The organism is Candidatus Dependentiae bacterium, from assembly GCA_020431705.1.
In the GTDB taxonomy this organism is placed as follows: domain Bacteria; phylum Babelota; class Babeliae; order Babelales; family Vermiphilaceae; genus JAGQHQ01.
In genome coordinates, this window is record JAGQHQ010000002.1 from 1 (window position 1) to 115,343 (window position 115,343).

Genomic DNA, 115,343 nt, shown 5'->3' on the forward strand with positions numbered 1-115,343 from the left:
CGAAATTTTTGTATAAAAATTTTGAAAAAATACCAAAGAAAAAATTGTGAAATGATGAAGTGGATAGCAATTGATGGATCAGTTTCCAAAGCACCGCTGGGAGGAGAAAAAGTTGGTCCAAGTCCAGTTGATCGAAGAAAGATAGGAACAAAAAAGCATATTTGTGTTGATCAAAATGGAGTTATTCTTGGAATTGCAATTTCTGGAGCAAATAGACATGACAATATTTTTGCAAGAAAAGTAATTAAAAATATACCAATTTTACTTCCACACAAGCTAACTGTTTGCGCAGCAGATACAGCTTATGATGCAAACAACACAAGAACATTTTTGAAAAAAAATGGCTTTATTCCGCTTATTTCTCAAAATAAAAGAAAATCGAAACTAAAGCCAGAAAAAACAATCTCTCGACATCGATGGATTATTGAAAGAACATTTGGACATCTGAATAGCTGGCGAGGTATTTTTATTCGATGGAATAAGAAAGTTGAAAACTATATAGCAGCAATCCAAATTGCCGCTATATTCTATACTTTGAGGCATTTATGAATTTTGGGATAGATTCTAAACCTAAGCTTATAGCTCCCGATGAAAGTAAGCCTAATGATAATTTAGGGTGTTCCTTTATCCAATTGATTGCAGATCCAGCTTTAGAAAAAAGATAATTATAAGTTGTATTTAACCAAGAATCAGAGCCAACTGCTAGCGTATTAAAAAAGATAAGAGTTACAAATAATATAGCACTATGTTTATTTTTCATTGGGTTATCTAAATTTAAATATTTTTTATGGTTGTGTTCGTTTTTATTGTATCAATTGAGTACGTATCAATTGAGCTAAAAAGATATGACTTTTTTTTGTTGATTGGTATAGGACGTGGATTTCGATAATGTTTGCATTTAAAACACATATTACGATCTGCTAAAATACGATAATTATTGCTTGATGTAAATATTCCACATGGGCAGTTGCATTGAACGCTGTGATAATCTTTTAGATCACCTCGTTTTTGCATATGCCAACTATTATCTAAGCAATCGGGTGCTGCAATTATGAAAGGTGATACTATACTTACGCATATAAATAATAAATATTTTAGTTTCATTATTGTTTCCTCTGCTTATTTCCATTAATAATCATAATCGGTGTTCATATTGTAGTTATAATGATGTTCATCGTCTTCGTTATTATCTTCGTATTCATTGTCGTCATTTTTATTGCTTTCATCTGTGTCTGAATTTTCATTTTCTTCGTTAATTGTCTGTGCGCGATAGAAGTCGTCACTAAAAAATACCGGTGTCTTATGATTAACATCACCAATACAGGTAGGGCAGGCAGTAAGATTTTGTAGTGTACAAAATAACCACGCAAAAATAAGAAATGATAAAATAATCATTTTTTTCTTCATATATATCCTTTTTTGGTATTCTAATTCAAAAAGATAATACCACACTTGTGTGTCAAATGGCAATAATTTAAAAAAATAAAAATATATTTAACAAGTGTGTTTATGTATCAATTTATAAAGTATTGTTACGTATGATGGCTAATATTTTTTTCTTTGTTGTATAAGAAAGAATCAAGAGTATCAAAGTCAGAAAGAAATTCCTTGATTTGTGGGCCATACTCTGGGTGTTGAGCTGCAAGGCTTATAGTTGCTTTAATCCAGCCAATAGGAGTGCCGATGTCATATCGGGTACCTTGTACTTTATATGCAAATACCTTTTCATTATTTTTCATCATTTGACTGATACCATCAGTTAATTGTAGTTCATCAGTTGCATAATCAGAAATTTCATTAAGTGCATGAAAGATCTTGTGAGAAAGAATATAGCGTCCAATAATAGCTAAATTTGAGGGTGCATCTTTCGTGCTTGGTTTTTCTATTAGGTCAGAAACTTGAAATAAATTAGGAGTAATTTGTTTTTTAATAGCTATAACGCCATACGAGCTGACAACGTGTGGTGGCACTTCTTGTACAGCAATAACACTTGCTTTTTCTTGGCGCGCAATGCGTATAAGCTGCGAAAGTGCAGGTTGTTTGCCAATAATAATATCATCCGGTAAGCAAATACCAATATATTCTTTGCCGATTGTATGCCGAGCTGTCCAAATTGCATGGCCAAGCCCGAATGCTTCAGATTGTCTGATGTACGTAAAATGTGCGGCTCGAAGAATTTTTTCTATACTAGCAATACAATCAAGTTTGTTTTTTTCTTCCAAAAAATACTCAAGTTCTGGTGATGCATCTAGGTAATTAACAAGGGCTTGCTTATTACGTGAGGTTACTATTAAAAAATGTTCTATTCCTGATGCAATGCCTTCTTCTACAATATAGTGAATGGCTGGTTGACTAAGAAGTGGAATCATTTCTTTGGGAACAGATTTTGTTAATGGTAGAAAACGTGTACCAAAGCCGGCAGCGGGAATAATGAGTTTTGTTATATCCATTACTAATCTCTCGATTGCAACATGTATAAAAGGCTAAAACTGTGTAAGAAAATTGAGTGAATTACTATGAAACAATCGTATATCGTTTATTCTATAAAGAATCATAGCCAAACGCTCAAGTCCCATACCAAAAGCAAATCCTGAATAGATAGATGAATCAATTCCACAGGAGTCTAGAACATTTGGGTGTACAAGTCCAGCGCCAAGTAGCTCAATCCATGTAGTATGTTTGCATACAGAACATCCATTAGAACAAAATGGACAAGAACAATCAATTTCGACTCCTGGTTCGACAAATGGAAAATATCCAGGGCGAACGCGAATGTTTAAGTCATTTTTTCCAAATATGTTTTGCAAAAATGCTTGTGCGGTACCAAGTAAATGTGCCATAGAAACGTTTTTATCAACGAATAAACCTTCGACTTGCATAAACATAAAATTGTGTGAAGCATCGGTTGCCTCGTTACGATATGCTCGACCAGGTGCAAAAAGTGCAAGCGGCAATTCTTGTTGCTCCATTGCATGGATTTGTATAGTGGAAGTATGCGTGCGCATAAGCATGCCAGGAATAGTGAGCCAAAATGTATCATGCATATCTCGTGCCGGATGGTTTTCTGGAATATTTAGTGCGCTAAAATTATAGTAATCAGTTTCAATTTCTGTGCCATCAGCACGTTTGTATCCCATGCTGATAAAAATGTCTTCTAATTTCTGAGTAAGGTGTGTATAAATGTGCAGGCTACCATATTGCTGGTTTGGTTTGTATGCTGTTACATCAAAGTGAAGTTTTTTCTTTTGTTGGCTGCTGCCTGTTGCTTGTTTTAGCGATACTTGTTTTTTTGTGTAAAGTGATTGGCAAAATTGTTTGAGTTCTTGGAGTAGGGGCCCCCATTCTCGTTTTTGTTCTACGGGTAACATTTTGAAGCTGGCTATCAAAGAAGTTATTTTTCCCTTGCGTCCAAGAAAAGCGATTCTGATATTTTCAAGGTGCTTTTCTTCAGTGGCATAATTGATTTGCTCTTCAAATTCTTTTTTTATATTCGTTATTTTTTGTTTTAAATCGTCCATGATGATAAGAACAATCCTTATTATTCGTACGCTTGTACTTGTACGCATCGTAACTTTATTGTATATATACGTATTTGAGAGTATAACAGACAAACAATTTTTTGAATAATTTTTGGTATACGCGATGTATTTTTGCTGCTATAATTAGGTTTATCGTTGACAATCGTTGACAAAAAAGGTTGAGTTGATACTATACACGTTGTTTTTTATATATTTTTCTTATTTCTAATGCCGGGGTAGCTCAGTGGTAGAGCGTGAGCCTGAAGAGCTCAGCGTCGTTGGTTCGATTCCGACCCCCGGCACCATCTTTGAGGTATTTTGTAGTTTTTATCTAAAGCTTATTATAAAATTAAAATTCTGATTAACAGTGGCACTATTTTTAGGTAACAATTTGACTGTCTTTAAACCAACTGTTTTATATTAATCTTTTCTGTTCTGTTTAAGATATTACACAAAATTTCCTATTTGCAAACTTTTTTAATGTTGCGCTATTTAAATTACAAACAGGCGCGTATCTTGAGGTTATTTCCATAAGCAACAGGTGGGCAAGTTCAATATGTGTTTTCAGTGTTTTTTTTATTGACACTTATTTCTACCTGTGCAATGATTATCTATCATTATTTGAGTAGTGTTTAGTCAAGAGTGTAGTAATCAGATAAGGAAGTATTTATTTAACGAACAATATCAAGGAATATTATATGATGAATTATCATAATAAATTAGCTTTACTATCTCTATCTTTATTCAGCGCACTCTCTTATGCAATGGAAGAAAAGTCTTTGAAGACGTTAGACCATAAATTTTATGATAACATAACCGGCATTACGCTTCGTTGTACATTTCACATGCTTAAAAATGGAAATTTTCCAGTAAAAGAGGATGAAAATCTGAGTAGAACTATGGATGTAATAGAACCTAATAAGCCATTACAATCGGTAGATGATGCGGAACGCTTTGTTGTAAAACGAATAAACAATTATTATTTAAGAAAAAGTACAGATGATAAGAAACTTGCAAAAGCCCTTAAAAACAGTTCCGTAATTGTCTATAATGTTATGCCTCGAGATAATAGGAATGAATATCGCGTACAACAAAATTACTTTACCAGTTATCTATGTAGTAGCATGCTAGATTTGTCGGAAAAATGGTCAAGCAATGATATTATAAAAGTAGGTGACAGGCTTATTACAGGTGTACAGCTTGCAGTTGGGGCGCAAATAGCTCTATATTCTAACAAAAAAATAGATATCCTATCGGATTATATTGTTGCTATGAAAGAAAAAAACGAATTGTTGAATAACGAAATAAGCAGACAACGTATTCTTATTTCCAATCTACACGCTAGCAATTGCAGTAAAGATAAAGAAATAAAAGAGAAATCGGACTGTGTTGCTTCTATGAAAAAAGAAAACAAATTGTTAAAGAAGAAGAACAACGAGTACGGTATTTTGATTTCCAATCTAAAGACTATCAATCATTGTAAAGATAAAGAAATAAAAGAGAAAGATGAAGAAATACAAAATTGTTATAAGATTATATCTTTTAAAGGATTTATTTAGATTGATTACTAAAAATATAACTCAGTAAATTTTGTGATATATCCAAAAAATTAAAATTTTTAAATAATGCTTTAGAAAAACTACGTTACTACTAAAAATACTATAGTATAAGTAACAATAAGGTGTTGAGAACTATATAGCGGCAATATTAATTGCCGCTATATTTTATATATTGAGATACCGTATGAATTTGTAAAATAGACTTTTCTCGTTTTTTATTATAATCTCTAATTACACTCAATGTGTAATGTTTTTTATAAAAAGAAAGGCGTTTTGATGCAAAATTTCAAAAAAATGCAACTTTTTGTGATAGGAAGTTTCTTTATCGTTCTGTGTTGTGAAGCAAAATATATTTTATTGGAGAGCTTACCTTATAAAACAGATAAACAGAAGGTATCATCGTTGCCAGGTTTAGTTAGCGCTGTAGCTGCAGGGTATGGGTATTATCATTTTTTGACAATGCAAGTAGGAGCAACACAAGAAGGTAATACAGTTCCTTTAATGAGAAAAATAGATGAAAAAGTAAGGGGAACTATTGTAGGAATTTTATCCAGAAAAATACTGAAACATAGTACTTTTGATCAACAACGAAATAGTCTTGTGTGTCAATCAACTGAGGGTATTCTAATTGGTGGTATATGGCTGGCAGCTACTTATGGATTCTATCGTATTGTTTCAGGAGTATCAAGAATAACGCATACACTTGCAAATCGTGATAAATGGGCTATGCATCTGGCATATACACTGCAAGAGCAAGTTAAAGTTTTGGCAGCCCTTAATTCGATACGTTCAGAGTTTACGGAATTGGTAGGCGCTTTTGAAGATCAAAATATCTCAGCAATTATAACAGCTTCTAATGTTATACGAAAATTAGATCTACAGATAGAAGAGCACTCAGCAACTCTTGCTGCCATATTGGGTCAGGTTGCAGAATTAACTAATCATTACGCACATGTTTCTCATTGTCGTTTATTTGATCGTGACATTCAGGCAGTGATACATGCAGTCGATCATGATGTATACGCTCTTACTCAGGGGGATAATTTGGACAGAGCTGGAGTCATTGCCTGTGTGAATGATAATTATGATTTGCTCAAGGCTATTACAGCACTATATGAATCTCATGATTTAATGTATGAAGGTAGCTATACTTCGTTGTGGAAGGGTGCACGTAAAATTAATGATGCTATGCGTGATATTGTAAAATATTCATCACGAGTACTACGTCGTAATGATAGCCAACTTAATGATGCACTTAATTCATGCGAGCGCATGTTATGGCTTAAATCAAAGTTGCTGTTATTACCGATACTGAATAAAATGGTTCGTGAGTAAAAATGTATTTTTTATGGTTGTTTTTATTGTAATTATTCAGTTGAAAATTTTAACCTCATTACTGAAACAAAGACCAAGAAGGGTTATTTTAAAAGGATGAGTACATGAATTTTCTAAAATATATGTTTTTAGTCGGAGCATTTGCTTTCTGTTCAGTTATCGTTTGTATGAAAAAGAGAAGTGGTTCGCCGATGGCGGATCTAAGAAAAAGTGGACAAAATGATGAAATGATTGAGACTCGGTATCCTTCTCTGATTATTGTTTCAAAATATGCTGAGGTGAGTAATAATAGGGCTGCCGGGACAAGAACAATAAAAAGAAGTCCTTTATCATCTACAAGAAAAAAAACTATTATAAAAAAAAGCTATTCACGTAGCTCAGGGGCAGAAAAGTCATTTGTAGATGCGATTTCTGGTAATGTTACTACCGAAAGTCACTAAATAGATACAAAGAGTATAGCCATTGATTGATTTTCTCATTCGAATGTGATGGTATTAAATAATAAATAAGTAACATAGCTAAAAAAAGCGTATCATCTCTTTTATGTACTTATAGTATTTTAAAAAAAAGGACAAAAATATGAGGCAACAAATACCATTAGATAAATATTCCGTTGCTTGGTTTAAGCTGGCCGAATGTGTTGCTCGTGGAGAAAAAGAACGTGCAATGGGCGTATATCGATTACTTTCATACTCAATTGAAGATCAGGCATTTGCATCTCAATTGGCAGGAGATCTTTTATGGGCTTTTGATGATGAGCAAGCAGCAGCAGAATATCATCATGCAGCGCAATTATATCAGAAAGAAAATAGATTACTTGAAGCAGTAGCTGTCTATGAACATTTAATAACACTGATTCCAAAAAAAGAATTATATCTCAAAAATGCTGCAGATCTATATCTTCAACTCGATCGTAAGCAACAAGCTATTAGTTGTTTAAACAATCTTTTTGAGTTGTTGCTAGAAAAAAATAATTATCGCAAAGCTCATGATATCACAAAACGACTTGATATGCTTCTTGATGATGCGCAGGCAGCAAACATGCATAAAAAAATGTTGTTTTTTTTTATTTTAGATGAAGATGCACCACAGGAAAAAGTAGTACATCATCTATATAAAGCGGTTGATTGTTTTCTTGCAAGTAATAACGATAAAAAGTTACAAATGTTTTTATTAAAATTAAAAACACATGATGAATGGTGCTATAAAAAGGCTCAAGCATATTTGAAAAAATAATATTATAACTTGATTTGTGCAGAAATATTGTGCTTTGCTAGTGTATAGAGCGTGTTATCATCGAGTGCAATTTTTTTATTGGTTATTAAACACAAGTTTTTGCCATTTTCACAAAACAAAATTTCTAGTGGAATGCTACCATCGACTAATGTTTCTTCGAGGTTTTTTAGTAATGTTGTATCAAAAGTATTAGGTAGTGTTAGAGATGCTTTAAAGATCTGTTTCCATTCTTTTAAAATAAGTTCAATTGGCATAAATTCATTTGCTTTAATTTTACATTTCTGTGTTGTGGTTAAGTCGACAAATCCTTTTGCTACAAATACGTGATACTCGCTTGTTAGCCATTGTTCAACAGACTGGAATATTTTGGGAAACAAAATGATTTCAGCAACACCAGACATATCTTCAAGTTGGACAAAGGCCATGCGGTCACCTTTTTTAGTTATTATCTCCTTTTTGCTTTTGAGCAATCCGCAAGTAAGTGCTAACGGTTCTTGTTGTTGGTTGTACGTTTGTGTATGTGTAAGAATGTCTGTGATGGCTGTTGGAGCAAACCAATTTATTTGTGTGCGATATGTCTCAAGTGGATGAGAGCTTAAATAGAACCCAACAACATCTTGCTCTTTTTCTAACTTTTCTTTGTCTGTCCATTCAGCAAGTGGTTGATAGGTATATAAATCTGGTTCATCTTTTTTTTCACCATTATTGATAAATAAACCCATTTGTCCAGTGAGCTCTGCTTTCTTTTTTTCTAATGCAAGCTCGATAATACGAGAAAGCTCCTTATGCTGTTGTGCTCGATTACCTGGCAAATGATCAAACGCACCAGCATAGATCAAATGTTCAATCACACGCTTATTTGAGGTTCGTAAATCAATTTGAGTACAGAAATCAAGCAAATCAATAAAGAGTTTTTTCTTCCGTGTTGCAATGATATTGTCAAGTGAAGCGTGCCCAACACTCTTAATACCCTGTAATCCAAAAATTATTTTGCCATCAACAACCGTGAAATCAACTTCTGAGCGGTTAATATTGGGTGGAATAATCTCTAATCCCATATCTTTTGCTTCTTGTAAATAAAAAGACATTTTATCTGCACTGGTTGCCTCAAGTGATATCAAGCATGCCATAAACTCAGCAGGATAATTTGCTTTTAAATATGCTGTTTGATATGCGATTAATCCATATGCTGCCGAGTGTGATTTGTTGAAACCGTATCCTGCAAAGTAGGCCATCAAGTCAAAAAGCTCACCAGCTTTTTGTTTATCAAAGCCATTTTTTTGTGCACCATCTAAAAAGAGTGCTCGTTGCTCTTTCATCACCTCAACTTTTTTCTTGCCCATTGCACGGCGTAAGATATCGGATTGTCCAAGTGAATATCCCGCAATAGTTGAAGCAATTTTCATAACTTGTTCTTGATAAACAATAACACCATAAGTTGGTTTTAAGATAGGCTCGAGTTCTTTAAATAGATAGGTAATTTTTTGTCGTCCATGTTTACGCTCAATAAAATCATCTACCATTCCAGAGCCAAGTGGGCCAGGGCGATACAATGCATTTACAGCAATAATATCTTCAAATGTTTCTGGTTGCAGTTTGCGTAACACTTCTTTTAAACCTTCAGATTCTAGTTGGAATACACCAGATGTTTTACCCGCACAAATAAGCTCAAATGTTTTTCTGTCATCAAGGTGTAGCATATCAATATTAATATCAACACTGTGGTTTTTTTTGATTAACGTAACGGCGCGATCGACAAGTGTTAAGTTTTTGAGTCCCAAAAAATCAATCTTCAGAAAACCAAGACTCTCAAGTTCTGTCATCGCATATTGTGTGACTAATTCAGCTGTTTTTGGTGGTACATATACCGGTAGTACTTCATCAACTGGCTCAGGTGAGATCACAATACCGGCAGCGTGTTTTGATGCATGGCGTGTTAACCCTTCAAGGCGAAATGCGAGATCAAATAATTTTTGAGCTTTTGGATTATTGTCGATTAATTCTTGCAATCGTGGCTCTTGCTCAAGTGCTTGTTTGAGGGTAATTTTAAGTTGATCAGGAATCAAAGAGGTGATAGCATTAGAATCTTCAAAAGAAAAACCAAGTGCACGTGCTACATCCTTAATTACACCTTTTGCCATCATTGTACCAAAAGTAATAATTTGGCAAACTTTATCATGTCCGTATTTATCGCGAACGTAACCAATAACAACATCCCGTCCTTCAATACAGAAATCGATATCAATATCAGGCATTGTCACACGCTCAGGATTCAAAAATCTTTCAAAAAGTAAATTATATTTAAGTGGGTCGATGTTGGTTATTTCTAAACACCAGGCAACAAGTGAACCAGCAGCAGATCCACGTCCTGGGCCAACGGGAATTTTTTTTGCACGTGCCCATTGAATAAAATCACTTACTACTAAAAAGTAGCCGACAAAACCCATATCGATAATTAGATTCATTTCTTCATAAAGGCGTGCTTGATAAACATTTTTCTGAACATTATCAATACGTTTTTTATCAATTAATTTCTGTAAACCACGTTGGCATAAAAACTTAAAATGTTCTTCAGGACTTTTTTGATCAGGAATATCAAACTTGGGGAAAAATAATTTGCCTGTTTCAAAGTCAAAATTACACATATCAGCAATCTCACCAGCTTGCCAAATGGCTTCTTCGTGTCCTTTGAATTCTTCAAGCATCTGCTGTGTAGTACGCATATAGACTCGGCAATCGCCAAAACTATAGCGGTTTGGATCGGTTATTTTGCCGTGTGTTTGAATAGAAAGCATTACTTCGTGTGCTTCGTGATCCGCAAGGGTGGGAAAATGGCAATCTCCAGTAGCAACAGTTTTAACACCGCGTATTTTGCTGATATCAAACAGTTGTTGATTTAATACTTTTTGTTCATCTTGATCTTCTGGTTGTACTTCAAGGTAAAAACGCTCTTCACCAAAATATTTTAAAAACCAATCAATTTGTGTGTTTGCTTCTTTAGTTTTACTATGTTTTAATAATTGTGGAATATGACCACCCAGGCACGCAGATGTTGCGATCAGACCTTCTGAGTATTCTTGTAGAGTATTGTAATCAATACGTGGCTTGAAATAAAAACCTTTTTGATATGCAAAAGAAATTAATTTGCATAAATTTTTATACCCAATTTCATTTTGAACTAGCAAAATCAAATGATAATACTTTTTATCAATTTGTTTTATTGCTACATCTTCGGTTAAGTATGCTTCCATACCTAAAATTGGCTTGATATTAGCTTTTTTACATTTTTGAAAAAATTTAACGGCACCGAAAATATTGCCGTGATCAGTGATGGCAAGTGATCTCCATTGTTGTTCTTTGCCAAAGGATATCAGTCGATCAAGGCTGATAGCACCGTCTAAAAGCGAAAAATCTGTATGTAAATGTAAATGGGTAAAATGTTTTTCCATACTCACGTTTGCATAATTAATTTTCTATTTTTGAAAGTGTATAGCAAAGGGAGAAAAATGTTGAGAGAAAAATGTTTTTTGATTAATTAGATGGTGAAATTGTGTTATACATAACTCAATTTTAATGGTATCATTATCTGTGATAAAAACCACTAAATATTGAAAATAGAAACTATTTGCGTTGGGCCCTAGAATGAAAAAAATTATATTAGTTATTGTAGGTGTGTTATCTGCTTTGCTATTGCAGGGCCGTGTTGTTGCCATGGAGGATAAGGGTGATTTATTTTCCAATAGAATTTTAAGCGAAAATTGCTACTCTAATAGGGTGTATATAGAGGTGAGTGATGTAAACAGTTATAAGATTCAAAGACAAAGAAAAAAAGTCTGTGGGGTGTCTTATAAAGAAATTTTAAGTCGTCCTTATCAACAAAATAAAGTAGCCACCACATCTGATAAAGATAAGATATATCACACAAATAGTGCTTTATGTGATGGCCCCAACAAAAACAATTTAACTCTTTTTTGTGTAGTAACGCGATTTTTTAATAAAAAAGACGACACAGAGATTTGTAACGACAAATATCACCCAAAAACTCAATTTATTGTATACAACAAAACAACTAAAGAGCAAGGAAAAAAAGTTAAAAAGCAAGAATATCCTTCCTATATTTTTGGGAAAGTCCATATTAGTGCAATTGCAATTCATCCCAAAGAAAAACTATTTTACTATGCTGGGGAATATGGTTTTGAAAAATCTGATGGTTATCGCTACTTTTTCGGTTTTTCAAGTATGGATGCGGAAAAGTCGTTAAGAATGAAAACCAATTTTAAAATAAAAAAAGTTTCTGTTCTACCTGAGTTGCATAAATTATGTTTACTTTGCGCTGATGGTACAATTAATATGGTTCAATTAGCAGAAGATGATACATTAGGTGTTATACATTATAATGATAAAGTAGAAGATAATGATAAAGTAGAAGCTCTCGAAAAATTTTCAAATATATGTGATATTGCTGTTAATCCTACTACTATTGCCGGCCTTATTAAGGTCAATAAAGGTCAAAAAAATAGCCAAATTAAGTTGTATGACATTCTGCATAAAAATTATCGTATAATACAACTTAATTGTAACGTGGATAAGATATGGTTATCAGACAAGGGCCTTTATTTTGAAAACAATAATAAGGAATTTGAATCAGAGAAAAAAGAAAAAGTTGAAAGAAAATCACAGCAAAAGATCGGGAACAAAAGAAAAAACAGAAGGTTTTTATTTACAGCTTTTGGAGGAGTTGCTTTGCTTGGCACATGTGCAATTTGTTATAAAATGCTACAAAATAATATGAAAACAAATGTAGCTGTAGAGATGTCTGCTTCTTGTGCTGCGCAAATAGTTAATAACCAAACATGGTGGCAAAAAGCGGGCTGCCTGGTAAGTTCTCTCTTTTCAAAAATTAGATGGTGGTAATTATACTATACAATGTTTTGTGTTTGCTCACGTGCTTTTTCTAATTCAACTTTTATATCAATTGCGCGAGTGCTAATACCAGCATCAGAGCACTTAGCTGTAATAGTATTAATTTCACGTGAAAGTTCTTGAAGAGTAAAGTCTAGTCGCTTGCCCTTTTCTATTTTTTTATCTTCAATTAGTTTTTGAAGATTCTCTATATGGCTTTTGAATCGAGTAATTTCTTCGTGTATATCAATTTTATCAAGTACCACGTATACAGCACTTCTGCCAATTTCCATAAGCTTATTTTTGTCAGCTTCAAGTGTTTGTAATTCTGTATCAACAAATTTTTTCTTTTTTTCCATCAATGCGATGGCTTCTTTTTCTACTGCAATCATTTCTTTGTTTATGACTGTAATACGTTCTTGCAAATCATTTGCAAGCATGGCACCTTCTTTTTTTTGTTCTTTAATTAAAAGGGCGATAATGCTATCAAGTGTTTGTAAAATATGGTTCACAGATTCTTTACTAATTTGTTGTTCTTGTACGGTAAAAATATTTGGAAGTTGAATGATATGTTTTATCTCAATATCGCCAGAAACATTAGATTTTTTTTGTATTTGTTGGATAGCATTGACATAACTAGTGACAGTATTGATTGCTGGAGCGACAGCGCCTTTAAAAATACCTAAGTCGGCAACATGAATTGTGCATTGTACATACCCACGAAACAATTTTTTCTTTAGTTTTTTAATTATTTCCGTTTCCAGATTACTCAATGGGTGTGGTAAACGACAACTTACCTCAAAAAAACGAGAGTTAAGAGATTTTATGCTAATGGTTGCTCCTACAGAAGCGCCATCATCAAGGATAAGTGTAACTGATTGTGTTGCAAAACCGGTCATGCTACGAATCATAGGATCCTTTTTATGCTAAGTTTGTATATACATTTTGAACGTCATCATTTTCCTCTAGTAGGTTCAAAAAATCATATGCTTCATGAGCTTGGTCTTCTGGTAAATCAACGTTATTTTGAGCAATGCGTTCAATGTCAGCGCTTTCAATTGTAACAGTTTCTTCTTCAATACTTTTTTTTATTTTATCTATTTCTTTTGGATTGCATATCACAGTAAACATATCATCATCATCATATTGCAGGTCGCTTATGTCAAAATCAAGTAAAAGTTCCAGTAACTCATCTTCAGTTCTATCGGTTTTTAAGCGGATAACCCCTTTGGGTTCAAACATCCAGCTGACAGATCCAGTTTCTGCTAGATTACCACCATGTTTGGAAAATATATGGCGTAATGCTGCAACAGTCCTATTTTTATTATCTGTTAGAGATTCTATAATTACGGCTATGCCATATGGGCCGTAACCTTCGTACGTATGTTCTTCGTAACTTACACCAGGAAGTTCACCTGTACCTTTTTTAACTGCACGGATTGCATTTTCTTGTGGCATATTAATGGCCTTCGCTTGTTCTAATAATGTGCGCAAACGAGCATTTCCAGAAGGATCGCCACCACCAGCACGAGCAACTACTGTAATTTCTTTGATAAGTTTAGTAAACGCCTTTCCTCGTTTACTATCTTCTTTTGCTTTTTTATGTTTTATTTTTGACCATTTATTGTGCCCTGCCATCGGGAAATCTCCTGCTCATTTTCAAAAAATATTGCTTTGTCGTCAGTTTACCTGCTTATACTGACAATGTCGATTGGCTTGCATAAGGGTCAGGGGGGCCATATAACATGTTCCGACTAAATCATTTGGGATATGCTTATATACAGTTTCTAAAACATATCTGTTTCGATTAGTCTAATATAAGTGAATTTTGTCCTAATAGCTTTTTTCTTAGAAGTGGTAATTTTTTATGGGGAATCTGACGCCCTCGGGGTGTTTTTTCCAAATATCCTTTTCTGAGTAAAAAAGGTTCATAAACAACTTCTATAGTGTCTTTGTCTTCTCCGATTAATGAAGCAAGGGTCTCCAAACCAACTGGTCCGCCATTAAAATTTTCTATAATTTTTTTGAGTATTTTGTTATCCACATTTGTTAACCCCTCTCTATCGATTCCTAAAAAAGAAAGTGCTTTTTGTACTAGTTTTTCATCTGCATTGTTATTGTTGTGTACTTGTGCAAAATCGCGTACTCGGCGTAATATTTTTTTTGCAATTCGTGGTGTTCCACGTGCACAGGTACCAATTTGTAGCGCGGAATTTTTATCAATGTTCAACCCTAAAAAGTTAGCGCTTTGTAACACAATTTCTGCAAGTTCTTGGTCCGTATAAAAATCAAGACGCTCAATAATACCAAAACGGCTATGCAATGGTGCAGATATGCTGCCACTTTTTGTTGTTGCACCAATTAGTGTAAATGGATTGACAGGCAGATTGATTGATTTTGCACCAGCTCCTTGTCCAATAATTACGTCAACGCGAAAATGTTCCATTGCGCTATATAGTACTTCTTCAACTGCTGTTGGCATACGATGAATTTCATCAATAAATAAAATGTCACGTGGTCCAAGGCTAGAAATAATGGCGACCAAATCTCCAGTGCGCTCCATCATAGGGCCGCTGCAAATTTTTATATTAACGCCCATAACCTCTGCCATAATGTGTGATAATGTTGTTTTACCTAGTCCGGGTGGGCCAAATAATAACAAATGATCGAGAGATTCTCCGCGCATTTTAGCAGCCTGTGTATACACATATAATTTTTTTTTAAGTTCTTTTTGACCAATATATTCATCAAATGTATGTGGATTAAAGTCTGTTGCTTGTTCTTCGGGTGTTTCTTGCAATGTGAGTATACTAATGTTTTTTAATTCTTCCATGCTTATTACTTTAGCTTATTAATTTTTAATACTACTAAATACTATTATTTGATACACTGCAAGAGTAGTGTAGCATAACGAGAGGCGGGTTATGAAAAAAATTTTTTTTGGGGTGTTTGTTTGCATTCTTTAATTTTAATTGTGGATATAAAATCTTCTCATAGCAATACCACTTAACCAACCAAGCCCAGCATACGTAACCCATAAATTGCTCAAGCCATAACTAATGAGTGGCAGCGGGATACCAACAATTGGTAGCAGACCAGTAACCATACATAAATTAATAAGTGCTGAGAGCATAATTGGAATAATAATGCCAAGTGCCACAAGCTGTACAAAGTGGTCTTTAATATGAGCGATCATTATCAGTAGGCGAAAGAATAAAAACATATATAAACATAGAACAAAAAGAGCACCAATAAAGCCGCTTTCTTCTGCAATTACGGAGAAAATAAAATCAGTTCTGCTTTCAGGCAAAAAGCGTAACTTGTTTTGTGTACCTTTAAGAAACCCTTTGCCAAATAATCCGCCAGAACCAATAGCGATTTTTGACTGCTCAAGGTGGTATCGTTCTTTATTTTCATCGCCGTAGCCAACAAAAACAAGTATACGTCTTTTTTGGTAAGGTTTTAAAAAATGCCAAGAAATAGGGGCGGTAAGTAAAACAAGAATAAAACTGTAGGTAAAAAATTTTTTGTTGATTCCAGCACACCACAGAGTAATTAATCCACAAAAAAGAAGGACGAGTGCAGTGCCCAAATCTGGTTGCTTTACAATTAAAAGGAAGCTAAAACCAAGTATGAGTAAGATAGGAATAAAAGTGTTAAACGAAAACTGTGCAGTGTTATCTTTACGTTCATAAAGATAGTAAGTAACAAAGGCGGGGAAAAAGAGCTTGGCTAGTTCTGAAGGCTGTAGTCTAAAAAATGCTAAATCAACCCAACGCTGAGCACCCATACCCATTTTTCCTTTAACGATAGTGAAAATAAGCAGGCTGATAACACCAAGATAAATATAATATCCCCATTTCATAAGACGGCGATAATCAAGAATGCTAAATAAAAAATAAATAACAAATCCAGAAGCAACACCGAATATTTGTTTTTTGAAAAATATAGAGTATGGTTGATCAGCTTTATATGTAGCGCTGAAAATAAAAAGTAGACCGATGGCAGAAAGGCTAAAGGTGAGTAAAAACGTAATCCAGTCAAAATGTTTTAGGTAGCGGTGTTGTTTAACTATCATGTGTGTAGTGTTACAAAAAGTTGTTGTAGTCACAAGAAAAAATCAGTCCAACTTACATACAGCTTTTATTTCTGCAATTAGTTGTTTAATTTTTTTTTCAGAAAAACCAAACTGTTTAAACATATTTTTATGTTGTGCTGCATCACGGCACAGAACAAAGCCTGCGTTTAAAAATTCTTGTTTTTGTTTTTTTGTAAGTGACGTAAGCGCAGTGATTGGGTGAAGCCCGAGTTGATCTATCATTGCGGGTAAATTTCCTGTTGACGGGTATGTCCAACTAATTAATCGTAAACCGACACACTCTCCATATTTTTCTGCAACACTTGTGAATTTGGTATTAGTTATTACCCAGCCTTGATGATAGTCGTGATTTATGGTACTGTCCCTTTTTTCACTTTCTTTCCATGCATTGTGTATATCATCAAATCGTGCTTTATTGTAGAGTGTAACTTTAACATCGGACTTCATATTCTGTCGGTTATGAAATTTACATTCAATTAAATAATGTTTGTTTTCTTTGCGTGCAATAATATCTATTTCGTACCAAATACATTTACCGTTAACTTGTTTGTTAATCTCCGTTGTGTAGCCTTGTGATTTGAGCAATTGTGCAATAAATTGTTCAAAAGGAAATCCAGCAGGCCCAAACTGTATTAATGCTTGTTTTAAATTATATCGTGCAGCAATCGGGCGAGCTTCTTTGTGTAGCATTTTGGTAACAAATTCATGTACTTGTTGTGTGGTTTCCGGGCGTATTTTTTTTATTTCTTTAATAATGTAATTAATCAAATGTGGTTTAGCGCCGGCCCGATGCAACGAGCGTTTAAACTTTTTCAAACTAAACCGTTCTTTTTTTCCCGATGACTTAGTGATATAAAATGGCATGATCGTTATTTTTACATGATAGTTTTTTGTATATAAATAGCATCAACATAACAAAACCATAGGTATATAAAGTAGCTTGCACAACGCCACTAAAAACGTTTTCACCTGTTACTTGTATGTATGGCATAAATGGTTCAAGTGAACGCATATGTAGTAAACTCGCAGTTAGTTTATATGTATACTCGGGTAAAAAAACAATGATTGCAGCGTAAATAATATACACAATACCCGTAGCAATCGATGCAGAAAGCGTGATTTGGTGAGCAAAAAAGTTTTTTGTTTTTTTCATACGGACTCCTTTTTTGGCAGTTTACACTATTACTAGTGCTCTAACATATTGACCGAGTTGTATGCAATACGTAATACTTAACTATTATTAAATGATATTATTTTTGCTGTGAGGGATAAATCAAATGAATCAACTGAATATTATTAGACGAGTTGCACTTGGATTGGGCATTATGGTTGTACTACCATTTGCATTTCATTGGGGATTCAAGGTTATATATCCGTTGCCGAACCAGCCATCAGACTATCATCAAAAACCAAAAGATAAAGAAAGATATAAGTGGCAAGAGCGCAAGAACGCGTGGGAACAAAAAGTTGACGATCGTGAAAAAACATATTTTTATTCAGCGCTTGCAGCAGGTATGTTAATGATTCTTTTAGGAGCATTTGGTCCCCCGGCGCTTATCGGTGAGGGTTTTATTTTAGGTGGCGTTTTTATATTAACAATGGGCTATCTAATATATTGGCATAAGATAAGTGATTTGTTTATTTTTATATCTTTGCTTGCAGCACTTGCGCTTATGGTAGCAGTAGGGTATGTGCTTTTTGGAAAAAAATCATAATACGGGTAATATTTTTTCTCGTTTATTTTCTGGAATTAACCCATGTTCATCAAAAATAATTCCAAAATGGTGATTTTCTAGATTATGTTGTTTCATGACGTTATATAACACTCTGTAATGTGCCAAATAAAATGTTGCGCGTGCATGTTCTATTGTATTCCATGTGTAGTTACCGATTTCTTGTGTTGATTTAAACAGCTCCCATATTTCTCTGCTTGCAGTTGTATTTAAATCATCTGCTTGAATAAATGATTCTTGTGCGAGTTTACCAAGATATGAAGTGACAAAGTCTAAAATTCCACGTGATGATAGCTTGTCTGATCGGGTCATTTGCTGGAATATATTGCCCAGGTGATATTGAATATCAGTTAATGCGCTGGTGATAATGCTGCGTGCATTATGCCGTAAGTTCTCAATAGCAAGTGTTGCAATTGTATCGGAAAGCAATTCACCATGTATAACATGGTTAACGGCATGGTTATATGAACGAGCTGACTCTCTATGTTCGATATATTGTTGCCAAAAATGATAGCTGTAATGTTTTTCTTCTTTTGTATACGGTTCATTGTGTAACTTTGTTGATGGATCACGGCGTGTGCGTAGTATATTTAACCATCCTTTCCACAGACCTTCTAATGCTTTAAGTGCAATTGGCTGTATATCAAGCGTTGCTTGCGAGCGCTTGTATGAAAAATAGAGTAAGTTGAGTATTAATTGCAAATGTGCAGAAGAAACTTTGAGCTGATCATTTTGATTTATAATGTATGATGATACCCACATGTCTGCGTCATCGTCATATGTTGTTGCAGCGAGGGCTGAGCAAAGGAGTAGGCCGATTAAAAAATACTTTTTCATACAATTTCCTTATGGCAACAAGTTATAGATTGTCAACAAGATATCGCAATGAAAAGTTCATTGTGAAGACAATAGAGAAATTACTTATAAAGATGATGATAGTTAGTTAAAACGTGCAAAGTAGGAAGAAGAGCCAAATAAACAAAAACTGGTCGGGGTGGCCAGACTCGAACTGACAACCCCTCGCTCCCAAAGCGAGTGCGCTACCAATTGCGCCACACCCCGAACTTAATTTTATGCAAAAAAGGTACCTTTTTTTAGGTAGTCTGGCAAGTTTTTTTTAAACTAATTCCATAACTAGATTGCCAAAAACGGCTTTAGCATTAACTTCTAATAAGGGATGCGAGCCATTACCGGTAAAAATATAGCGCTTTTTACCCCAGTTAAGGACTGATTCATCTGGCAATTGTAGTCCGCCCAAGAAAGATTCTGCATGAATTTTGGTGGGTGTTTGCGCAGAAAGTTTTACTACACATAAGCCAAACAATACGTTAATATCAACTTGAGTATATTTTTTTATTGGTACTATAGACAAGTCAATAACACCATTGCCAAATAATACATTATACGATCGATATGGTTGATGAATACGTACTGTTTCCTGTTTAAACATGATATAACGAGTTTGCTTACTTGAATATGAGCCAATACCAGTAATCAGTGTGATGCCGGCGTACATAAATAATGCACCAATTGCAACACGAACCACTGGTATAGTAATACCAAAAATTGTTTTTATTATGAGCAATAAACCTAAAATAATTAGGCTTATTCCCCACATCATACTATTAATCATAATACTTTTTAAATTTGTTATGATGCCAGCCAAATATCATTTTTAAACCGAAATATAGGAAGATACCGCCAATGGCAATATCAACTGGAAATGACGTTCCCAAGAGCGTGCGAGAAATAATTGATGCGCCAATAAAAAAGAGCATTATTCCCCAGAAAAAACGTGGACGGTTATTATTGTACTGTTTATAAAAATAGTACCGGTTTTTTTCGTAAAAATTCATAATTTTTGACGAGCTATTTTAGTGGGGTGAATGGTGGGGATCGAACCCACGACCACCAGAACCACAACCTGGTGCTCTACCAACTGAGCTACATTCACCATACATTTTTTGTTAGCCTTACAACGCAATAGACTCTTTTGAGTCTCTCAGTATACGATCTCTGCTAAAAAATGCAAAGTAAAAATTGAGCATTATTTCATACTCAAGTGGAAAAATATAGGGTTTCAGTATAGAAATATTTTACCCAAATAGTATTCAGTGGTAAGTTATATGCTATAAAAAATACCGTTTTTTACTTTGGTATAAAGCTTTTTTATGTTATGCTAATCAAAACAAAAACCATATTATTTTAGTGTATCATGACCAAAAAAAGAAATAATGCACGTAATGATCGCATGGGTCGCCAAAGGGGCGATAGAATTACAGTTGTTGGTGCGCGTGAGCATAATCTCAAAAACATCGATGTCAGCATTCCAAAAAATACATTAACGGTGATAACTGGTCCCTCAGGATCAGGTAAAAGTTCTTTGGCACTCGATATTTTGTATGCTGAGGGCAAAAGAAGGTATATGGAATCATTATCTTCATATGCACGTCAATTTTTGGGTATTGCTAAAAAGCCGGATGTGGATCGTATTGATGGCTTATGTCCGTCCATTGCGATTGAACAAAAAACGGTTGGTTCAAATCCACGTTCTACTGTTGGTACAATTACAGAGATATATGATTATCTTCGTGTTCTTTTTGCACGAATTGGTAAAATTCATTGTCCAGAATGCCATGCACCAATTGCGGTACAATCTTCAGAAAAAATTACACAATTACTGTGTAAAGAATTTGAAAATCAAACCGTTATGATTACTGCTCCAATTGTACAAGAACGTAAAGGCGAGTTTGTAAATGAGTTAATTAAATTATTTCATACCGGTTATTACCGTTTTGTGGTTGATGGCCAGCGGTACAAATTTAAATCTGAAGATGAAATCAAACAGCTAAAACTGAAAAAGACATTTAAACATACGATTGATGTATTAATTGATGCAGTAATGGTTGCATCTGGCGAGCGAGCACGAGTAAATGAAGCAGTTGAAACTGCTTTCAAATTGGCTGGTAACACATGCAAAGTAATCGCTGATTATAGTGAGCAATTGTTTTCTTCAGATAAAATGTGTTTAAAATGTGCACGTTCAATTCCTGAACTTGAACCACGTCATTTTTCATTTAACTCTCCAATTGGTGCATGTACAGAGTGTAGCGGCCTTGGTATCATTCATGAGTGGCCATGGGGTCAGGGTGATGAACAATCGTGGAAAGAAAAATATCCAGATTTTTTTGGTGATAAATATGCAATAAAAAAAACGTGTTTTATGTGTTATGGTACACGGTTGAATGATGTTGCACGAGCAGTTACCATTGGTGACAAAAATATTTGTGAGTTAGCAGCACTCTCAATAAAAGATTTATATTCTTTTTTTTTTCAGCTGTATCTGAGTGATGTTGAACAAGAAATTGTGAATACATTGCTTATAGAAACAAAAGGACGAATACAGTTTCTTATTGATGTTGGATTGTCTTATTTGTCGTTAAATCGCTCAGCTTGTACACTTTCTGGCGGTGAAGGGCAACGCATAAGACTTGCAACGCAAATTGGGTCAGCGCTGAGTGGTGTATTATATATTTTGGATGAGCCAAGTATTGGGTTGCACCAGCGTGATAATGATAAATTAATTGCAACATTAAAAGCATTGCGAGATCAAGGTAATACGGTTGTTGTGGTTGAGCATGATACTGATACTATAGAACAATCAGATTATGTAATTGATATGGGGCCTGCTTCTGGTATTCATGGTGGGCAAGTAACTGCTGTTGGTTCGCCACAAGCGTTATTTAAAAATAAACATTCGTTGACGGGTGCATATTTGAGTGGCAGGCGCGCGATTGGTGTTCCTGAAGTTGTAAGAAAACCAAAAAATTTTATGACCTTGCACCATGCAAATAAGCATAATTTACAGGATTTAACGGTAGCATTTCCACTTGGTGTATTGTGCGGAATTTCTGGTGTGTCTGGTTCAGGAAAAAGTACACTTATTATGGGTGAATTAGTACCAGCTATTGAGAGAGAATTTTTAAGTAAAAAAAGAATGAATACAGTCAGTGAATATACTGATGTACAGGGTGCAGATTTATTGCGGCACTTAGTAGTGATTGATCAAGCGCCAATTGGTAGAACAACGCGTTCAAATCCTGCAACCTATTTGGGGGTCTTTGATTACATCAGGAAGTTATTTGCTTCATTGCCAGAAAGTAATGCTCGTGGCTATAAAGTGGGGAGATTCAGTTTTAATATTGCTGATGGTAGATGTTTTGATTGTAATGGCGATGGTGTCATCAAGGTTAATATGCAATTTTTGCCAGAAGTTATGATGACTTGCAAAGCGTGTAATGGCTTACGGTATAATACAGAGACGTTGCAGATTACATATAAAAATAAAAATATTGCTCACATTCTTGAAATGACAGCACAAGAAGCCGTAATTTTTTTTGAAGCACACACAACAATTGTAAAGCGATTAAAATTATTGTGTGATGTTGGATTAGGGTATTTAAAATTAGGGCAATCATCAACAACATTATCTGGTGGGGAAGCACAGAGAATCAAGTTAGTGGATGAGTTGGCAAAGCGCGGTTCGCATACTTTATATATTTTAGATGAGCCAACTACTGGTTTACATAATGTTGATATTGAAAAATTATTGTTAGTTTTAAACAAACTTGTTGATAAAGGTAATTCAATGATTATTATTGAACATAATCTTGATGTGCTTAAAGTGGTTGATTATCTTATCGACCTTGGCCCTGAGGGGGGCGATGGTGGCGGTACTATTGTTGCCAAAGGTACACCGCGGCACGTTTCTAAAAATGGAAGTAGTCATACGGGGCGTTATTTGAAAAAAATGTTTAATAAATAATGAATAATATAAGAATGCTTGGTTTTTATTTAGCTATCAATTTTTATTATTGTGTAATGCGCGGAGGATTACAAATATGCAATTAGTGGACTTTTTTAAAACATTAGTGATGTTTTGTTTCACATGTGTTTCATTCATTACGAATGCAGGTTATTTTTCTCAGGTACGTGATTTTGTCAAAGAACATCCAAAAGCGACGATTGCTGTTGGTGCTGGGGTTGCAGCAGTAGCACTATGGTATACAAAAATTTATTATTCAAAAACTGAAGAAGAAAGGAGGCAGTGGAAAGATAATAAATTGTATTGTGGCTATCGTCAATTAAGTGACGTAAAGAAAAATAAGTACATCAATAATCTAGATCAGTTTAAATTAGTGATGGGCATAAGCGAAAATGATTTTGTGAATCTAAATGAAGAGGATAAGAAAAAGTTTATTGATAAGGATCAGAAAGTGTTTATACCGCATGTTTGGGTTACAAAGCCTTTGTGGCGGACATTATATTTTTCTCGGAAAAAAGTATTATCCCCTTGTAATAGTAATAAAAAATATCCATACGGTGACTTTAGGGTTGATGCATTTGGCAAACATTATCAAAGAGAATATTCTTGCGGTGTTTGTGGCGGTTTAACATTTAATATTATTGAAAAAGGAAATAAAAATAACACAAGTAGTGTTGACATAATTTCGCTCATTTCAAAACCTAAGTATAATGGTGCATTTGTTCAAGTTGCTTCCCGATTTAATTGCTTGGAGGGCAAGGGTCGTGGTGTGAGTCATTATACTGATAGTCGTCAAGGGTTTGCGCAGGGAGAGTCAGTTGCAACAGCAACGTTACCGGCTTCTATTTATCGCTATTATTTTTTGTCTAGTAAAAAAATTAATGATTCTGGAATAAACTTACTTCAATCTGTAATAGACAAGAAAGATATGAAGTATGGATTGCCAACTACAGACTGTTATACATCTATTGCTAATTATGATTGGGGCAAGCAGAGTGATAATGAGGAAGATAAAGAGTGGTGGCGAAGTATTAGGATAGGTTTGCATACTGAAGTTACTCCTATTTTAACAGATATTTCTCCTAAAGGACCAGCAAATGTTGAAGCCAGAATCACTAATAATCATGGGCAACAAGTAACACTTGTGCTTACCTCAGCGCTTAATCTATCCAATTCTAGAATAGGGCATATAGCAAATTTAAACAAAGCTAAAGGGAAAAAGAAGGAGAAGATAAACACAAAGGAAAACCTTGAGACCTTTGCCAAAGGATGTTTGATGGCTTCATATCATTATACGTTATCTGCAGCTAGTCAACGAGTAAAGGAGACTTCTTCTCGTCAAAAAGTACTTTTAACGATGATGGGCGGCGGTGTTTTTGAGAATAAAACACAATGGATTGTTGATGCAATACAAAAAAGTCTTGAAGCACATAGAAACAATTCAATTGATGTAATCCTCATATTGTATACTACGCCGGAGCAAGATATAATGAATCAATTGTATGGCTTACAAGATCAATACAAAAATATATATTAAATGCGGTGGAATAAACTTATTTATTGTTATGTAATTCGCATGGAGATCGCACATATGCAATCCATAGATTTTTTTAACAAGTTAGTGATGTTTTGTCTTATTTGTGTTTCGTGTACTACGAATACTGGGTATCTTTCTCAGTTACGTGATTTTGTAAAAGAATATCCCAGAGAGACGATTTTTGTTAGTGTTGGTATTGTAGGAGTAACATGGTATGCAAACTATTATGCAAAAAAAGTCAAAAAAGCAGCACAGATAAGAGAGAATGAGAGGTATGAGAAGCTTCGGGGATCAGAGTATGATGATAAAGATAAAAAGACTAAAAATCTAGATCAGTTTAAATTAGTTATGGGTATCAATGAGAGCAATTTTGCTAATCTAAGCGACGATGATAGGAAAAGGTTTATTGATGCGAATAATAAAACATTTAAACCACATGTTTGGGAATATAAAAGCAATAGAGTAAAGTCGCGATGGTGGGAGTTTTGGAAAAAGGAATCTATTATTGAGCAAAACATACTTGTTCCTTGTTATAGCAAAGCAACATATCCATATGGTACTTTTGCAGTTTTTAATTTATTAGAGACAAATAAAAAAGATGCTGATTTTGAAGAAGACTCTGATACCGAAGAAGATGTTGAAAATAATAGCAAAAATGGTTTAATTTTTAATATTGTTACAAGAACAAGGGATGAAGATGGTAATAAGTACGAAGATCTTGTTAATATAACTTCGCTACTTTCACAATCTGAGTATAATGGTGCATTTGTTCAAGTTGCTTCCCGATTCAATTGTTTGGAGGGAATGGGTCGTGGTGTGAGTCATTATACTAATAGTTCTGAAGGGTTTGTTCAGGGAGAGTCGGTTGCAACAGCAACGTTACCAGCTTCTATTTATCGTTATCATTTTTGTGATGAAGTTAACTTACTTAGTGATATTAAGATTAATTCACAAGAGATACCAATGTATTATGGATTGCCAACTTACGACGGTTATACATCCATTGCTAATTGTGATTGGAGCAAGCAGAGTAATGATGAGAAAGGTGGAGAGTGGTGGCGAAATATTATGGTGGGTTTGCATACTGAAGTTACTCCTATTTTAACAGATATTTCTCCTAGAGGACCAGCAAATGTTGAAGCCAGAATCACTAATAATCATGGGCAACAAGTAACACTTGTGCTTACCTCAGCGCTTAATCTATCCGATTTGAGAATAGGGCATATAGTAAATTCAAATAAAGCTGAAGAGGAAGAAAAGAAAATAAACAAAAAGGAAAACCTTGAGACCTTTGCCAAAGGATGTTTGATGGCTTCATATCATTATACGTTATCTGCAGCTAGTCAACGAGTAAAGGATACTTCTTCTCGTCAAAAAGTACTTTTAACGATGATGGGCGGCGGTGTTTTTGAGAATAAAACACAATGGATTGTTGATGCAATACAAAAAAGTCTTGAAGCACATAAAAACAGTCCAATTGATGTAACCCTTATATTATACTTTGAACCTCGTCATAATCCAAATTATCTTACTCGTTTAAAATCTTTTGTATCTGCTTATAATGGCTCATATAGTGTTAATGGAGAGGTAGTTTGTATATCGTCGGAGAAAAAAGATGATAGTCGTGTGGCATACAAAGATAATTAGACTGCAATGTTTCACATTGTAATTTTTGGCTCGCGAAACATTTTCAAATAGAATTCAAAATTTGAGTTTTATTTTATATTTTACTATATTTAAGAGTAAATGGGGTCTAAGTCTAGAAAACAATAAATGGAGAATGTGTGCCATGAATAAAAATTTTATTTTTACTTTAGTAATTTTTTTGTTGTTACCTTTTAGTGGTATTGCATCAGATTCTGTAATAGTAGGTGATGTAGTATCAACAGTTTCGGCTCAGCCAGTTGTGGTAGAAAAAAATATTGATGATACTGTACCAAAGGCCGAGGGGATTTTGGGTGAAATAGTACCTATTGAGCGCATAACGCAAGAGCGAATTGATATAAATAGAAAAAAAATCGATAGACTGTTATTTAGAAATAAGTGTTGGCGATATGGTTTGCGCGGTGCAACAGTGACTACTATTGGAGGTGCAATAACCTATCTTATATGGCGGTGTTATAGCGTTCAACATATTGATGTTACTGATACGCAAAAACTATCAGAGCTTTTTCAGCAATATGTACCAGAAAGCACGCAAGATGTTTTTGACAATAAACAAATTACACAAGTACTTTTTAAGTTAAAAGATATTTCTATTGCAATGAGTAAAAAAATTACTCAGTTAAAGGTGCAGATAGCAACTTTAAATGTTTGTTTATCAAAATTGACACCCACATCTGGTCTATTGGATTGGACAAAATATATTGGCGGAAAAATACGTGATGGTTTAGTTGCATCAGTTGGTTTAATTGGTATTAGCCGAGCTAATGATTATATACAAAAAATATTTGCTAATCGCGACTTAAAATGGTTTATCGAAGCAAAAACGACGCTTGAAGAGACATTACAAGAGTTGCAACATGCAGCTCAACAATTACATACAGGAGATATTTCTGAGTATCAACGTGAATTTTATATGGCAATGTTGCCACGCTCATGTAACAGATTGGTTGATCAGCTTGAGGATATTATTGCTTTTATGGAGTATGGTAACTATCAGCTTCCAAAAGAGGTGGTAACTGCTCATGGTTTGAGTATGATGTCGTGCTACTTGTTTAGTTGTGTTAACGATCGTTGCCATGAAATAGAAGCACTATTGAAGCATATGCAAGAAAATTCCACTGATACTGATGCTCCGCAAAAAATTGAGCTATCTATAGCACAACTGAAAACAGAAATTATCAATACTATTGAGCGTTATAAAGCTGCGTTTATAATTGTTACAAAAGAGAATAAAGGGTGAATGCTAGTGCAACAAATAGCTTAATATTTTTTATCAATATTTTTTTCTTCGTTATTGAGCGATATTTTCTTTTTTGTTTTTTTTAAAATTTACCATATTGTTCTGTTTAAAAATCTTATCTTTTTACTTGTTTGTAAGTATACTACAAGCATATTTAACCAGAATTGGTAATAAGTATTTATATGAATATAAAAATGAAATTAACTCCTCTAATGCAACAATATTATGATATTAAGAAAGAGTATTCGGATACATTGTTGCTTTTTCAAGTTGGTGATTTTTACGAACTTTTTTTTGAAGACGCACAAAAAGCAGCCGTTTATTTGGGTATCGCTTTGACAAAGCGCGGCAAAATAAATGGAGAACCAATTCCGTTATGCGGTGTACCGGTGCATGCAAAAGATCATTATATGAACAAGTTAGTTCGCGGTGGCTTTAAGGTTGCTATCTGTGATCAGTTAGAGACACCAAAACCGGGTAGTGTGGTTAAGCGAGGGGTAACTCAAGTATTAACGCCAGGAACATTAACGGATGAAAAATTATTAGATGCAAAATCTGCCTCCTATTTATTTTCTTTTTTTTCAATAAACAATCAATGGGGGTTACTTTTTGGCGAGTTGTTAACGGCACAATTATTTGCAACTACTATACCGATTAATGCAGAAAAAATGCTCGAATCAGAGTTGATTCGTTTTTTTCCAGATGAAATTTTATTGCCCGTTGGTGATGTTGCAAAACAGTTCAATTCATTTTTTAGAAAGCAGGGATATTTTACTACATTAGTTGATATTGATGCTGTATCTGGTATGGATGAATGGATAGCGGAGCAATTTTCTGTAAAAATTCAGCAATATGTTGTGCAGCATAGAGCTTTGTTACATGCGTTGAAAACGTTTTATGCTTATTTGCGCAAAAATCAAGAAGCAGCGCTTGCTCAGTTTAAGAACATCCAGTGCTATCAAGCGGATGATTTTTTAATTCTTGATAGTGCTACGCAGCGTAATTTAGAGCTGATTAAAAATAATCAAGACAGTAGCAGGAAAAATACGTTATTTGAAGTGCTTGATGGGGCAATAACACCCATGGGTTCACGCATGATTAAAAAATGGCTACTTCGGCCATTAGTAAAAAAAACAGCAATTGAACAACGGCAGCAGGTTTTAGAATTGTTTATTGCGCAACTATCACTGGTGCAACAGTTAGAAAATTTTTTAGTGACTATCGGTGATATTGAACGTGTGATTGGGCGCATCGCATTGTGCCGTGCAACGGTGTATGATTATACGTGTTTGCGGCGGGTGTTGGAAATTGTACCAAATTTAAAAATTTTTCTGCAAAATTTTCTACAGCTTCCATTAATCAATGTTGTATATATACATATAGCGGATTTTTCTGTGTTAACACAGCTGCTTGTAGCAGCGTTACATGATGAGCCGAGTAACACTTTGATTATAAAAACTGGTTTTGATCACAATCTGGATAGACTGCGTGATCTGATCGAAAATGGTAACAAAAAAATTATAGAACTTGAGCTGCGTGAGCAACAAAAAACTGGGATTACGTCATTAAAAGTTCGATACAACAAAGTTCATGGCTATTACATTGAGGTAACTAAATCAAATATACATGCAGTGTCAGAAGAGTATGTACAACAACAAACGTTAGTGGGACGTACTCGTTTTACCACACCTGAATTACAATTATTACAGCACGAATTGTTTAGTGCACGTAACGAAATTGAGGAAGCGGAAAGGGAAGTTTTTGAAAAAATAAAACAAGAGGTTGCTGGTTATATTACTCCATTGAGAAAACTTGCACATGCAGTTGCTCATTTAGATGCGTTGCTAGGTTTGGCTTGTGTTGCATATAACAATGGGTATACAAAACCAATGTTTTCTGATTCTCGCGAAATTATTATTAAAAACGGCAGGCATCCAGTGGTAGAAGGTTCACAAGAAGTAGCTTTTATTCCAAATGATACACAGTTAACTAATCAGGAATCGACATGGATTATTACTGGTCCTAATATGGGCGGCAAGTCGACGTATCTGCGGCAAGTAGCTCATATAACCATTATGGCACATATTGGTTCATTTGTGCCGGCAAAACGGGCAGATATTGCATTGTTAGATCGCATATTTACCCGTATAGGATCAAGCGATAACGTAGCAGAGGGTAAAAGTACTTTTTTAGTAGAAATGGAAGAAACAGCTTCAATTTGTTTGTATGCAACTAAAAATAGCCTCGTTATTCTAGACGAAGTGGGCCGTGGCACCAGCACGTTTGATGGATTAGCTATCGCTCAAGCGGTAGTGGAGTATATTCATTCTACGATCCAGGCACGCTGCTTATTTGCTACTCATTATCACGAATTAACCAACTTACAAAAGCGATTTTCTGGTATTGCTAGTTATTATGCAGCAAGTAAGAAAACAGAACGAGGAATTGTTTTTTTATACAAAATTATACGTGGTATTGCTGATGGTTCATTCGGAATTGAAGTTGCTAAGTTAGCCAGTTTACCGCAAGAAGTTATACATCGGTCCGAAACTATTTTGAAAGAACTTATGCTGCATAACAATACATCAGGCTTGCTAGCTAGTAGTATTTGTGACCATCAAAAAAACGATGTAGCTGGTTCAAGTATGCAAACAGAGCGTATGTATGAGCCAGCTTCAGTTATGGAAAAAGAACGTGTTGACGAAAACAAAAAGCTCAAAGAGCAGTTAAAAAAATTGGGCGAAATAGATTATGAGAATCTCTCGCCCAAAAAAGCATTTGATTTATTGTGGAGTTTGAAAGAAAATTAACTGTTATTTCTTTACTTGTGTAAATAATATTGTAAACAATTTACCTATCAAAGTTAATACAGTCAGTGCCACAATTACTGAATAGTTTACCCTTATTTTTATGTGGTAAATTATTTTGCCTCAATACGTTATGGCAATGATCTTCAGTGAGATTTTTTACCCAGTTATAACTTATCCATAATGCTATTGTTGGTACGCAATATGGCATAACCTTTGGATATAAAAATGCAATAAATGGATTAATAATCATTTTTGGTACGCGTTTTAAAAAATGAAATGTACGCCAATAGTGTAAACCAGTGCTAATTTTTTTACGAAAGAGAAATGCAATACCGCCGTGGACAAGTACAGATACAATACCTGGACGTTGGTATACTGTTTGAACAAGGCTAGAGCTATAAAAAGGTCTTTTATCTCGATATCCATCGGTTTGATCTGTTTGATTTGCTTGAATTAAACTAAATGTTAAGAACATACTTAAAAAAGTTGTTGTTAATACACGTAACATAATATATAATCTCCATTTATTATTTTTCTGCTGAGTTATTACATAGATCTTTACAACCATAGGTAAGTCCAAATCGCACGGTACATTTGTTGTGGGGGATACCTTTACCAAGTAGTTCAACGTGACATGCATTTTTTCCCACTGTTGTTATGCCTGTATGAGTTGCAATTAAACATGCAATAAGTGAGCCTCCAGGAATCAAAAATCCAATAACGTTTTTATATACAAAGTTAATGCTCGATTTTGCTATTTTTGATCTGCTAAATAGATTAAGAAATCTTTCTGGTGTTTGTACGAGCGTGTGCTTGGACCACCATTTGAATGTGTGAATAATTCGTTTACGCACAATAAATCCGGTTAGAGCCAACCCTACATACATTGGGATTGTAAATATTTGAGGATAGTCGTATCCCCACTGAGCAAGTAAATGTTTTTTTGGTTGTTGTTGCCATTGTAGTTGTTGAATCTTTTTTTTCCAGCTATTTTTTTGAGCATGAGCGAAGCTAAATAACAAACATATAATGAGAAACGCTGCAGTTAATTTACGTAACATAATAATCTACCACCTATTTAACATAATTTATATACCATATATGTATTATTATTGCAGATTGAAATTATTTGTCAAAGGGGTGAGGAATGGAAGTGTTTATTTAGAACATGAGGGTAGATTAAATACTGTTTTTTGCTATACTAAAAAACTAAGAACTACATTTTATCGATAGGATGAGACACAATGGAACATGTAGAAAAATTCGATAAATACGCCATATTTCAAACTGGTGGCAAGCAATATCAAGCCATAGAGGGTAAAACAATTGCTATCGAAAAAATAGAAGGCGAAGCCGGTACCCCTTTAGAGTTTAAAGAGGTTCTTTTTAAAAAGTCTGGCAATGAACAGTTTGAAATCGGTCAACCATATCTCGCAACACCGATCAAAGCGTCTATTATCAAACAGATGAAAGACAAGAAAAAGATTGCGTTCCGCTTTAAACGTCGTCAAAAAGTGCGTGTCAAACAAGGGCACAGACAGCCGTTGACGGTTATTAGAATTGAATCAATATAAAAATTTTGATTTAGTAAGTAAAAGAACCCAGTATAAAAAACTAGGTTCTTTTTGTTTATTCTAATAGTTTGATTTATAGCTTAGTGATCTTTTCCATGTGCTTATTTTCACCGGCTACAATAATTTTGTCATTTTCAGCAATAACATATTGCGGATCGGTAGAAACAATATTTTCATCAACCTGAACACCTATACATTTTACCTGGTATTTTTGATATAAGTGAAGTTCTTCAAGTGTTTTACCTATCATTGATTCGGGTGCTGTAATCTGACTGATAGAGTAATTCTTTGTTAATCGTACTAGTTCAGTATACGGTGTACTTAAATTATCCGCCAAGCGAATACCAATTTCTTTTTCTGGAAGAATGACTTCATCAGCACCAACCAACTGTACAATTTCTTTATGGATTTCGTTAATAGCGCGAGTGATAACGGTATGTGTTTTAAGTCTTTTTTTCAAAAGTGCGGTAATCAAAATTGATTGAGCAAAATTTTCTCCCATTGCTACTATAACGGTGTCCATTTCATCCACACCTACTGATCGCAGTGATGCTTCATCGGTAACTCGCATGCATACAGCCTGAGTGACTCTATCGCGAATTGATGCAACAATGCCTTCATTGCTGTCAATGGCCATTACTTCCATACCATTTTCTGCCAATCCAGCTGCTACTTGATAACCAAAACGCCCTAGACCAATGACACAAAACTTCATATAAGTATTCCTACTGTTACAGTGTACCTAACCCTAACATTACGGTGCATTCTTTATGTTTATTATACTAAATAAGAAAGTACTATACCAAGAAAAAAGCGCTAAAAAAAGGTTTTTATAAGAAAACATTACCAATAAAACCAACAGATAAGGAATAATATGATAGCGCTAAGAATTGCGATAACCACCCAATGTAAGTATCGATCAATAGTTTTTTTCATATGATGTCCCCATTTTTTCATTATAATAGCAATTAAAAAGAATCGAGTACCTCTTGCAATGGCTGAGCACAACACAAAGGGAATAAAAGAAAGCTTGCAAAATCCGGCTGTTAATGTTGCGGCTTTATAGGGTATAGGGGTAAAGCCAGCAACTAATATAGCCCAATATTCATATTTTTTATATTGTGAACACAAAAAAACAAATGAATCGGCGCTTATCATTTTGTTAACAAGCCAATTATGAATTATTTGGTAACCTAATTGATACCACAAGAAAAAACCAATCATATAACTAGTAATACCACCAAAAACAGAACCTATTGTTGCAATGGTAGCAAACCATAATGAATACTCTCTTTTTTCTATACAATAAAAAATAAGCATAGGGTCGGTTGGCAGGAAGCAAATTGCTTCTAAGTAAAAAAGTATACCAAGTGCAAGCGAAGCATATTTTGAGTTTACTTTAGAACACATCCATGTGTACGTACGCTGAAACATTACCGCCTTTTTGTTTTCACTTCAAATAATTTTTAATCTGATCAATGGCGATGCGATCTTGTTTAGTTGTATCACGATCTCGAATTGTAACCTTGCGATCATTCTCGCTGTCAAAATCGTATGTAAGGCAATATGGTGTACCAATTTCGTCTTGTCGGCGATAACGCTTACCAATAGAGCCTGAGACATCAAATTGCACGCGATATCCAGCTTCCTTCAAGCGGTGAAAAATTTCTTCAGTTTGTATACTTTGTTTTTTGGTTAGTGGCAACAATGCTACTTGTATGGGTGCTAGCTGTGGTGCTAAACGAAGTACTGTGCGAGTTTCACCCTCAATAGTATCTTCATCATACGCATCAAATAACACTGTTAAGAATAAACGATCAACGCCAACAGAGCACTCAACAACGTGTGGAGTATATGTTTGCTGGGTTGCATCATCAAATACGCCTAATTCTTTACCAGAATATTGAGAATGTTGCTTTAGGTCAAAATTACCACGATGTGCAATTCCCTCAAGTTCTTTAAAACCAAATGGAAATTCGTATTCAATATCAGTACATTGTGTTGAGTAGTGGGCAAGCTCGTCTTTTTCGTGTTTACGCAGACGAATTTTTTTATCATTGAGACCAATTGTTTTATAAAAATCAAAACGTGTTTGTTGCCACTGTTCAAAATAGGTTCCGGCATGTTCTGGTTTACAAAACCACTCAATTTCCATTTGTTCAAATTCACGCATACGGAATAAAAATTGCTTAGGTGTAATTTCATTTCTAAAAGCTTTACCAATTTGCGCGATGCCAAACGGAATTTTTACTCGTGTTGTTGAAAGAATGTTTTTGAAGTTTACAAAAATTGATTGTGCAGTTTCTGGACGAAGATATGCAATAGATGTTGTATCTGCAGCAGCACCTACTTGCGTTTTGAACATCATGTTAAATTGGCGCGTATCAGTCCATTTCTTTTGCCCGCAATGTGGACAGGGTTTTTCCAAATGTATTTCATCTGCCCGGTAACGATGTTTGCAGTTAAGGCAATCAACCATTGGGTCGTGGAAATGCTGAACGTGTCCTGATGCTTCCCATACGGCTGGTGCACCGAGTAAAGAACCCTCTAAATACACAATATCAAAATTAGTTTTATCAAGTGATTTTTTCCATGCATTGCGAATATTTTCTTTTAACAAGCTTCCCAGAGGGCCAAAATCGTATACACCGTTTAGGCCGCCATATATTTCTGCTGATTGGTAAACAAACCCTTTTCTCTTACATAATGCAGTGAGTTTTTCTAGCGTTACTGACATTGTTGTTTTCCTTATGGCCCGCTGCTGTGCAGGTTTAGAAAAAGTACGAATACGTATTTAAATTATATATTATACTCATTCATATAGTGGCAGTCTATTGAGAGATGTCAGACAAGTTGCAGGTACGCGTGAACCGTTTTGATTTTTATTGTCAAAAGGCACTATTTGTCTGCGGCTGGTCTTTGTATCAAAATTGAGCTAGACTGAACCAAAATATGACGAAATGTGACAAAAAAATGAAAGTTGCATGTCGATGTTGTTTCAAATAGAAAAACCCAAGGAGAACTTCTGTGGAACAAGTTAAATCAATTTTGTGTGCGGCATTAGGTTTTTTATGCCTAACCGTTGTTGGTGGCATAGGATTTATATGGAAGATGTATCATAATCAGCAAGAGCTCTACAGTATGATGAATGGTCTTGTTGGTGAGCGTGGACAGGTAGCTAGTAGTATCGATGTGAATCAACCGATAATACAAAGAGTGGTGTCACAATCACAAGTGTGGCGGCCTGTTCAAAAAAAAGTTAAAGATACAGTTGTACAAATTTTTGCTCAAACGGCTGAATTTAATATGTTAGAACCGTATAAGGCGCCGACACAGAAGACATCGCGTGGAAGTGGTTTTTTTATTCGGTATGAAGGTAATGTTTGTCTGATCACCAATGCGCATGTTATTAATCAAGCAAAAGCCATATGGTTCCAAGTACCATCGATGGGAAAACAGTTTTTGGATGCAGAAATTAAAGGAATAAGCCCCGACCACGATCTTGCACTTTTGCAATTAACTAACGAAAGTTCATCGCGTATTGAAAAAGAGCTTGGAAAAATTCCTGCACTTGAATTAGGTGATTCAGATTTAGTTAGACGGTCTGATGAAGTTATGGCTCTTGGATATCCACTTGGCCAACAATCACTCAAAAGTACAACGGGGGTGATCAGTGGCAGAGAGCAACATATGATTCAAATGAGTGCAGCAATTAATCCGGGAAGCTCTGGTGGACCGTTACTTAATTCTAATGGTGATGTTATTGGAGTAAACTTCGCTGGTGTTGTTGGTGCGCAAAATGTTGGGTATATTATTCCTATTAACGATTTAAAAATAATTTTGCCCGATTTATACGAGATTCCGTTATTGCGCAAACCGTTTCTGGGTGTTCTTTATAATAATGCAACAGAAAGTTTGACTGAGTTTTTGGGAAACCCAAAACCAGGCGGCTGCTATGTTATCGAGGTAGTAAAAGGAAGTACTTTGTATAAAGCTGGCGTGCAACGTGGTGATATGATTTACGCAATTAATGGGCATAAGTTGGACATGTATGGCGAGATGAACGTGCCGTGGTCAGAAGATAAAGTATCTATTGTTGACTATGTTTCTCGCCTGTCTGTTGGGCAAGATGTTCATTTGGTTGTTTATCGTAATGGACATCGTAAGACAATGAACGTTAAATTTAGCCAAACTGAATTACCCCCTATACGTACTGTATACCCAGGATTTGAAGATATTGATTATGAAGTTGTTGCAGGTATGGTTATTATGCCGCTTACTATAAATCATATACAAATTTTGGCACAAGGTGCGTCTGGCCTGGCAAAATATGCAGAAATAAAAAATCAAACAGAACCGCAATTGGTGGTAACGCATATTTTTAGTACATCAGAGTTATATAAATCGCGTACGCTATCTCTTGGTGCAACTATCAATGAAGTTAATGGGGTAAAAGTTCGTACACTTGAAGATTTGCGTGGTGCATTTAAAAGTGGTGTTGGTAATAAATTTTTAACAATAAAGGCTTCAGATCATATTATGCGTTCATCAGAAAATGTATTTGTTGCATTACCGTTTGAAAAAGTTCTTGCTCAAGAAGAGCAAATGGCAAAAGATTATCATTATCCGCTTTCTGATACAGTTAAACAATTGTTAAAATCGACTAAAACTGTATAGCTTATAAAAAAATGAAGATTAGACTTGACCAACTATTACAGCAACGATATCCGAGGTATAGCCGCCAGCAATTACAAAGCTGGATTATGCAAGGAAAAGTAACTCTTGATGGTAAAGTTTTGGATAAGCCAGGTACACAGGTTGTGCCAGATGCGGTGTTGGTTTGTGATTTTCATGAACCAAAATATGTTAGCCGTGCCGGGTTTAAATTAGAAAGAGCACTTGAGTACTTTAACATAGATGTTGCTGGATTAGTTATTCTTGATGCTGGTATTTCTACTGGTGGTTTTACTGACTGCTTATTACAAAAGGATGCGCAAAAAGTATATGGTATTGACGTTGGCTATGGTCAGGTGAGCGAGAAGATTCGTAAAGATGATCGTATTGTATTAATGGAACGCACTAACTTGCGTCACTTGGAGGCGGTTGGTGAATTAGTTGATCTGGTAACACTTGATCTTTCTTTTATATCAATAATCAAAGTAATGCATGCTGTGTGTGCAGTATTAAAAGAAGATGGTGAATTAGTAACGCTGATTAAACCTCAATTTGAAGCAAAAAAAGAACAGGTTGGACGTGGTGGTATTATTAAAGATTCAAAGATTCATAAAGAAGTTATCAAACGTGTCACTGATGCGGTTAAAGAATATGGGTTTGAGTTAGTGGGCGTGATTGATTCACCAATTGAGGGTACAACAGGTAACAAAGAATTTTTGGCATATTTTAAAAGAGTATGATGACCCTCTGCATTGTTAACTAATCAAAACCTCAAGTACATGTCGATTTTGCTCCAATGCAAGCTCAAGTGAATTTGCTGGAGTAAATGTTGGCTTTTCTGTCATTGCATAATGGTGAATAAGTGTGCCAACATTGTTGGTTAGTTTTAGTAATTGGTTGGCGAGCTTTTTCTCTTTTAGTACAATTGCTGCAGTGCCAAATGGTCCTAATATTGCGGTTGCAGGAGAATTTTTTCGGTATTTTTTTTCGATGTCCTTGAGTTCTTTTTCAAGTACACTAAATTTTTTGATTCGTATTGGATCTCCTGAGTCATGTGCTATTGCTAATGCAACGTGTAGTTGTTCGCTAAGTGTTTCAATATTGGCTAAAAATTTTTTGTCCAACTCGTGTACTGTGAATTTTTCTTGAGTGCTATTGGAAGCTCCTGATGCATTTGTGGACGGACTATCGTTTAATACAGCATAATGAAGCCCCAGATATGCAATTGCGATAAAAAAAACATATTTTAGCAAAGTTTTATGCTTCATAATCAAACCTTATTTAATGTTTTTGATATTCTTATCAGAATAGCGAGTATGTTATTTTTGGTCAATGATAGGTGAAAAAATTGGCCAAAAACTGTTTTTTTTGGTACATATATGGAGGTGAAATTACGTATATGCGCCTGTAGCTCAATTGGATAGAGCGCCGGACTTCGAATCCGTAGGTTGCAGGTTCGAGTCCTGCCAGGCGCACCAGCCTACGCGTAAAGTGGTTGGTAATGCCACATTTTGATTGACTATGCCGTTCTTACTTCAAATTTTTACTTTGTGGCGCCCGTAGCTCAGTAGGATAGAGCGACAGATTCCTAATCTGTAGGCCATAGGTTCGAATCCTATCGGGCGCACCAATACATACCCTTCAAATCCATATGCTTAGCGGGCTTTATACGATGAATAGTCTATTGTATAGGGTAAAATCGTGCTTTTGTCTAAAGTTCCTTCTAGATCGATTACAAAACAACCTATGAAACTATTTAATTATTATATAAATATTTATTTGACAATATGAAATATTAATACTATTCTAATAGGGAAGTTAAATGGTGGTTTGATCATTATCTTACCGAGCATTGTGTGGAGTATGAGTGGTCAAATAAGATTTTTTATAAAAACGGAGGTTATTCTAATGAATACATTCTTAAAAGCTAAAGTATTAGCTTTATTATTTACGTTTGGTGTTGCGTCACCGGCATTGGTTTTTGCCAATGGTACATGCGCTGTAGATGTGATTACAAAAGAGGTTTTGTTACAAGCTTTGGAAGCGGGTCAGACGCTTAAAGATATTGTAAGTAAATATGGTATGGAGGCCGTAAGTTCTCTTTTGCAAGATTCCGATGTTAAGCAGGTAATTACCAGAATTATGCTTGAAGGTAGTCGTGTACCTTTTAAAGCTGTCCCTTACGAAGAGATAGGTATTGCATGCTCAAACTTTGTTGCTTCAGCATGGAATGTTGGTTGCGATATACTTGCAGATATAGCAAAAAGTAAAGTTGCAACAATAGTTATTGGTTCTGTAGTGGTCTACAAGACTCTTAAGTTTACTGGCATCTGGAACTGGGCAAAAAAAAGGTTAGCTTAAGTTAATATATAAATAGGCTCTTTGTACCCTCACGTAAAAGAGCCTATTTTCCATGATAGTGAAAGTAAAATAAAATAGAGGTTATGTGTATATGAAAACGCAAAAGTATATAAAAAATTTATTATTTGTACTGCTCATTAGTGCTTTTGTGATACCACAAACAAGAGCAATGGCTCAAGAAAAAGAAACATTTGGTCAAAGAGCTTTCAAAAAAGTTCTAGTTTTTGGTATTCCTGCCGCTATTGGTGGCATCATTGCTTATAACTATTTTCCAAAATCTGTCTATAGTTTCTTAAATCCAAAACATTTGTATAATTGCAGAGTGCAAACAATTCCAACTTTTGTAGGTTCTTGTACTGCTAATAACAGTGAATTACCAAGAATAGTGAACATTGTAGCTCCGTTGAATTATTTGCGTTCTGGGTTATTTAGTGGTATTTTTCATGCAGATAATGTTAGGGGTGCGACAACAGGATTAGTTGCTGGTATTACTGGTTGTATGGCGTTACGATTTGAACGAGCTGGTATATTTGGTTATGGCGGATCCGATAGAAAAAAAATTGCTTCAGCTGTTAGAAAAGCATGTGATAATAAAAATTACAGAGAAGCACTCGATGATCTTGAAACGCTTACTGGGTGTTCTGCTGATTATATAGAGCAATCTATTTTAGGTGTTACGGATAGTCAAAATGTATCTTCAGTTACTAAAAATCAATTAGGAGTTGGTGTGACAACTGTCGGTGCAAATGAAACGCTTAATCAAAGAATATATGAATATATAGATACTCAAAGTCAAAATAACAGCTGGAAGCGACGTGTGCCTGGTCTCCTAGCTAAGACACTTATACCTAGTTTCTTTTTGAGCAAACCTCGATCACGTGACAAAATAATTAACATAATACTTTGTGGAAATAATTATGGTATGTTGAATGGCTGTTGTAGTTGGTTGCCAAAGTACATGTCATATTTGGGAACTTCTAGTATAGGATTAGCTGCTTCTGTTGTACTTCAGAAAAAGCTTTGCCAAAGTTATTCAATAAAGTATTGTGGCTATGGACTTGGAATTGGTGCCTTAGGATACTTTATAACTCGAAATGTATTGTTGTATCCAACAAGAAAAGAAGCTGCAGAAGCAACATGTGAAGTATTAAGAAAAAAATATTCATAAAAAATAATTTGTATACTTCACCATTTCTTCTTTCACGTAAAAATGGGTATCCTTAACAGGATGCCCATTTTTTTTACTACTTACACACAAAGGTGAAGTAATGATTGAGTTTTTTAAAGAAAATTTATTGTGGACAGAAGGTATTTATATTTTTGCAGTACTTGTGTTGCTTGGTGGTATGGGGTTCCTATTTTTTAGACCGTTTCTATACATTTCGCTTGGGTTAATCGTGTTTAGTCTTTATTTTTTTCGCAATCCAGAGCGAATATGTTTGCAGGCGCTTAAAGATAAAACGATAGTAATTTGCCCAGCTGATGGAAAAATAGTTGATATACAATATGACAAAAGCGGTGCGTTTGAGGGATATGTGCAAAAAGTCTCTATTTTTCTCTCACCGCTTGATGTACACGTTAATTGGGTGCCTATTGATGGTATTATTCAAAAAGTAAACTATAAACCAGGAACATTTACGATGGCATTTTTGCCGAAAAGTTCTGAATTGAATGAGCGAAATGATTTACTGATTATGCACAAAAATAGTAAAATGGTGCTAGTACGTCAAATTGCTGGTATGGTTGCGCGTCGTATTTGTTGCTGGGTTGAAAGTGGCCAATCAGTTGGTGCTGGTGATAAATATGGTATGATCAGATTTGGATCACGTGTTGATGTATTATTGCCAGATGATGTGGTACTCTCAGTTGGTTTAGGGCAACGAGTGTATGGTGGAAAAACTGTTTTGGGGAGATGGACATGTCCAACATAGGTTTACGGTTAAAAGCAATACGTGAATCTGGTAGGCGTAAGCTGTTTTTGATTCCATATTTTTTTACGTTTGCAAATGTGTTATTTGGCTTTCTTTCAGGTATTAGTTCACTTGAAGATCATTATGTTATTGCTTCGTATTGTATTATAATTGCGGCATTTATGGATTTTATCGATGGCAAATTAGCTCGTGCATTTAAAACTACCAGTTATTTGGGAATGGAGCTGGATTCGCTTGGTGATGCAATCTCTTTTTGCTTTGCACCAACAATTTTGTTATATAGCTGGTATTTTAATGAATTTGGGCTGTTAGGGATTTTGGTGCTTGTATTGTACTTATGTGCTGGTCTTTTTCGGCTCGCTCGCTTTAATGTTGCTGAAGGCGGAAATTATTCTTACTTCACCGGATTACCTACAACTGTATCTGCATGCATTCTTGCATCGCTTGTTATATGTTCACATTGGTTTATTTTGATGCCATTGCGCATGGTATTGCAGCCGTTAGGTATTATTTTATTTGTTTCTGTTATATCATTACTTATGGTATCTCGTATTCCCTTTCCTTCTTTTAAGAATCAATAAATATATTTATTTCCGTAGTAAACAATTTTTTCTTTTTCTGAATAATGTTTATCTTGGATAATGTTTTATATTGTGCAATATGTATACAAAAGGAGTTACTATGTTTTTTCACTTTTTTTTTGTCTACTTATTTTTGTTGATTACATCGCTTCATGCTATGGAGAAAAAAGGTATAATAAAAAAAGCAAGTAATCCAATACCTATTCCTGGTGCTGTTATCATTGATGAGCAAAAAGATATGGATTTGGGTTATGGGTGTTGCTCAGGGGAAGAACGTTTTTCGTATCTTTATGAAAGAGATTTTCAGACACAAGAGTCTTTTGCTTGTATATCTACTGGAAATCTTTTTCCCTTGGAAGGTGAATTATATACTATTGAAGAACAAAATGAAGCGGTTATTAAGGCTATTAATGATAATATTAACTTTGGAAAATACAGCGAACCATACGAACTAAAGCAATGTATTCAAAAAAATTTTGATGCAAATGTCACTGTTGCAAATAAATCTAAAATAACGCTTTTACACCTTGTTGCTCGCCAAAAAATAGAATTTCGAAAAAATGAAAAACAAGAAGAGCAAATACGTATTTTACTTGAGGTTATAGGAATATTGAAATTGCGAGGGGCGAATTTTACAGCTAAAGATGACAACGGAAGAACGCCTTATATGCTTGCAAAAGTGTTGAAAAAGCCACAAGAAGTACTTGATGCATTGATAGGGTGATTTTTCTACTTCCATGTGCTTGCCATCTTAAAAATGTTAATCCGAGGTAGCACTTCGACTATTCTGCCGTTTTTATCTATTCTTGAAACCTTTTTTTTGTTAAAAACAGCATCGGCAAGTTTTTTGTACGTAGTAATTTGTTTAAATTGTTTGTGTAACGGAATTTCGTGTACAATACCATAGCCATGGCTATAATGGCGCGCCTCAACAAGAAGATTTTTTTTAATATTACTGATTACCATCGCGTGCCGATCAATCCAGATAATATCTCCTTCTTCAAAGGGTTGGTCTTTTTTGATTTGTTGCAAATGTTGTGTTATTGTTGTGCTATTTTTTAAGAAATAGGGAATACCAGCTATTTGTGCAGCAAGTGCGATCAGGCCAGTGCAGTCGAGCCCTGTCTTTGGTGATTCTGTACAATCTGTTTTGGTAAAAAAGGAGTATGCAGGTTTATCGTTTTGTATATGTATTGTTTCCGAAAAACCTCGATCATTGCTTGTGCCGATAAAACTACAGCCTCCCCACACATAGGGAATTACGCCATTATTAAGATGTGTCCAACTGCGTAAAAGTTTTACAAAAAGCTGTGTTCGTTGTTTATGTGTGGTAAGTTTTGATTGGACTAAACACACTTTTTTGGGAAGTAGAAGCGTTTTGAATGCCATTGTTTTTTTATCAAATGCATACACGTGGTGATAATTTGTTTTGTTCTTTTTTGTGTTGACTTGTACAAACCGTGTTCCAGCAGAAAAATGGTATTCTATTTTTTTATCGTAATGTGGCCGTAGTAAAACGATTGTGTTGCGCATGGCATATTCGATGTTATTTTTTTTGAAATCGAATGGCTGTGGAATTTTGTCTATATTTAGTCCTTTTTCGTGCAAGGTGTCTAATAATATAATATTGTCTGCGTGTGTCCAGTAGGTTGTATAAGGTTGCGTGTTTGTTTTTGTTGTAAAAAAAAGGTGTGGAATAGTTATTTTTACTTGATTATTTTTTTGCTCTAAAACTTCAACTATTACATTAAATAATAGTTGATTCATTCGTATGCATGCTTCAAAAGGATTTATTTTTCCGCCACATAGTGGCAATCTTTTATATGTTTTTATATTTGATACGGGTGCACCAATCAAATCTGCTACTGGTACAATAATAATAGCTTTTTGTATTGCTTGCATAAGAAAAACACTGTTTATGCTAATACAAAATAAATATAGTAAGCTTTTTTTCATATTTACTCCCCCTTTGTACTTATTTCTAAGTATGAAAAAAAAGATTTTTTTTTAAAAGAGATTATGTAATAAAACAGTTGGTAGATATCAAATTTATGAAAACCATTGAAAAAAAATTGCCGCAGAATTATCATATTAGTAAATAAAAAAAGGAAACGATCTTTTAAATAGGGAGAGTTATTATGCTTGGAAGTTACTATTGGTATTTTATTGGAATATTCTTAACCTTTTTTGCATTACGCATGTGTGCACAGGATCAGCCATGGACGTGGTTACATCAAAAAAATTTTGGCGTATATGAGCAGGCGCGTAATTCTGGCAGAAAAGAATTAATTTTTCGCAAAGCTAATATTAAACCCTTTTCCCAACTTGTGTTTTCATGGAATGCGTTTAGGCCAAAGCGTGGACATTTTTCATTTTTTGTACAATCACATAATCAGAGAACGAAAACGTGGGGGCCATGGCATAAAATGGTTGATTGGGGTTTGGCAATACAGCGTTCTTATTCAAGTGGGGCATCGGGCAAGCAACAATATCTGTATGTACGCTTGGAGACTGGAGATCAACTGAGTGATGCGTTTTGTATAAAAATTGTATCAAATGGTGGAGCAGATTTATCTTTAGTTAAAGGGCTATCTGTTAACGTTGCGGATTTTTCAAAATTTAAACCTGAATTGCTAACAAATCATACAATGCTTTTACCATCTATATATATACGTGGCGTGCCACGTGTTTCTCAATTTTTAGTTAGACATCCAAATAATGATGCGTTGTGTTCGCCAACTGCGTGTAGCATGGTTACGTATTTTGTACGCAATGAGCCAGTTGATGTTGCACAGTTTGCTCACAATGTTTTTGATCAAGGTCTGCAGCAGTATGGTAGTTGGCCATTTAATACAGCGCATGCATTTGAAGCGTGTGCTGGTGCGTGTCGTTTTGTAACGGCACGGATTCATTCGTTTAAAGGATTACATGAGCAGTTATGTAAAGGGATGCCAGTAGTTGTAAGTGTACGAGGAAAACTTTCTGGGGCACCAAAAGTATATGATAACGGTCATTTACTAGTAGTAGTTGGGTGGGACAAAAATAATAAACAAATTATTACGCATGATCCTGCTGCGCGTTCAACACAAGCAGTTCTAAAAAAATATCCGATTAAAAGTTTTTTGGCTGCATGGGAACGTTCTCGAAGGCTTGCGTATATTGCGCAGCCGGTTAATTTGTTTTGACCATCTGATATATCTCGATGTACTTGGTAATCATGGCTAATGGTTGTGAAGTAATAATAAAGATAGAATAACTAGAATTTGGTTTTAATATGAGGGGGAAAAAATATGAAGCAAATATTACTCTTTTTTATAAGTATGTTATTTGTAGGTACTTGCTTAGCAGACAATACGTTATATAAGGTATTTCATCATCGTGCCACTAGTACACAAGAATCAATTAAACAAATAATGCATATGGAGCTTGGGTCTGTTGTTCTCTATTTTGATCAAAAGCCAATCATAAATGCTTTGCCAGAAAGAGCCGATGCAAAAAGGGAGAATGATTTGATGCAACTAATTTTTTTCTTGCCAAAAACAAATATTAATGGCTCGAGTTGTGAAAAAATGATTGAAAATCTACATAATGCTAAAACTCATGGTTATAGAGTACAACTGGCGCAAGTTTCTACACCGATACCAGGTATTAAAGTAATTATTACATATAACAGCGCGCAAGTGAGTTTTTCATATGACCAATTCGAATCGATTGGTTTACAAAAAGGGTTGATATTCCGTTTTTATAACAGAAAGTTGTTACATAAATTGAATAAAAAAGGAGCTTTACTGTTGCGCACGGTACAACTAAAAAAAAAAGACCGGTCGTTGTCCTCGATCTTGGACACGGTGGGTATGACTGTGGTGCGCGAGGCCATTTTGGTTTAACAGAAAAACAGATGACTAGCTTGGTTGGGCAGACTGTCGTACATCTTTTTGCAAAAAAAAATATCGATGTTGTATTAACACGAAAAAAAGACATATATCTCTCGTTAGATGAGCGGACGCATATTGCAAACACATGTAACAAAGCTGATCTATTTATTTCTATTCATGCCAATGGCAGTCAGAAACAAGATGCTTGTGGTATTGAAACATTCTTTTTGGATCATCAACTGCTAAAAAAAGCGCTTATTGTTTCTCAAGCATTGCATAAAAGCGATCGTTTGAAGGGAATTAATACCTTACTTGATGTATCACAAGATCGAGCGAGCGATTCGAGTATATTTAAAAAAGTACTGAAAGAGAGATCAGATCAAAGTAAAATGCTGGCACATCTATTGCAGGAAAATATGCTTGCTCAGGTACGAAAAAAAAATAAATCGGTTGTTGATAGAAAGGTGAAAAGTGCTGTTACACAAGTACTATTAGGAGTAACTATACCGGCGGCGCTTATTGAGGTTGGCTTTTTAACAAATAAGTACGAAGCAGCATTACTTAATACGGAAGAATATCGGTTTTTATTGGCAGATGGAATTGTATCAGCTGTTTGTTCGTACTTAAAAAGTATTAAAAGCTTTTGAAAAAAAAATTCTTCTGATACAGTATGATACCATGGTGGAAAATATCTGGGACCAATTTTTAACTATTATTCGTCAAGAAGCGGGCAGTAGGGTTGTTGAAACCTGGTTTAAGGCGGTAAGCTTAACTCAGTGGGATGTCCTGACTTCAACTGTTTATTTACAAGCGCCTAATAGATTTGTGCGTGATTGGATTAAGCAGAATTATACGGATTTAGTACGATTGCATCTCGGTCGGCTTTTGAATGTTGAAAAAATAACACTTATTTTTATTGAGCCGGGCGGTGTTAGTAAGGTAGATAATGAACCTAGGCAGCGTTCAGATGAAACAATGGTTGTACCGGCAAGAAAGGTGCTTGTCAAATCGTCGTTGATAAAAAATCATGGCCATATTAATCGTTCCTATTCATTTGAAAGTTTTGTGGTTGGTCCAAATAATTCACTTGCCTATGCCGCAGCACAAGCGGTAACCCAAAAGCCAGGGGCAATATACAATCCACTTTTTTTGTATGGTGGTTCAGGTCTTGGAAAAACACATTTACTGCATGCTATTGGTAATAATATTAAAGCACAACACAAAAAAATAAGTGTACTTTATCAAACGGCAGATCGCTTTGTGAATGAGTTTATTAATGCAATTCGTTTTGATGAATTGCGTAAATTCCAGTTAAAATACAAGTCAGTTGATGTGTTGCTTGTTGATGACATACAATTTATTTCTAACAAAGAACAAACACAAGAAGCATTTTTTCATATTTTTAATGCGTTGCACGACGCGCATAAGCAAATTGTATTCTCTAGTGATACTTTTCCGCAAAATTTAGCTGGTATTGCTGATCGGCTCAAGTCTCGTATGGCGTGGGGTTTGGTAGCAGATGTTTGTGCGCCAACGATAGAAACGAAAATAGCGATATTGCAACGAAAAGCTGATATGAGCAATGAATCTTTGAGTGATGAGGTTGCATATTTTATTGCTAATAGTTTTGATTCAAATATTCGTGAATTGGAGGGGGCACTTATTCGTGTTATTGCATTTGCTTCACTTACACAGCAGCCAGTAACTCTTGAATTGGCGAAAAAAGTTCTTATTCGTTCGCATGAAACATCGCAAAAGCCTGTTTCATTGCAGACAGTTATTAAGTGTGTTGGTAAACATTATCCGTATACATTAGCACAATTACGATCAAAGAGTAGAAATAAGCAGTTGTCATTTGCGCGGCAGGTTGCTATGTTTCTTCTGAAAGAAACAACTGATACGTCATTGCGTGACATTGGTGTTTATTTGGGTGGCAGAGATCATTCAACAGTTGTTCATGCAGTAAATAAAGTAGAAAAACGTGCACGATTACATGATGAGTTTCAGGTACAGCTTAAGCAAATGGAGCGAGAAATTTTACGTTCAACAGTGCAGTAGAATATGAGGCGCTAGAAGCAACTGAAGCAAGAAGTAAAAAAAGGAGATTATATGAAGAGGTTGTTATTGTTTGTATGTATTCTTGTCCCAGTTTCTTTTAATGCGTTGCATGCAATGACCAAAAAAAATTTTAATTTTTTGGCGGGAACAACGCGAGACTTTATTGTACAAGTGACGCGTGATATACATGAACAGCGAGCATTTATACATTTTTACAAGACAATAAATAGTAAATTACGCCAGGCTGGCGACAAAAAGCGCAAGCAAGGCTGGTATCATTTTAATGCTATTGCAATGGAGCGCATGCCGATAGATCATCCGGAATGGTATGTACAAATTAAACCATTTATTACTAATATTAATGCAATTTTAGACCCAGCTTATGATGATGTTAGAAAGGCAATTCGTTTTTTTATGACCCGATATGGCGCATATCAAGAATTTATCCGCAGAACCAAGCAACAACAAGCAGAAGAGACAGTCGTGGTACAAAATGATCAAGGACAAACGGGATGCTTATGGAATGCCATTTCATCGTCTATAGCGTATCTAAATGATTCGCTTAGAAGTAGTTGGCGGTATATGTGCTCTAAAATAAGCGCGTAATATTCACAGTAATTGCATTTCGTTTGGTACTGTTTGGGCAGCACGGCGTTCTTTTTTTGTTCTGAAGAATGTTTCTTTTCCACACTTGCTACTTAACTGTAGATACCATGATGTATAATTTTTACATTTTGGAGGTCGTTTGCGAAAGCCAACAACAGTAGGAAAATGTTCGGTATCAACAATTACTAATTTTTTGGTTCCTTTTTCAATCATAAAATTATTAATATGGGCGTCAACGAGTATATCCAAATAGTTGTATAGCTCAAGGGCAATTTTCCGTTCTTTTGGGTTGAATACAGAAAAAATACGTTCAGGTTTAATGGCATCTGCAATGATACAATATGTGCCGGGAAAGCGAATTTTTTGTTTTTCTTTACCGCCAATATTATAACCTGCGAGTTCAATCCACTTGCTTTTTGGTGGAACCCAGAACCATTTTCTTGGTGTGTCGACAAACTTAGACCATTTCTTACTACTTCTTATTTTTTTGTTGATAAGTTCAAGATTTTTGATACGTGTAAAACCTGTCAAATGTCTGTTGACACCGCCACTCATAAAAAAAATAAAGCGTGGTTCCCAGCCTTTATCAAATGGCTTTACAAAGCTTGAAGGTGTTTCTATAAAAAGTTTTACAACAAACGGATATTTTTTAAATTTGACGATGAGCAAACCTGAAGCAAGGTGACGGTTAAAATTCTTTTCTTGCAAGACTGTAAAATGAGTAAATTCGCGCTTGCCACCATGAACTTCTTTTATCAATTGTTGGATTTCTTTTTCTAATAAATCACTGGTTACACATTTGTCTATGTGGTGTCGATAGAGAATCTGGGTTTTTGGTAGTTGATGAAAAAACAGAAATCTTTTATCGAATAATTTAAACAATGCATACTCTTCCAAATGAGAATCTTGAAAGCTAAATTTTTCTTTGTTTCCTACCCAGCGAGTGGTAATTCTTGGTATTAATGGATCGATTGGTCTATGTATGCTGCGTGACTTGAGAGAATATCCTGTACATAATAAAAAACACAAAAAAGGCCTGAGTAAGTAGTTTTTTCCTGATATATATTTCTTCATGTTATGTGTGATGCGTATCTTTTATTTTGATTATTGATTATGTTGGTTTATATATATGTCTAATTACTACATTCTATGTTGTAATACAAAAAAACTCTATAATGATAATTCTACATATGTCAATTATTTCTCATAGAATATAAAAGGCTCTGTATTGATTTCATAAAAACCTTTTTGTTACAGTAATAGCGATGGCTCGTGAATGCATTATTTATAAAAAGGTCCAGTTGCAGTTGGTGTTCTACTGGAGTATGCTGCTAAGTAAATAAGAGTAGTAGTGTGTTGTAATGTTTTTAATTATTAGTGACCGAAAAAGGGGAGCGGATAATGAAGAAGGAGCGAGTGCTGGAGCGACAATATCGTATGTTGAGCCATCTGAGTCACTTACCTAGGCGTATATTGTCATTAGCGGGTACGGACAATATAACAGAATTTGTGCTTTATGATTTGTGTGGCAAAGATTGCTTTAATTTAAAGAAAGCAGCTTACTTTATAGACAATCCAGACTTTAATTGTCTCAAAGGTATCGCAGGTTTTTCTCATCAAGAGGCAGATGCATGTTCTAACAAATGGCAGGAACCAGATACCTTTACTTGTTACATGCGAGAGTGTCCTTTTAATAAACAAGTACGAGAAGTACAACGCTGCAGTGTAAAAGGGGCAAAAGAATCTGATGAACAAATTGCTTCAGATATTGCCCGCAGTCTTGGATTCTCAAAGCACAAATTTTGCTCATGGAACATGAAGCATGACAATCATGGTTTTTTTATTTATGAGCCTGCTGACGAAGATGATAGTGTGTCTGATGAATATTTATTGAATGGGCTGTGCATGTTGAGTTTTTGTCCAGTATTTTAAATTAATTGGTCTAATCCTGGCAATTTTTCACTTGCAAGATATGTGAGTGTTGCGCTACCACCAGTTGAACAAAAAGTAATTGCATGGTCTAGCCCAAGCAGTTGTGCTGCGGCAACGGAATCACCGCCCCCGATAATACTTAATCCTTGAGATGCGCCCATTGCACTAAATATTTTTTGTACGCCAATGAGGGTATCTTTTTTTTGTATGGTGCCCATTAAACCTGTGTAAAAAATTGTTTCTGCTTTTTTTATAATACGTTCCCATTCGTGTGCTGTTGTTGGCCCTATTGAGACACCAATACCATTTTTGGGGAAATTATCAGCCGATATTGTTGAGAGTAGGCCGGTGAATGTTTTGGTTGCTACTATATAATCTTTGGGCATAAGTATCCGGATATTTTTTTCTGCGGCTGTAGTTAAAATATTAAGGCATACTTGCCTCATTGATTGGTCGACCAAGGATTTACCAGTTTGTTCGCCTTGTGCATGTAGAAATGAAAATACTGCAGCTGGGCAGAGCATGATAGTGCTTATTAGATCTAAAAGATTTATTATTGTTGGAATCTTATCATTAATTTTGTCACCACCAATAATCAAAATAAATGGTTTTTTTGGTTTACCAAGCAGTTTATTGAGTGTTGTGATCTCTTTTTCTACTAATAAACCAATTGTTTTTTTTTCTGGCTCAAAATAGGTTGGTAAAACGACAATAGAGGTATCATTTCTATGTAATGTAGCAAATGCATCGTTGACGTAAAAATCAGCTAATTGTGCAAGCTGCTTGGCAAAATAATTACTTTTGTTTTTTTCACCAGGAAAGAATCTCAAATTCTCCAACAAAATAATTGTGCTACTGTCTTTTAAACTTTTTGTGTGTGCACTACCAAGATCCACAACATGTTCAATATCATATCCTTGTTTTTTAAACCATGGTACCAACAGTTTAGTAGAAAGCCCTTCAGATGGGTTTTTAGGGCGCCCTAAATGAGTAGCAAGGATAATTTTGCTGCCTTTTTCTAAAAGCATACTGATGGTTGGTTCAATTGCTTGTAGTCTATGATCGTGCACAATGGACGTGCTACTCAACGGTACGTTCAAATCGGCACGAAGAAAAACCCTTTTACGTTTTATGTTCCATGTTGCAAGAGCTGAAGTTATGGTATACATAATTACTACGCCTCGAATCGTAATACATTTGCTATGTTAATGTTTTTATTTTTTTGTGTGGCAAGCCATGACGCACATAAACTAATGAGCATAACTACGACAAAAGATGCAAAAAAAATTGACCATTCTAGGTGTGCGGGTAAATGTGAAACATAGTATGTATCCGGTAGCGTAATAAATGGATAGTGTTGTAAAATGTAGCCAGCTCCATAGGCGAGCAACAATCCGCATGAACTAGCAAAAAATGCGATGCTTACTCCGATTAAGATAAATATTTTTTGAATATCCTGACGTCTCATGCCCATTGAGCACAAAATGGCAATATTACTTTTTTTATAGGTAATATACATAAAGAGCAATGCAATTATATTCATACTTGCAACAAGTGTAATGAGTGCCAAAATAAAAAACATAGCATATTTTTCTAGCACCAATGCAGAAACAAGTGCAGGATACAATGTTTTCCATGAATATACATCAAGACCTAATCGTATACTAAGCTTTTTAATAAGGGTAGCCTCATCAATATTTTTTTTTGGAAGTAGTGTAATTTGGGTTACACCAGTATCTGGAAATAATTTCTCTAGAAAAGCTAGAGAGCATATTGCAAGTCTGTTATCAACTTCTTCAATACCTACTTTTACAAAACCACAGACTCGTGCGGTGTGCTTTGTGAGTGTTATTTTACGTGATTGTGTCTGCGTATTTTTGGTAAACAAAAGAGCCACTTCATTATATGGTTGTACTCCAAGTTGTTGTGCAAGCTTGTAGCCAATAATAATATTATTGTCTGTGAGCAATGATTGTAAATGTGTTTGCGTTGTTTTAAGGCTACTTGAGGCGGATACAATATTTTTGGATAACGTGTTCATGTTTTGCTCATATGAAGGAGAAATGCCCTTGAGCACAATTACATTTGTAATATCATTTGAGTTTGGGTGTTGGATAATAATTTGTTTTTCACTCGTAGGGGCGCATGCTTGGACTGACTGAAATTCATTTTGTATAACGTTGGCAATGGCACTAAAATTAAGCTTATTGCCATCAATATCTTCGATAATAATTGGTGCGTGTATACCACGAATTTTATCATACGTTGCCTTTTCAAATCCGTTCATCACAATGGTAACTAAAGTAAGAGAAAAACTGCCAACCAGGATTCCGATAAAGCAGATAAAAATCATGTGGGATATTGATTTTTCTTTTTGTGTATCAAATAGGTAACGCCAAGCTAAAAGTAATGTCAGATTCATCTTATTCCTTGTAAAGTGGGGTAGTTTTTTTTAGGCTACGGTATATTTCTGAGTCTAAAAAAAAGAGGCACATTTATGAAGCATAAACTTGCGATATGTATCATTGCACTAGGATTACTTGGATTTTTTGCCGGTTGCGGGCGTATTGTAAACTGGGGAAAAAGTAATTTTTATCAGGGAAAAAAAGTAAAGAAATATGAAAGCATACCAAAAACCTTTGTTCGATCGGTAACTGTGTATGATCAATTAGATACACAGGCCATGTTTGATGTATTATTGCTTTCAAATGAGGTGCGTACTTCATACGCTGATGCATATGCGCTTAAGCGAGGTAAAACACTACAGCAAAAACAGTTATTTTTACGTAGACAGTTAGAAGAAAATAATCATTTTATCTCATTTTATATATTAGCCCCACATAAAATTTTACTGTCGCAAACTGACACACCGTGGCAGATATTACTCGAAATTGATGGAGAAATGTATCATCCAATAGAGATAAAAGAAGTCGATTTGCCTTATGAATACCAATCGTTCTTTGGTAAAAAATTTAATAGATTTAAAACAGTATATTTGGTAAAGTTCGACGCCAAAGATATTGATGATGAAAAAATAATTGATAAACAAACGCAGTTGGTAGAGTTGCATTTTAGATCAATTGATAAACACGTAACACTTGCATGGGAGTTTGTATGAACATTGCTATCGGCGCCGATCACCGAGGATATGCATACAAAGAATTTATAAAGAAACATATCAAGGTGAAGGGACAAGGTATTAATTGGATTGATGTTGGTACACATAATACTGAACGAGCAGATTATCCACTCTTTGCACAGGCGGTTGTTGATAAAGTAAAATCCAGTCAGGCTGATTTGGGACTTTTGTTGTGTGGCAGCGGTATTGGTATGGCAATTACTGCAAATCGTACACCGGGAATTTATGCAAGCTTAGCGTGGAATAAGGAGGTGGCAAGAATGAGTAAGGAGCATACAAATGTAAATGTTTTAGTGCTCCCTGCAGATTTTGTAGGTAAAGAAGAGTTGCAAGAAATTATTTCAACGTGGCTTGGTGCAGCATTTCAGCAAGGCCGTTACCAAGAACGTCTTACTATGATTGATCGCTTTTAATCGATTTCATTTTTTGCTATACCGTTATACGATAGTCTGGGTTATTTTGTACGCATTTTTTAGATGCTTCAAGCTCTTTTATTGTCTGTATTTATTTACTTTCTCTGCATGGTAATCTTTATTTTGTAAATAGCCATTAAACTGAACGATTCTGTATTTATGTGCGAAATACAATTCTTTTGATAGGTTTTCCTTCTATAGCAATATTCTCGTTAATCCACAGTAATAATACACCATACAATTCATAATAGGGCGTGCTGTTTATTTGCTTTTTTCTGCATAACAAAAAAATGATCCCGAAGTTGCCACCAAAAAAAGAGCACACATGAGTGTGCTCTAAATAAATTTGATTTGGTTTTATACGGTAGTAGTAAGGGCTTCAGAGTTTGCTATTACATCAGCTTTTTTTGCTGCATTAAACTGTGCAATGAGCGCATTAAGTTCATCACCAGTCAAGCTACGTTTTTCTTGTAATGTAGTTGAAACAAGCTCGAGCAATGCCTTGTTGCTTTGGAACAATGCAATAACTTCTTTTTCCCATAGTTTAACCAATTCATATGCTTTATTACGCATTTCATTTTGCTGTGTTTTTGATAACTCACGGATATCAACACCGCCTAGTATAATGCTAAGCGCAAGTTGATAAGCTTCGTTTTTATCATCAACATCACCGTCATAGCCAATATGATAGTTATGTGTAGCATCAAGCAATACACGCTCTGCTGCGTACCCAGACATTAATACTTGGCCTTTTTTGTTGAGCTCAGTTGCATTCATAAGATCAAGTGAATCGTATGGGCAATACGTAAAGGTTTGACCATACAGAACCTGGCGCTGTTTTTCATGCTCAGGTTTTTTATCGTACACTTCCCAACGACCTTCATCTTTCATTTTTTGTTGAATTGGACGTGTTGTTACTTTTGCAATCATATGATTTGTTTCAAGTAATATGTGTGCCATGGTGTGACCTGTTTGGTGTACAGCAATTAAACGCTGATCTTGCGGTGATAGTACTTTATCATCAAACATAATAATATTACGTACATTTTCATCGTGAGAATGCTCAAGTTCTTCCATACTAAATGGCACACCAGTAATCTGTGTTTTGCGGATTACTCCTTTGATGATCTGTCTGATATCTTCATATGTGCATCCAGCGGTTTTTTGTGCAAGTAGTTTAGTGTCAAATGTGTTTGGATCAAGTGCTAATTTGATCAAAAGTTTTTCAATAAACTCTTTACGATGCTTTAAACTTGGCAAGTTAAAACTTAATTGTACTCCAAATCGACCAGAACGTTTAAGTGCGAAGTCTAAAAATTGTGCTTTATTTGTTGCACCAATAAATACTATCTGACGTTTAGGATCAAGATCGAGTACACCGTTCATGAGTTGAAGAAATTCGCTTAAACGCTTGTTGTCTCCAGACCATCTTTGTAATTTAAGGAAATCAATTTCATCGATAAAGACGATACATGGGGCGTTGGCATACGCTTGAACCATTAGATCGAGCACACTATTTTCTGTAATCCATGTGACTGGCACTGGTAAAAATTTAACTTCATTTTCATTTCTACCAAGTGCTCGTAAACGACGCTTTATTTCACCAAAAATTGCTTTTGAAAATTCAGTTTTACCAGTTCCTGGTTCACCAATAAACAAGTAACCGCGTTCTGGTGGGGTTTGTGTTCTATCAAAGCGCTCTGGATGTAAAATGTATTCAAGAACATCATTCATTTTTGATTTAACATGATCTAAACCAATAATATCGTCAAAACCAACATCAGAAATAATATTGTTGATAGTATCAGCACGTTTATTATATTCACCACTTTTCAGGCGATTGCGCCATGTGCTTGCTTTTTTGCTAATCCAATTACTAGCACGTATATAGTCAGATTTCCAGATATAACCAATAGTACCAAGTGCAGCAATACTTGGAATTGCTGCCCAATTTTGAACCGATCGAACAATAAAATCTTGTAATGTACCGATTAAACCCATCGGCTCTTCGTTTATCATGGCGCCTTGTCCATATAAAGGAGCCGGGCTAAATTTGCGTAAAAGATTTATTTTCCATAATTTATTAATCAACCAGGATGGAGATTCTTGGTCTAAATGAGGGTATTTAGCAAGAAATTTTTCGTAGAGATGAGGTTGATACTTCCACTGCTCGTATAATCTTTGTCTCAAATGTTGTTCGTTTTCTAAAAATAGCCAAAAGTGATAAAAGCCAACAAAGGCGGTAAAACCAATTTTCAGGAATCGCTGTGGAACTTCATATTTAAGTGAAGGCTCAATGATATAGTCATCAAGTTTACGAAATATTTTGTTTGCCCAGCTCAACCCAGCGGTTTCAGACTTTTTTATAAGTTCAGCGAGTTGTATTTTTGTAGTTATAATTTCTTTTTGAATAATTTCAAAGGGATTTTCTGTGAGTGCGGGTATTGGGTGATTAGTTATGTATGCTTCAAGATCAAATGCTTCAATATCTTTAAATCCACCTTTAAGTGATTGAGAAAGGTGATCAATGACTCCTTGTGTAAATTTGGTAAGCAGCAACAATTGTAGTGGGTCAATTTGTGTATAAGAAGCTGTTTTTAGATCGCTAATTGTTTTACCTAATGAAATAAGTGTGTCTGTCATTTTCTTTTTGTCGCGAGGGCGAATTGTATTAACGCTTACTTCTCGTGCCAATTGCATTACTGTTTGATGGAGCTCGCCTAACATTTTCAAAATTGGATCAAGAAGTCCTTCGCAAATATTTACCACCGTACGCATTGCCTCATCAATTTCTTCTTGCGACATGCTTGCAATAGCCTGTTGCATTTGTTTGATTTGTTCAGGTGAAATATTTGACTGTGGCGAAAGGGCCTTGTCCATTGTGTGTATGTGGGGTATAATAGTGATCGAAATTAATGAGAGAAGAAATAGGCTTCGTGTGCAATCTGCAATGTTCATAACAATAGTCACTCCTGTACATATAAGGTTATAATTTTTTTTCTGTATTATATAGATAATATATACGTTTTTTAGGCCCTTGTCGAACTTATGCTTGTATATTTCAAAAAATAACATTTGGCATAAATACAAATAGCGTTTTTTGGAGAGTTAAAATAGGAGAGATTTAAAAGTGAAAAGAGGAATATTCTTTGAGAAACTTTTTGTTATTTTTTTATTGCCATTATTTTTTCTTGCTCATTGCATAGGATTTAAGCAGGTAGAGCATGCTTCCGCAATAATTACGCAAGAGACGTTGCGTGATGTAATTAATATTGTGCCTATACTTATACTAGGTTCAGGTCCTGCTGGTTTGAGTGCTGCTGTGTATGCAGCACGTTCTAACAAATATACGGTAGTCTTGCATGGAAATAAGCCGGGAGGCTTGCTAACTGAAACAACTTGGGTAGAAAATTGGCCGGGGTCCGAGCGAATTTTGGGCGCAGATATTATTAAACAATTACAAAAACAAGCCAAAAGGTTTGGTGCACATTTTGTTCATGATACCGTTGAGTCTGTTGATCTATCTCAATGGCCATTTGTCATTAAAACAGAGGAAGGGTTCACGTTGAATGCTCTTACTCTTATTATTGCTACTGGTGCAACACCGCGCTATCTGGGTATTCTCGGAGAGGATGAGTATTGGGGCATGGGCGTTACAACATGTGCGGTATGTGATGCACCATTCTATAAAGACAAAAGTGTTGTTGTTATTGGAGGGGGTGATTCAGCTGTAGAAGAAGCTATACAGTTAGCTTCTTACGCGAAAAAAGTGACTATTTTAGTTCGTAAAGATCGTATGCGGGCAGCTGCAAGCATGCAAAAATTGCTTAAAGGGTTTGATAATATTATTGTTGAACATAATAAAGTGGTTGAAGAGATTAATGGTGATGGTGATAAAGTTACCACAATTGTTGTATATGATACTGCGCAAGGTACTCGGGAAAAGCGTCAAGTCGACGGTGTTTTTTTGGCAATTGGTCATGAGCCGAACAGTATCCTTTTTAAGGATGCACTTGAAACAGACGCTCGTGGCTATGTAGCTGTTAAAGGGCGTGGCCAGGAAACAAGTATTTCAGGAGTATTTGCTGCAGGTGATGTTGAGGATCATACATATCGCCAAGCGGGAGTAGCTGCTGGTAGTGGTATAAAAGCGGCGCTTCAGGCAGATAGATTTTTGAATGATCGTGGATTTACAGATTATCTAGTTAGTCGCTTAGAAGGTCAATTTTTTGATGTTTTTGCTAAAAGAGAAGGTGAAGGATCACTTTTAGTAAGGAATAGGAAAGAGCTAGAAGAGATTTTAAAAGAGACTTCTGTGCCTGTGATTGTTGATTTTTATGCGGATTATTGTCCTTCATGTGTGCAGATGTTACCCTTGTTCGAATCTGTGGCACATGAATATACTGATCGTGCAGTTTTTTTAAGGGTTGATGCGCAGAAGGCCATAGATATTTTAAAACATTATGATGTTCTCAAGGTACCCACTCTCATTATATTTAAGGGAAATCAGCTCCTAGAGCGGTATAGTTTTGTAATGGATCGATCAGAATTAAGGGCGGTTGTAGAATCGGTTCTGCAATAAGTGGCTGAAATTGATCATGTATAACCTCAAAAGTTATTGCAATTTGAAATAATTTATTGCTATTCTTTGATTGAGAGATAGGATCAAATATACAATAAGGATAGACAATGAAGCGGGGGGCGGTACTTATTATAATAGCAATTGCTTGTATGCATATATTATGTAGCGATATGCAGGCTCAATCGCGTATATCTCGTACCTATGGCGTGGTGACAGGGTCACTTGATAATCATGTTAAAGGTGCAGTTCTAGAAAAAGTTCTTTTATACCCAAAAAAAAATCAATATTCATCTGATACGATCGAGAGAAATGCGCTTTTGTTACGGTATAAGAATGCAATTGGGACTATACTAGTTTGTCATGGCTTTATGTGTGATAAATTTGATGTTGGATTTTTACGAGATCTGTTTCCGCGCGGTGAATATAACGTTATGACATTTGATTTTAGAGCTCATGGCCAAAAACGGCATGGTCAGTATTGTACGTTTGGAAAAAATGAGGCATACGATGTTATTGCAGCGTCACAGTTTATTAAAAATCATTCGGAACTTAAAGATAAGCCTCTTGTTGTATATGGTTTTTCTATGGGTGCGGTTGCTGCAATTGAAGCACAAGCAAAAGCAACAGAGCGTGCTGATGGAACGGATGGTTCACTTTTTGCTGGTATGATTTTAGATTGTCCATTTGATTCAGCAGAAAATGTTATTAAGCAAGCTCTTGATAACACAAAGTTTTCTTTATTTGGGTATGAATTTAATATTCCGGGGCGTGGCCTATTACAAAAATATGCATTTCATCCTTATATTCAAACACTGGTTAAAGCAGCTCTCAAAGCAGTTGCGAATTTAGACACAAAAGATATTAGTGTGAGTATGAGGCCAGTACATACGGCGCAATCAGCAAAAAAGATTAATATTCCATGTTTTTTTATTCATTGTAAAAATGATAAAAAAGTTCCAGTCGCAGCAGTAAAAAACGTCTTTAATAGTACAACAGGATATAAAAAGCTATGGATTACTAATGGTCGCTACCATTTTGACTCATTTTTTTATAACCCGGAACGATATACAAAAAAAGTAAGAAGTTTCTTGGCCTATATTATGAATAAACGTGCTAAGCAGAAACAAAATAAGATTGTACAGGATGATCAAGATCCTTTGAGTTTAGGGACATAAATTGAAGAAGGGGAGTATAATGAAGCGATTAATAATAGGTGGGTTAGTGTTATGTACTATGTTTAGCATAAGCGCACGGTATCGCAGTGTTACTTCAGAACGTGCTTTGGATAAGTATATTTCTCGAAATAAATTTGTTGTGGCATTATTTTATTCACTGAATCGCGAACAACGAAAAGATCGTGAGTTACGAAATAGAATAGAGCACATGAAGCGAATGCTTAAATCAACAAGTAATCGTAGTTTATATCGAAGTGCAGATGCGTATTTTACTAGTGGTAATATTGCCAAAGGTGATCTTGGCAACACAGTCGTGGGGCTAAAAATTAATCAACTTCCGGCATTTGTTCTTTATCATGATGGTGTTGTACTCACTAAGCAGGGTGTGCCGGCAATATTAGCTGGTTTTATTTCTCAAGATCAGTTGATGACGTTTATTGATAATCACTTAGAAAAGGAAATGCGCAAATACGCTAAATGGCGCGCAAAAGAAATTCGACGTCGAGCATGGGAGAGTTCTTTTTATGGTCCAGACTTGTATAGTTATCCATATAATTGGGGTTATCCATATGGTGGTATTGGCTTTGGTTGGGGATGGGGTTATCCATACTATAGTCGATGGGGGGGGCGTTATTGGTGGTAACAAAACGTTAGTTTCTAAGAGGAAGGCTGCCTGTTGGTAGCCTTTCTTTTTTTATATTCTTTGCATTTTTTGTGAGGGTTTCGGATCTGTAGTTTTATGTTACACTAGGTAGCATTGAATATTTTATTAAAAAACAGCATAAAAAGAGGTGTTTTTATGATGCCCATTACTTTAAGCTTTAAAAAATTAACAGATAATAATGCGTCATGTTATGCGCTTATTATTGAACAAGGAAGTCTAGAACAAACACTTAAAAAGCATTTTAAAGCCGGTGATAGAGCACTTGTTAAAGCGCTGGCAGAAGAGAGAGATTTTGTTGGAAATAATGGGCAATTACTTTTGGTACCGGTTATGCATAATGGCAAACCAATAACCATTTTATTGTCTGGTATTGGGAAAAAAGAGGGTAAAGAGGCACTTAATTTTGAACGGTATCGCCGTGTGCTAGGCACGATAGTGCGCGTTGCAGAAAAAAATAAAATAGGTACTGTTGCTATTCAACTGCCTGTGGCAAAATTATTTGATATGACGGACGAGGATGTTACGCAACAAACGGCAACGATTGTTGAAATGGCGGGTTATCATTTTGATGAATTTTTCACAGACGATGACAGAAAAATAATGACCCCAAAAGAAGTTATTTTGGTCAGTGATGCGCGTAATCAAAAAGAAATTCGTACAGCGTTAGATATAGGCAAGGTTATTGCGGAATCAGTTAATAAAGCGCGCTACTGGATTGATTTGCCACCAGCAAAACTTACTCCTGTTGATTTGGCTAAACATGCCCAAAAAATTGCAAAAGAAACGGGATTGAAAATAACGGTATTTGATGAGAGGGAGGTTACACAGATGGGAATGGGCGGCCTGGCTGGTGTTTCAAAAGGCTCTGAGCGTGATTGTCAGTTGGTTATTTTGGAATATAAAACAACCAAAAAAAATGCAAAAACTATTGGTTTTGTTGGTAAGGGTATTACGTTTGATTCCGGTGGATTGAGTTTGAAACCGCCGGCATACATGGAAACAATGAAGGAAGATATGTCTGGTGCAGCAGCAGTAATTAGTACTATGCAGGCAATCGCAATTTTAAAACCAGATGTAAATGTTGTTGGTATTACGCCACTTTCGGAAAACTTACCGAGCGGATCTGCGACCAAGCCCGGTGATATTCTCAAATTTTATAATGGCAAAACTGCAGAGGTTAAAAATACTGATGCAGAGGGGCGTTTAGTTCTTGCTGATGCGCTTTCATATGCGGTTAAACATTGCAATCTTGATGCGATGATTGATATTGCAACATTAACTGGTGCTTGTGCGTATGCGCTCGGGCCATTTTTTACTGGTCTTATGAGTCAGCACGAAGATTTGATTGACAAAATTTGTGATTCTGCTGAACGTACGGGCGATCGTGTATGGGAATTGCCATTGCATGATGATTATAAACCGGCGATAAAATCACAGGTTGCAGATATTTCTAATGTTGGGAGTAAGCAGTATATGGCAGGTGCTATCACAGCAGGGCTTTTTTTGCAAAATTTTGTAGGTGACATGCCATGGGCACATTTAGATATTGCGGGAACTGCATTTAATGTTCCCGATATTTCTTACTACCGCCCAGAGGGTGCGACAGGAGTCTCAGTTCGTTTGCTCATTGATTTGGCAATGCACTGGAAATAAATTCGCATAAGTGTTGATTATGTAAAAACAAAAAAATACGTTGTAGAATAAGAAATGAAAAAGCCGACATTTGTCGGCTTTTCTTCATAAGTCCAGTATTTGCTTTAATGTTGGAATTTCTTTATTTAAATTTAAATCGGGTCGATGCACTTCTTGCCATGCCGTAAGTGCAACAGGAAAGTGTGGAAATGCCATGTGCAACATTGCTTTTGCATACTGTTGAATTTCCCATTGCGCACCTTCATGCCAGCGGAGCTTTATAAAATGCATGAGTGAGTGTAAGTTACACGTAAAAATAAATTGTGTATATAAACTAACGGGTAAGACGCCTCGTGCAAGTTCTCTGCACACACCAGTATCTAGTAGCTCGTGGTAGGTTTTGAGTGCAAGTTCCAGAGATGCCAAATATTTTTTTTTTAATGTTTTATTTTCAAACGATTTGGCAGAAGCTTGTTTATTTGTTTTATCTTGTGTACGCCATTTGACTGGTACATAAAACTCTTCTTTGGCTTTTGCATATCGATAACTAATTTCGTTATATGAATTCATACGATGTCGCATCCACTGTCTACCAACAAAAATGGGACATTTTACACGAAACGAAAGTTGATTGTGTTCAAATGGACTGGTATGTGCGTGTTTAATCAAAAATTTAATAAGATGTATATCACGCTCAGTTACTTCAGTTACAACTTTACCATATGATACGCGTGCTGCATTAACAATGTCAACATCAGAGCCAGATATACGAATAAGCTCAAGCGAACTGATACCATCTTTAAGCGGATCAACTTTTTGTCTTGGTGTTATAGCTATTTGGTTTGTATTTATTGCAGATTTATAAGAGTTTTGTGTATTCACTTTTCGGTTTGTCATAGTGCTCCTTGCTATAAAAATATGCGGTCATTTTTTTGTATTGTACAGATAGCAGAAATTTTATGTACAAAAAGCATTGCGAGTCAAATAGCCTTGAAGTAAGCACATGGTATCCCATTGATTATTTTACTAGTTTGTTGATATTTATTTGTATCAATGTCTTTTTTAAATTTGATTGACCATTTATTATTTTTTTCTTCTACAAGAGTTCCATGATATGGGGTAATGCAAGAGTCTGGTGATAGGCGAATTCCAAATTTTTTATCAATATATTTACTAAAATGTAGTGTTAGGCGTATATGATTACCGTATATGCTATTGTGAGAAAATATTTCATCCAAAAATTTCCTCATTCTACTTTGTCTGGCCATGAGCTTAACAGCAATATCTTTAACAGATTTTTTTTGTATTATTTTTTTACCCTCTTGATAATCAAATTCTAGTAAAATTCTTTGTTTTAGTGTTTCAGGTAGATTGTATTCAATGCTTGTTATAAAATCATCATTGTTTGGAGGATAACTATCAACGATGTTACGCATTGTCTTCTGGGCATTTTTAAGATCAACATTATAGAGGATCATATGTGACATATCCTGAGTTGTAATTAACGTAATGTATGCTAAATCTTGAGAAAGCTTTTTGAGTGTTGCTTCGTAGGTGCTAATTTCGTCATCAGTAACGTCAAAGAATTCACCAAAAAAAGTACCATCGCAAAAAATGGTTATATGTGCGCCTGGCTCATATATTCGAGAAATATCTTGGAAAATTGTATTGAGATATTCAAGTGATTTACGCTCTGCCATATCTGCACTTGTACTAATTACTTTTTTTTCAATGTTCTTTGATTTAAATGGGAATCCGACAACCAAAAATGCTAGTGGTGTTTTATGCGAGACAAAGGTGTTTATTTGTTGTATAAAAGCCTCTACGCCCTGGGCATGCTCTGGTTTCTGCTGTATGCCTTGACTAATGCTGCACTGATCTATATCAAATGTAATACGATGTTGCTCTAATATGGAGTAAATATGTTTAGCTACCATATAGCTATTATTTTTTTTGTATAAAAATAATAATATCACACTTGTCATTAGGGAAAATGTTAGCGCGATAATGAAAATGGTAGAGTGTTTTTTTGATACCATAGCTGTTTATCTTTCTTTCTATGTAAATATCTTTTTCTACATATGTAATATAGCGGTAGTGTGTTATTTTGATTGTGTAGCATCAACGTAATTTAACAAAAATCCACCGTACTTGTATTGTTTTACTGGGAATTTTTTGACTAGATATCTATCGGTCAGTGTTACACTTTCCTTGTTAACGACAGGTGTCTTGTGCCATGGTGTACCACGTACATTAAGTGTGGCCTGTAATCCAAGTTTTTCTTTGCTTCCATGAATAGAAGCGCGAATGTATTCTGTCTTGTAATTGGGTATTTCTTTTTCCATAAATTTTCGTACCCGTTGGGAGCCGTCACTAATATCTTGTGCTAATTGTTGAGCGAGTTCTTTTGTGCGATTTTTGACTCCTAACTGAGATAAAATATATGTATTAAAAAATCTGTATGCTAGATTGTTATGTTGTATTTCTTTATATGTTTTACCTTTAATTAAAGTATTATACTTTTGCTGTGTTGCAGTTTCCTTGTTTTGGAAGAATCGTTCTATACATTCTTTTTTTTCTTCTAAAAGTTGTGCAATGATATTATTTTTTATTCGTTCTTGCTTAATTTCTCCGTCTATAAAGGTTATATAATCACGAATATGTGGCAATGGTTGTACTGGAATACCCTGATATTCTTTAGTATAAAGTTCTTGAGGATTATCCATATGAAAAATAGATACATGATCAAATAAAGCGATAAGTTGCCTCATTTTCTCTTGATATTTTTCAACAGATCCTACTTTAAATAATGGTTTGCCTGTCAGCTTTTTGCATGTTTCATCCATATCGCTCAAGAAAAAATCATAAGGAAATGTGACAACATGTGCTCCTGGTTTATATACTTTATTGATCTGCTCACCAATATTATTGAGTGTTTTTAGTGCTATGAATTCACCAAAATCTGGTTCTATACCCAAAATTTTACGTTCAATATTAGATGATCGAGATGCAAAGCTTGGCACAATAAGGGTTATTAGTTTTTTTTGTTTGATACGAGATTGCAATAGTAAAACGAGTTGTTCTTTTTGCATTGTATCGCCACTTCCGCTGTGTTGTATGAGAAAGTCAGCTATTTTTTCAGCAATACTACCTTGTGTATCATGGTTAATGGTTGGAAGTATTTTTATATAGTGTTGCGCTCCTGAAGGTAACGTTTTTGTTTCTTTCATTGCATAAAACGGTATCTCAACAAGTAGTGCTATTATTAACAGCAGTTTTTTTATATTCATTTTTTAGCCCATATTGCAAATATCACTGATAGGTATTTTTCAATTATAAAAAACGTTAAAATATACAATCAATAAAATCATTCTTTTTGGGGTTTTGATAAAAAGATATGTATTGACTATAGTTATTGTATTAAAGATAGAGACAAGGAATATTAATATGAAAAGGAATAAATAGGGCTAAGCCCAACGATAATAGGACATGTGCGTAAAAGCTATTATCTTCAAAATAAAAGGGATATGAATGTTTTTATTAGCATGTATTGTCTTATGCCAATCGCGTTGCATAATCATTCTCCGTTTATTTGTTAATAATAATTTTTCAAACAATACTATTTCGAATAGTTACATCAATTGTTACCTTTGTCAAGCCCACTTTGGTTTAAAGATATATATTTTAATATGATGAGTACATGTTGTAATATGCCATATTGATAATCAAACCAATCATGAAAATGATGCATACAAGAGAAGTGTTACCATAGCTTACAAAAGGTAAACCAATTCCTTTGGTGGGGGCCAACCCAGTAGTAACTGCAAGGTTAATAATTGTTTGTAGCGAAATTAAAATAATAAAACCAAGAGTGGCGAATATACAAAATGAATCTTTCATCTGCCAGGCAAGCTTCATACCAAAATAAGTGAAAAGCATATATAAACTTATCAATAGTAACGAGCCAATAAATCCAGTTTCTTCTGCGATAATAGAGAAAATAAAGTCTGTGTGTTGCATGGGTAGATAAAAAAATTTTTGTTTTGAGTTGGAAATACCAATTCCACAAAAACTACCAGAACCAATTGCAATAAGTGATTGTATAATTTGAAATCCTGCGCCTTGTGGATCATTCCAGGGATTCAAAAAAGTTAAAATACGTTTTATGCGATAGGGTTTTATCAAAATAAGCGTAATGACAAGGGGAATGCATGTAGCAAATAGTGCAGATAAATAGGCTGCGTGAAATTGCCCGATAAAAAGAAGTGTGATAGCGGTTGTTGCCAATGTAATAGTCAAGCCAAAATCTGGTTGCTGTAATAAAATAATGCTAGTAATACCGATAATTACTAAAAAGGGTAAATAAGTTCGTGCAAAAGAAATAGTACGACGTTCTCGTTTGCTTAAAAAATAGGCGATATATAAAACAAATGCAATTTTTAATAATTCACTTGGTTGAAAGCTAAATCCAGCAATATTTAACCACCTACTTGAACCGTGAATACGATAAGAGATTATAGGTATTAGCGTAAGTGCAGTAAGAGAGAGTGTGCCAATAAATAAGAGTGGGCTTAATTTTTTTATTAAATTCAATGGGGTAAAACGTGCAATAATAAAACCAACAATACCGAGTGATAAGCCGAATAATTGTTTTTTTATAAAATAATGAGAAAAACCAAATGTTTCTAGTGCATAAACTGAACTTGCTGAGTAAATAAAAAGACACCCAATTAAAATAAGGATTACAGTAATACCAATAAAAATACGTAAATCAATTTTTGTTTGTGCATGTTTAACAATCATATAACTTTATTTATGCATTTTTCTGTATATATAGTTTTTTTTGTGTAGCTAATCGTACGAAGAACTATTCTGCCTTGTCAATAAAATTATCTGTATATCACAGTTAATATTTTTATTCTGCTTTAACAAATTGCATTAATTTTATTTACTATTACTTCTAAATTTTTAAAGCGTTCAATTGGTGTAGGAAAATAGCCTAAGTCAATGTAGGGGCACATGGTGGTAAGTGTAGAGTAAGCATCAAAAAGAGGAAGATATTTATGGACCATATTTTTGACGTCTTTAATCCTATAATGAGCGAATTGTGAAATTAAAAAATAAGTAAAAATAGAGTAGGCTAGCTTCGTTTTTTGGAAAAAAAAAGGAACTAGCCAATGCTAAAAAGCATAGAAGAAGTTTACTACATAATTGACGAAATTGTACAGAACGGAATTACACAAAAATCAAAACAAGGACGCAAAAGTAAGATGACAGTAAGCGAAGTGATTACAGTTCTAATCGAAGGTCACAAAAGAAATTTCTTTACAGAGAAACAACTTTATAGGTTGATTCGAGCAGAGCTTTCAGGATGTTTTAAAAATATTCCAAGCTATCCACAATTTACTCGGTCAATTAGAAAAGCTTTGCCATATATAGATCTTGTTTTAGCTGTTTTTACAAAAATTAACGCAAAAAAGTATCAAGAGTTTTGCATTATTGACTCAAGCTCACTGCCCGTATCTGGGTATAACAGAAAAAACGTTAAGTGGGCTTTAAATTCTGCTGGCATAGGCAAAAATATGCATGGATATTATCAGGGTTTTAAACTTCATATAATAATTAATCAAAATCGAGAGATCGTTTCTGTTGCGACTACCCCGGCTAATGTACATGATGTAAAAATGCTAAACGATGATCAATTTATAGCACATATAAAAGGTCTTTTGATAGGCGATAAGGGTTACATTGCGCAAGTAAAGACTGCTGTTTTAGCCTACATGTTTAGGACTTTTGAATCGGATGTATCGATTTTTTAATTTCACAATTCGCTCCCTATAATATAGGGATATTTTAATTATGAATAATAAGCAATCTTATTTTAAAGTATTTATGAATTTTGGGATAGGTTCTAAAATTAAGAATAACAATAATGAAGATATTACAGAATAGATATAAGACAGTTATTTTTATTGTAGTTTTCACTTTTACATCAGGTTTTTTGCATGCAATGGAAGAGAAAAAACAAGTTGTATGGAATCATAATAATGATGATGCTGAATTTCAATCTCGTATTTTTTGGTATCAAAAAGACTATTTACGAAAGATTTTTGAACCTATTTGTACACGTTTATGCACTTGTGAAAAACAAGTGGATCTTAAGCACTATATTATACCTGCTGTTATAGGAGGATCTTTCTTAGTCGGCGGTATTTATAGTTTATATAAAGGAAATTTTAAGACAGCCGTAGCCTGTGCTGGTGGTAGTATGGCATCATGCTTGTTTTTTCCTGCTGGTACATTTGCTCAGAGAGAATTTGATACTAGTAATCAATATAAAAAGATTAAGAAACATCTTTTAAAAAAGATTAAAGAAGAACCAATATATCCATTGTATCCTGGGTGTGATAAGTTTACCACTGATGCAATTCGAGACCTGTATCAGGCGCCGCAAAAATTTAATAATGAATATAAAACATCAGATATGGTAGCTTCGTGGATATGCACGACTAAGACAAAAAGAAATAAATTATTTAATGATATAAATAATAAGCGCGCCCAAATGCCATTAATACACTTTTTTTTAAGTTTTTTATTTCCGAAGAAAAGAGAAAATTACGATGCTATATATAACGGTGGGTTACACAATATCATGTATATGTATAATGGCGAGTTATGCGATACTATATATAAAGGTATTATTATCGATTTACGAGAGTATACAATGCATTTGTTTGATGTATTAGGAAAAAAAGAAATCGATAAAATACTTACTCAACAAAAAAAAGATAATGGGAACTGTAGGCAAAAACTAAGCGCACAAGCATTTTCTTTTTTTATAAAAAATATTAATGAAAAACAACTAAATCGTTATCTTAATAGATTTTTGTCGTTTCAAAGTGTGAATACAACATCAAACACAAAAAAAGAAAAAAAATGTGTGAACTCTACTCATGCTGCTGTTACAATACAAGATCTAGATAATTTTTCTATTAAGGTACACAATCTTCAAATAGGCTTTAAATATAATGCTTTGTATGTTTTATATGCTGCGTTACAAGAAGGTGTTTTTGCAAAAAGTGATCACGCTGTTTTTACAAAAAAAATTCTTGGAACAACGCTATCTGCTACAAGGCCAATACAGATGTGTTTTTGTAGTCATGCAGAGATACTTTTTGGTAAACGAGGGAGTGGTGTGAATGAGAAAGTTGATTCTGTAAAATTTCAAAGTACTTTGTGTAAAAATGATAAATTTCATCGTTTTTATAATATAATGAATCCTCGTAATATTGATAAATTACCCTTTGATTTGGCTAATTTTAGTATCTATGAAAATGTGGTAGATCTGCTATTTCAAAAAGTTAGTAATACAGATTTTTGTACATTTCCTATGTCTATCAATGATTTTAATATATTGCGAAAGATGAATGTTGTAGCATTGGAATGTTATCTACAAAATATATTAAAGAAAGATTAGTATACTAATGTAATGACTAACTATCATAAGAGAGCAGAGTTGCTTCCAACATGGAAGTTATTTGTGATGTGGAACCTTTGTATTGGGAAAGGTATTTTGGAAGAAAAAAACATGGAAAAAGAAGTGTTGTATAAAAACGGAGATGGAGGTGTGCGAGTTTTTGTTTATTTACCTGATGAAATAATAGGAAGGATACGGTGGCATTTATTGGCGAGCTTAGGTATATTTTTAGAGAATATGTTTTATAGGATCTAATATTTTTTTACTCCACGCGTTAAAATGCTTGAAAATACTATTCAAATTGCCGTATCTTTCATATTTTTTTTCAATACTATCATATAAAAAATCTCTACTGTTTTAAAAAGTCAATAAAGCCTAAGTACAATACTTATCGATCTCACCAATATTTACAATAATTACCTCCTTGGCAATACTATAAAAATACTTGTGCCTAAAAGTCTCATATGTATTGACTTTAAGTGTTTTTCTATTATGCAATAATTATTGCATAATGCAGAAAAATTGTTATAATAGTTTTAATCATATTTTTGACAATTCAGTTGTGGTTTTTTACTTCAAAGAACTTTTAGTGGTAAAAAATGCTATTTTTTCGGGGTATGCTATGAATAAAAAAAGTATAATATCGGGTTTTTTTTTAGTTTTTATTTTTGTAACAGGCTTTTTGCATGCGATGGAAGAAAAAGACTCAGTTGACTGTGATAAGAATGTGGTACTTCAAGCTCAGAAAAAACATTTACAAAAAGTTATTAAGAATGCTACTTCCGCACATTCCGATATTGATATTGGTCTTAATCGATATGTCGTACCTGCTGTTATAGCAGGGTCTTTCTTAGTTGGCAGTATTTATAGTGCATATAAAGGAAATTTTAAGATAGCTGGCGCCTGTGCTGGTGGTAGTATGGCATCATGCTTGTTTTTTCCTGCAGGTACATTTGCTCAGAGAGAATTTGATGCTCGTGTCTGTGAAAAAGTAGAGAATGCCGTTTTAAATGAACTTATACAAAAACCAGTATATCTATTATATCCTGGTTGTAATAAGTTCACCGTTAATGATATTAAAGCTTTGTATCAGCAGCCAAAAGAATTTAATAACGCATATGTAGCACCTATCGCTATAAAAAATAGTATTAGATCGTATATGCAAGTAAGCGCACAGGATAAAGCATTGATTCATGAGCGAGCACAGAAACCGTTGATAGGTTTTCTTTTGAGCTCTTTGTTCTCGAAAGAAAAATTAATAAGCGGGGAGATGATCAATGATGTTTGTATAGCATTGTTTAAGGCTGATCTAAGGCAATTTACAAGTCATTTGTTGGATACATGGGGGAAAAAAGAAATTGATACAATATTGGCCAAAGGCTCATCTTGCAATGCGAATGATTCGCAAAAACTTAGCGCACAAGCATTTTCTTTTTTTGCAAAGAATATTAATAAAAGTGCACTTAAATGTTTTTTGTCATTTCAAGATGTAAATACAATATCAAATACGAAAAAAGAAGAGATAGGTAGAAAAAGTATAGATATTTTTTCTGAAAATCTAAAAAAAATGCATTTTGCCATTTCAAGGTGTAGATACAATATCAAATACGAAAAAAAAGAGATAGGTAGAGAAGATCTATATAATTTTTCTAAAAAGGTAGAAAATATTCGACTCGGTTCTAAATATAACGCTTTGTATATTCTACACACTGCGTTTCAAGATGGTATTTTGGCAAGAAGGAATTTTTTTGAAGGAGTAACGTTATTTGCTACTGATTTGATATGTCAGTGTTTATGTGATCATGCAATGGTACTTTTTGGTAAACAAGAGGATGCGAACAAGGAAAATTGTTGTTTAAAATTGAAAACTACTATATGTAAAGATGGGCAGTGTGCAGCTTTGATAAAAAAAGCACAACGTAGATCTGATATAATATCTTATGATTTGGCTAGTTTTTATTATGATAAAAATAATGTAAATTATGATAAAGTGTTTTGTGATACATGCAAAGATAAATACATTTTTTCTATGTCTAGCAAGAATTTTAAAACGTTACAACAGATGAATGTTGTTACTTTTAAACATTATTGGGAAGGTGTTTTTGACAGAGATTGGTATTCTGGTGTAGTTCATGATTATAAAACGAGAATCAAGTTACTTTCAATTCGGTGTGAACTTATAAAAGCGAATCTTCTTGCTACCAGAAGAAATAGGCCATATAAAGACGGAGATGGTAAGGGATTTCCTGTTTATTTACCTAGAGAAATAATAGAAAAGATATTAAAGTATTGTTCTATTGACATATCCAAATAGGCTTCCAGCAAGTTATTTTAATTAATTTAAGGTATAAAACTGTATATTTAAGCTTTTTTGGCATTGCTACCGGAAAGCATCAAAATTAACTTTTTAAAATAGTTGCCACGTTCTTCGTAATTTTTAAATAAGTCAAAGCTAGATCCGCTTGGCGATAGTACGATTTGCACACCTGGATGTGCTTTTTGTAGCGATGCTTGAAATGCATCATCAAGATTGGAATAGTGTTGTGCGGGAATGTTATTTTGTGTGCACATTTTTTTCAACTCTTTTGCTTCTTTACCAAAACAATAGATAAAGCATACTTTATTTTTTAGTTGCGTAATTAAATCTGTACGGTCGATACCTTTACTGAGACCACCTAAAAATAAATGAATCGGCTTGCCTTGTAACTGATTAACAGCCGCAAGAGTAGAGGAGGGGGTTGTTGCTTTTGAGTCGTTGTAAAAAGTTATGCCATCAATAGTCGTAACCTTTTCAAGGCGATGCTTTGGTAATGTAAATTGCGATTGTATATTTTCGGATTTAACTTTTTTACCAAGCAAATAGAGTATGGCTGTAATAATGAGCCAATTCTGTGTAAATGTTATATTTGGAAAAAAAGATAGGTATATAATGCTTTCTTCTATATTGTTTTTTGAGCCATAATGTCGCATAATTACAAGATTGTTTAATGTAAAAAAATAAGAACATCGATCTAAAAACTGTTTTGGTTTTTGATCTGAAAAAAAAGAAATATTTGATTTATTATTTTTGGGCAGTATCTCATGAATACTAAGTGGCAAGAGAGCCTTTTGATGCATGTTCTGATACTTTATAATATTTAATTTTGTTGTACAATACTGTTCTACAGTTTTATGCCGATCTAAATGGTTTGGATATAAATTTGTTATGATTGCAAAGTCAGGCGCAAATTGCTTGCAGTACTCAAGTTGAAAGCTAGAAACTTCTAAAATAATGTAATCGGCATTGTTTTGTTTCGACAATAAGCTTAATGTGGAAATACCAATATTGCCACCAACTAATACGGTATGACCATATTTTTTTAATATTTCTTCCAATAGCGTTACAATGGTTGTTTTTCCTACAGAACCGGTAATAGCAATAAGTGGTTTTGTGCAAAATTCTTGAAAAAGGTCGAGCTCAGCTAAAAATTTATGTTGATATTTTTTATATGGAGTAAGATCAATGCCTGGACTTACAACGATAAAATCATTTTCTTGGAAAAAGTAGTTGATATTTTTTTGATGGCAGAAAAAAGCGTTATACTTTTGGAGAAAATTTTTTTCTGAAGCCGTTAGATTTTTATCATTACATACGGTAATATAAATATTTTGCGTATGTAAGAATGAAACTGCGGCTTTGCCAACAACTCCCAAGCCCCAAACACCAATCTTTTTGTTTGTGCGATTAAAAAGCGCCTTATTTTTTGATTTCATGGGGCAAGTGTACGATTTTTTATAGAAAAACACCATAAAAAAAGGTACAATACGAAAATCTATGGCGTTTAATATTAAAAGGATTTAAATCATGGCAGAACAAGTTGATAAAGCAAAAAAAGTAAGCTTCAAAGAAACATTAAATCTGCCTAAAACAGAATTTCCATTGCGAGCGAATGCTGTAGTGAATGATCCAATTATGATTAAACGATGGGAAAAAGAAAATGTATTCAAAAAATCTTTCGAGTATAATGCAGGCAAAGAAAAATATATTTTACATGATGGCCCCCCATATGCAAATGGACATATTCATTTGGGAACTGCGTACAATAAAATCCTAAAAGATATTATTGCAAAATCACAACGCATGATGGGTAAGCATGTACCAGTAACACCTGGCTGGGATTGTCATGGTTTACCGATCGAACTTAAAGTTACGAAGGATACACCGGGTCTTGAACCAAAAGAATTAAAAGAAAGGTGTCGTGCGTATGCACAGCATTGGGTTAATGTACAGCGCCACGAGTTTAAGGAGCTTGGTGTACTTATGGATTGGGACGATCCTTACTTAACTATGGCACCAGAATATGAAGCATCAATTATTCGCGCATTTGGCGAATTTGTTGATCAAGGATACATTGAACGTAAAAATAAGACGGTACCTTGGTGTTCATCATGTAAAACGGTATTGGCTACAGCTGAAATTGAATATTATGATCGTAAAGACCCTTCAATTTATGTTCTTTTTGCACTAGAACAGCAAGCTATTGATATAGTATTGCCAACATTAAAAGGCAAGGTAGTTTATGCGCTTATTTGGACAACAACACCATGGACATTACCACTTAATCGTGCGGTGTTACTTAAGCCAAAATCAACCTATGCGATACTTAAAATTAATGATAGATATATAGCTGTTGGCAAAGAACTTGTAGCAAAAATTGTACATATGCTCAAAATAGAAAATAAGGTTATAGCTGAATTTATTTCAGATGATCTTGTTATGCAACAAGCTCAAGCGTACCATCCGTTTGTTGATGAATTAACTGTACCGCTGATTCTTGACCATGGTGTTGCGCTTGATGAAGGTACTGCTTTTGTGCATTGTGCGCCTGGTTGTGGCCCGCAGGATTATGATATTGGTGTGCAACACAAATTGGAAATTTTTTCTCCGGTTGGTCCGAGTGGGTACTACCAAGAAGGTATTTTTCCGGCTGAACTTGAAGGTATGTCTATTGTTGATGCAGCGGGGTGGGTGATTACAAAGCTCAAAGAAAAAAATGCATTATTGCACAAATCAAGCATTGTACACTCGTATCCGCATTGCTGGCGTTGTAGAAATGGTTTAATTTTCCGTGCAACAAAGCAATGGTTCTGTGATTTATCGAAAAACAATTTGAAAGAAAATGCTCTTAAAGCGATTAATGGTATTACCATGTTGCCAAAAAAATCGAAAAATCGTTTACTTGCAACAGTAGAAGGTCGGTTAGAATGGTGCTTATCTCGTCAACGCGTATGGGGAATACCTATTACTGCGGTGTTATGTATGCAATGTGATTATACTTATATAAATAAAGAGCTTATTAAAAAGGTTGCGCAAGAGATAGCAAAAAAAGGCATAGAATATTGGGACATTGTTGATGTTAAGCAATTGTTGCCTAAAAACTTTACATGTCCAGATTGTCAAAGTGCGGAATTTAAAAAAGAGGTAGATATTCTTGATGTGTGGTTTGACTCTGGTGTAAGCCATTATGCAGTTCTTGCAAAAAAAACCAGTCTAGGATTTCCAGCAACAATATACCAAGAAGGGAAAGATCAACATCGCGGATGGTTTCAAAGCTCATTATTTACCTCGATGGTACTACATGGTAAGGCGCCAATGGAGATTATTTTGACCCACGGTTATACCGTAGATAAAGATGGCCGTAAAATGTCTAAATCACTTGGCAATGTGGTAGCACCGCAAGATATGATTAAAAAAATGGGTACTGACGGGTTACGCTTGTGGGCAGCAAGTGTCGATTATGGTGGGGATCTACTTGTTTCTGATGTTGTTGTTGATAATGTAATTCAAGTTGGTAGAAAGATTAGAAATACCTGTAGATTTTTACTATCAAATTTATATGATTTTAATATTAAAAAAGATGCTTTACCACTAGATCAACTTCTGCCTATCGATCAATATGCATTGCAACAACTGTTTGAGGTACAACAATCGATACGTGCTTTCTATGAAGAATATAATTTGAGTGCTGTGTTTCATGAACTTGCAGATTATTGTACGGTTAGTTTGAGTTCTTTTTACTTGGATATTGTTAAAGATAGGCTGTATGTTGAAAAATCAGATGGTGAGCTTAGAAGATCAACGCAAACAGCGTGCTGGTATATTTTAGATACGCTTACACGGTTAATGGCACCGGTTATGTCATTCACTGCAGAGAGTGTTTCTGATCATTATCAGCAAGATAAATGGGATTCTATTCACTTGCAGGATTTTGCAGTGCTAGAAAATATCTGGCAACTACTAGCTCAGAAAATAGATGCATTAGCAATTCGCTGGGATTTATTAAAAAGCATTCGATCAGCAGTCTTAAAAAGCATCGAGGTATTACGTGAGAAAGGTATTATAAAACATTCGCTTGAAGCGCGGGTAACATTGTACTTTGATACAAAAAAGGAAATGCTCGGGATATTACCTGCATTTTTTGGAGATTTAAAAACGGCAGGGCAAACAGCTGAGAGCTTTTTCAAAGAGTTCTTCATAATTTCTCAATGTACGATACAGCAAAGTGATGATGACTTACAAAAATCAGAACTTGAAGGTGTGTTTGTTTCTGTGCAAAAAGCACAGGGAAATAAATGTCTGCGTTGTTGGCATTGGAATGTTATGGAATATGAAGATGAATTGTGTAACAGATGTCAAGGTGTTTTGAGTTGATTTTTTGGTTGAGTATATATTGGTTGAGTATATAGGCGAGTAAGTTGATTTATAGATACTAAAGGAGCCACTCTTGTAAGTGGCTCCTTTGCTTTTGGTGTTCTCGATTTAATATGGTAATGTTATTTCTTTTTAACTTGTTCGAGTTCTTCAATTATTTCAACAAATTTTTCTAATTCTCGTTGTAATTCGTAAATAGAAGATGGTGCCGTAATAGTCTGTTTGATGGTATCTGTTGCTTGGCTAGCCCCTCTACCACCCATATATGCATATTGCTTATCAGCGCTTACTTTCTTTTCTATGTTGTTCCAGTCATTTTTTATTGTTTTAATATTACTGCCAAGAGTCTCAAGAGTCTCTATCTTTTTGCGAATCTTTGCTTTCTTGAATGAGTCTCGATAATGTTTTTTTTGTGTTTCATTTTCTAATCGATCAATGCGCCTGGTAAGAGCTTTGAGTTTATCTGTTGCTTTTCGTACAGCTTTGATACCTTGTGGTAGACTAAGCATTGCAACATCAACTTTCACTTCTTTATCATCAACTAAGTGCTTTTGAATATTCTTAAGTGTCGCATCATATTCCTCAATAACATCGATAGATTTCTCTACGTTGTTGATAATTTCATCAAGGTAACCTTCTGCAACAGCGTCCTTTTCTATTGTTACAGATTTAATCGGTGGTTTTTTTGTTGCAGGTTGTTTGCCAGTTTTCTTTGCTTCTAGTTTGCTTGGTGTTGATTTTGTATCAGTTTGCGACCTAGCAAGGGTTGGTTTTCGACGTGTACTTGGTTCAGACGGTATGTAGGTTGGACTTGTAGGGGGGTATGATCTTGCCGGAGGAGAGTATGATGGTTCTTGACTATATCCTTCTGCGTAATAAGGAGTTCTACTACTGCCAACTGCTGGAGAAGGCGTAAGTGAATAGCGTTTGCCAAGTGTACCTTGTTGTGTTTTTTGTTCTTCTGATTTCCGTTGAGCTGCAACTGAAGAAAATCCAGCAAAAAGTGCGTCTAGCTCTTGAAGGATTTGTGTGGTAAACAATACTTCACCAATAGTGCTGCTTACTTGTTGAATAGCAGCACGTGCAGATTTTGTGAGTTTAGTTTGACCGAATTCAGGCGCTTGTACTTGCGAAACATGTTGTTTTGTTGCTGTTGCCAAGTGTTCTAAATTATGTACTAGCGACTTATTAGTAACAAGCATGATGATGTAATTATATTGCTTTGTTTCAGGATCACGATCTTTTACTTTATACAGTTTTTGTACAAGTTCTTCTATTTGAGTTTTAAATTGAGACCATGTTTTCCCGGGTTGCCAAGAGCGGATTTTTTCTTGTCGGGCCCATTTTTCTACTTTACTTTCTATACCTGGAATAATTTGAGTCTTACGTAAGAATGTTTCTATTTGATCTATAGCTGTTTCAATAGATTCAATTGCTTTTTTTATTTCTGGTAGCTCAACAGATTCAACTATTTTTGGTTTTGGCTTAGGTGCTTCTGATGGAGTAGGCATTGGAGTTGATAGTGGCGTTGTTGTTGGTTCAGGTTTTGGTTGTTCTTTTACTGGTAGTTCTGTTATTTCTCCGCTAAAAACACCTTGAATGAAATTATCAAGTTCATCGGGCTTCATGTTATTCATTGTTTCTGTTAATTCTTCAACATCTTTCCAAAACTGTTGTTGTTGCTCTGGTGGAAGATTATCAACGAATGAATTAATTTCTTTATCAAGCTCTGCAAGCATTTTTTGATCTTCTGGTGTTAAAGCCAAAGGAGGTTGTTGTGTATAAGTAAAGCTGTATAGTAATATGCAAAAAAGATAAACGAATACACGAGTAATTGATTTTATAGTCATGAGTAGAATCCTTTCTGTTCACAGTGTTTAGTAGAGTATAGTATAGTCGGATGTCGAGAGTATACAAGTGGGTACTATTGAAAGAAGAATGGTAACAAGCGGTTTTTTCCTTGTTGAGGTTTTAATTGCCCTAGTTGTTTTTGGCAGTATAGCAAGTACTATAGCATATTACCAATGGCATATATCATGTTGGCAACGAGAAATAAAATTATACAATAAAGCTATTAATAAAGCACGTTTTATAGTTGATGTATTAATTAATAATCATGAAAATGTCGCTTATGACACAGAACATAATTTGTTTACCATTACACATGATGAAAAAAATATACATATTAAAGAAATGCCCTTGAGTAAACAGTACAATCTTATTATTGTAACAGTTTTTTGGAAAACGCCTACAAATCAATCGCGTTCGTATCAACTTATTTCTGGTACAAGCTAAAAAGAAAGGGAGTAATGAGTAAGTATGGACTTAGTGGGTATTCTCTTATTTCTTTTTTAATGTATTTAATGTCATTTAGTGTTTTGAGCCTTATTGTATTTGAGTATGGCATTCATATGAATAAAAATGGGTTTTTTCAGCAACATACTGTAAACAGTATTATTTCGTTGTCTATTGCATGTGATGTATTAATGCGAGATATTTGTCAGGCTCCAGCACAATTGGTGATGTGGAAAGAGTGCAGTCAAAATATGTTGATCTGGAGATTTTCAAATAAGGATATTGGATGGTATCTCGATAATACTATGTTGGTGAGAGTAGAAGGGGTATATAATAAAAATCAAGGCTCATGGAGCAGTAAAAGAAAAAGCGTTGTTGCGACACATATAAAAAGCATCACCTTTATACCGCGCCATACTGAGGATAAGAAAAAAATTAGGGCAGTCGATATTGTTTTGATAAGTGATAAAGGACAACAGAGGTGTAGAAAGCAAACAATAAATTTAATAAATAGGGTGCTTGCATGAAAAAAATAGATCAAGAGGGATCTGCCATCTTATTTGTCATTTTATTCATGACAATATTACTTTTGCTTTTTCGAGTAAACTGGCGGAGTACAAAATATTTTTTTGACCTCGTTTTGCAACGAGGTGCATGTGAGAAAAGAAATAAACTAACACAAGCACTTCTTAATTATGGTATTGCATATAGCAGACAGCAGTTCGATGTTATCATGTCAAGCACACAAGGTATAAAACCTCAAATTGTTACAATTGAACGGTGGCCAACGACGCCCTCATTATATGGAGCAAGGTTATCTTTGGAAAAAGTAGAAAAAAGAGGTATAAAAATTTATGCAGAATTATTGCAAAAGGATGAAAAAGTTGAAAGTATGATTTGCATTGTACAAAAAGAGGGCGGCACATTTATGATTAGCGAATTCTGCTATGCGTGATAAATGTATTGCTTTACTTTTGTCCACAATACTTTTAAACAGTGCATTTTTTTGGCCACTATACTTTTTTTGGTGTATATTTTTTTTCCTTATTCCGATTTTTTGGTATACGAGGAAATATAACAAGCTATTTTCTTTTAAGGATGGCTTTATTTGGGGGGTATTTTTTTTTACGGTTCATTGTAGTTCCTTTTTGCAGATTTTAATCAACAAGGGATGTGGCCAAGGCCGAGTTTTAGCATATGTTCTTTTGGTGATATATATGAGCTTACATAGCGGCATTTGGTTTTTTTTTGCTAATCAACTAACCAAAAAGGTGAGTGTAAGTTTGGCATGGCTTGCTGCAACGGTAGGCTATTTTTTTTTTATGGATCATTATATTCTTTGGATCTTTGGTGTTGCCTATGGTTATCCATTTGGTAATCCGTTAATACTTCTATCAGTGTATCCATCGCTTCTTTTTTTACTTACAACGCTTACTCGATATGGATTACTTTCCTGCATCATTTTGTTTTCTTGGTATATGTCTGCTCAGACAAGAGGGCAGAAATATGTATCTTTTTTATGTATGATTCCATTTTTTACGGGTTTTATTATAGGAATAGAAGATGTTGTTGTGCCAAAATATGTGCAAAGAATTGTGATTATAACGCCATCGAAAGTACAAAGGCATCCCCTGGATATAGCACAAGAGATTGCGCATAAAATAACATTAGTTTCCCAAAGGTATAAAAGAAGTAATAGTATTATTATTATGCCTGAATCGAGTTACCCATTTCCATTAAATCAACAGCTAGATATAGTTGAATTATGGCAAACAAACAGCTTGATAGACAAGCAAACTGTAATAATCGGATCTCACAAAATAAAAAATAAAAAACTATTTAATTCAGCTTATTTAATTTCAAAGTGTCGCATAATGCAAACTTATGACAAAATAAAACCAACTCCAATTACTGAATGCATCAACTTTCCACTTAACAAAATTAATTTTTTAAAAAAACTTCTATTACACGATAGGGAACCATTTAACGTTGGATCATCATTTAAAAAATTTCACATTCAACCAAACATAACTTTTTGCCCGTATATCTGTTCTGATTTATTTTTTAGCCCTAAAATGTATACAAAAAAAACACCATTATTTTTAATCAACGACAGCTGGTTTCAACTAAATTATATACCCCGTCTAATGCTATATCACGCTATATTCAAAACAATAGAATGGCAAACAAGCAGTATTTACGTTGGACATTCAAACGGCATATTTATTGATAAAACAGGTTCTCAAATACCACTTTTTAAAATATAATAACAACATTACTTTAAAATCATAAAAACCCTAGAAAGGCCAAACAATGAAAGTCTTTTTACTCAAAGATATTCCAAGCGTTGGAATGGCTGGAGAAATTGTAAAAGTAAAACCAGGCTATGCAACCAATTTTTTGCTTCCTCGCAAATTAGGTGTAGAAATAACCAAGAAAAATGAGTCTATTTTTGCTGAGCGCCAAAAAGTCATTGAACATCGTAGTGAAGTTATTGCAACAGAAACATCAATGCTCGCAGAAAAAATTAAAGCGCTCACCCTTATTTTAAGAGAAAAAGTACATGGTGACGGTGACAATGAGGGTAAACAAAAATTGTACGGTGCCATCAGTGCATCAGAAATTGTTGATGCACTTGCTACAAAGGGAATCCGAATCTCAAAAAGCCAGGTTGAATTTAGCAAATCAATTAAGACAACTGGAACATTCGAAGTCACTATCAAGTTGTCTTCACGTTTGAAACCAAAAGTAACCATCAAGGTGATGTCAGAGTAAGTATACACAAAAATAACTAACATCATTATTGTTATACAAGAAAGTTTTGGTTTTATATGCGCAATGGCAATAGACATTCGTCACAAGCTCATTTAGTTAGACCTGAAAAAATATTGGGACGCTCTTTGCCATCACATTCGGAAGCAGAACGGGCAATTCTTGGTGCGATTCTATTGAATGACGAATACGTTGCTCTTGTCAGTGAATTACTCAAAGCAAGTGATTTTTATCACATACCGCATCAAATTATTTATCAGGCAATTCTTGATGTGTCAGCCCAACTTAAGCGGATTGATCTCATTACACTACAAGATGAATTAACAAAGAAAAATAAACTCGAAGATATTGGCGGTATTGTGTACCTCATGTCACTTCAAGAAGATATTCCAGCTATTGGATTACTCGAACAGCATGCAAAAATTGTCAAGGAAAAGTCAGTATTAAGATCGCTCATTAATTCTGCTGCTGATATTATTACCAATTGCTACAATCAAAATGAAACTGATATTGATCGCGTATTGGACGAAGCAGAAAAAACTATTTTTCAAATATCAGAAAAAAGATCAAACCAAAATTTTATACAACTTAATATTTGGTTAAAAAAAACATTTCAACATCTATCTAACATTAAAAGCCATAGCAAGGGAATAACTGGTGTTCCGTCTGGTTATAAGCAACTTGACTTGATGTCTTCAGGATTTCAAGGTGGAGATTTAGTTATTTTAGCCGCACGTCCTTCAATGGGAAAAACAGCACTTTCTTTGAGTATTGCAAATAATGCAGCCTTTAGTGGTGCTACTGTTGGTTTTTTCTCTTTGGAAATGTCAGCTGAACAACTAACCCTACGAATGCTTTCAGCAGAATCAGGTATTTCGCATCATAATATTCGCAATGCAACCATTACATCAGATGAGTGGGTTGAATTGACAAATGTCGCAGCAAAGCTTGCAAATATGAAATTATTTATTGATGATACCGCAATGCTTTCTGTGATGGAATTACGTGCAAAAGCGCGAAAGCTAAAGATTGAGCATAATTTACAGTTCCTAATAATTGATTATTTACAGTTATTACATAGCAAAAAAAGACATGAAAATAGACATCAAGAAGTTTCAGAAATCTCTCGTTCTTTAAAAGGACTTGCAAAAGAGTTAAATATTCCTATATTAGCGTTATCTCAACTTTCTCGAGCTGTTGATAGCAGAATGGACAAACGCCCCATGCTTTCTGATCTAAGAGAGTCTGGCGCAATTGAGCAAGATGCTGATCTCATTATTTTTTTATATCGAGATGTTGTGTATAATCAAGATACAGAAAACCCAGAGCTTTCCGAACTTATTGTTGGCAAGCAGCGTAATGGGCCGACAGGAACCGTCTATCTCAATTTTATTCGCGAACTTACCAAATTTGAAGATTTTCAAGATATGTAGAAAGTGATATACTCACGCCTATGAACAGTAAAGTAAAGAAAAGTCTTATTGTAATAATACTACTCGCCGGATTTTTGTATCACGGTGCACATTGGTTTTGGGGAAAAAATTTTCTTCATTTTTTTAGTGGTTTAGTGCAAAATCCATTCCAAGTTGGTGCTTTTACACCATGCTCACGTTTTGTAGCGAAAGAAATTACTAAACAAGTAAAAAGGGCTTCCGATACTGGTCATTTGAAAGTTCTGGAAGTTGGTGCTGGGTCTGGTATATTTACTCAAAAACTTGAAAAAATTTTAGGACGTCGTAGCGCTCCTTATACATTAGATGTTGTCGAGATTGAAAAAAAATACTGCAATCTCTTACATAAACGTTTTGATAAAAATAATAATATAGCTATTCATTGTACAGACATTCTTAGCTGGAGGCCAGCCTATAAATATGATTATATTATTTCTGCTTTGCCATTTACTTTGTTATCATTCAACTTTGTTCGAACAGTATTTTCTTTGTATAAAAACCTATTGCAACCTAATGGGATGCTATCTTATTATGAACACATGTGGCTTCCAGGGCTTAAACAACATTTTTTAACAGGAAAAGAGGGAGAGGACTACAAAGCAAAACGAACTTATCTACAAAAATTTATAAAAAAATATTCTTTCAAAAGTGTCGATATCTGGGCAAATGTAACCCCAGTACGAGTATATCACGGAACATTTAAGCCAGAAGAATCTCAACATCTTTAACCAACAGAGAAAATAAGGAAATTCTGTGAAAAAATTTTTTCATATTATAAATGTACTTGTTTTTTTTACCGCTGCAATAAACGTAAATACTTCTCAACTATATGCTAAAACAAAAAATAAATGGTTAGAAATTCAACAAAAAGGACATAATGCTGTTGTGCAAATTTTTTGTCACAATGTTATTACTGATCTTATTATTCCATTCCGCATGCCCGAAGAAAAGAGTTCTTGTTCAAGTGGCTTTTTTATTAAACAAAATAATAATTTTTTTATAGTAACAAACGCTCATGCTGTTGGTACACAAAAAGAAGTGTATTTTTGCCTTCCTGCAGCAGGAAATAGACCATTTAAAGCTTATGTTTTAAGCATTGCGCCAGAACGAGACCTTGCATTGCTTAAGCCAATCAAAAAGTTCAATCACTATATGCAAGAATATTTTGGATCAATTCATTACCTAGAGCTTGCAGATTCTGATATGGTAGCAATAACTGACGAAGTTTTAGCATTAGGTTATCCACTTGGCCAACAAGGTATAAAGGGGACAAAAGGTGTTGTTAGCGGTTGGCACCAGGGACTGATTCAAACAGATGCACCAATAAATCCAGGAAATTCTGGTTGTCCATTGTTAAGCCGAGATGGAAAGGTCATTGGTATAACATGTAGTGGTATACCACAAGCGCAGAATGTTGGCTACTTTATTCCCGTCAATGAACTTAAGCTTATTTTACCAGCGCTGCACGAACATGCCTTAGTAAAAAAACCATTTTTAGGAATTTTATCAATTAACGCAACAGATGCTATGACTGATTTTTTAGGTAATCCACGGCCGGGTGGTTGCTACGTTGTCGAGGTAATCAAAGATTCTCCTCTGTATAAAGCGGGTGTACAAAGTGGCGATATGATTTATGAAATTGATGGTCATAAACTTGATATTTATGGTGATATGCAAGTTGATTGGTTTTTTGATAAAGTTTCACTTATTGATTATGTTGCGCGTTTGGCAATAGGGCAAACAGTCAATCTTGTTTTATACCGCAACGGAGAACGTAAAGAATTAGAAGTTGATTTTGATTATTCTCAAGATTTACCAATTCGTCATATTTATCCAGGATATGATAAAATTGATTATCGTGTTTTCGGTGGCATGGTTATTATGCCTCTTTCGCTCAATCATGTAGCAATTTTTGAAAAACATGCACCTGGTTTACAACGCTATTGCAAGCTGAAAAACCAAGTTGAGCCACGTTTAATTATTACGCATATTTTTTCAAATACTGCGTTGCATCTATCTCGTACTATTGCACCGGGTGTTGTTATAAATAAAATCAATGATAAGCAAGTAAAAACGCTAGAAGACTTTGATCAGGCATTATCAGATAGTATTACAAGCGGCTACCTTACCTTAAATGTTGTCGATACTATCACTAAAGCATCGGATAGCATACCGGTAGTTTTATTGTTTGAAGAATTACTAAAAGAAGAAATAACATTGTTGCAAACATATCATTATCCATTACTTGAAAGCACAAAACAATTGTTTGAAAAAGCAGGTTATGCGGATGCATTAAACCATTAGCAAAAAATAAGCACAACAGGAGAAGGGTAATGGTAGTGTTGGGCATTGATCCAGGTTTGCGCTTTAGCGGTTACAGTGTTATTAAAGAAGATAAAGGAACTACTTTTTTAATTGATTGCGGTTATTTGGCGTTACCTCAAAAAAAATCTATTGCGCATCGCCTACGACTATTCCATGACTTTTTTGATCAAAAAATACAGAAAAAAAATATTACCGATATAACCATAGAAATACCATTTTTGGGAAAAAATGCACAAAATTTCTTAAAGCTTGGTTATCTACGTGGAATTGTTTATCTATTATCAGACTTACATGAAATCAATTTGCATGAGTATTCGCCACGTGAAGTAAAACAAGCAGTAACTGGCTTCGGCGGCGCAAGTAAAGAACAGGTTGCGCGCATTCTGTTACAACTTTTTCCCGGTTTACAAAAACCAAAACGAGAAGACGTAACTGATGCGCTTGCAGTAGGTCTGTGTGGTTTATGGCGAAAAAAGAATATCCAAATTAATAACACAACCTATAAAGACTATAAAATAACCTAAAACCATTGCATTTCTGTTCTCATTTTTTGTATACAACTGATATAAGGGGCAACATAATAAGGTGTAGTTAACAATTAAGGGGGATTAATACGATGCAGTCAGGTGAAAAGCACAAGCAAAATAATCTATTTGTATATGAAAGATATGTAGATTTAACAAAAGTACATCACATAGGAACATCTCTTCAGGAAGAAGATATTATAAAAATACAGCACATATTTATGTCTTGCGGTGTTCACCATGTAAAAATAAAAAATATAACAGCAGGGCGCGAAATTATCGCTAAATTTTTAAACGCTCTTAACTGTTATTGTGAAGTAGGATGTCTAACTATGGAAAAAGATCAACTTTTCGATAACGTATGGGATATGTATTATCATCTGATTGGCGGTGGTTATATACAGTGTAATCAACTTGTAAAACGTGAGCAATTTTTTGTAGATGAATTTTATGCAGATTTTTTATGGGTCGAAGCAACTGACAAACTCATGTTACAATCATGGTTTGTAATGATACAGAAAGCACTAGTTGACCTGCATATTGACCAATATGTACCCATCATTTTTTTGTCATACGAAGATCAATAATTACGTAAAATGATTTACTTGCAATACCAAAATTTTGATATAGTATTGAGTGTAAGTGGCTTCTTATCTTTGAATAAAACTTCTCACACATTTCATGAAATTCTTATGTGGTAGCAAAGAATGATTTATTTCTGATAATGTATATTATGTAAAAAAATAGATACCCTCGAAAAGCTTTTACTAATCGATGGTATCGTTGATTTTAGCTATAATAAATGCCAGCCCTTATCGACAAGCCCCATGTGTCGAGTGCTTTGTTTCCATTGCCAAATTCGATGTCAAATCCGGCACCTAAAAACGCTGAATAATCTTCTCGTTTCCACATATGTTGTCCGTAAGCAAACAACGTATGTGAAATTGCGCGCGGTGCTCGACTGCGATCAAAATCAAGTTTGCTAAAAATATTGTGCTGATTCAAAAGATTACTATTAGAATCTGCATCAACATTCATTCCTGATGTCATTATTATCGTTGACGTTGGATCAACTAAACCAATACTAGATCCCCCAGCACCTGACAAGCCCTTAATGCCATAATCTTTTTCATCCAAATCAGAGCCGCAGATGCATAGCCTAATTTTATCGCAGTCAAATCTTTCGCGTGCACGCGCCCAAAGATTATAACCTAGATCAAAACTCCACGCTTTATAGTCGATGCGTGCTGCAGCAAGAAGCTCCATCTGCCAATCAAAATGAGAGCGGACAACAACAGAAAACACGTCTGCAAAATTAACAAGATTATTATTATAGTCTCCGTCAACATTAAACTCCTTAAGCAACAAATATCGACTTGCACAACCGTTGTCCTTTAAATCAAAACAGCGGCATACGTGGCGGGCAAAAAGATGTGTGGCATATATATCAAAAGTACCATTGACGCTGATATCTTTATCTTCCAATTTCCAAAAAAGTGCTTGCCCATGAAATCCACCACCAACCTGCCATCTCCCATTACCAATACGTGGTTCAAAAATATGCGCCCCTTCAGGCTCACCGCCAGCTGGCGCTATGGTTCGGAAATACCAAGCAACATGCCAGTCTTCTTTTGAAACAAAATTCCACCCCAAATTCATAGTAACATCGGCAACACCCCATTTTGATTCTTCGCAACAAACAATTTTGCAACGCTCAAGCCCTTTTTTCTTGTCGCCAAAGGTAGATTTACCTGCAAATGCATCCAAAGCGCTTGTTGCTCCAACTGCAACTGGATCATTGGTGTTCCTAACAAAGTTAGCCGCAAAAGTAGCATCACCTTTTTCTAGAATCTCTTCACAGCAATCAAGTTTCCACTGCGTCCATGTTATTGGCAAACGAATATCAAACCATGCACCAGAAAGATGATAGTCTAAATCAACATAAAATGACGGCTCAATAACAAAGTTTTGAATTTTAGGGTTTAACATTATTCTACTTTTAAATGTATTGGACAAACCCAAATCAACGTTACGAATATTAGTGTCAGTACCCCCAGCAGTGGTATCTGGGCCTACAATAAAAGAGTTACATCCTTTGTTAAAAGAAAAATAAGAACCCAGAGTATCCCTATTTCTGTTTCGGTAATACTCAAGAGCCATACTAAACAACCAGGCAAAAGAATCCTCGTTCGATTCAAATTCATGAATAAAACGATTTGATCCGACATAAGATCGAGCAAGTGATATACCTTGAGATCGTGGAATAAATGGCGCCTTACAAAACTCATCCTCACAAGAATCAGAATCTGTTGTCGCCGTAACGCAACATGAATCAGCATAAAGCATGCCCGCACATACCATTACCATACATAAAGCTAAAAAATATATACGCTTAATCATTATTACTTCTCCTTTTTTTATTTTCTTATCTCATAAGACTTATATTAACGCCCTCTTTCAATCTCTCCATGCTTGCAAGAGCGCAATAACTTCCATAGATTAATGGTATTACTTTACCTGGATCGGTATAAGAAACAGCAAAGTTAGTGTGATTTCCGTGTGCGATGTTACGTATAATAAATGATCCATCGGCTTCAGTTATTGCCATACCATAGCCAAATCCAAATGAACCATCAGATCTATTATTTGCAAATCCATTGTTTGTGATTGTCATATATTGGGCATTTTTAGCGTACATACCATATCCTTTGCCTGCGCCACCGTTATTTGAATTCGCTTGGCAATCAGTAATAATGGTATATGTATCATTGCTGCTATCAGATTTATCGATAGAAAAACCTGCAGCAATTGATTGTGATTCTGCTGTTGCGTCTGTTTCTCCAGAACAATACATATTTATTGCCTGACACTCTCTACATTCCGTTCCTTCTGTGCCCAATAGCTGGAATCCAATAGCGCGCTTTTCGCTTGTTAAAGTCAAACTGGAGGTTGCTTTATTATCAAAAGCGGTACAGCTATTGAATAGATTCGCTCGAGATCCTTCAATAGAAAACCCATAGCAATAACGAGGTGATTCAAGTAGTTGAGCTTGGCAATTGGTAAACTCGTTTGAATTCGCAGTATTATCAACAATAAAACCATAGACATGAGATGAAGGATTTACCACAGAAGAAGGATTATCTAAAAAGGCAACATGATCATTTGATAAGCAGTTAATAAAATCATTTACTGATGATTCATTTATAACTGAAACGCCATTAACATTTCCATTGGTAGAGGAACACTCAAAAACAGATGTATCAACAACAGAACAGTTATGACATGCAGTCAATGAGACACCATACACATCATTTCCTGTATAGCGTATTTGATCAAAGTCATAATTTTCACCAGCAGGAATATCTGAAAGTAAGTGCCCTTTATCACCAATATTTTCCAACCCAAAAACACGACAATTCTTAATATATACACCATGGCCACAGTCAACGCGTATACCAAAAACCCCTTTATCTGTATGACCAGCAAAATCACCAACAAACCCAGGCTTTACCTGGCTTAAAAAGGTGGTTTCATCTGGAGAATCAGAAAGAATATTATTAGCAAATCCTTCGGGTAGTAGCTCAGGATGATTTTCATTGACCGCATATGTTTGCGCTTTTAATAATGCATTAGGAGCAAATGTACCATCAGGATAGGCATCAGCCCAACGCATAACGCCAAAGCGCTCACCCTTGAGAGTGATGCCATTGTTATCTTGTATATGAATTGTTTCAATAACTTTTGATTTCATATTACATACAGTTACATCCTCAATGATAACACAGTTGGTTGTCGCATCGGTACAATGAAGTGGTAGTGGACCAACATCTACGGTACGATTTAAAAACAAGCCATACGCATTGCCATCATGGGTAGCGCTTGGATGATCAGAGCCATTTTGGGCAGGATCATTTGCCATAATTTCTAAAGCGGTAATATACGGTTGGGCATTGACATCTCCACCATCTTTCAATTTGTTTAGCTCAACTAAAGCCATGTTGATAACAGCCAACAACCCAGTAAATGGCACTTCATGTTCGATACCAGAGATATCCAGGTGTCTCATTTCTCCACTCTTTAAACCATTCAAACTAACACCAGCCACCTCGAAATCTCTTATAATTAAGTTATCTATTCTCACATTCACATTTCCGTTACCGTGAATACCATGATGTGGTGAACGGCCCAAGGTCCCATTGGTAATCAAAACATTTTTTGCTGTTTTTATCTCAGTTTCTCCTGGATATGCAAATAAAAAATGTGGAAATGGCGAATTATTTAACTCAATCATTGAAAAAACTTTAAAGGAATGAGTATCTATGAAATCTTGGCTTGTTTCTAATGTTTTTGTATTCAAATCAAAAACGACATTATCACACTCAATTGACAACGCGGTAAACCAGCCAACGTCTGGCTTATCAGTTCTTGATGCTTCAGAAGCTGGAATGGGAGCAAAGATGATATCTTCTGTAAGATAGTAGTATCCGGACTCTTGAATACGATATGAGCCACTATCAAAGTCCGATTGACTCAATGCAATGGCATTATTAGTAACAAGCAACCCAGTTGGCTGCAGCTGCGGCCCACGATGCTTACCAAAACTATTAAACACATAAAGCAACAAGAATACAAAAAAACTTTTCCTCACAATATCATTATAGCGCACCATACCGTCTCCTTTTTTTAAAAACATGTGCTTCTTATAACTAACTATATTGATGAAAAAACTGCAATATAATTGCTTATTTTTTCTGCCATAAAATATGGTATCATGTAAGCAACATAAAAAATGCCATACCAGCCATTAATAGGTCCTCAAAAAGGGTAACGTACGTCATTGGAATTTTAAAAACAACACCTAGGCATGCACATATAATCTGCTTACCTTTTCGCAATTCATTAAAAACGCCAGCAGCACTAACAAGCATAAGAATAAGCGCAAAGCTATTAATAATAATTGGCTGCCATCCCGTAAGATAAGCAAACCCTAGGCCAACCTCTAAAAATGGATATATGTAGCCGTATTGAGGCATATGCGCAGCAATAAGATCATACTCCGCATATGCTTTTGCAAATCCGGCAATATTTATTACCTTAAATCCACCAAAGACTAAAAAAAATGCTGCCATAAAAATTCGCATGGCATTCGTAACGTCCCAGCCATAATACAATTGATGTATTACTGTTATGCCAATTATGACGGTAAAAATAAATATCAGTGGCATAAAATCAGTTAATGTATAACCTTCTTGATTGCTTTTTTGATTGTTATGATTCATTAGCGCTCCTTTTTATAGTGATATACTATCCAATAATTTCTGATCTATCTCACCTTCGATTGCTATCCCGTAGAACAACCTCCCTTTATGCATTAATGGCGCAAAACAAGTACTATCTGGACAACCAATCCACTTAATTTGTCCTGTAGATAGATTATACTGATACAATGTCATGTCACAATTAGATGAGCTACTTGCATAATATAATAAATTATCAAAATAACGTGGCAATAGCGGTAGTAACGATTCATGCAAACGATCGGGGCCAGAAATTAATCCTGTGGGAACTGAGAAACTAAATAATTTGTTGCTTCGCCATAATTTTCCATTTTTATAGATACCATGATATGAGAGCTCAACCATATTTGTGCGTTGATCTATTGGTACTTTAAAACGAGCAAAAAAACCTTTTGCGCTACTAACCATTGATAAAAATGCAACAACTTGAGTTCCAGTACTTAAAATAACATATTCTTTTTTTTGATCTTGAATGTCTTCAAATACTGAATCAGTCAATATATCCTCTTGGATCAGATCAACATCACCAATTGTACCAAACAAATCAGTTGCTGCATCGGTCTTTCTTTTTTTTGTACTTTTATAAGCAACTTTAATAATTTGATATCGATAACCAGTATTTAAATAGACCCGCTTGACTACAAAAAGCTGATTACCAACTTTTTGTGGATACAAATAATCGGCATCATAGGCTGAAAGTATGTGGGCAATATCACCGTCCATATCTGTTTGTAATATTGCATAATGCCCATGCTGTTTCGCGCTAAAATAACAATGATTATTATCAGCCCATTCAACAAAAGTAACATCATGAAGCGGCTCAGTAAATTCAAGTGAGCGTGCTGAGCGTTTTAAAAATGAATAAACACGAACCCTACCATTATCAATAAAGCTAAACCGAGTGCCATCAGAGCAAAATTGAACATTTGCTGGGTTATATACAGACCACAGCGCTTTCTCTATCTGTTGGGTGCGTATGTTGTATAGCCAAAGCTCAAGATTATGAAGTGATTTTTGGTAGATGCAACAAATCTGTTTTTCTCCAAAAGCATCACACACTGCTACGGGATATAAATAAGAAATAGCGCAAAGCTCTAAGGAAGCACAACTTAAAGCAATAAAAAATAAAAAGGCAAACTGGTTATTTATCATAGCACTCACCGTTTTAGTGTAAGCGTACTTAAAATAATGAAAGGAGAAAAGGAAATAGCATGAATAACACAAAAAATAACCATCGCATTGACCGAAATCAATGCGATGGAAAAAAGGAGAGTAGTAATGAAGCCTAGATTAATCACGTACACCTTTTCACGGTATACACGAGTTGTGCTTTGATACAACACACACAATATATGTTATATATAGTATCGAAAAAATTTTATATGTCAAACTTTTAGATAATTTTTTTAAGCTTTGATTCATCCGAATTACCTCAAAGTTCACTAATAATCTAACTAATTTTTTTATGGCTGTCAACAGTAAAAAATAAAAAAAATAGTATAGATCCGGACTCTCAATTCAATGTGTCAATATTAGTCTCTGCGCGCCTAAATCAAGCAATTGATCCTTGAAAAAACTCTCTTGAACTGGACTTGTAAAAACTAATTGCGAACGTAAACTTTGCAATGCAGACAACAAGGATATTGTACGATTTTCATCAAAATCTGTCATAAAGTCATCAAGCAAGATAATAGCCGATCCTTTTACTTTTCTGAGCTGCTCTACTTGCGCAATCTTGAGCAACACGATAATAAGCTTTTGTTGTCCACGAGAAGCAAATAACTTCGACTGCTTACGCTGAAATTGTATTGCAAAGTCATCCAAGTGAGCTCCAAAAAGTGAGCGCCCGGAACGGGTTTCGGCGGTAAACAGTTCCTCTTGAAATGCTTTGCACTCATACGTAAAATGAATTGAAAGCTCTGGATCAACATAGCGATGTAGTAAAAAATTAACATCCTTTTCCAGCTGAGTAAGCGCCTCTTTACGCAATGCAGCAATTATGTCACTACAGCTACTCAATTGTTGCGTCCATACATCATATGATGTCCGGTTAATACCGCCACGTTTAAAACCATTTTTGAGTAGGCTATTACGATTATCTACAATATTTTTTAGTTTTTTTAGCAACCCAAGGTACTCGGCACCTTGCAGAACAAGAAGCTGATCCAGAAAACGTCTTCTACCCTCAGGCGCACCTTTTATAAGTGAAAGATCATCTTCAGTAAGCGTAACAACACGGTAATGATCAAGCACTTGCTTATAACTCGCAACTGGTTTTTGGTTCAATTTTACTAATCGTTTTTTATCCGCAAAACCAATTTGTAGTTCATGTCGCTCTTGCGCGTAGGCAAATCCAACTTTAATAAAAAATGCTTCTTGTTCAAATCGAACAAGTTGCGCTGGATAATACGTTCTAAACGAGCGAACATAACATGCATAATGTATCGCTTCTAGCAAGGATGTTTTGCCAGAGCCATTGGGCCCCTCAACAAGCACCAATGGCTCTGTAAAATCAAATGCTTTTCGCTCAAAACAGCGAAAGTTCTTTATATGAAGGTGTGTTAACTCCACATCCTTATACCCCCATTATTCTTATTGATTAGTTGGAGAAACAGGCATCACTAAATATAAAACATGATGCTCATTAACATCTGACTCAAAAATAATTGGCTTTGCAGAATTTTTCAAATGGAATCGAAGAGTGCTATCTGAAAACGCCTGTAATCCATTTAAGACATAAGGTGCATAAAATCTAATTGCCAGTTTATCGCTATTAAATTTATCGAGCGGCAATTCTTCATGCAGTTTTCCCACCTCAGTATTATGCATGGATACTTGCAATACATTCGGAGTAAAATCAAAATTTGTTGCAATAAATTGACCAGATAGTAAACAAGCAGAACGACGTAACGTTTTAACCAGTTGTGCACGGTCAACTGTTGCTGGAGTAAATCCCTTTTTGTCCAAAATTGCAGAATATTCAGGGAATTCATTTACCAACAACTTAGTAAAAAAGTTAAACGATTCGCCAGAAACAACCAATTGATTTGAACACATACCAAAAAAGACTGCCGAATCTTTTTCTGATTTTCTATCATCAGATTCTAAAATTTTTTTTACTTCAAAAACGGCCCTGCGTGGTAACAGCCATTTTTGAGATTCGTTCAGTGTATACTTTGGTGTACGAACTTGTGCAAGGCAATGACCATCAGTTGTTGTCATGGTCAAGCCAGTATCATCAATTTCCAATAACAAACCGTTCAGCGCTGGGTTTGCATTATTTTGTGGAATTAAAAAAGCAACTTTACCCAACATATCAAGCAAAAATGGTGATTCCAATTGCATCAAGTTTTCTATGCGCTCGGGAAATGGTGGAAACTCCTGCGCATCTTTTACATTAAGTGCAACATCAACAGTACCAGCTTTAATTTCCAATTGCTGACCATTAAAACTAAAAGTAATATCACCTTCCAGTTCTTTTACAAGATCAAAAATACGTTTTCCCGAAACTAAAAATGATTGCGGTGAATCTATTTGCACTTCAGAAATAGCGCAACTTGATTGTAGGCTGATTTCTAAATCAGTACTTTTGAGTACAACTTCTTTATGTCCAACTTTAAACATAATATAACTTGTAATATCAAGCGCTGTACGTTTACCACAAATGGGTTGCATAGATGACAAAATTGCCAAAAGCGGCTTCTGTTCTATAATAAATCTATTTTCCATAAAAAATCCTTTTTCACAAATGTGATGCAAATGTGCAACGATCAGTATATCTATATTATGTATAACAGCAAAGATATCAAGCAAATCCCTTACTCTTTAAATACATTTTTTAAGAACGTGGATGCTTTTTGTCATACACTTGCCTTAAGTAACTTGTTTCCAAATGTGTATAGATTTGTACTGTTGAAAGATTTTCATGTCCCAATAGCAATTGAAGCGAGCGCAAATTTGCCCCATGCTTAAGCATGTGTGTTGCAAATGAATGGCGAAGTTTATGTGGCGAAATAGTGCGCTTAATGCCAGTACGCGCCCATATTTTTTTTAAAATTATCCAAAATGCTTGGCGAGTGATTGGCTTTACTTTTCCAGCATAATACGTGGGAAATAAGTAATTTGTTTTTTTCTTTTTTTGTGTAAAATCCTTATGTATAGACTCCAAATATAGCCTAAGAAGTTTTATCATTGGTTGTGGAAGCGGAACCATTCGCCCCCTTCCGCCTTTACCACTCACAGATATAAAGCCTGTATCAAAACGAACTTCACCAATAGTGACACTAACTAATTCACTAATGCGCATGCCAGTAACATATAATAAATACAGCATTACTTTATTACGAATACCATTATGAGTTATGTCCCTGTCAGCAACATGCAATAATTTTTCCACTTCATTTTCTGGTAAATAATTAGGAAGTTGTTTTTCTAGCTTTGGAAAGGTAACGCTTTCAGCAATATCTTTATAATTAGCATGCTCAGATAAATATTTAAAAAATGATTTTAACGATGATATTTTACGAGACATACTCCTTGCACTCATTTTTTGTGCTTTTAAATGATGCAAATATTTTTTTATATTATCTTGATGAGCTTTTTTGAGGGTAATATTCTGCTTTTTTAGAAATTTCATAAACTGCCCAATGTCAGTCTTATACGCAGCAAACGTATTATGAGAAACACATTTTTCAGTTAATAGATACGCTTCAAATTTAGCAACCAATGCTTCACTCATAATATCACTTTTAGTACAAAATATGTTAATATGCTTTTGCTACCAATACATCACCTTTGTTTGGCTCAGAGCAATTAAAACATTCATCAAAAAAAGACTCTTTTTCTATCAAACAACGAGTAAATGCTTTATATTTCTTTAGCTGTTGCTCACAAGTGTCTTTACCGCACCACCCAGTTTGATAAATACCATTTTCTTTTTCTAGTGTTGGTCCAAATTCGATAAGCTTAGCTCCTTTCTGCCACATACTTTTCAAACGCTTGTGCGCATTTTCAAACATGCTTTTTTGAATTACCTCTAGTAAGACTTGTATTTCTTGCACTACGCTTTCAAGTGGCAACACCTTCTTGTCACCGTTAAAGCGAATTGCTACTATTGCTTGCTTTTTTTCCAGATCACGTGAACCAAGCTCAATGCGAATCGGTACACCTTTAAGTTCCCATTCATAAAACTTAGCACCGGGTGTTTTGTATTCGCGATCATCAACATGACAACGCACTTTTTCGCCAAGCTCTGTTTTTATTTTTTGTGCAGCATCAAGAATTACTTTGTTATCAGTATTTTTTTTCATAATTGGTATAATCACCACTTGTTTTGGTGCAATTTTTGGTGGTAACACTAAACCATTCTGGTCACCATGTGTCATCACTACTGCACCAATTAAACGCGTTGTGGTACCCCAGCTGGTCAACCAGGGATGTATTTGCTCCTTATTTTGATCTTGAAACGTAATGTTAAATGATTGTGCAAACGTTTGAGAAAGCAAATGAGAAGTCCCCATTTGCAGTGCTTTACCATCCTGCATCACAGCTTCAAAAGTCATAGTAATATCAGCACCAGGAAATTTTTCGCTATCTGTTTTTCTACCAGCAATCACTGGAATTGCTAAATAATCTTGTGCAAGGCTAACATACTCACCAAGCATCTGCATAACCTCTTTATACGCTTCATCACGTGTTGCATGTGCAGTATGCCCTTCTTGCCAAAAAAATTCTGTAGTACGCAAAAACGGACGTGGCCGTAGTTCCCAACGAACAACATTAGCCCACTGATTAATTTTTAGTGGTAAATCACGCCATGAGTTGATCCATTTAGAAAACATATAATGAATAATAGTCTCGGATGTTGGACGTACTACCAACGGTTCTTCTAATTTTTTGCCGCCAGCATAAGTAACAACTGCCAATTCTGGTGCAAAACCCTCAACATGTTCAGCCTCTTTTTTCAAAAAAGATTCTGGAATTAAAAGAGGAAAAAGCATATTTTCATGCCCAGTTTCTTTAATACGTGTATCCAAACGGCTCTTTATACGTTCCCAAATGGCATAGCCATAGGGACGAACAATCATTGTTCCTCGAACAGGGGATTGATCAGCCAATTGAGCCTTATAAATAACATCTATGTACCATTCTGGAAACTTTTTTTTAATATCAGGTAACTGGTCACTCATAACATACTTTCACAGCTAAAATAAAGATTATAACATCCGGATTATAGCAAATCAGTATGTAAAAGTCATGCTGCATTAGAATATTTCACATAGAAAAAACCGATGCCCGAAAATTCCCAATTGAATTAAGCGCTTGATTTTGTTTTACATTATGATACATTTAATTACATGTGATGATTGCACTATAATATAACAACCTTGCTTAATAAGGTAACATTAAAATGACCAGAAAAAATTATTTACTAACATTTGTATCTTTATTTGTTGGTTTTTCGTTATACTCAATGCAAGAAAACTCTTTTGAAAAGTATAAAACAATATACAATGAGGCACTAAAATCATTAGGGAAAGATCCCTCAAAATGTTCTCTTCTTTTTGTAAATGATGCTAGTGGCCCAGAAGCATACAGCACGCATAATACAACTTGTCTAGATAAAGATAGATTCGAAAAATCAACACACGAGAAAAAAAATAAAACACTTATTCATGAAGCATGGCATGTTGGAAATAATGACTATCTAAAGCGAGTCTGCTTTTTCAGCTCTAACTTACTAACAGGTATCACCACTTCTTTACGCCTCTTTACGCATCGTGAAATTTTCGGCAAAAAGCCGGGACTTCCAACAGTTTTAATGCTATTTAGCTCAGTGATGGGCCTTTTTTGGGGTGAAAAATATCTTATTTTACACCAAGAAAACCGTGCAAAACAATATACTAAAAAGAAAATAAATCAAATGTATAAAAGTAGTATGTAGCAAGTTATACAAAAAGAAACGCATTTTAAATAGAGATTTCATCTAGGTTAGGGGGTTTTTTGTGAAACAGTATATATGCAATGTTATACTTGCATGTACGCTTATTTTTAGCGTGATAGATATTTATTCTAGCGTAGAAAAAAAAGAAAATTGCCTTAGTTCACCCTATTTTGTATTAAAACTAGAAAAATTAACAAAAAATGATACTGTAAAGATAAAGCGATTAATAGAGCATAAAAATAAAATGAGAATACTACATAGCTTTAAATGCACGGTGCGCCAAAATTCATTTGGAAATTATTTGAAGTACTCTTGGAGTAGAGGATTTGCTTTTATGGAACTTATGGCTAAGCAAATATGGTATATTTCTCGACTAATATCTACACCAATTGATATTTTGGCAAGTATATCGGTTTTCATACAAAAATGGGAGTATGGCTCTAAATTACTTAATGGAACAAAAGAAGAAAAAAAGATTAAGAATACATTAAGAAAAAGCCTAATCGGTAACAGGGTTGAACAGCTTGATGTGTATGAAATGTATGAAAACAAATATGATCTATTTAAGGTATCTATAGATAATCATGCTTTATGGGTTAATATCCATCAATATGGACAGTTGAATTCTCAACAAAAAGAACGTGCAATAACGTCAATGGGTAACTACATGCGATATTATGGGCCAGCTGGTGAAATTATAGCTCCTTGGATAGCAGGAAGCTTTAGTTTTTGGTATGCAAATAAATTATTAAAAAAACATTATAGTACTGGCGTCGTTGGTATGATACGAAAAAGTAGAAATGCGCAAAAAATTGCTGCTCTCGTTGGGGGTGGAGTTATTGCTTTTAAAATTTTAAAAAGAGCGGTACAAAAATCGATTGAGATAGGGCTTGCAAAGGGTCCGTTTAATTTTTTATTTAATAATACAGTAAAAGTGTGTCTTTGCACCGATAATGATAATAGCAAAAAGACACTAAAAAAGGAAAAACTGCTAAAAAATAAATAACAGTCAGCTGTTTGAAACAAAAACGAAATATTTTAATATAGTAATTTTAGGGGGAATTTCTCATGAAACAACATATATATAGTTTAGTATTTGCCTATGCACTTATTTTTAATGCAATAGATATTTTTAGCATGAAAAAAAAAGAAAATGATACCTATGCACATTTTTCTGCATTCAATTCACTATCTTTAGAAAAAAATGACATCTTGAATAGAAATGTGAAGCAAATAATAAAATATGAAAATACAATGAACACATTAAACAAGTTAGGATATCAAACCAACCAACGTACATTCAACGATTACATTAAATATTCTTTGAATAGACAGCATCCTTTTATGAGGTTTGGTGTAATGGCAATATGGTATGTTGGTAAAAACTTTTATATGCCGGTAGATCTTGCATCAAGAGCATCCGTCACCATACAATCATTAGAGAATGGTTCTAAATTACTAGATTATGAGTGTGCAGACAAAATTAGAAATACATTAAGTGAAGAAAAGTCATTAGGAAATAAAGCTAAAAATATTGATCTTTATGCTATGTCTAATGATGATGATGATCTATTTAGAGCAACAATTTTTAATAATGCCCTTTGGGTTAATATCCATAAATATAGACAATTAAATCCACAACAACAAAAAGAAAAAGTAATGTCAATGGGCAAATATATGAAATATTATGGGCCAGCTGGTGAAATTATTGCTCCTGGGTTAGCCGGAAGTTTCAGTTTTTGGTATGCAGACAAACTCTTAAAAAAGCATTACGGTACTGGCATCGTTGGTATGATACGAACAAACAAAAATGCACAAAAAGTTGCTGCTATCTTTGGAGGTGGAGCGATTGCTTGGAAACTCCTCAAAAAACCAATGGAAAAAATGTGCGAAACAGGACTTAACAAAAGTCTATTTGATTCATTGTTTAATACCACAATGGCAAAAGTATGCACTTATACTGATGATGATAAAAATAACGAGATAATAGAAGAGAAAAAAAAAATAGATACTACCAATACAAATGTTACGAAAGAAATGTCTAAAAGATAAATAATGGTCTATTCCAGAACTAAAATCTTGGAAAGGTCCTTACAAAAAAGATAGTGGTACGAAGTAACAATATATATTAATTGTAATTCTATTTAAAATTTAGAGGATTTTTGCATGAAACAATATGTATGCAATGCTGTTGCTTGCTTGTACCTTGAGTCTAAACACAATGAATACTTTTTGCATGGAGAAAAAGGAAAATAAAACATTTTCTAGACCTGATATAGAGCTAGGAAGAAAATTATATAATGCAAGTAAATTGAATGAGCAAGAAAAACAATTACAGTTAAAACATTATTCAGTTAACCAAGTTTCATTAAATAATTACTTTAAAGATACTTGGAACAGACAAGCACCTTTCATAAAATTTGGATATTCGATGGTGTGGGAAGGTTTAAAGCTAATATCTGTGCCTTTCGAGCTAGCAGTAAACACTCTCGTGCCTATACAAAGATTGGAATTTGGCTCTAAGCTTCTTAGCAAAACAGATACAGAAGAAATTAAAAATGCATTAGGCAACAGTTCATTTAGCTATAGAATTAAAAGTCTTAATTTATACGATATGTCTAAATATAATGTGTCTAAAAATAAAGATAATTTGTTTAAGGCATCACTGAATAATCGAGCTTTATGGGTTGATATCTATAAATATAAACAATTGAATTTACAACAAAGAAAACAGGCGGTAACATCAATGGGTAACTATATGAGATATTATGGGCCAACTGGTGAAATAGTAATTCCTGGAGCAACAGGAAGCTTCTGCTGTTGGTACGCAAGTAAACTCACAAAAAAATATTTCGGTACTAGTATCGTTGGTATGATACAGAAAAATAAAAATACACAAAAAATGATTGGTATTATTGGTGGGGGGGCTATAGCATTTAAGGTTTTAAAAAAATCAACAAATAAAATACATGAAAATAATACCGATGTTTTGATTCATACTGCCGGAAAAGGAGGCGGAGCGATAACTCTTAATGCTTTACAAAAACCAATACATAAAACATTAAAAAAAACACTTGAAAAAGGTCCGTTTGATTCCTTGTTTGAGCACACAGTACCTGCGTGTACTTACACTGATGATGAAGACCAAGCACTATCAGAAGAAAAGAAAAATACCGATAAAAAGTAGGTAATATTAACAATAATAGTATAATATACACATATAATTGGCAGATAGGCATTTGAAATATCTGCCAATTATAACTCTACCAAAAATTATTACAATAATAGTATGCTGGTTATACAAAGTATTTTAAGTTATATAATGAGGAAGTATAATGCTATTTATTCATACTAGAATAATATTTATTATTATTGTAATAACATTTTTTTTCTATGCTGCATACAATCACGCAGCCAAAAATCACAGCAACAGCATTTTTATATATTCTCATGGTATTGCCGATACCCATAAACAAGCTTATAGATATGCTCGATATTATCCAAAAAATGATAAAGAAAAAGAAATTTTTGTAGACTATAATAATCCAAATTCACTGTATGAATACGCAGCTAATAAACATTATCTTATTACTGCACCGTTTGTAACATTTGATTATCCAGATGCAACGTATAAATTTCGCAAGTCTAGCCTTGCACAAGCAGTTGATATCAATCGATTAGCGTATGTCTTTAAAAAAACACTCCAAAAATACAACAAGGATATTATTTTATTTGGAGTATCTCGTGGTGCTTCGACAATTATCAATTTTATGGGACAAAAAAAACCTGGCGACGTACAAGCACTTATTCTTGAGTCACCCTTTGATACTATGGAAAATGTTGTTGCTCATAAAGTTAGACAAGCTCGTCTTCATAAAGTGCCTGGTATCAAGCAGTTGAGTCATGCAATTATAAGTGGCATTTTTTTAAAATATCATATGAATGGTATACGGCCAATTGATCTTGTATCACATACTCCAAAGCAAACACCTATACTTTTTATATGCTCTGAGCAAGACACGCTCATTCCAATATCAAGTACAATAAACTTGTATCAAACATTAAAAGAAAAGGGCTATCCATACGTACATGTTCTAATTGTACCAACAGGAAAACATGCACATATCATTAATGGGTCCAGTGCTGATATATATCAAAATGTAGTTCATGCCTTCTTAAAACACTATCACTTACCTCATGACGCAAAGCGAGCTTTGGCTGGAAAAAAACACTTCCAGAAAACACGACCAAGTAAAAGAATGGTTATGCGTTTTCTAAATACATAGCATTCATCCACTTTACAAAGGCAATAGATCAACTTATCCTGCAAACTGCAAAGTATAAAAATAGAGCTAGTAACGTGGAGTAAAATGGAAGAAATTTCTTGTATTTTTTGTGGTATATATAGCAATAACATAGTTATTTCTGAAAATGGATATGCTGGTAAAAAGTGTCGCATATGCGGTTTAATATATGTTTCCCCCCGACCTAGCAAAACAGAAATAGCCAATATTTACGGCCACGATAATGCACAACTGAGCGCACAACTTCATATAGAACAAAAACATGCCAAGAATTTACAAGCGCACCATCACTTGGCACTACTCAAACAATACTGTAAAAAAGGCAATTTGTTAGAAATTGGTGCTGGCGCTGGCTACTTTTTAGCTGAAGCAAAAAAATATGGTTTTGAGCCATTTGGTATAGAACTTAATCCCACACAAGCATACTTTATAACAAATAATCTTGGTATACCCTGTCAAATGGAACCCATTTCCCCCAACAGCTTTGCAAATATGAAGTTTGATATTATTTACCATTGTGATGTTGCAAGCCATTTCTATGATCCTATTGATGCGTTTACAACAATGTATAACAAACTCAAATCAGGCGGCATACTCTTTTTTGAAACGGGCAATATAGGTGATGTTGATAAGAGGTATTATCGCCTATTTGAGCATTTTCAATACCCCGATCATCTTTTCTTTTTTGGTCAAAAATCACTATACAATCTCATGGTTCAAGCTGGTTTTGAAATAATTGCATATTACCGATACTGTATTATACCACAGCTATTATTTAACAAAGTATTGCGCTTAATAAGAAAACCAACATCACAGAAAAAAACAAATCACCAAAAAACTTATATCACAAACAAAAAATCTTTTTTCAAAAACTATATAAAACAAATATATAACTACACACAACACACACTTCGATATAAAATTGGACGTTATTTTTGCAAAAAAAACAGCCCAGAAACAATTATTATTGTTGCTCGTAAAAAAGGATAAAAAAACCTTTGCAATCAGTTGAATCAGAAAATATTTTTTACTGAGATTATATAACAAATAGTAGTGTGAGCTCATTTTTATGTGTCATAACTATTGATTTTTTAGTTGTAATTTGTATACCATAAAATCATGGATAAAAAGTATGACATAAAATATTTAATTGAAAAGAAGTACTAGTTAGTTGTTAACTGTTACAAAAAAGGAGAAAGAAATGGCAGTGAAACGTAAGAAATCAACCCGTAAAAAGGCTACAGCTAAGAAAAGGCCTGTAAAACGCAAAGCCGCAGCTAAAAAGAAGTCCGTAAAGCGTAAAACAACCAAAAGAAAAACTGCAAAAGGTAAAACAGCTAAGAAAAAACCTGTAAAACGCAAAGCCGCTAAAAGAAAAACAGCAACAAAGGGCAAAACAGCTAAAAAGAAGCCTACAAAACGTAAAACAGCAAAGAAAAAAACTACAAAAGTCAAGCTCGCTAAAAAAAGGGCTTCTGAGCAAAACATTGCAGACAAAAAGCCTAAAAAACTCCGTATGAAAAAACGTCGCGTAAGACACAAAAAGGTGTAGATAACACGCATATTATTTATTTAGCCTTTAAAAAAGCTCCCTCGCTCAGAGAGAGCTTTTTTACTTTCAACCCAAAAAAATCTTTAGCGTATTATGCGTTCTCACTTGAGTTTAAGTGAATATCATCATCTAAAATTTTGATGCGCTCTATAGCAGTTGCGCTGCCAGTTTTAGTATCAACATCTACTATAACACCCGTCATAATCATAGGATTAGAAGTTTCTACTTCGAACTTAACTGGCATTTGAGTAATTAAATGTCGAATAATAGGGTCTTTTTTCATACCAAGCATGGAGTTTTGTGATCCTACCATACCAAGATCAGTAACAAATGCAGTACCACCAGGTAAAATACGTTCATCAGCCGTTGGTACATGTGTATGTGTGCCAACAACTGCGCTAACCCTGCCGTCCAAATAAAAGCCAAGACCGATTTTTTCAGAACTTGCTTCAGCATGAAAATCGACAATAATTATTTTTGTTTTATGGTGTAGATAAGTCAAAATTGTATCAACAGTTCTGAAGGGGCAACTCAAGTTTTCACGCATAAAAATGCGTCCCTGTACGTTTATTACTCCCACAAGAACATCTTTGCATAAAATAGTTGTTACTCCAACACCGGGTGTATCATTTGGAAAATTCGCAGGCTTCAATAAATCACTATTTTGTTGCAAATATGAATATATTTCACGATCTTGCCATATATGGTTGCCAGAAGTAATAACATTCGCACCATTATGTTTAAAAAACTTAACGATACGAGAAGAAATACCACGACCACGTTCACTACTATTCTCTCCATTAACCACGACAAAATCAATAGCATACTCCTTTTTGATATAGCCTATGTGCTTTTGAAACATAGCACGTCCAGTCGCACCAACCACATCACCCACACATAAAATTCTTAACTTTTCCACACCAATTCCTTATCGAGCATATTCGATTGAGCGTTTTTCTCGTATAACATTTACTTTTATCTGTCCGGGAAAATTCATTTCATCTTCAATTCTACGAGCAACATCACGAGCCATCATAGCAGATTTTTCATCTGTCATAACGTCTTCTTCTACGATAATACGCACCTCACGTCCGGCCTGTAATGCATATGCTTTTTTTACACCCTCAAAGGATAGTGCAATTTCTTCAAGTTTTTCAAGACGCTTGATATACGCAGTTAATGTTTCTCTTCGCGCTCCAGGACGTGAAGCTGATATAGTATCAGCAATAACAACGATAACAGCATACAAGGATTTGAAAGGCTTTTCTTCATGATGCGCTTCAATGGCATTAACAATCACAGAATCTTCTCCACAACGCCGTGCAATATCAGCACCTATTTGCGCATGAGGACCTTCCACTTCAGCAGTAACCGCTTTGCCAATATCATGTAAAAGCCCCGCTCGCAAGGCAATTTGTCCATCAAGACCTAGTTCTTGCGCAATCATGCGAGAAAAAGCACCGACTTCTTTGGCGTGCTGCAATACGTTCTGAGAAAAACTTGTTCTAAAATGCAATTTACCTAGTAGAGTAACTATTTCTGGATGAATACCTTGAAGGTTAAACTCCAAAATCACTTCTTTACCATATTCTTGGATAATATCCTCAAGCTCTTTTTCGCATTGAGTGACGGTTTCTTCAATTCGCGTTGGATTAATACGTCCATCAGTGATTAAACGATTTAAAACACGACGTGCAACTTCTCTTCTAATGGGATTAAATCCAGATATAGTAATAACTTCAGGAGTATCACCAATTACAAACTCCATACCGGTAGCCATTTCAAGGGCCTTAATGTTGCGCCCCTCTTTACCAATAATACGTCCTTTCATTTCATCACTTGGCAAGTGTACAATACTTGATGAATGAGAAATAACTTGATCAGCGACATATCGTTGCATTGCAGTAACCACAATATTATTTGATCGTTCTTTTGCTGTTTGTCGAGTTTCATCCTCAATTTTTTGAATCCATTTTTGACTTGTTAGCCGAACCTCTGCTTCCAATGTATCTAACAAAGCTTGTTTTGCTTCATCTCTACTCATATTGGCAACCCGCTCAAGCTTAGTAAGTAATTCATCGTATACATTTTTAAGCTTAGTTTCATTAGCACGCAAGACATCCTCTTTACGTGAAAGACCACGCTCTTTTTGTTGCATTTCTCTTCTGAGGCAATCTATTTCCTGCTCTTTTTTATCCAGCGCATCATACTTACTATTCAATTTTGATTGCAAACGATCAAGCTCAACACGTTCACGTTTGATTTCTAGCTCAAACTCGCTACGTCTTTTGTATATTTCATCTTTAAGTTTTAAAAATGATTCACGACGTTCTTGCTCGATTTCTTTTTTTGTGTTCTTCCACTTTGTTCGAGATTCTTTTGCTGCCCTGTAGGCTGTTTCAATATTTTTTTTAGCAAAATATATCAAAGCAACACTAATAACAATGCCAACACCACCTATAATGTTAAGCAATATTCCTATATCAATCATGTTTATTCCTATTAATCTAATGTGCTATTCATCAAAATAGTGTACAACACCATTTTTTTCCCAAAAAAACTCTGCCGCTTTGCAAGCGAAAATATTGAGCTTAAGTGTAAAAAAACCCACGTACACCAATACATTGGAGCAATGGGTTGTTTCTTTTTATGATTTGATATGAACAAATTGCATAACGAAAAAAAATGCACAAAAACTAAGCGTTTCTATGACACCGAAAGTAGTTCTTGATCTATCCAAGCTACAAGATTTTGTTCTACTTGTTTTCGCTGTTCTTTCCGCCCTTTTTCCTTTAATAAAATAATCGCTACTCGCAAGGCTGCCAGTACAGCACACTTTTTTGCTTGTGCTGTATGAGTTTGAGGAGACAATTTGCCTGCAACTTCCTTCATGTACGAGTCAATAAGCTGTGCTGCCTGAGTAACATAATCATCGGACTCATCACTCAACAACGAATACGTTTCACCAAAAATAGAAACTTTATAGCTTTTCTTTTCACTCATTATTTTATATTCACTATCGATTTTCAGCTGTAACTAATGAGTCAATACTTTTAATCAAATCGTCAACAACCAATTTCGTTAATGTTTTTTCCTGACTGAGCTCATTAATGCGCTGTGTACCATTGTCCACTGAGCACTCCAATGTTGTAAGCTTTGCATTCAGTTGCGCATTTTCTTCCGCTAGCCGGACATTTTCTGTTTTAAGTTCTCTAATCAAATCCACCAAAGAAACAATTTTTTCTTCCAGCACCTTCAAAACTTCCACGATGCTTCCCCTCCTCCTACGATATTTATAAGGTACGCAAGGATATCTAATCTGAACTCAGTTTAGTAAGATCAAATTGTCATTGTCAAGAAGAACTATTTTTTGGCAATTTCAACAAGCTGAACAAAGGCTTTTGGCTCATAAATAGCAATCTGGCTCAACATTTTACGATTAAGAGTAACATCAGCTTTTTTTAATCCTGAAATAAGGAGATTGTATGAAATACCATTTTGCTTTGCTGCCGCACTTATTCTAGTAATAAAAAGTGCACGCATATCGCGTTTTTTGAGCTTGCGGCCCTTAAACGCGTATGCCATAGCACGAAGTAAAGTTTCTTTTGCTCTTTTAAATATGTTTTTACGTTGTCCCCAGAAACCTTTTGCCTTTTTTAGTAGTCGTTTGTGTCTTTTTTTAACAACGACACCTCTTTTTACTCTTGTCATTATTAATCCCTAACTAGTATGGAAGTAATTTCAATATACGGACTATATCGGCTTTACAAACATAGGTCCCTTTACGCAGTTCTCTTTTTTTCTTAGCTGTCTTTTTTGTTAACAAGTGTCTGCAATATGCTTGAGACCTTTTTACGAGTCGCTTTCCCATTTTCTTAAATCGCTTTTTAGCTGCAGACCGTGTTTTCACCTTTGACATAACATCTTTCATGATTAAATAAATTATGAATATTATTTTATATAATAAACACGAGACCAAAACGGACCCATTTTAGCATCCTTTTCTCTAACTAAATTGTCAGAAAATCCACTATCGGCCAAGGTTTGATCAATTTTTTCAAAAAATTCTTTTCCACGCTCTTCTTTTGTTGCACGCTCTCGCCCTCGGAAAAACAATGTTACCTTTACCCGCTTTCCGTCGCTTAAGAATTGCATTGCACGCTTCATTTTTGTTTGATAATCATGCTCGCCAATTTTTGGGCTCATTTTTATTTCTTTTACCTGAATCACTTTTTGATGCTTTTTAGCTTCAGCATGCTTCTTTTTCTTTTCATAAAGAGCCTTTCCGTGGTCAATTATTTTAACCACAGGAACACCTTCTTTACCACACTCGGCAATCATAACTAAATCAAGCTGTGCATCACGAGCTTGCTGCAATGCTTCGTGTCGGGAAACAACTCCAATATTATCGCCAGTATGTGTAATAAGTTGTACCCTAGGCGCCCGAATACGTTCGTTAATCAAAGCTACTGGCTCTTTTGAATCTCGATCTCTATGTTCTTTCAATGGTATAGCTACTCCGTATAAAGATTGCGTCAACTTACTATTTTATGCGTGTTTTGTCGCTCTGCCAACTCTTCAATTTTTGCTTTTACAAGCCCACTTATTTTTTCATAAAATGCTGCATCTTCTTTAAAAAACTTCAGTGCAAGTTCTCTACCCTGCGCAAAATTTACACCATCAAACGCTAACCATGCGCCAGATTTTTTTATTATATCATAATGAAGCGCAGCATCCAGTAAATCAAGCTCTGGGCTAATGCCTCTATTAAACAGGAGGTCAAGCTCTACTCGTTTGAATGGTGGAGCAACCTTATTTTTAACTACTTTTACCGCAATTCTATTACCAAACTGCACGTCATTTTTCTTCAAACTTGCAATTCTACGAACATCCAAGCGAATTGAAGAGTAAAACTTTAATGCATTACCACCGGTGGTCGTTTCTTTTTTTGCATATGGCATAGAATTTATATTTTGACGCGTCTGATTAATAAAGATCAAAATTGTTTTTGATTTGTGCACTATGGGCGTTAATTTCCTTAATGCCTGAGACATAAGGCGTGCCTGAAGACCAACATGTACGTCACCCATATCACCCTCAAGCTCCGCTTTTGGAACTAAAGCAGCAACTGAATCTACAACAATAATATCAACAGCGCCAGAACGAATAAGCATCTCAGCAATATCTAGCGCCTGTTCACCGTAATCAGGCTGGGAAATAATAAGATCATCTACCTTAATACCAATATTAGCAGCATGAATGGGATCAAGAGCATGTTCGGCATCAATAAACGCACAAATACCACCCTTTTTTTGTGCTTGAGCAATAGCATGAAGTGCAAGTGTCGTTTTTCCTGATGCCTCAGGTCCATAAATTTCAACAATACGGCCAACCGGTAAACCACCTACTCCAATTGCTTGATCAATCAAGATTGATCCAGTAGAAACGGAATCAATCTTCGTATGGCCAGCCTGTCCCAAAAGCATAACTGCACCATTACCGTATTGCCGATCTATCTGAGAAAAAGTAACTTCTAGTGCTTTCCTTTTCGGATCCTCTGTAGCACCCTCTTTGAAAGAAGAAAATTTTGCTTTAGGCTTGACACTTTTGATTGCCATATTGTAATTCTTTACTGCTGATTATAATTATAAGATTCATTTGTTTTTATTGTAGCATTTCTATACAAAGAAGCAACAAATGCTTGCTGAGATATTTGATAGGCGTCTTTTAATTGCATGCGCCGCAACTGCGTTTTTTGTGCATTAAACAATTGTTCATCAAAAGCCTGAATATCATCAAGACGACCTAAATGCCCTTCCTTTCCGGTAGTAAATTCAACAACGGCACCTATCTTTTCTAACTGTAGCAATTGCGTGGTTGGAACTCCTTCTGCAGTAAGTTTTTGTAGAGTTTCTTGATCTTTTGTATTTATCCAATCTGTTGTTCTAACTTTTGCATCTAAATCCTTAGCAATTTCTTGAAAGCTTTTACCTTGAGATTCCTGCTTGAGCTGAGCAAATTGCTCTTGCATTGCCGTGAGAGCTCGTTCTTGGTACAAATCCTCAGTAACACGTTCTTGTAATAAAGCAAGAGAAGGTAAATGTCTTTTATCAATGTAACTCAACTTGACCACAAAGCCTTTACCCTCTGAAAAGTAAAATGAGTACCCATCTTTGTGTAGTCTGAAGAGTACTTGAGCCAATGGAGAATTATCATTAACTATGGATTCAATATTCTTACTAGCACCTCCTTTTTCATCAACAAATTTCTGCCATACAGTAACATCTTGCAATGCTCGTTTTTTTAGTTGTTGTACATCTTCTTCAAATGCATGCTGAAACGATTGTGCCAATAAGCTATCTCGAATGCTATTACTAACGGATGAAAAAGACTTATATGTTTGAGGTTCTCTAGAAATTCTCTGTATGATCTCAAAACCTTTACTTGTTTTAATCACAGGAGAAAAATCACCATCATTTTTCAATAAAAATGCTGCCTTTTCAAAGTCTCGTTCATGGGTATTTTTTGAAAAAGTTGCTATCGACTCAGCATCATTTGCAAATGATGCCGGATCAGCAATAAATTTTTGGCGTGCATTTGTTGCTTCCTGTTTATTGTTAAATACAATACGACGCACGGTTACTTTAGTTGGACTTTCAACAAAATAGCGGGCTTTATTGTCATTATAATATTTTTCTATTTGCTCGTTAGAAACAGTAATACCATACATTCGTGGTGTAATCTCCCATACAATACCAGCGCGTCTTTCTGGCACCCAGTAGCGTTTTTCTTTTGAATTTTTTGCATCAAAAAATGTTTTTAACTCCTGTTGGGAAACTTCTTGCTCTTTTACCTTTTTCAAAAAAGTGCTCATTGGTATAGTAAGTAGTGTAAATTTTTTACCTGAATTTTCCCTAATAAACCTATTTTTTACCTCAGATTCAAGAGTATAACTAGCATGTTGTACAAATACTAGGGTCATAGATCGTTCAAGAGCATGTTCTATACGATCTTCAAAGTCCGCGGTAGTGAGCCCTATTTTCTGCAAATGATTGCGCAATCGATTCATCTCAATTCCTTGCGGCCCAATTATATAGCGTGGTACAAGGCTGGGCGTTTCTTGTTGTAAAAATGGCAAATTATGCAATTGTTGAGAAATATACTCTCGATCAACGGCAATAAAAAGCTTTTGAGTTGCCTGATCGAGTAATGTATCACGAACTATTTTATCAAATGCAAGTACTTCAGGATTAAGAACAAGACCCATAAGTTGAGCAAATAGTTCTGCATTTTCTCCGTAATATGTTCTGAATATTTCAACCAACTCTTGCTGCCCCATGATTGCCCGAACAAGATCGTTACGATCAACCTTCGTACCATTAATATCAATTACCCACTCTGTTTTGCTCATTGCCATTTTAATAATCCCAGGTAGCGAAAATGCACCTGCAAGCGCAAGAGCTATGACAAGAAGTAATCCCTTATAAACTCTGCTTTTCATTCCTCGGCGTATAACCGTAATCATGGAGTATACCTTTTAGTTATGAGTATCTTATCACATTAGGCTGCTACAATACGTACATCGTGTAGTCGCTCACTTTTTTTAACTCGACTTACAAGTGTTTCAAGCTGTTGCCTGTTATTGTATGTATCAGTTACTACCTGATACCAAGCAATATTTTTTCCCTGAGATGTTTTACTTTTACGCGTTTTTAACTTAACTGGTACATTTTGTTTAGACATGCGATCAATAAACTGGTTTGCCGCTTTTTTTGTACCGAAGCCAATCAACTGAGCACAATATTTTTTACTTTCAGCTACTTTACCTATACGTTCAAGATCAATATTACTTTTATCTGATATAACTTCTCTTTCTCCCGCCTTAAAAGTCAGAGAATGCCTTGTATTACTATTATTTAATGCATCTTGTAAAAGCTCTTTCTGCTCACAGGAGTTCACCACATCTATCTGTTCTTCAGGCACACAAACTTTTGCTTGTGATGTTTCTTGCTTGTCATACAAAGCACATACAGAACAATACATCTGATCAGCAAGTGATTCTTGTAGAGTAACACGTGAAAATTCTTGAGCACCCTCACTTTTACCCATAAAATAACCTGAAATAAAAACAAAAAAACTAATCACCATAATACTTGCAACAAGCCAACTTGTGTGACGTGCGCTTAGGGATAATAATGTGTGCTTTTTTTCACAAGTACACACCTTGTTACCTATTTTTTGTTCTTTAAAATAGCTCATAATACCCACCTCGTTACCAAATTAACCAATTGATTAATATATAAATCAGGCCCAGATAAAGTCAAGTCGGCTTGCAGTGTAAAAATCTTTTTTTTCAGCTGATTAGTGGAACTTAGTTCTCGTTCAAGCATTCGCAAAAATGTCATCTGTCGTTTAGCATAATTACGTGTTTTACGCTGAATGCACTCTACTACATCATCGCGTATTTTATCTGGTTGTTTACTCGATAAATAGTCCAAAATATCGTTATAACCAATAAATTTTTTTCTCCGCACAAAGCCTTCCCATGGCGTATTTTCTATAGCACGCACTTCTTCTGGCCAGCCACTTTCCATCATAACAAGGGTTCGTTTGTCGATACGATTATAAAGCTCTTTTTGCGCGCGAACAACCTGCACAATAATACCATTGGCGATCGGTTTAAACACTGGAGCATAATCAGATGGCTTTTTCCCCGTTGTATGCCAAATAGTAAGCGCACGCTTAATGCGATAAATATCATTCTTATTAATTGCCGCCGCACGCTTTGGATCAACAGTATTCAACTGATCCCATGTTTCTGAATCTAACCCTTTACTGGGAGCTATGACCGTATTTTTAATAGTATTGTTTGGCGGAAACAAAAGCGATTTTAAATAAAAACCTGAACCACCAACAAATACCGGTATATTGCCTCGTTTCCATACTTTTTTTAATAATGGTATCACTAAAGATCGATATTTATCAACCGAACAATCGACAGGCTCATCAATAATATCAAACATATGATGTGGTACTTTTTGTGTTTTCCAAGTAGGTTTTGCAGTACCTATGGTAAACGGTAGATACAACTGGCCAATATCCATATTTATAATCTCTATTGGCAGAGAACAAGTTAGCAATTCTGATAGCGCAGTTTTTCCAACACCTGTTGGACCATATAGCGCTATAAAAAATCTACCGTTATTCATATGAACTTTCTATGTTAGTTATGCGTATTATTTGTGCGCATAAATAAAAGAGGAGCCTTACAATGAAGCTCCTCTTTCTACGTATATAACGTTATTGTAAGGTATTTACATGCTTTGGGCAACAGTTGAACCCTGATACAATCGAGATTTAAAGATTGACCGTAAGTCTTCAGTTGCTTTATCTTCTCCAACTTTATTTACAATCGAAATCTCTTCAACAAGAAGATTTTCTGTTTGGGCAAGTAGATTTTTTTCTCCAAATGAAAGTTCTTTTTGTTGCGCTATGTAATTAAGATCTCGATAAATTTGGCAAATTTCTCTTAAGTCACCAGTTCTGAGTTTGCATTGATACTCCTTATTGCGCTTGTTCCAATTGCTTGCTACGAAATCAGGTGTTATCTTTTTACGATCAACCGGCTCAGCAAGAATTTTGAAAATAGCAACAATACGTTCTTTAGAACTCAACTTACGAATACCAACTGAAGCAACATTGCGTGTGGGAACAAGGATTGTCATATCCTTATTAAGGAACCTGAGCTCGAAAAATTGAACTATTAAACCTGCAACTTTTTTTTCAACAACACGGCTAATTTTGGCAACACCATGACCAGGGTAAACAACTTTATCGTTGAGAGAAAACATAAGAACACTCCTTCTTAGCAAAGCAAGCATATACTTACCAGAAAAAGCTCCTACCCTTGACTTTCCATTATATCATAAACAGGTTTTTTTTTAATTGAGGAAATTAATGGCCTTATAGCGCATCTTTAATACGTCTGCGTACCTGCGCCTGTCCAGTGTTAACCGTTTTTTTGATTTTGTCTCTTTGAAAAACTGCATATGCAACAGAGCCAACTGTAACGGGTGGTACCCACCAATTGTTTACTAGCCACTCAGACCAACTTGCATCGGTAAAAATACCGTACTCTTTAAGAATATCCGTAAACTGCTCATAGCATTCATCAAGTGCATCAAGCACCTTACCTATTGGAAGTGTTTGTATTTTTCCATACAGCTCAGTTATTTGGTCAACAGAGACATTCATTGGGCGTCGATGAGATATCTCGATCAAAAAGTTTTTATATAAGGAAAAAATCATTGTTGCACATTCACGTAAAAATATATGTGGGTGTATCGATTTAAATGAGTCTAGAAATAGTTTCCATGTTTCAAATAATGGATCCAAACTGCTTTCTTGCAACATTTTTATCGCGCAAAGTTTTGTTAGACCATGCTCGTAAGATACGTTTGAGTCGGTATATAAAGAATCTGTTAGTGGACGCGCAGCGGGCAAAACCTGCACCTTCTTGTTTTTTTTGTTAAACTGAGCAAAAACTTTGATGTGCCGATTTAAGCGATTGATGACGTAGTCTATATCAAAATCTTCGGCAACCGAACGTGCACATACACTAGTTACCAACACAGTACAAGCCACAAAGGGAAAAAATAATAATTTATTGAGCATAACCCTCTCCTTATGGTTAGTAATTGATAATTACTCATATGATAACAACAAAAAATATAATTAAAAAGTTTCTACATAGTGTGCGCTGGAATACTATTGAAACAGTAGTATATCACAGTGTATTGCTTACGCATCAGGTATGCTTATATAGGGTGGCGCCAGCACCTATTTATGGGCTTGCAGGTACCTTTTTTTCGTTATTCTATTTGGCTCTTACGGTTGTCAATATGGGACTTGATCATGCAATGTCCTCATTTTTTTCATATGCAATACAAAATAAGAAACAATTTAAAAAAATCATTGGCAGTCAGCTGGCGATATCATTTGTGATGCTTACACTTACTTCATGTACTTTTTGTTTTGCACAAAAAACGTTCTCGCTCTTTCTTGCGTTTATTATTGCAAGTTTATTTATCACCGAAAGCGTAAAAAAAACACTTCTCGTGTTGTTACAACTTGCTTTCTTTAATAAATATACTACCGCAATAGAAGTTAGCTCAATTGTGCTTTATGTTGGATCTGTTTGGATTGGTTATTATTCTGGTATCAAGTTTTCACTTTACCTGATTTTTGTTCCAATGCTTGTATACTCAGGCCTAAGTGTTGCACTACTTTTCCTTTTTGTGTATAAGCTGTACCTGCAGTTACCAGACACGGTTTTTGAGTGTAAAAAAGTAAATTCATCAACAAAAAATATTGTTGTTACTCGTTTATGGACGTGGGTTAACCAAGTTAGTCACAGCATTTTTTCTAGTAACTTTTTAGTACCACTTTTTGCATACCAATTCGGCTTAACATACGCCGGCATTTTAAAGCTAATCAGCACAATATCACACTCAGTAACATCAATTATTAGAAAAATTGGTGGAATAACAAGTAGCGCACTTTTTGCTTCCACAAAAACAGAAGATCAAGTTGTTTGGCAGAAAAGTTTTTTAGCAGTAACAAGTACCATTAACCAAATACTATATGGTATTATTATTTTTTTTAGTATCAATTGCATCAAAATTCTGGCAATAAAACACATTCCACTTTCTGGATTGAGTGTATCGCTGGTATATTTTTTTATGATGATCACACTCTCCGAAAGTCTTTTTGTTTCGTACGAATCATTTTTGATCACACACGAATATGCTCACTATGTTGCCTTTTTTAACCTTATTACTATGGGAGCTATATACATAACATATGCAATAACACGCCTTGGCCCTTTACAGACTATAGTATTACTATTGGCAATACGTATCATAACATTTTGTATTTTGAGTTTTTTTACTTTCTATCAATGGCAACTCCGGCCATCATGGCACATCAAGCCAGCATGGCTGGTGTATGCAATTGCTGCATCACTCGTATTTTTTATATTTGCATAAAAAAATACA

At 34.9% G+C, this 115,343-nt stretch carries 105 protein-coding genes, 5 tRNA genes and 1 pseudogene; 57 read left to right on the forward strand and 54 right to left on the reverse strand.

What is annotated here, in order from left to right; translation table 11 throughout:
• Nucleotides 1–549: IS5 family transposase (locus KC460_00600; GenBank protein MCA9769854.1), on the forward strand; the 549-nt coding region annotated here is incomplete at its 5' end.
• 225 nt (nucleotides 550–774) lie between these two features.
• Here the strand turns inward: KC460_00600 and KC460_00605 are convergent.
• The 4 genes from KC460_00605 to pheS all read right to left on the reverse strand — a co-directional run bounded on the left by KC460_00605 (nucleotide 775) and on the right by pheS (nucleotide 3,518).
• Nucleotides 775–1,104 carry a hypothetical protein gene (locus KC460_00605; protein ID MCA9769855.1) on the reverse strand — a complete coding sequence of 110 codons (330 nt, stop codon included), beginning with the start codon at nucleotides 1,102–1,104 and terminating at the stop codon, nucleotides 775–777.
• A 24-nt stretch (nucleotides 1,105–1,128) separates the two neighbouring features.
• Nucleotides 1,129–1,407 carry a hypothetical protein gene (locus KC460_00610; GenBank protein MCA9769856.1) on the reverse strand — a complete coding sequence of 93 codons (279 nt, stop codon included), beginning with the start codon at nucleotides 1,405–1,407 and terminating at the stop codon, nucleotides 1,129–1,131.
• A 125-nt stretch (nucleotides 1,408–1,532) separates the two neighbouring features.
• The gene (locus KC460_00615) at nucleotides 1,533–2,450 is read right to left on the reverse strand and encodes a UTP--glucose-1-phosphate uridylyltransferase (protein ID MCA9769857.1); all 918 of its coding nucleotides are present in this window, start codon (nucleotides 2,448–2,450) and stop codon (nucleotides 1,533–1,535) included.
• A gap of 33 nt (nucleotides 2,451–2,483) precedes the next feature.
• Nucleotides 2,484–3,518, reverse strand: a complete 1,035-nt coding sequence (gene pheS / locus KC460_00620; GenBank protein MCA9769858.1) for a phenylalanine--tRNA ligase subunit alpha — start codon at nucleotides 3,516–3,518, stop codon at nucleotides 2,484–2,486.
• 230 nt (nucleotides 3,519–3,748) lie between these two features.
• Here pheS and KC460_00625 point away from each other — a divergent pair.
• The 5 genes from KC460_00625 (at nucleotide 3,749) to KC460_00645 (ending at nucleotide 7,648) form a co-directional block, all read left to right on the forward strand.
• Nucleotides 3,749–3,823: transfer RNA gene (locus KC460_00625), tRNA-Phe, on the forward strand.
• Nucleotides 3,824–4,216: 393 nt separating this feature from the next.
• Nucleotides 4,217–5,077, forward strand: coding sequence for a hypothetical protein (locus tag KC460_00630; protein MCA9769859.1), 861 nt, complete (start codon nucleotides 4,217–4,219; stop codon nucleotides 5,075–5,077).
• Between the two features lie 276 nt (nucleotides 5,078–5,353).
• Nucleotides 5,354–6,412 carry a hypothetical protein gene (locus KC460_00635; GenBank protein MCA9769860.1) on the forward strand — a complete coding sequence of 353 codons (1,059 nt, stop codon included), beginning with the start codon at nucleotides 5,354–5,356 and terminating at the stop codon, nucleotides 6,410–6,412.
• A 104-nt stretch (nucleotides 6,413–6,516) separates the two neighbouring features.
• Nucleotides 6,517–6,852: a hypothetical protein gene (locus KC460_00640; protein ID MCA9769861.1), complete on the forward strand. Its 336-nt coding sequence runs from the start codon at nucleotides 6,517–6,519 to the stop codon at nucleotides 6,850–6,852.
• A gap of 139 nt (nucleotides 6,853–6,991) precedes the next feature.
• Nucleotides 6,992–7,648, forward strand: coding sequence for a hypothetical protein (locus KC460_00645; protein ID MCA9769862.1), 657 nt, complete (start codon nucleotides 6,992–6,994; stop codon nucleotides 7,646–7,648).
• Between the two features lie 2 nt (nucleotides 7,649–7,650).
• Here KC460_00645 and dnaE read toward each other — a convergent pair whose 3' ends face one another.
• Nucleotides 7,651–11,097, reverse strand: a complete 3,447-nt coding sequence (dnaE, locus tag KC460_00650) for a DNA polymerase III subunit alpha (protein MCA9769863.1) — start codon at nucleotides 11,095–11,097, stop codon at nucleotides 7,651–7,653.
• A gap of 193 nt (nucleotides 11,098–11,290) precedes the next feature.
• On the opposite strand from dnaE, the gene KC460_00655 reads away from it, so the two are divergent.
• Entirely contained in the window at nucleotides 11,291–12,562 is a 1,272-nt protein-coding gene (locus KC460_00655; GenBank protein MCA9769864.1) for a hypothetical protein, read from the forward strand.
• Nucleotides 12,563–12,567: 5 nt separating this feature from the next.
• Here the strand turns inward: KC460_00655 and KC460_00660 are convergent, their stop codons facing one another.
• From KC460_00660 to KC460_00685, 6 genes are all read right to left on the reverse strand, one after another.
• Entirely contained in the window at nucleotides 12,568–13,461 is an 894-nt protein-coding gene (locus KC460_00660) for a YicC family protein (GenBank protein MCA9769865.1), read from the reverse strand.
• 10 nt (nucleotides 13,462–13,471) lie between these two features.
• Nucleotides 13,472–14,188, reverse strand: a complete 717-nt coding sequence (locus KC460_00665; GenBank protein MCA9769866.1) for a YebC/PmpR family DNA-binding transcriptional regulator — start codon at nucleotides 14,186–14,188, stop codon at nucleotides 13,472–13,474.
• A 169-nt stretch (nucleotides 14,189–14,357) separates the two neighbouring features.
• Nucleotides 14,358–15,383 carry a Holliday junction branch migration DNA helicase RuvB gene (ruvB, locus tag KC460_00670; GenBank protein MCA9769867.1) on the reverse strand — a complete coding sequence of 342 codons (1,026 nt, stop codon included), beginning with the start codon at nucleotides 15,381–15,383 and terminating at the stop codon, nucleotides 14,358–14,360.
• 135 nt (nucleotides 15,384–15,518) lie between these two features.
• Nucleotides 15,519–16,628 carry a rod shape-determining protein RodA gene (gene rodA / locus KC460_00675; protein MCA9769868.1) on the reverse strand — a complete coding sequence of 370 codons (1,110 nt, stop codon included), beginning with the start codon at nucleotides 16,626–16,628 and terminating at the stop codon, nucleotides 15,519–15,521.
• Between the two features lie 42 nt (nucleotides 16,629–16,670).
• A complete protein-coding gene (locus tag KC460_00680; protein ID MCA9769869.1) occupies nucleotides 16,671–17,513 on the reverse strand; it encodes a restriction endonuclease in 843 nt (280 codons plus the stop codon).
• Nucleotides 17,494–17,802, reverse strand: a complete 309-nt coding sequence (locus tag KC460_00685; protein MCA9769870.1) for a hypothetical protein — start codon at nucleotides 17,800–17,802, stop codon at nucleotides 17,494–17,496. Before KC460_00685 ends, KC460_00680 begins: the two co-directional genes overlap by 20 nt.
• Before the next feature lie 124 nt (nucleotides 17,803–17,926).
• Here KC460_00685 and KC460_00690 point away from each other — a divergent pair, with 124 nt between their 5' ends.
• Nucleotides 17,927–18,364, forward strand: coding sequence for a hypothetical protein (locus tag KC460_00690; GenBank protein MCA9769871.1), 438 nt, complete (start codon nucleotides 17,927–17,929; stop codon nucleotides 18,362–18,364).
• Here the strand turns inward: KC460_00690 and KC460_00695 are convergent.
• The 5 genes from KC460_00695 to KC460_00715 all read right to left on the reverse strand — a co-directional run bounded on the left by KC460_00695 (nucleotide 18,359) and on the right by KC460_00715 (nucleotide 20,336).
• A complete protein-coding gene (locus KC460_00695; protein ID MCA9769872.1) occupies nucleotides 18,359–19,219 on the reverse strand; it encodes a hypothetical protein in 861 nt (286 codons plus the stop codon). The two genes, KC460_00690 and KC460_00695, sit on opposite strands and share 6 nt — an antisense overlap.
• 149 nt (nucleotides 19,220–19,368) lie before the next feature.
• A tRNA-Pro gene (locus tag KC460_00700) sits at nucleotides 19,369–19,444 on the reverse strand.
• A 55-nt stretch (nucleotides 19,445–19,499) separates the two neighbouring features.
• Nucleotides 19,500–20,003: a hypothetical protein gene (locus KC460_00705; GenBank protein MCA9769873.1), complete on the reverse strand. Its 504-nt coding sequence runs from the start codon at nucleotides 20,001–20,003 to the stop codon at nucleotides 19,500–19,502.
• 4 nt (nucleotides 20,004–20,007) lie between these two features.
• Nucleotides 20,008–20,238: a hypothetical protein gene (locus KC460_00710; GenBank protein MCA9769874.1), complete on the reverse strand. Its 231-nt coding sequence runs from the start codon at nucleotides 20,236–20,238 to the stop codon at nucleotides 20,008–20,010.
• A 22-nt stretch (nucleotides 20,239–20,260) separates the two neighbouring features.
• Nucleotides 20,261–20,336: transfer RNA gene (locus tag KC460_00715), tRNA-His, on the reverse strand.
• A 297-nt stretch (nucleotides 20,337–20,633) separates the two neighbouring features.
• Here KC460_00715 and uvrA point away from each other — a divergent pair.
• The 5 genes from uvrA (at nucleotide 20,634) to mutS (ending at nucleotide 30,459) form a co-directional block, all read left to right on the forward strand.
• On the forward strand, nucleotides 20,634–23,207 hold the full coding sequence (uvrA, locus tag KC460_00720; protein MCA9769875.1) for an excinuclease ABC subunit UvrA: 2,574 nt from the start codon (nucleotides 20,634–20,636) through the stop codon (nucleotides 23,205–23,207).
• A 76-nt stretch (nucleotides 23,208–23,283) separates the two neighbouring features.
• Entirely contained in the window at nucleotides 23,284–24,744 is a 1,461-nt protein-coding gene (locus tag KC460_00725) for a hypothetical protein (GenBank protein ID MCA9769876.1), read from the forward strand.
• Between the two features lie 54 nt (nucleotides 24,745–24,798).
• Nucleotides 24,799–26,391 carry a hypothetical protein gene (locus tag KC460_00730; GenBank protein MCA9769877.1) on the forward strand — a complete coding sequence of 531 codons (1,593 nt, stop codon included), beginning with the start codon at nucleotides 24,799–24,801 and terminating at the stop codon, nucleotides 26,389–26,391.
• Nucleotides 26,392–26,533: 142 nt separating this feature from the next.
• Nucleotides 26,534–27,649 carry a hypothetical protein gene (locus tag KC460_00735; protein MCA9769878.1) on the forward strand — a complete coding sequence of 372 codons (1,116 nt, stop codon included), beginning with the start codon at nucleotides 26,534–26,536 and terminating at the stop codon, nucleotides 27,647–27,649.
• Between the two features lie 182 nt (nucleotides 27,650–27,831).
• Nucleotides 27,832–30,459, forward strand: coding sequence for a DNA mismatch repair protein MutS (gene mutS / locus KC460_00740; GenBank protein ID MCA9769879.1), 2,628 nt, complete (start codon nucleotides 27,832–27,834; stop codon nucleotides 30,457–30,459).
• A gap of 40 nt (nucleotides 30,460–30,499) precedes the next feature.
• Here the strand turns inward: mutS and KC460_00745 are convergent, their stop codons facing one another.
• Together KC460_00745 and KC460_00750 are read right to left on the reverse strand one after the other, a co-directional pair.
• Nucleotides 30,500–30,967 carry a hypothetical protein gene (locus KC460_00745; protein MCA9769880.1) on the reverse strand — a complete coding sequence of 156 codons (468 nt, stop codon included), beginning with the start codon at nucleotides 30,965–30,967 and terminating at the stop codon, nucleotides 30,500–30,502.
• Between the two features lie 19 nt (nucleotides 30,968–30,986).
• Nucleotides 30,987–31,520, reverse strand: a complete 534-nt coding sequence (locus KC460_00750; GenBank protein MCA9769881.1) for a hypothetical protein — start codon at nucleotides 31,518–31,520, stop codon at nucleotides 30,987–30,989.
• A gap of 183 nt (nucleotides 31,521–31,703) precedes the next feature.
• Here KC460_00750 and rplU point away from each other — a divergent pair, with 183 nt between their 5' ends.
• A complete protein-coding gene (gene rplU / locus KC460_00755; protein ID MCA9769882.1) occupies nucleotides 31,704–32,033 on the forward strand; it encodes a 50S ribosomal protein L21 in 330 nt (109 codons plus the stop codon).
• A 73-nt stretch (nucleotides 32,034–32,106) separates the two neighbouring features.
• Here rplU and KC460_00760 read toward each other — a convergent pair whose 3' ends face one another.
• The 3 genes from KC460_00760 to KC460_00770 form a co-directional block, all read right to left on the reverse strand.
• Nucleotides 32,107–32,748, reverse strand: a complete 642-nt coding sequence (locus KC460_00760; protein ID MCA9769883.1) for a TrkA family potassium uptake protein — start codon at nucleotides 32,746–32,748, stop codon at nucleotides 32,107–32,109.
• 128 nt (nucleotides 32,749–32,876) lie between these two features.
• Nucleotides 32,877–33,467: a DedA family protein gene (locus tag KC460_00765; GenBank protein MCA9769884.1), complete on the reverse strand. Its 591-nt coding sequence runs from the start codon at nucleotides 33,465–33,467 to the stop codon at nucleotides 32,877–32,879.
• Nucleotides 33,468–33,483: 16 nt separating this feature from the next.
• Nucleotides 33,484–34,770 carry a glycine--tRNA ligase gene (locus tag KC460_00770; protein ID MCA9769885.1) on the reverse strand — a complete coding sequence of 429 codons (1,287 nt, stop codon included), beginning with the start codon at nucleotides 34,768–34,770 and terminating at the stop codon, nucleotides 33,484–33,486.
• Nucleotides 34,771–35,060: 290 nt separating this feature from the next.
• Between KC460_00770 and KC460_00775 the strand changes: the two genes are divergently transcribed.
• Nucleotides 35,061–36,710, forward strand: coding sequence for a trypsin-like peptidase domain-containing protein (locus KC460_00775; protein ID MCA9769886.1), 1,650 nt, complete (start codon nucleotides 35,061–35,063; stop codon nucleotides 36,708–36,710).
• 11 nt (nucleotides 36,711–36,721) lie between these two features.
• Nucleotides 36,722–37,447, forward strand: a complete 726-nt coding sequence (locus KC460_00780) for a TlyA family RNA methyltransferase (GenBank protein MCA9769887.1) — start codon at nucleotides 36,722–36,724, stop codon at nucleotides 37,445–37,447.
• A gap of 15 nt (nucleotides 37,448–37,462) precedes the next feature.
• Here KC460_00780 and KC460_00785 read toward each other — a convergent pair whose 3' ends face one another.
• A complete protein-coding gene (locus KC460_00785) occupies nucleotides 37,463–37,975 on the reverse strand; it encodes a hypothetical protein (GenBank protein MCA9769888.1) in 513 nt (170 codons plus the stop codon).
• Between the two features lie 133 nt (nucleotides 37,976–38,108).
• Here KC460_00785 and KC460_00790 point away from each other — a divergent pair.
• The 7 genes from KC460_00790 to KC460_00820 all read left to right on the forward strand — a co-directional run bounded on the left by KC460_00790 (nucleotide 38,109) and on the right by KC460_00820 (nucleotide 42,304).
• Nucleotides 38,109–38,185: transfer RNA gene (locus KC460_00790), tRNA-Arg, on the forward strand.
• Nucleotides 38,186–38,260: 75 nt separating this feature from the next.
• Nucleotides 38,261–38,337, forward strand: a tRNA-Arg gene (locus KC460_00795).
• 278 nt (nucleotides 38,338–38,615) lie between these two features.
• The gene (locus KC460_00800; GenBank protein ID MCA9769889.1) at nucleotides 38,616–39,068 is read left to right on the forward strand and encodes a hypothetical protein; all 453 of its coding nucleotides are present in this window, start codon (nucleotides 38,616–38,618) and stop codon (nucleotides 39,066–39,068) included.
• A 91-nt stretch (nucleotides 39,069–39,159) separates the two neighbouring features.
• The gene (locus tag KC460_00805; protein MCA9769890.1) at nucleotides 39,160–40,236 is read left to right on the forward strand and encodes a hypothetical protein; all 1,077 of its coding nucleotides are present in this window, start codon (nucleotides 39,160–39,162) and stop codon (nucleotides 40,234–40,236) included.
• Between the two features lie 100 nt (nucleotides 40,237–40,336).
• Entirely contained in the window at nucleotides 40,337–40,999 is a 663-nt protein-coding gene (locus KC460_00810; GenBank protein ID MCA9769891.1) for a phosphatidylserine decarboxylase family protein, read from the forward strand.
• The gene (locus KC460_00815) at nucleotides 40,987–41,580 is read left to right on the forward strand and encodes a CDP-alcohol phosphatidyltransferase family protein (GenBank protein MCA9769892.1); all 594 of its coding nucleotides are present in this window, start codon (nucleotides 40,987–40,989) and stop codon (nucleotides 41,578–41,580) included. Before KC460_00810 ends, KC460_00815 begins: the two co-directional genes overlap by 13 nt.
• A gap of 100 nt (nucleotides 41,581–41,680) precedes the next feature.
• Nucleotides 41,681–42,304, forward strand: a complete 624-nt coding sequence (locus tag KC460_00820) for a hypothetical protein (protein MCA9769893.1) — start codon at nucleotides 41,681–41,683, stop codon at nucleotides 42,302–42,304.
• A 5-nt stretch (nucleotides 42,305–42,309) separates the two neighbouring features.
• Here KC460_00820 and KC460_00825 read toward each other — a convergent pair whose 3' ends face one another.
• Entirely contained in the window at nucleotides 42,310–43,536 is a 1,227-nt protein-coding gene (locus KC460_00825; protein ID MCA9769894.1) for a hypothetical protein, read from the reverse strand.
• Between the two features lie 182 nt (nucleotides 43,537–43,718).
• Here KC460_00825 and KC460_00830 point away from each other — a divergent pair, with 182 nt between their 5' ends.
• The 5 genes and pseudogenes from KC460_00830 (at nucleotide 43,719) to KC460_00850 (ending at nucleotide 48,119) form a co-directional block, all read left to right on the forward strand.
• The gene (locus KC460_00830; protein ID MCA9769895.1) at nucleotides 43,719–44,765 is read left to right on the forward strand and encodes a C39 family peptidase; all 1,047 of its coding nucleotides are present in this window, start codon (nucleotides 43,719–43,721) and stop codon (nucleotides 44,763–44,765) included.
• A 105-nt stretch (nucleotides 44,766–44,870) separates the two neighbouring features.
• On the forward strand, nucleotides 44,871–45,467 hold the full coding sequence (locus KC460_00835) for a hypothetical protein (protein ID MCA9769896.1): 597 nt from the start codon (nucleotides 44,871–44,873) through the stop codon (nucleotides 45,465–45,467).
• Nucleotides 45,407–46,102 (forward strand): annotated as a pseudogene (locus KC460_00840) (N-acetylmuramoyl-L-alanine amidase). Before KC460_00835 ends, KC460_00840 begins: the two are co-directional and overlap by 61 nt.
• Before the next feature lie 31 nt (nucleotides 46,103–46,133).
• Complete coding sequence (gene dnaA, locus KC460_00845) at nucleotides 46,134–47,513, forward strand: chromosomal replication initiator protein DnaA (protein MCA9769897.1); 1,380 nt, start codon at nucleotides 46,134–46,136, stop codon at nucleotides 47,511–47,513.
• A gap of 51 nt (nucleotides 47,514–47,564) precedes the next feature.
• On the forward strand, nucleotides 47,565–48,119 hold the full coding sequence (locus KC460_00850) for a hypothetical protein (GenBank protein ID MCA9769898.1): 555 nt from the start codon (nucleotides 47,565–47,567) through the stop codon (nucleotides 48,117–48,119).
• A gap of 3 nt (nucleotides 48,120–48,122) precedes the next feature.
• On the opposite strand, the gene KC460_00855 is transcribed toward KC460_00850, so the two are convergent.
• Entirely contained in the window at nucleotides 48,123–49,193 is a 1,071-nt protein-coding gene (locus KC460_00855; GenBank protein ID MCA9769899.1) for a hypothetical protein, read from the reverse strand.
• Nucleotides 49,194–49,520: 327 nt separating this feature from the next.
• On the opposite strand from KC460_00855, the gene KC460_00860 reads away from it, so the two are divergent.
• Complete coding sequence (locus KC460_00860) at nucleotides 49,521–50,051, forward strand: hypothetical protein (GenBank protein ID MCA9769900.1); 531 nt, start codon at nucleotides 49,521–49,523, stop codon at nucleotides 50,049–50,051.
• Here KC460_00860 and KC460_00865 read toward each other — a convergent pair.
• Together KC460_00865 and KC460_00870 are read right to left on the reverse strand one after the other, a co-directional pair.
• Nucleotides 50,048–51,220 (reverse strand): phosphoglycerate kinase, encoded by a 1,173-nt coding sequence (locus KC460_00865; GenBank protein MCA9769901.1) that lies wholly within the window; start codon nucleotides 51,218–51,220, stop codon nucleotides 50,048–50,050. The genes KC460_00860 and KC460_00865 overlap by 4 nt on opposite strands.
• Nucleotides 51,221–51,225: 5 nt before the next feature.
• Nucleotides 51,226–52,473, reverse strand: coding sequence for an ABC transporter permease (locus KC460_00870; protein ID MCA9769902.1), 1,248 nt, complete (start codon nucleotides 52,471–52,473; stop codon nucleotides 51,226–51,228).
• Nucleotides 52,474–52,548: 75 nt separating this feature from the next.
• On the opposite strand from KC460_00870, the gene KC460_00875 reads away from it, so the two are divergent.
• Nucleotides 52,549–53,169: a hypothetical protein gene (locus KC460_00875; GenBank protein ID MCA9769903.1), complete on the forward strand. Its 621-nt coding sequence runs from the start codon at nucleotides 52,549–52,551 to the stop codon at nucleotides 53,167–53,169.
• Nucleotides 53,166–53,603, forward strand: a complete 438-nt coding sequence (rpiB, locus tag KC460_00880) for a ribose 5-phosphate isomerase B (protein ID MCA9769904.1) — start codon at nucleotides 53,166–53,168, stop codon at nucleotides 53,601–53,603. Before KC460_00875 ends, rpiB begins: the two co-directional genes overlap by 4 nt.
• A 357-nt stretch (nucleotides 53,604–53,960) precedes the next feature.
• Here rpiB and KC460_00885 read toward each other — a convergent pair whose 3' ends face one another.
• Nucleotides 53,961–56,561: an AAA family ATPase gene (locus tag KC460_00885; protein ID MCA9769905.1), complete on the reverse strand. Its 2,601-nt coding sequence runs from the start codon at nucleotides 56,559–56,561 to the stop codon at nucleotides 53,961–53,963.
• Between the two features lie 172 nt (nucleotides 56,562–56,733).
• On the opposite strand from KC460_00885, the gene trxB reads away from it, so the two are divergent.
• From trxB to KC460_00905, 4 genes are all read left to right on the forward strand, one after another.
• Complete coding sequence (gene trxB, locus KC460_00890; GenBank protein MCA9769906.1) at nucleotides 56,734–58,185, forward strand: thioredoxin-disulfide reductase; 1,452 nt, start codon at nucleotides 56,734–56,736, stop codon at nucleotides 58,183–58,185.
• A gap of 107 nt (nucleotides 58,186–58,292) precedes the next feature.
• Entirely contained in the window at nucleotides 58,293–59,360 is a 1,068-nt protein-coding gene (locus KC460_00895) for an alpha/beta hydrolase (protein ID MCA9769907.1), read from the forward strand.
• 19 nt (nucleotides 59,361–59,379) lie between these two features.
• Nucleotides 59,380–60,003 carry a hypothetical protein gene (locus KC460_00900; protein ID MCA9769908.1) on the forward strand — a complete coding sequence of 208 codons (624 nt, stop codon included), beginning with the start codon at nucleotides 59,380–59,382 and terminating at the stop codon, nucleotides 60,001–60,003.
• Nucleotides 60,004–60,159: 156 nt separating this feature from the next.
• Nucleotides 60,160–61,677 (forward strand): leucyl aminopeptidase, encoded by a 1,518-nt coding sequence (locus KC460_00905; GenBank protein ID MCA9769909.1) that lies wholly within the window; start codon nucleotides 60,160–60,162, stop codon nucleotides 61,675–61,677.
• Between the two features lie 84 nt (nucleotides 61,678–61,761).
• Here the strand turns inward: KC460_00905 and thyX are convergent, their stop codons facing one another.
• The 4 genes from thyX to ftsW all read right to left on the reverse strand — a co-directional run bounded on the left by thyX (nucleotide 61,762) and on the right by ftsW (nucleotide 66,459).
• Entirely contained in the window at nucleotides 61,762–62,553 is a 792-nt protein-coding gene (thyX, locus tag KC460_00910; GenBank protein ID MCA9769910.1) for an FAD-dependent thymidylate synthase, read from the reverse strand.
• Between the two features lie 83 nt (nucleotides 62,554–62,636).
• Nucleotides 62,637–63,593 (reverse strand): L-tyrosine/L-tryptophan isonitrile synthase family protein, encoded by a 957-nt coding sequence (locus KC460_00915; GenBank protein ID MCA9769911.1) that lies wholly within the window; start codon nucleotides 63,591–63,593, stop codon nucleotides 62,637–62,639.
• Between the two features lie 165 nt (nucleotides 63,594–63,758).
• On the reverse strand, nucleotides 63,759–64,946 hold the full coding sequence (locus tag KC460_00920; protein MCA9769912.1) for an L-tyrosine/L-tryptophan isonitrile synthase family protein: 1,188 nt from the start codon (nucleotides 64,944–64,946) through the stop codon (nucleotides 63,759–63,761).
• A gap of 394 nt (nucleotides 64,947–65,340) precedes the next feature.
• On the reverse strand, nucleotides 65,341–66,459 hold the full coding sequence (gene ftsW / locus KC460_00925) for a putative lipid II flippase FtsW (protein ID MCA9769913.1): 1,119 nt from the start codon (nucleotides 66,457–66,459) through the stop codon (nucleotides 65,341–65,343).
• A gap of 374 nt (nucleotides 66,460–66,833) precedes the next feature.
• On the opposite strand from ftsW, the gene KC460_00930 reads away from it, so the two are divergent.
• The 3 genes from KC460_00930 (at nucleotide 66,834) to KC460_00940 (ending at nucleotide 71,447) form a co-directional block, all read left to right on the forward strand.
• The gene (locus tag KC460_00930; GenBank protein MCA9769914.1) at nucleotides 66,834–67,475 is read left to right on the forward strand and encodes a transposase; all 642 of its coding nucleotides are present in this window, start codon (nucleotides 66,834–66,836) and stop codon (nucleotides 67,473–67,475) included.
• 113 nt (nucleotides 67,476–67,588) lie between these two features.
• The gene (locus KC460_00935; GenBank protein MCA9769915.1) at nucleotides 67,589–69,133 is read left to right on the forward strand and encodes a hypothetical protein; all 1,545 of its coding nucleotides are present in this window, start codon (nucleotides 67,589–67,591) and stop codon (nucleotides 69,131–69,133) included.
• A gap of 622 nt (nucleotides 69,134–69,755) precedes the next feature.
• Nucleotides 69,756–71,447, forward strand: coding sequence for a hypothetical protein (locus KC460_00940; GenBank protein ID MCA9769916.1), 1,692 nt, complete (start codon nucleotides 69,756–69,758; stop codon nucleotides 71,445–71,447).
• 47 nt (nucleotides 71,448–71,494) lie between these two features.
• On the opposite strand, the gene murD is transcribed toward KC460_00940, so the two are convergent.
• On the reverse strand, nucleotides 71,495–72,886 hold the full coding sequence (murD, locus tag KC460_00945; protein MCA9769917.1) for a UDP-N-acetylmuramoyl-L-alanine--D-glutamate ligase: 1,392 nt from the start codon (nucleotides 72,884–72,886) through the stop codon (nucleotides 71,495–71,497).
• 91 nt (nucleotides 72,887–72,977) lie between these two features.
• On the opposite strand from murD, the gene ileS reads away from it, so the two are divergent.
• Nucleotides 72,978–75,824, forward strand: a complete 2,847-nt coding sequence (gene ileS / locus KC460_00950) for an isoleucine--tRNA ligase (GenBank protein ID MCA9769918.1) — start codon at nucleotides 72,978–72,980, stop codon at nucleotides 75,822–75,824.
• A 122-nt stretch (nucleotides 75,825–75,946) separates the two neighbouring features.
• Here ileS and KC460_00955 read toward each other — a convergent pair whose 3' ends face one another.
• Complete coding sequence (locus KC460_00955; GenBank protein MCA9769919.1) at nucleotides 75,947–77,674, reverse strand: hypothetical protein; 1,728 nt, start codon at nucleotides 77,672–77,674, stop codon at nucleotides 75,947–75,949.
• A gap of 67 nt (nucleotides 77,675–77,741) precedes the next feature.
• On the opposite strand from KC460_00955, the gene KC460_00960 reads away from it, so the two are divergent.
• From KC460_00960 to KC460_01005, 10 genes are all read left to right on the forward strand, one after another.
• Nucleotides 77,742–78,119: a hypothetical protein gene (locus tag KC460_00960; protein ID MCA9769920.1), complete on the forward strand. Its 378-nt coding sequence runs from the start codon at nucleotides 77,742–77,744 to the stop codon at nucleotides 78,117–78,119.
• A 14-nt stretch (nucleotides 78,120–78,133) separates the two neighbouring features.
• Complete coding sequence (locus tag KC460_00965; GenBank protein MCA9769921.1) at nucleotides 78,134–78,646, forward strand: hypothetical protein; 513 nt, start codon at nucleotides 78,134–78,136, stop codon at nucleotides 78,644–78,646.
• The gene (locus KC460_00970) at nucleotides 78,643–79,074 is read left to right on the forward strand and encodes a hypothetical protein (GenBank protein MCA9769922.1); all 432 of its coding nucleotides are present in this window, start codon (nucleotides 78,643–78,645) and stop codon (nucleotides 79,072–79,074) included. The genes KC460_00965 and KC460_00970 overlap by 4 nt, the downstream gene beginning before the upstream one ends.
• 262 nt (nucleotides 79,075–79,336) lie before the next feature.
• Nucleotides 79,337–80,386 carry a hypothetical protein gene (locus KC460_00975; protein MCA9769923.1) on the forward strand — a complete coding sequence of 350 codons (1,050 nt, stop codon included), beginning with the start codon at nucleotides 79,337–79,339 and terminating at the stop codon, nucleotides 80,384–80,386.
• 46 nt (nucleotides 80,387–80,432) lie between these two features.
• The gene (gene rplI / locus KC460_00980; GenBank protein MCA9769924.1) at nucleotides 80,433–80,894 is read left to right on the forward strand and encodes a 50S ribosomal protein L9; all 462 of its coding nucleotides are present in this window, start codon (nucleotides 80,433–80,435) and stop codon (nucleotides 80,892–80,894) included.
• Between the two features lie 56 nt (nucleotides 80,895–80,950).
• On the forward strand, nucleotides 80,951–82,324 hold the full coding sequence (gene dnaB, locus KC460_00985) for a replicative DNA helicase (GenBank protein MCA9769925.1): 1,374 nt from the start codon (nucleotides 80,951–80,953) through the stop codon (nucleotides 82,322–82,324).
• Nucleotides 82,325–82,344: 20 nt separating this feature from the next.
• Entirely contained in the window at nucleotides 82,345–83,070 is a 726-nt protein-coding gene (locus tag KC460_00990) for a methyltransferase domain-containing protein (GenBank protein ID MCA9769926.1), read from the forward strand.
• A 25-nt stretch (nucleotides 83,071–83,095) separates the two neighbouring features.
• The gene (locus tag KC460_00995; GenBank protein MCA9769927.1) at nucleotides 83,096–84,646 is read left to right on the forward strand and encodes a trypsin-like peptidase domain-containing protein; all 1,551 of its coding nucleotides are present in this window, start codon (nucleotides 83,096–83,098) and stop codon (nucleotides 84,644–84,646) included.
• Between the two features lie 29 nt (nucleotides 84,647–84,675).
• Nucleotides 84,676–85,191 carry a crossover junction endodeoxyribonuclease RuvC gene (locus KC460_01000; protein MCA9769928.1) on the forward strand — a complete coding sequence of 172 codons (516 nt, stop codon included), beginning with the start codon at nucleotides 84,676–84,678 and terminating at the stop codon, nucleotides 85,189–85,191.
• A gap of 92 nt (nucleotides 85,192–85,283) precedes the next feature.
• Complete coding sequence (locus KC460_01005; protein ID MCA9769929.1) at nucleotides 85,284–85,778, forward strand: hypothetical protein; 495 nt, start codon at nucleotides 85,284–85,286, stop codon at nucleotides 85,776–85,778.
• A gap of 202 nt (nucleotides 85,779–85,980) precedes the next feature.
• Here KC460_01005 and KC460_01010 read toward each other — a convergent pair whose 3' ends face one another.
• The 8 genes from KC460_01010 to KC460_01045 form a co-directional block, all read right to left on the reverse strand.
• Nucleotides 85,981–87,591 (reverse strand): hypothetical protein, encoded by a 1,611-nt coding sequence (locus tag KC460_01010; protein ID MCA9769930.1) that lies wholly within the window; start codon nucleotides 87,589–87,591, stop codon nucleotides 85,981–85,983.
• A gap of 25 nt (nucleotides 87,592–87,616) precedes the next feature.
• Nucleotides 87,617–89,860, reverse strand: coding sequence for a hypothetical protein (locus KC460_01015; protein MCA9769931.1), 2,244 nt, complete (start codon nucleotides 89,858–89,860; stop codon nucleotides 87,617–87,619).
• Between the two features lie 100 nt (nucleotides 89,861–89,960).
• Entirely contained in the window at nucleotides 89,961–90,470 is a 510-nt protein-coding gene (locus KC460_01020) for a heavy-metal-associated domain-containing protein (GenBank protein MCA9769932.1), read from the reverse strand.
• A gap of 12 nt (nucleotides 90,471–90,482) precedes the next feature.
• Nucleotides 90,483–91,640 (reverse strand): hypothetical protein, encoded by a 1,158-nt coding sequence (locus KC460_01025; protein MCA9769933.1) that lies wholly within the window; start codon nucleotides 91,638–91,640, stop codon nucleotides 90,483–90,485.
• A 366-nt stretch (nucleotides 91,641–92,006) separates the two neighbouring features.
• Nucleotides 92,007–93,059: a DNA replication and repair protein RecF gene (gene recF / locus KC460_01030; protein ID MCA9769934.1), complete on the reverse strand. Its 1,053-nt coding sequence runs from the start codon at nucleotides 93,057–93,059 to the stop codon at nucleotides 92,007–92,009.
• Between the two features lie 21 nt (nucleotides 93,060–93,080).
• Nucleotides 93,081–94,217 (reverse strand): DNA polymerase III subunit beta, encoded by a 1,137-nt coding sequence (dnaN, locus tag KC460_01035; GenBank protein ID MCA9769935.1) that lies wholly within the window; start codon nucleotides 94,215–94,217, stop codon nucleotides 93,081–93,083.
• Between the two features lie 109 nt (nucleotides 94,218–94,326).
• The gene (locus tag KC460_01040) at nucleotides 94,327–95,226 is read right to left on the reverse strand and encodes a tyrosine recombinase (GenBank protein ID MCA9769936.1); all 900 of its coding nucleotides are present in this window, start codon (nucleotides 95,224–95,226) and stop codon (nucleotides 94,327–94,329) included.
• Between the two features lie 25 nt (nucleotides 95,227–95,251).
• Complete coding sequence (locus KC460_01045) at nucleotides 95,252–96,676, reverse strand: proline--tRNA ligase (GenBank protein MCA9769937.1); 1,425 nt, start codon at nucleotides 96,674–96,676, stop codon at nucleotides 95,252–95,254.
• A gap of 221 nt (nucleotides 96,677–96,897) precedes the next feature.
• On the opposite strand from KC460_01045, the gene KC460_01050 reads away from it, so the two are divergent.
• From KC460_01050 to KC460_01080, 7 genes are all read left to right on the forward strand, one after another.
• On the forward strand, nucleotides 96,898–97,431 hold the full coding sequence (locus KC460_01050) for a hypothetical protein (protein MCA9769938.1): 534 nt from the start codon (nucleotides 96,898–96,900) through the stop codon (nucleotides 97,429–97,431).
• Between the two features lie 61 nt (nucleotides 97,432–97,492).
• Nucleotides 97,493–98,437: a hypothetical protein gene (locus KC460_01055; GenBank protein ID MCA9769939.1), complete on the forward strand. Its 945-nt coding sequence runs from the start codon at nucleotides 97,493–97,495 to the stop codon at nucleotides 98,435–98,437.
• A gap of 62 nt (nucleotides 98,438–98,499) precedes the next feature.
• Nucleotides 98,500–99,483 carry a hypothetical protein gene (locus KC460_01060; GenBank protein MCA9769940.1) on the forward strand — a complete coding sequence of 328 codons (984 nt, stop codon included), beginning with the start codon at nucleotides 98,500–98,502 and terminating at the stop codon, nucleotides 99,481–99,483.
• A 184-nt stretch (nucleotides 99,484–99,667) separates the two neighbouring features.
• Complete coding sequence (locus tag KC460_01065) at nucleotides 99,668–100,618, forward strand: hypothetical protein (GenBank protein MCA9769941.1); 951 nt, start codon at nucleotides 99,668–99,670, stop codon at nucleotides 100,616–100,618.
• Nucleotides 100,619–100,766: 148 nt separating this feature from the next.
• The gene (locus KC460_01070) at nucleotides 100,767–101,717 is read left to right on the forward strand and encodes a prolyl oligopeptidase family serine peptidase (GenBank protein MCA9769942.1); all 951 of its coding nucleotides are present in this window, start codon (nucleotides 100,767–100,769) and stop codon (nucleotides 101,715–101,717) included.
• Nucleotides 101,718–101,801: 84 nt separating this feature from the next.
• Nucleotides 101,802–102,725 (forward strand): class I SAM-dependent methyltransferase, encoded by a 924-nt coding sequence (locus KC460_01075; protein MCA9769943.1) that lies wholly within the window; start codon nucleotides 101,802–101,804, stop codon nucleotides 102,723–102,725.
• Between the two features lie 211 nt (nucleotides 102,726–102,936).
• Entirely contained in the window at nucleotides 102,937–103,287 is a 351-nt protein-coding gene (locus KC460_01080) for a hypothetical protein (GenBank protein MCA9769944.1), read from the forward strand.
• Between the two features lie 91 nt (nucleotides 103,288–103,378).
• Here the strand turns inward: KC460_01080 and KC460_01085 are convergent, their stop codons facing one another.
• From KC460_01085 to KC460_01145, 13 genes are all read right to left on the reverse strand, one after another.
• A complete protein-coding gene (locus tag KC460_01085; GenBank protein MCA9769945.1) occupies nucleotides 103,379–104,206 on the reverse strand; it encodes a TIGR00282 family metallophosphoesterase in 828 nt (275 codons plus the stop codon).
• A gap of 9 nt (nucleotides 104,207–104,215) precedes the next feature.
• Nucleotides 104,216–105,778, reverse strand: coding sequence for a ribonuclease Y (gene rny / locus KC460_01090; GenBank protein MCA9769946.1), 1,563 nt, complete (start codon nucleotides 105,776–105,778; stop codon nucleotides 104,216–104,218).
• A 215-nt stretch (nucleotides 105,779–105,993) separates the two neighbouring features.
• Nucleotides 105,994–106,290, reverse strand: a complete 297-nt coding sequence (locus KC460_01095; GenBank protein MCA9769947.1) for a cell division protein ZapA — start codon at nucleotides 106,288–106,290, stop codon at nucleotides 105,994–105,996.
• A gap of 13 nt (nucleotides 106,291–106,303) precedes the next feature.
• Nucleotides 106,304–106,555: a cell division protein ZapB gene (zapB, locus tag KC460_01100; protein MCA9769948.1), complete on the reverse strand. Its 252-nt coding sequence runs from the start codon at nucleotides 106,553–106,555 to the stop codon at nucleotides 106,304–106,306.
• A gap of 95 nt (nucleotides 106,556–106,650) precedes the next feature.
• Nucleotides 106,651–106,998: a 50S ribosomal protein L20 gene (gene rplT, locus KC460_01105; GenBank protein ID MCA9769949.1), complete on the reverse strand. Its 348-nt coding sequence runs from the start codon at nucleotides 106,996–106,998 to the stop codon at nucleotides 106,651–106,653.
• Between the two features lie 13 nt (nucleotides 106,999–107,011).
• Nucleotides 107,012–107,206 (reverse strand): 50S ribosomal protein L35, encoded by a 195-nt coding sequence (rpmI, locus tag KC460_01110; GenBank protein ID MCA9769950.1) that lies wholly within the window; start codon nucleotides 107,204–107,206, stop codon nucleotides 107,012–107,014.
• Nucleotides 107,207–107,238: 32 nt separating this feature from the next.
• Nucleotides 107,239–107,793: a translation initiation factor IF-3 gene (gene infC / locus KC460_01115; protein MCA9769951.1), complete on the reverse strand. Its 555-nt coding sequence runs from the start codon at nucleotides 107,791–107,793 to the stop codon at nucleotides 107,239–107,241.
• A gap of 29 nt (nucleotides 107,794–107,822) precedes the next feature.
• The gene (recA, locus tag KC460_01120; GenBank protein MCA9769952.1) at nucleotides 107,823–108,905 is read right to left on the reverse strand and encodes a recombinase RecA; all 1,083 of its coding nucleotides are present in this window, start codon (nucleotides 108,903–108,905) and stop codon (nucleotides 107,823–107,825) included.
• Between the two features lie 11 nt (nucleotides 108,906–108,916).
• Entirely contained in the window at nucleotides 108,917–110,812 is a 1,896-nt protein-coding gene (locus KC460_01125; protein MCA9769953.1) for a SurA N-terminal domain-containing protein, read from the reverse strand.
• Nucleotides 110,813–110,847: 35 nt separating this feature from the next.
• Complete coding sequence (locus tag KC460_01130; GenBank protein MCA9769954.1) at nucleotides 110,848–111,546, reverse strand: hypothetical protein; 699 nt, start codon at nucleotides 111,544–111,546, stop codon at nucleotides 110,848–110,850.
• A complete protein-coding gene (gene miaA, locus KC460_01135; GenBank protein ID MCA9769955.1) occupies nucleotides 111,543–112,496 on the reverse strand; it encodes a tRNA (adenosine(37)-N6)-dimethylallyltransferase MiaA in 954 nt (317 codons plus the stop codon). Before miaA ends, KC460_01130 begins: the two co-directional genes overlap by 4 nt.
• A gap of 105 nt (nucleotides 112,497–112,601) precedes the next feature.
• Nucleotides 112,602–113,138, reverse strand: coding sequence for a hypothetical protein (locus KC460_01140; GenBank protein ID MCA9769956.1), 537 nt, complete (start codon nucleotides 113,136–113,138; stop codon nucleotides 112,602–112,604).
• A gap of 112 nt (nucleotides 113,139–113,250) precedes the next feature.
• Nucleotides 113,251–113,961 (reverse strand): hypothetical protein, encoded by a 711-nt coding sequence (locus KC460_01145; GenBank protein MCA9769957.1) that lies wholly within the window; start codon nucleotides 113,959–113,961, stop codon nucleotides 113,251–113,253.
• Nucleotides 113,962–113,999: 38 nt separating this feature from the next.
• Between KC460_01145 and KC460_01150 the strand changes: the two genes are divergently transcribed.
• Nucleotides 114,000–115,334, forward strand: a complete 1,335-nt coding sequence (locus KC460_01150; GenBank protein MCA9769958.1) for a hypothetical protein — start codon at nucleotides 114,000–114,002, stop codon at nucleotides 115,332–115,334.
• The last annotated feature ends 9 nt before the right edge of the window (nucleotides 115,335–115,343 follow it).

Coding starts and splice junctions, on each gene's coding strand:
- KC460_00605 (MCA9769855.1), bottom strand. CDS start 1,104: ATGAAACTAAAATATTTATTATTTATATGCGTAAGTATAGTATCACCT.
- KC460_00610 (MCA9769856.1), bottom strand. CDS start 1,407: ATGAAGAAAAAAATGATTATTTTATCATTTCTTATTTTTGCGTGGTTA.
- KC460_00615 (MCA9769857.1), bottom strand. CDS start 2,450: ATGGATATAACAAAACTCATTATTCCCGCTGCCGGCTTTGGTACACGT.
- pheS (MCA9769858.1), bottom strand. CDS start 3,518: ATGGACGATTTAAAACAAAAAATAACGAATATAAAAAAAGAATTTGAA.
- KC460_00630 (MCA9769859.1), top strand. CDS start 4,217: ATGATGAATTATCATAATAAATTAGCTTTACTATCTCTATCTTTATTC.
- KC460_00635 (MCA9769860.1), top strand. CDS start 5,354: ATGCAAAATTTCAAAAAAATGCAACTTTTTGTGATAGGAAGTTTCTTT.
- KC460_00640 (MCA9769861.1), top strand. CDS start 6,517: ATGAATTTTCTAAAATATATGTTTTTAGTCGGAGCATTTGCTTTCTGT.
- KC460_00645 (MCA9769862.1), top strand. CDS start 6,992: ATGAGGCAACAAATACCATTAGATAAATATTCCGTTGCTTGGTTTAAG.
- dnaE (MCA9769863.1), bottom strand. CDS start 11,097: ATGGAAAAACATTTTACCCATTTACATTTACATACAGATTTTTCGCTT.
- KC460_00655 (MCA9769864.1), top strand. CDS start 11,291: ATGAAAAAAATTATATTAGTTATTGTAGGTGTGTTATCTGCTTTGCTA.
- KC460_00660 (MCA9769865.1), bottom strand. CDS start 13,461: ATGATTCGTAGCATGACCGGTTTTGCAACACAATCAGTTACACTTATC.
- KC460_00665 (MCA9769866.1), bottom strand. CDS start 14,188: ATGGCAGGGCACAATAAATGGTCAAAAATAAAACATAAAAAAGCAAAA.
- ruvB (MCA9769867.1), bottom strand. CDS start 15,383: ATGGAAGAATTAAAAAACATTAGTATACTCACATTGCAAGAAACACCC.
- rodA (MCA9769868.1), bottom strand. CDS start 16,628: ATGATAGTTAAACAACACCGCTACCTAAAACATTTTGACTGGATTACG.
- KC460_00680 (MCA9769869.1), bottom strand. CDS start 17,513: ATGCCATTTTATATCACTAAGTCATCGGGAAAAAAAGAACGGTTTAGT.
- KC460_00685 (MCA9769870.1), bottom strand. CDS start 17,802: ATGAAAAAAACAAAAAACTTTTTTGCTCACCAAATCACGCTTTCTGCA.
- KC460_00690 (MCA9769871.1), top strand. CDS start 17,927: ATGAATCAACTGAATATTATTAGACGAGTTGCACTTGGATTGGGCATT.
- KC460_00695 (MCA9769872.1), bottom strand. CDS start 19,219: ATGAAAAAGTATTTTTTAATCGGCCTACTCCTTTGCTCAGCCCTCGCT.
- KC460_00705 (MCA9769873.1), bottom strand. CDS start 20,003: ATGATGTGGGGAATAAGCCTAATTATTTTAGGTTTATTGCTCATAATA.
- KC460_00710 (MCA9769874.1), bottom strand. CDS start 20,238: ATGAATTTTTACGAAAAAAACCGGTACTATTTTTATAAACAGTACAAT.
- uvrA (MCA9769875.1), top strand. CDS start 20,634: ATGGGTCGCCAAAGGGGCGATAGAATTACAGTTGTTGGTGCGCGTGAG.
- KC460_00725 (MCA9769876.1), top strand. CDS start 23,284: ATGCAATTAGTGGACTTTTTTAAAACATTAGTGATGTTTTGTTTCACA.
- KC460_00730 (MCA9769877.1), top strand. CDS start 24,799: ATGCAATCCATAGATTTTTTTAACAAGTTAGTGATGTTTTGTCTTATT.
- KC460_00735 (MCA9769878.1), top strand. CDS start 26,534: ATGAATAAAAATTTTATTTTTACTTTAGTAATTTTTTTGTTGTTACCT.
- mutS (MCA9769879.1), top strand. CDS start 27,832: ATGAATATAAAAATGAAATTAACTCCTCTAATGCAACAATATTATGAT.
- KC460_00745 (MCA9769880.1), bottom strand. CDS start 30,967: ATGTTACGTGTATTAACAACAACTTTTTTAAGTATGTTCTTAACATTT.
- KC460_00750 (MCA9769881.1), bottom strand. CDS start 31,520: ATGTTACGTAAATTAACTGCAGCGTTTCTCATTATATGTTTGTTATTT.
- rplU (MCA9769882.1), top strand. CDS start 31,704: ATGGAACATGTAGAAAAATTCGATAAATACGCCATATTTCAAACTGGT.
- KC460_00760 (MCA9769883.1), bottom strand. CDS start 32,748: ATGAAGTTTTGTGTCATTGGTCTAGGGCGTTTTGGTTATCAAGTAGCA.
- KC460_00765 (MCA9769884.1), bottom strand. CDS start 33,467: ATGTTTCAGCGTACGTACACATGGATGTGTTCTAAAGTAAACTCAAAA.
- KC460_00770 (MCA9769885.1), bottom strand. CDS start 34,770: ATGTCAGTAACGCTAGAAAAACTCACTGCATTATGTAAGAGAAAAGGG.
- KC460_00780 (MCA9769887.1), top strand. CDS start 36,722: ATGAAGATTAGACTTGACCAACTATTACAGCAACGATATCCGAGGTAT.
- KC460_00785 (MCA9769888.1), bottom strand. CDS start 37,975: ATGAAGCATAAAACTTTGCTAAAATATGTTTTTTTTATCGCAATTGCA.
- KC460_00800 (MCA9769889.1), top strand. CDS start 38,616: ATGAATACATTCTTAAAAGCTAAAGTATTAGCTTTATTATTTACGTTT.
- KC460_00805 (MCA9769890.1), top strand. CDS start 39,160: ATGAAAACGCAAAAGTATATAAAAAATTTATTATTTGTACTGCTCATT.
- KC460_00810 (MCA9769891.1), top strand. CDS start 40,337: ATGATTGAGTTTTTTAAAGAAAATTTATTGTGGACAGAAGGTATTTAT.
- KC460_00815 (MCA9769892.1), top strand. CDS start 40,987: ATGTCCAACATAGGTTTACGGTTAAAAGCAATACGTGAATCTGGTAGG.
- KC460_00820 (MCA9769893.1), top strand. CDS start 41,681: ATGTTTTTTCACTTTTTTTTTGTCTACTTATTTTTGTTGATTACATCG.
- KC460_00825 (MCA9769894.1), bottom strand. CDS start 43,536: ATGAAAAAAAGCTTACTATATTTATTTTGTATTAGCATAAACAGTGTT.
- KC460_00830 (MCA9769895.1), top strand. CDS start 43,719: ATGCTTGGAAGTTACTATTGGTATTTTATTGGAATATTCTTAACCTTT.
- KC460_00835 (MCA9769896.1), top strand. CDS start 44,871: ATGAAGCAAATATTACTCTTTTTTATAAGTATGTTATTTGTAGGTACT.
- dnaA (MCA9769897.1), top strand. CDS start 46,134: ATGGTGGAAAATATCTGGGACCAATTTTTAACTATTATTCGTCAAGAA.
- KC460_00850 (MCA9769898.1), top strand. CDS start 47,565: ATGAAGAGGTTGTTATTGTTTGTATGTATTCTTGTCCCAGTTTCTTTT.
- KC460_00855 (MCA9769899.1), bottom strand. CDS start 49,193: ATGAAGAAATATATATCAGGAAAAAACTACTTACTCAGGCCTTTTTTG.
- KC460_00860 (MCA9769900.1), top strand. CDS start 49,521: ATGAAGAAGGAGCGAGTGCTGGAGCGACAATATCGTATGTTGAGCCAT.
- KC460_00865 (MCA9769901.1), bottom strand. CDS start 51,220: ATGTATACCATAACTTCAGCTCTTGCAACATGGAACATAAAACGTAAA.
- KC460_00870 (MCA9769902.1), bottom strand. CDS start 52,473: ATGAATCTGACATTACTTTTAGCTTGGCGTTACCTATTTGATACACAA.
- KC460_00875 (MCA9769903.1), top strand. CDS start 52,549: ATGAAGCATAAACTTGCGATATGTATCATTGCACTAGGATTACTTGGA.
- rpiB (MCA9769904.1), top strand. CDS start 53,166: ATGAACATTGCTATCGGCGCCGATCACCGAGGATATGCATACAAAGAA.
- KC460_00885 (MCA9769905.1), bottom strand. CDS start 56,561: ATGAACATTGCAGATTGCACACGAAGCCTATTTCTTCTCTCATTAATT.
- KC460_00895 (MCA9769907.1), top strand. CDS start 58,293: ATGAAGCGGGGGGCGGTACTTATTATAATAGCAATTGCTTGTATGCAT.
- KC460_00900 (MCA9769908.1), top strand. CDS start 59,380: ATGAAGCGATTAATAATAGGTGGGTTAGTGTTATGTACTATGTTTAGC.
- KC460_00905 (MCA9769909.1), top strand. CDS start 60,160: ATGATGCCCATTACTTTAAGCTTTAAAAAATTAACAGATAATAATGCG.
- thyX (MCA9769910.1), bottom strand. CDS start 62,553: ATGACAAACCGAAAAGTGAATACACAAAACTCTTATAAATCTGCAATA.
- KC460_00915 (MCA9769911.1), bottom strand. CDS start 63,593: ATGGTAGCTAAACATATTTACTCCATATTAGAGCAACATCGTATTACA.
- KC460_00920 (MCA9769912.1), bottom strand. CDS start 64,946: ATGAATATAAAAAAACTGCTGTTAATAATAGCACTACTTGTTGAGATA.
- ftsW (MCA9769913.1), bottom strand. CDS start 66,459: ATGATTGTTAAACATGCACAAACAAAAATTGATTTACGTATTTTTATT.
- KC460_00930 (MCA9769914.1), top strand. CDS start 66,834: ATGCTAAAAAGCATAGAAGAAGTTTACTACATAATTGACGAAATTGTA.
- KC460_00935 (MCA9769915.1), top strand. CDS start 67,589: ATGAAGATATTACAGAATAGATATAAGACAGTTATTTTTATTGTAGTT.
- KC460_00940 (MCA9769916.1), top strand. CDS start 69,756: ATGAATAAAAAAAGTATAATATCGGGTTTTTTTTTAGTTTTTATTTTT.
- murD (MCA9769917.1), bottom strand. CDS start 72,886: ATGAAATCAAAAAATAAGGCGCTTTTTAATCGCACAAACAAAAAGATT.
- ileS (MCA9769918.1), top strand. CDS start 72,978: ATGGCAGAACAAGTTGATAAAGCAAAAAAAGTAAGCTTCAAAGAAACA.
- KC460_00955 (MCA9769919.1), bottom strand. CDS start 77,674: ATGACTATAAAATCAATTACTCGTGTATTCGTTTATCTTTTTTGCATA.
- KC460_00965 (MCA9769921.1), top strand. CDS start 78,134: ATGAGTAAGTATGGACTTAGTGGGTATTCTCTTATTTCTTTTTTAATG.
- KC460_00970 (MCA9769922.1), top strand. CDS start 78,643: ATGAAAAAAATAGATCAAGAGGGATCTGCCATCTTATTTGTCATTTTA.
- KC460_00975 (MCA9769923.1), top strand. CDS start 79,337: ATGAGCTTACATAGCGGCATTTGGTTTTTTTTTGCTAATCAACTAACC.
- rplI (MCA9769924.1), top strand. CDS start 80,433: ATGAAAGTCTTTTTACTCAAAGATATTCCAAGCGTTGGAATGGCTGGA.
- dnaB (MCA9769925.1), top strand. CDS start 80,951: ATGCGCAATGGCAATAGACATTCGTCACAAGCTCATTTAGTTAGACCT.
- KC460_00990 (MCA9769926.1), top strand. CDS start 82,345: ATGAACAGTAAAGTAAAGAAAAGTCTTATTGTAATAATACTACTCGCC.
- KC460_01000 (MCA9769928.1), top strand. CDS start 84,676: ATGGTAGTGTTGGGCATTGATCCAGGTTTGCGCTTTAGCGGTTACAGT.
- KC460_01005 (MCA9769929.1), top strand. CDS start 85,284: ATGCAGTCAGGTGAAAAGCACAAGCAAAATAATCTATTTGTATATGAA.
- KC460_01010 (MCA9769930.1), bottom strand. CDS start 87,591: ATGATTAAGCGTATATATTTTTTAGCTTTATGTATGGTAATGGTATGT.
- KC460_01015 (MCA9769931.1), bottom strand. CDS start 89,860: ATGGTGCGCTATAATGATATTGTGAGGAAAAGTTTTTTTGTATTCTTG.
- KC460_01020 (MCA9769932.1), bottom strand. CDS start 90,470: ATGAATCATAACAATCAAAAAAGCAATCAAGAAGGTTATACATTAACT.
- KC460_01025 (MCA9769933.1), bottom strand. CDS start 91,640: ATGATAAATAACCAGTTTGCCTTTTTATTTTTTATTGCTTTAAGTTGT.
- dnaN (MCA9769935.1), bottom strand. CDS start 94,217: ATGGAAAATAGATTTATTATAGAACAGAAGCCGCTTTTGGCAATTTTG.
- KC460_01040 (MCA9769936.1), bottom strand. CDS start 95,226: ATGAGTGAAGCATTGGTTGCTAAATTTGAAGCGTATCTATTAACTGAA.
- KC460_01045 (MCA9769937.1), bottom strand. CDS start 96,676: ATGAGTGACCAGTTACCTGATATTAAAAAAAAGTTTCCAGAATGGTAC.
- KC460_01050 (MCA9769938.1), top strand. CDS start 96,898: ATGACCAGAAAAAATTATTTACTAACATTTGTATCTTTATTTGTTGGT.
- KC460_01060 (MCA9769940.1), top strand. CDS start 98,500: ATGAAACAACATATATATAGTTTAGTATTTGCCTATGCACTTATTTTT.
- KC460_01065 (MCA9769941.1), top strand. CDS start 99,668: ATGGAGAAAAAGGAAAATAAAACATTTTCTAGACCTGATATAGAGCTA.
- KC460_01070 (MCA9769942.1), top strand. CDS start 100,767: ATGCTATTTATTCATACTAGAATAATATTTATTATTATTGTAATAACA.
- KC460_01075 (MCA9769943.1), top strand. CDS start 101,802: ATGGAAGAAATTTCTTGTATTTTTTGTGGTATATATAGCAATAACATA.
- KC460_01080 (MCA9769944.1), top strand. CDS start 102,937: ATGGCAGTGAAACGTAAGAAATCAACCCGTAAAAAGGCTACAGCTAAG.
- rny (MCA9769946.1), bottom strand. CDS start 105,778: ATGATTGATATAGGAATATTGCTTAACATTATAGGTGGTGTTGGCATT.
- KC460_01095 (MCA9769947.1), bottom strand. CDS start 106,290: ATGAGTGAAAAGAAAAGCTATAAAGTTTCTATTTTTGGTGAAACGTAT.
- rplT (MCA9769949.1), bottom strand. CDS start 106,998: ATGACAAGAGTAAAAAGAGGTGTCGTTGTTAAAAAAAGACACAAACGA.
- rpmI (MCA9769950.1), bottom strand. CDS start 107,206: ATGTCAAAGGTGAAAACACGGTCTGCAGCTAAAAAGCGATTTAAGAAA.
- recA (MCA9769952.1), bottom strand. CDS start 108,905: ATGGCAATCAAAAGTGTCAAGCCTAAAGCAAAATTTTCTTCTTTCAAA.
- KC460_01125 (MCA9769953.1), bottom strand. CDS start 110,812: ATGATTACGGTTATACGCCGAGGAATGAAAAGCAGAGTTTATAAGGGA.
- KC460_01130 (MCA9769954.1), bottom strand. CDS start 111,546: ATGAGCTATTTTAAAGAACAAAAAATAGGTAACAAGGTGTGTACTTGT.
- miaA (MCA9769955.1), bottom strand. CDS start 112,496: ATGAATAACGGTAGATTTTTTATAGCGCTATATGGTCCAACAGGTGTT.
- KC460_01140 (MCA9769956.1), bottom strand. CDS start 113,138: ATGTTTTCTCTCAACGATAAAGTTGTTTACCCTGGTCATGGTGTTGCC.
- KC460_01145 (MCA9769957.1), bottom strand. CDS start 113,961: ATGCTCAATAAATTATTATTTTTTCCCTTTGTGGCTTGTACTGTGTTG.
- KC460_01150 (MCA9769958.1), top strand. CDS start 114,000: ATGATAACAACAAAAAATATAATTAAAAAGTTTCTACATAGTGTGCGC.